Origin of the sequence: Bradyrhizobium sp. WYCCWR 12699, assembly GCF_032144035.1 — a bacterium.
Taxonomy (GTDB): Bacteria; Pseudomonadota; Alphaproteobacteria; order Rhizobiales; family Xanthobacteraceae; genus Bradyrhizobium.
The window spans coordinates 339,684-449,121 of the sequence record NZ_JAVTJN010000005.1 but is presented as its reverse complement, the minus strand read 5'-3'; the positions used below and the strand labels follow the sequence as shown (position 1 = coordinate 449,121).

Below are 109,438 nucleotides of genomic sequence, written 5' to 3'. Positions count from 1 at the left end.
GACAGGCCGGTAAACCTGCCAAGCTCGCTCTCATTGCCGTTGCCAGGAAGCTGTTGACGGTCCTCAACGCCATCATGCGCGATCGAAAGCCGTACCTGTACACCAGACCAACATAACAGTTGCCGGATCTGGGCTCCGCTTCGCTGCGCTTGTCCGGGACGACAGCCTACTCCTTGGCTCCCACCATCACGTCGATCGCGCCCTTGACGATTGCTTCCAGCTCGTTGCGGGGAACGCGGGCGCGCGAGCGGATGGCGATGGTGTGGACGGTGGCTGATGCGATCTGGGCCAGCACGGCTGGATCGGCGCTCTCCGGCAATTCGCCCTTCTCCTTGGCGCGGCGGAAGCAGCTCGCAAAGGCCTTGTCGAGTTCGCTGAGCCCGTCGAGCACCATGGCGCGGATCTCGGGATCACCAACGGCTTCCGACGCCGCGGTCACCACCGTGAAGCAGCCGCGCGGACCGGTCTCGCCGGACAGATAGATGCTCAGCGCGGAGGCGAAGATGCGCTCCAGCCGCTGGCGCACCGGCATCTCCTCGCGAAAGATCGCAGCCATGGAGGCCCGCGCTTCCTCGCGGTAGCGCTGATAGCTCTTGATGTAGAGCTCGCGCTTGTCCCCGAAGGCGCCATAGAGGCTCGGGCGGTTCATGCCGGTGGCCTCGCTGAGGTCGTCGAGCGAGGTCGCGGCAAAGCCCTGCCTGCGAAACAGGTCGAGCGCCTTGCCGAGCGCGACCTCCGGCTCGTAAGCGCGCGGCCGACCGCGGCGCTTGGGCTCATTGGCAGCAGCTGGCGGCTTCGATTTTTGTACCATTTCGCAAAATAATCCTTGACCGACCCTATATTATGCAAGACAGTACAAAAATCAATCTGGCCAGGTTGAGCGAAACCTCAAGAATTGCCCAAGGAGGCTACAGATGGATCTCTATTTCTCGCCGCTCGCCTGTTCCATGGCGACCCGCGTCGCGCTGTATGAAGCCGGCGCCGGGGCGAATTATCTCGAGGTCGACCCGGCGACCAAGAAAGTGCTGAGCGACGGCTCGGACTTCCGCGCCGTCAATCCGCTTGGCCTGGTGCCGACGCTGCGCACCGACGAGGGCGTGGTCCTGACGGAGAATGCGGCGATCCTGCAATACGTCGCCGACCGCTTCGCGCAATCCGGGATCGGCGCAGCAGAGGGCATCGACCGCACGCGCCTGCACCAATGGCTGTGCTTCATCGGCACCGAGCTGCACAAGGGCCTGTTCATTCCCGTGCTCGATCGCAAGGCGCCGCAGGAAACCAAGGCCTATGCGCTGGAGAAGAACCTGTCGCGGCTCGACTATCTCGACAATTACCTGAAGGGGCGCGACTTCCTGCTCGACCATTTCAGCGTGGCGGACGCCTATCTCGTCACCGTCATCAACTGGACCATGGCGACGCCGCCGATCGAGCTTGCGAAATGGCCGAACGTGAAGGCCTATTACGAGCGTCTGCGCCAGCGGCCCTCGGTCGCGAAAGCGATTGCGGAAGAGTTCGAGCTGTACAAGGCCGAGCTCGCGCGCAAGAAGGCGGCGGCATAGGCCGGACTGAACGTTGCGCTGTCATTCAAGTCGTTGTTCCCACGAGGGGACAACGACTTGCTGTCGAATTCGCCTAGGCCGCCCTGACACCATCAAGGAAGCGACCGACCTCCGTCCGCAACCGCTCGCTGTCGCTTGAAAGCGCTTGCGCCGCATTGAGAACCTGGGACGAGGCCGAGCCGGTTTCGGTCGCGCCACGCTGGACGTCCGTGATGTTCGACGAGACCTCGTGGGTGCCTTGAGCGGCCTGCTGCACGTTGCGTGCGATCTCCTGGGTCGCCGCGCCCTGCTCCTCGACAGCCGCCGCAATGGTCGACGAGATCTCCGACAAGGACTTGATCGTGCTTCCGATCATCTTGATGGCGTTGACCGAGTCCTGGGTCGCGCTCTGAATGCCGGAAATCTGCTGGGAGATCTCGCCGGTGGCCTTGGCGGTCTGCTCGGCCAGGGCCTTCACCTCGGAGGCGACGACGGCAAAGCCGCGGCCGGCTTCGCCGGCCCGCGCAGCCTCGATCGTTGCGTTCAATGCGAGCAGATTGGTCTGACCAGCGATCGTGGTGATGAGCTCGACCACGTCGCCGATCCGCGCCGCAGCCTTGGATAGCTCACCGACCTTCTGATCGGTGATGCGCGCCTGCTCGACCGCCTCATTGGCCATTCGCGCGGATTCCTGGACCTGCCGGCCGATCTCGTTGACGGAGGATGACAACTCCTCCGTCGCGCTCGCGACGGACTGCACGTTGGTCGAGGCTTCCTCGGAAGCCGCCGCGACCATCGTCGCGAGCTTCTCGCCGCGCTCCGCGGTCGAGGTCAGCGTGTTCGCCGAGGCCTCCAGCTCCGTCGAGGCCGACGAGACGGTTTCGATGATCTCGCCCACCGCGCTCTCGAAATTGCCGGCGAGCTTGATCATCTCCAGCTTGCGCTGGGTCGCTGACCTCTTCTCGGTCGCCTTCAGCTCGTCGCGGTCGAATCGAACGATGGCCTGTAGCGTCTGCAGGTTTCGCAAGGCAACGCCGAGCTCGTCGTCTCTTTCGACGACGATGCGGTTGTCGAGCTTGCCCTGATTGATGCTGAGCATCGCATCGTTCAGGCGCTGAAGCGGGCGGACGATGGCACGGATGGTTTGCCGGCTCACGAGCCCGCCGATGGCGATGCTCGTCACCAGGAGGGCAAGCGCCGCGCCGACCAGCCAGCCATATTCGTGTTCGGCCGCGTCGTATTCGGCCTTGGCTTCCTTGACCTGGATCGCCACGAGCTTGTCGAGATCGGCTTTCGCCGCCTCGTACAGCTCGCGCGCCTGCCCGGCCAGCACGGCGGCGAGCTCCTCGTACTTTCGCTCGGCAGCGAGCGACAGCGCCGGCTTCAGCCCTTGCTCGACATATTTCACGCGCTTGGGCGTGAAGCTGTCGGCAACACCTTTTTCTTCCGGCGTCAGGTAGGTCGCCATGTAGTCGCCCCAGGCCTTCCCGACCTTCTCCAAATTGGCGTTCACCTTGGCAGTGATTCCTTCGACCGGCTTTCCGGCGCGTCCATTGGCGGCCGCCTCGAATAGCAGCACCGTGTTGTCTCTCATCCGGTCATTGATTTCGAAGAGCTGTGCCAGCGGCACCGCGCGGTCCTCGTAAATCGATTGCAGCCGCGAATTGCTTTGGCGTGTCCCCTGCAAGCCCATGACGCCGATCACGAGCAGGAACAGCGAGAGGATGGCGACGAGCGTCACCAGGCGCGCATTCAGCGTGCCCGTGAAGATGGCCAACCGATCGCTGAACGAACGTCTGCGGAGCATGCCGGCGTCCAGCCTATAGTCGTGCGGCTTGTTCTCCCGGATCTTCGCATACACCTGCTCGGCTTCGGCGCGCTGGTCGGCGGGCAGCTTGGTGCGGATGGAGCTGTATCCGACGATCTGTCCGTTCTGTCGAATGGGAGAGGCCGTCGCCAGCACCCAATAGAAGTCGCCGTTCTTGCGCCGATTCTTGACGGCGCCCGACCAGGGCTTTCCTTGCTGGAGCGTGGCCCACAGATTTTCGAAGGCCGCTGGCGGCATATCCGGATGGCGGATGATGTTGTGAGGCTGCCCCATCAACTCCGCCTCGGTAAACCCGGAGGCCTCGACGAACTGATCGTTGAAGTAGGTCAGTTTCCCTTTCGTATCGGTGCGCGAGACGATGAGGGCTTCGTCGGTAATGGGATATTCGGTGGTCGTGACCGGAAGATTGGTCCGCATGGGAGCCTCCAACGTGGCATTCGCAAAAATCGAACCTGTGAACTTCAGGTAAGCGCCGAAAGGATTTAATTTGCCTAAAGACCGAGCAGCGAGCCGAACAATGAAATCATTTTGTCGCACGGTTTTCGGCAAAAGCGCATCTCATGCGGGAGACCGCAGAACCACGGCAACCGCTGGATGGTCGAGATGATCCTGCAGTGTCACATGCATTCGCGATCGCGCGTCGCAACTCTGATCGCATGAACATTGCAGCCGCTTCTCGTTCGCAGCTAGCCGCAGGGCACGCGCGGTAAAATCGTGACGATGCCGTGCCGCGGCGTCAGCGACAAGACGAAGCGTAGCTACGGCGCGTCACTCATGTCCCGGACGCTCTGCAGCGTTCTTACGCTGCTGCTCCAGGAGCTAATTACCCGTACAGCACCCGCGGCAGGACCGTGACGATTCCGGGCCACAATGTCAGCAGCAGCACGAAACCGATCATGATCATCAGATAGGGCATCGTGACGCGCGCGATGTAGCCGAGGCCGTCGTCCGTCAGGCCCTGGATCACGAACAGGTTGAAGCCGACCGGCGGGGTGATCTGCGCCATCTCGACGGCGAGCACCAGGAAGACGCCGAACCAGATCTCGTCGAAGCCCGCACCCTTCACGATGGGCAGCACGATCGGCAGCGTCATCACGATCATCGAGAAGCCGTCGAGGAAGCAGCCGAGGACGAGGTAGAAGATGACCAGCACGACGATCAGCATGAAGGGCGACAGGCCGAGCCCCTTGACGAAGGCGGCGACCGCCTGGGGAATGCCGAGGAAGGCCGCGGCGTTGCCGAGGATCGAGGCCCCGAGCACGATCAGCGCGATCATCGAGCAGGTGACGACCGAGCCGATCAAGACGTCGCGCATCACCTGCTGCGACATCGCGCCCTGCGCCCAGGCCACCAGCGCCGCGCCGAGCACGCCGACGGCGGCGGCTTCCGACGGCGTGGCGAGCCCGCCATACATCGAGCCGAGCACACAGGCGATCAGGAACAGCGCGGGCGCGAGATCCTTCAGCGCGGCGAAGCGCTCGCCCCACGGCACCTGCGAGAGTTTTGCCTCGGTCTCCGGCACCATCGCGGGCTTGAGGCTGGTGTGCAGCATCACCCAGGCCATGAAGCTCGCGGCGAGCAGGAACCCAGGCAGCACGCCGGCCGTGAACAGCTTGAGAATCGAGACGTCGCCGAGCACGCCGTAGATGATCATGATGTTGGACGGCGGAATCAGGAAGCCCAGCGTGCCGGCGCCGGCGAGCGAGCCGATCGCGATGTCGCGGGAATAGCCGCGGCGCAACAGCTCGTTGAGCGACATGCGGCCGATCACCTGCGTGGTCGCGGCCGACGAGCCCGAGATCGCCGCGAAGATGGTGCAGCCGATCACGTTGACATGCAGAAGACGGCCCGGCAGCAGCCCGGCCCAGGGCGCCAGCCCCTGGAACAGCGAGCGCGACAGGCGGGTGCGGAACAAGAGCTCACCCATCAGGATGAACAGCGGCAGCGCCAGCAGCTCCTGCGTGGTCAGGATGTTCCAGGCGTATTGCGGCAGCAGCTTGTCGAGCGGGATCGACCGGAACATCGCGAGCAGCAGCGTCGCGGTGAGCGCAAGCGTCAGGCCGATCCACACGCCGCAGGCCAGCAGCGCAAACAGGATCGCGAACAGGGCAACGACTTCGATGGTCATGCGATCCTAAATCCGGGAGCGGGCAAGGCGGTCATTCGACGGGCGAGGCCTTCATGCGGTGATCTTCCAGCGGCAGGCCGAGCACGGCCTGGATCGCCCGCGCCAGGAACTGCAGCGTGAGCAGCAGCATGCCGAAGGTGACGACGGCTTGCGGAAACCACAGCGGCGTATCGCTCGAGGTCGAAACCTGGCCGCGCGTGTACGCGGCAAAGGCGAACTTCGCCATCGACGATGTCAGGAAGGCCATGAAGGCGAAGCCGGCCGCGGCCGAGAGGATCTCGAGCCCGCGCTGCACCGCCACTGGGGCGTTCTTCAGGAGCAGCACGACGCGGATGTGGCCGCCGACCCGCAAGGTCATGGCGGCGCCGAAGGTGAACGACGCCGCCATCAGATAGGAGGAATACTCCCAGGCGATCGAGATGCTCGGCGGAAAGAACGGCAGGAAGTTCGACAGGAATCGCGTCGCGACCTCGCACAGCATCAGCAGCGTCAGCATCAACAGGCAGCCGCCGCCGATCCAGCCGTCGAGCCGGCCGAGACGATCGATGCCGTCGAGCAGGATGCGCAACGGCGCGGGCGCCGCTGCGTTGAGGCTCTGTGGTGCTTCGGGCGAAACGCTCACCACGACGCCGCCCTCAGCCGCGCTTCATGTCGGCGAGATAGGCCCGCACCGGCTTGTCGGCCGCCGGCACGCGCTTGAGGAAGGCGTCCAGCTGCGGCGCGGTCTTGGCGCGGATGTCCTTCATCATCGCGTCAGAGACCGGCACCACCTCCATGCCGCCCTCCTTGAGGCGGTTGAGGCTGTCGACGTCGGCCTTGAGCGAGTTCGCCCAGAAGCCCGGCTCCATCTTCGCGGCGATATCCGTCACGAGCTTCTGCTGGTCCGCGAGAAGTGCCTTCCAGGAATCGAGATTGACGGTGAGCATCTGCGACGACCAGACGTGGTTGGTCGGGTAGACATATTTCAGGAATTCCCAGAACTTGCCGTCGACACCTGATACCGACGAAGTGGAGACGCCCGATACGGCGCCCGAGGCGAGCGCGGGGATCGTCTCGCCCCAGGGGATCATCACCGCCGCCATGCCGATCGCATTCAGCATGTCCACCGCATTCTTGTCGGGCACGCGGATCTTGATGTTCTTCAGGCCCTCGACGTCGGCGACCTTGGCCTTGAGGTGCAGATACTGCGTCGGCCACGGCACGATGTAGAGGATCTTCTGGTTGTTGCGCGCGGCGATCTTCTCGTATTCGGGCCGCACATATTTGTGCAGCACCTTCAGCTCGTCCACGGAGCCGCAGAGGAACGGAATGCTCTCGACGCCCATGAAGGGCTCGTCACCGATCTGCTGGATGTTGAGGACGTCGGCAAGCGGCACCAGGCCGTCGCGCACCGCGCGCAGATGCTCCGGCCCCTTGAAGCCGAGCTGGCCGCCGGCCTTCACGGTGATCGCGACCGCGCCGCCCGTCTGCTTCTTCACCTCCTCCGCGAAGGCCATCGCGTTCTGGGTGTGGAAATTGCCGTCGGGCCAGACCGTCGACATATCCCAGCTCGTCGTCGCCGCCCGCGCGCGGGTCGAGATGTGGCCGGCGGCGAGCAGCGTCGCTGCGCCCGCGGTGAAATTCCGTCGCGTGATCATCGAGCCCCTCCGTTTGTTACCACGTGCACTGACACCGTCAGCGCGCGTATCCATAAACTGCAACAGCATTGTCCGCGGACACGAGTCCGCTTTCGATATCGTTCTTGACCGCCGCGCGATCGCGCTCGGTCGGCGCACCGATGCCGGCGCCGCCGGGCGTCAGCACCACGAGGCGGTCGTCCGGCGGCACCTGCTGAAAGCCCTTGCCGCGTAGCTTCTTGCCGGACTTGAGGCCGACATAGCCGGCTTCGCCATTCTTGCCGCCATCGCGTCCGCGCGGCGGATGATCGATGCGATCGAAGGCCGCGAGGATGTCGAACGGCGCATCGACGCCGCTGCCGACCTCGATGATCTGGCCGAGGCCGCCGCGGGTGCGCCCTGCCCCGCCGGAATCCGGACGCAGCTCCTTGCGCCAGAAGATCAATGGCGTCTGCGTCTCCGCGATTTCGACCGGCGTGCCGCGCACGCCGCTTGGATAAGCGGTGGCTGACAGGCCGTCCTTGCCGAAGCGCGCGCCGGTGCCGCCATTGGACGTCACCGCCATCGAGAATCCGTAATTGCCGCCGACGCCGGAACGGGTCTGGCCGCGGACGTTGAGATTCCACAGGCAGGAGGTGCCTTCCGCCGGCACGCGCTCCGGAATGATCTGGCGCAGGCAGCCGAACACCACGTCGGGCAGCATCTGGCCGATGATGTGGCGCGAGGCCACGGGCGCCGGCTTTGGCGCATTGAGGATCGCACCTGCCGGCGCCGAGACCGTCAGCGGCGAGAGCGAGCCGGCATTGTTCGGAATCTGCGAGGCGACGACGCAGCCGAGGCCGAACACGGTGTAGGCGGTGGTGTAGGACAGCGGCACGTTGATGCCGAATTTCGAGGCGGCGGACGTGCCGTCGAAATCGACGTGGATGCCGTCGTCCGAGATCGTCAGCGTCGCCGCCAGCGTCACCGGGGCATCATAACCGTCGACGACCATCGTGTTGCGCCAGCTGCCCTTCGGCAGCTTTGCGATCTCGGCCAGCACCGCCTCGCGCGAGCGATCGCAGATGTAGTCGCCGAGCTCGTCGAGCGTGTCGATGCCGAACTCGGTCATCATCTCGACCAGGCGCTCGCAGCCGACGTCGTTGCAGCCGGCGAGCGAATAGGTGTCGCCCTCGGTGTCGATCGGCAGGCGCGTGTTGGTGCGGATCATCGCCATCAGCGTCTCGTTGACGACGCCCTGGTCGATCAGCTTCAGCATGGGGATGTAAAGCCCCTCCATGAACACGTCGGTGGCGTCAGGGCCGAAGCCGATGCCGCCGATGTCCATGAGATGGCTGGTGCAGGAGAACAGCGCCACCGGCTTGCCGTCCTTGAAGCAGGGCGTGGTGACGACGAAATCGTTGAGGTGGCCGGTGCCCATCCAGGGGTCGTTGGTGATGTAGGCATCACCCTCCTTCATCGTCTCCAGCGGAAAATGATTGATGAAGTGCTTGACCGATTCCGCCATCGAGTTGACGTGACCGGGCGTGCCCGTCACCGCCTGCGCCAGCATGCGCCCCTTGAGGTCGAACACGCCGGCCGAGAGATCGCCGCATTCGCGCACGATCGGGCTGAAGGCGGTGCGCAGCAGCACCTGCGCCTGTTCCTCGACCACGGCGATCAGTCGGTGCCACATGATCTGAAGGTCGATCAGGCTCGCGCCATTTGCCTTGCTCATGATCAGGCCGCCTTTCGTTCCATGACGATGCTGCCGGCACCGTCGATATGCGCGTCGAAACTGGTCGAGACAAAAGTAGATGTTTCGTCCTCCGCGATCACGGCGGGTCCCGCAATGGTCGCGCCGGGCGCCATGTCCTCGCGGCGATAGAGCGGGATCTCGATGACCTCGCCGGCGCGGCCGTCGAAGAACTTCCGGCTGCCCGACGCCTTGGCCGCGGGCTTGCGCGCGACGGAAGCAACGGCCGGCGGATTGCGCGCCTCGGTGGTCGCCAGCACCGACCAACTCAAGACTTCGATCGCCGCGCCTGGAATGGCCCGCTCGAACATCGCGGAATAGTCCGCCTCGAACTTCTGGCGGAGGCCCGCGAGATCGGCTGCCGTCAGCCGCCGGTTCGGCAGCTCGACGGAGATCTCATGACCCTGGCCGACGTAGCGCATGAAGGCGGCACGGCGCTCGCGTACCGGCGCACCGGCAGCACCAGGTTCGACCAAGGCGCGCGCTTCGGTCACCATCTCCTGCAAGAGGTCGGAGACCCCCTCGGTGTCGAAATCGTCGAGCCGGACATGACGGCTGCGCACCAGCTCATAGGCGATGGGAGCGGCCAGGAAGCCGACGGCCGAGCCGACGCCAGCATTCGACGGCACGATCACCCGGGAGACGCCGATCTTCTCGGCAACGCGCGCCGCATGCAGCGGCGCGGCACCGCCGAACGCGATCAAGGTGTGCTGGCCGACGATCTCACCGCGCTCGACCGCGTGGACGCGCGCCGCACTCGCCATGTTCTCGCAGACGACTTCGTGCACGGCATAGGCCGCGGTTTCCGCGGACAGGCCGAGCGGCTCGCCGACGTCACGCAGCAGCGCTCGCTTCGACAGCTCGGGGTCGAGCTTGATCGTGCCGGCGGCGAACGCATCGGGATCGATCATGCCCAGCGCAACGTCCGCATCGGTCACCGCCGGACGCTGGCCGCCGCGACCGTAGCAGGCGGGGCCCGGCTCCGACGAGGCGCTCTCCGGGCCGACCGTGACGCGCTTCATGGCGTCAACATGCGCGATCGAGCCGCCGCCGGCGCCGATCTCGACCATCTCGATCACGGGAATACGCACCGGCAGACCGGAGCCCTTGAGGAAGCGCGCGGCGCGATCGACCTCGAACACGCGCGAGGTCTCGGGCTGATACTTCTCGATCAGACAGATCTTTGCGGTGGTGCCGCCCATGTCGAAGGACAGCACCTTGCTCTCGCCAAGCCTTGCCGCGATCTGCGCCGCGAAGATCGCGCCGCCGGCGGGACCGGATTCGACGAGACGCACCGGAAAACGCCGCGCCGTCTCGATCGAGGTGACGCCTCCGCCCGAGGTAACGAGGTAGATCGCTCCGCGGAACTGCTCGACCTGCAAGGCGTCGGCCATGCGGGCGAGATAACCGTCGATCAGCGGTTGCACATAGGCATTCGCGACCGCAGTCGATGTGCGCTCATACTCACGGATCTCGGGACAGACGGCGGAGGACACGGTCACGGAGATGCCGGGCATCTCCTCGGCCAGGATCGCGGCGGTGCGGCGCTCGTGCTCGGGATTGGCGTAGGAGTGCAGGAAGGCGATCGCGACGCTCTCGACGCCCAGCTCGCGCAATCTTGGCGCGAGTGCGCGCACTGCGGCCTCGTCCAGCGGGAGGCGGACGGCGCCATGGGCGTCGACACGCTCGGGCACGGTGAAACGCAGGGAACGCGGCGCCAGCGGCCTCGGCTTGTCGATGCCGAGATCGTACTGGTCGTAGCGGCTTTCGGTGCCGATATCGAGCACGTCGCGGAAGCCGTCGGTCGCGATCAGGGCCGTCCTGGCACCGCGGCGCTCGATGATCGCGTTGGTCGCGAGCGTCGTGCCGTGAATGAAGACGTCGATGTCGCTGATATGGGCGCGCGCGTCGGCAAGAATGAGACGCATGCCGTCCAGCACCGCCTGCTCGGGCCGCTGCGGCGTCGTCAGCAGCTTGCGCGTCTTGCGCGCCTCGCCCACGTCCAGCACGATGTCGGTGAACGTGCCACCGATATCGACGGCAAGCCGCACCTCGGCTCCCTCAAGCATTCCAAATTCTCCGTGCTGATCGTCTAGACTGTGGCTGAAAGCGCAGCAATTCCCGTGCCATGAGGCATGCCGGCAACGCCGTGCCCGGCTATTTTGCGCGGCACCTATGCAATAGGCAAGGCGTGTTCGCAGCCTGCGCGATCAGAGCAGGAATGCAAGCGCCGCCTCGCAGCGCTCCTCGACCTTGAGCGTCAGGAGATCGTCGGCGCGGGTGCGGCCGAGATTGACCGCCGCAATCGGAATGTTGCGCTGCGCGGCAGCCTTTACGAAGCGGAATCCGGAATAGACCATCAGCGACGAGCCGACGATCAGCATGGCATCGGCCTGCGACAGATGGTCCTGCGCGGTCGCGACGATGTCGCGCGGGACGTTCTCGCCGAAGAACACGACGTCGGGCTTGAGGATGCCGCCGCAGGCTTCGCAAGCAGGGACCGTGAACGACGAGAACTCCGCGTGCTCCAGATCGGCGTCGCCATCGGGCGCATCGGCGGCATCGAGCGTCAGCCATTCCGCATTGGCGCGGCCGAGCGCATCCTGGAATTCGCTCCGCGGCGTCTTCGCCCCGCAGCCCATGCAGCGGACCAGGTCGAGCCGTCCGTGCAAATCGATCACCTGGCGGTGGCCGGCGGATTGATGCAGCCGGTCGACGTTCTGGGTCAGCAACATCTCGCAGCGCCCGCTCGCCTCGAGCCGCGCCAGCGCGTGATGCGCGTCGTTCGGCTTCGCCTGGCCGAACCGCCGCCAGCCGATCAGGCTGCGGGCCCAATAGCGCTGGCGCGTAAGCTCGTCCGACATGAAGGACTGGAAGTTGACCGGCTGGGTCCGCTTCCAATTGCCATTGCTGTCGCGATAATCGGGGATGCCCGAATTGGTGCTGCAGCCGGCGCCGGTCAGCACGAACAGCTTGTCGTGCCGATCGATGAAATCCTGGAGCGGAGGGGTTGCCAGCGGAGCGTTTGCCATGAGGCAGATGTAGGCTGCGCCGGGCGGTTTTGCCAGATCACGTCCTAGCTCGCCCAGTTCTCGCGAAACTCCGGGAATAGCGTCAGGCCTCCGCAGGCATAGAGGGTCTGTCCGGTGATGTAGCTCGCATCATGGGAGGCGAGGAAGGCGAAGACGGCGGCGATCTCCTCCGGCGTGCCGACGCGTCCCATGGGAATGTGGGAGGTGACGACGCCGCGTTTCTCCGGATCGCCGGTCCAGGCTTCATTGATCGGCGTGTCGATCGCGCCGGGCCCCACCGCGTTGACGCGAATACCACGGCCGGCGAACTCCAGCGCCAGCGTACGGGTCAGATTGGCCATGCCGCCCTTGCTGATCGAATAGGCGAGATAGCCGGGCTTCGGAATGATCTGGTGGACGCTGGAGCAGTTGATGATGCTGCCGCCTCCGCCGCGCTTGACGAAATGCGCAAGAGCCTTCTGCGCGCAGAGCACGGCGCCGTTCAGGTTGACGTCGATGATCCGGCGATAGGTTTCGACGTCGAGCGCCTCGCTCGGCGATTCCTTCTGAAAGCCGGCATTGTTGACGAGACAGTCGGGGCGCTTGAAGCGCGACAGGACCGTCTCGAACATCGCGGCGATGTCCTGCTCGCTGCCGACATTGGCCTTGACGATGCAATGATCGGGCTCGCCGTGACCGCGATCGCGCGAAGCGGCGCGCGCAAGCGCGCGCGTCTCCTCGGCCCGCTCCTCGTGCTCGAAATAATTGATGGCGACCGTTGCACCCTCCTGGGCAAGCCTGACGGCAACCGCGCGGCCGATGCCTTGTGAGGCGCCGGTCACCAGCGCGTATTGGCCGACGAGGCGCGAGGGAAACGAAGTCGAGCGATCGGGTTGCGGCATGGGTTCTCTCCGGAATGCCTCATCATCGACGGAAAGCGCCTTTTGTTCCATCCCTTCAGTGCATCCCTGGGATTCATTCCGCGCGGCGCGCGAGTGGCGAGGTCAGGATCTGATAGAGGATGATCGCGCCGAAGGTTGCGGTGCCGATCCCGCCGATCGTGAACGCACCGAATTTGAGCGTGAGATCGCCGGCGCCCGCGGTCAACGCCACGGCGACGGTGATCAGGTTTGCAGGATTTGCAAAGTCGACCTTATTCTCGACCCAGATCCGGCCCGCCATCGCCGCGATCAGTCCGAACAGCACGATCGAGAGGCCGCCGATGACGGGGCCCGGGATCGACAGGATCAGCGCGCCGAATTTCGGCGAGAAGCCGAGCAGGATCGACACGATGGCAGCGAAGGCGAACAGCAATGTCGAATAGACCTTGGTCGCGGCCATGACGCCGATATTCTCGGCATAGGTGGTGACGCCCGTGCCGCCGCCGCAGGCCGCGACGATGGTCGCCAGGCTGTCGGCGAACAAGGCGCGGCCGAGATAGGCATCGAGACTGCGGCCCGTCATGGCGCCGACGGCCTTGATGTGGCCGAGGTTCTCGGCAACCAGAATGACGGCGACCGGCGCGATCAGGAAGATGGCGTCGGCCTGGAACGTCGGCGTTGTGAAGTTCGGCAGGCCGAACCACGGCGCGGCCGAAAGCTGGGTGAAGTCGATCGGCTTGCCGAAGCCGAGACCGTTCGCGAACAGCAGATACAAAAAATATCCGCCGATCGCGCCGAGGATGATCGGCAGCCTGCGCCACAGGCCAGGGGCTGCGACGGCGACCACGCCGATGACGAGCACGGTCGCGAGCCCGATTGCCGTGTCGAACGTATTGGCGCTCACCGCCTTGACCGCGACGGGTGCGAGGTTGAGGCCGATCGCGGCGACCACGGCGCCGGTGACAGCCGGCGGCAGCAGCCGCTCGATCCAGCCGACACCGGACCACATCACGATCAGCGCGATCACGCCGTAGAGCACGCCGGCGCCAACGATGCCGCCGAGCGCAACCGAAATATTGGGATTCGCCCCCTGCCCGGCATAACCGGTGGCGGCGATAACGACGGCGATGAAGGCGAAGCTCGAGCCGAGATAGCTCGGCACGCGCCCGGCGACGATGACGAAGAAGATCAGCGTGCCGATGCCCGAGAACAGGACCGCAACGTTGGGATCGAACCCCATCAGCAGCGGGGCGATGATCGTCGAGCCGGACATCGCGACGCAATGCTGCAGACCGGAGACGATTGTCTGCCCCCATGACAGCCGCTCCTCCGGCATGATCACGCCCGAGGTCCTGAGTTTCCAGCGCGGAAAATAGCCCGGCGTTTGCTGGCCGGAGCCGGTTGCAGTCGCCATGTTCCCCCCAATTGCGGTGCAGCGATCGATCTTCGTGCGATCCGACAAAAATGTGATTGTCACTTCTGCGGCGGCCATCACATGGTGCAGGTCATGCACAAGCCGAATCCTGCACCATCAATGCGTTCAGGGCACACTTTATGACACAAGTCGCGATCCAGCCAGCCGTCCTCCGCCGGCACCAACCCTGGTACAAGATCCTCTACGTCCAGGTCCTGATCGCGATCGCGCTCGGCGTGCTCATCGGCTATGTCTATCCCGATCTCGGCAAGGCTCTGAAGCCGCTCGGCGACGGCTTCATCGCGCTGATCAAGATGATGATCGCGCCTGTCATCTTCTGCACCGTCGTGCACGGCATTTCCTCGATGGGCGACCTCAAACGCGTCGGCCGGGTCGGGCTGAAGTCGCTGATCTATTTCGAAGCGGTCTCGACGGTCGCGCTCGCCGTCGGCCTGCTGGTCGGCGAAATCCTCCAGCCGGGCCACGGCTTCAATATCGATCCCGCCACGATCGATCCGAAATCGGTGGCGACCTACGTCACCAAGGCGAAGGAAGAGGGCATCGTCGCCCATCTGATGGCGATCATCCCCGACAGCTATCTGGGCGCGATCGCCCGCGGCGACCTGTTGCAGGTGTTGCTGATCTCGATCCTCTCTGGCTTCGCCATCGCCTTCCTCGGCAAGGCCGGCGAACCCATTGCGGATGCGATCGACAAGGCCGCGAAGATGTTCTTCGGCATCATCCGAATCATCGTGCGTGTCGCGCCGATCGGCGCCTTCGGCGCGATGGCGTTCACCGTCGGCGCCTATGGCCTCGGCTCGCTGCTCAACCTCGCCGCGCTGATCGGCACGTTCTATCTCACGAGCATCCTGTTCGTGCTGATCGTGCTGGGCGCGATCGCCCGGCTCGCCGGTTTCTCGATCCTGCGCTTCATCGCCTACATCAAGGACGAGCTCCTGATCGTGCTCGGCACCTCGTCCTCGGAGACGGTGCTGCCGCAGATGATCCAGAAGATGGAGCATCTCGGCGCCTCGCGCTCGGTGGTCGGCCTCGTGATCCCGACCGGCTACAGCTTCAACCTCGACGGCACCAACATCTACATGACGCTGGCGACGCTGTTCCTGGCGCAGGCGACCAACACCCATCTGACCATCTGGCAGGAGCTCGGCATCCTGGGCATCGCCATGATCACCTCGAAAGGCGCCTCGGGCGTGACCGGCGCCGGCTTCATCACGCTCGCGGCGACGCTCTCGATCGTGCCTGACATCCCGATCCAGTCCATCGCGATCCTGGTCGGCATCGACAAGTTCATGAGCGAGTGCCGCGCGCTGACCAATCTGATCGGCAACGGCGTTGCCTGCGTCGTGATCAGCATCTCCGAAGGCGAGCTCGACCGCGAGGCGCTGCACGAGACCATGGCCCACCCGCTGGAGATCGGCGAGGCGCTGGAGCCGGGTGGAAGTACGGCCTCATAGGCCAGCGCGCCGCGAAGCCCCAGGTTCCGACGCGGTAGTTTCCCGGAGTAGTAAAATGATGCGGCAGGCGTCACAACAATCGGGTTGGGATCACGAAATTCATACTCATTTTTTCCACCCGACGCGCTGGGGGCAGGGCGTCGGGTTTTTGAAAATCACTGCCAAATTCAAACCTGCCAGGCGGGGTCAGATGATCCCGCCATCGATGCGCGGCAACTTGCCGGCAACATCGATCCGCCGCGTGATCCCGATTGCCTGCAAGAACGCTTCGTCGTGACTGACGACGAGCAGCGCACCGTCATAGGCCCGCAATCCCGCTTCGACGGCTTCGATGGACTCGAGGTCGAGATGATTGGTCGGCTCGTCCAGGATCAAGAGGGACGGCGGCGTCTGCCCGCCCAGCACGCAAGCGAGCCCCGCGCGAAACATTTGCCCGCCGCTCAAACGTCCGGCGCCTTGCAAGGCGGCATCGGCGCGAAACATGAACCGGGCCAGCGCGGCATGGCACTCGTTCGCACCCGCTGCCGGATTGAGGCGCCGAAAATTGTCCAGGATGGAGAGCCCTGGGTCGAGCAGACTGACCCTCTGGTCGAACAGCGCGAGATCCGGCCTGACCCGTACGACGCCTGAAAGCGGTCGCAGCTCGCCCGCGACGAGTTTCAGCAGTGTCGTCTTGCCGGAGCCGTTGGGCCCGACCAGCGCGACGCGCTCCGGCCCGACGATCGCAAATGAGAGATCGCGCAAGATAGGCTGCTCCGGCAGGTAGCCGGCACTGACGCCGTCGAGCCAGAGCACCTCCCTGCCCGCCGGCAGACCCGTCGCCGGCAGCTTGACGGAAAGCGGCTGAAGGATCTCGACGCGCCGGCGCGCCGCGTCGACGGCCTCGCGCGCGTTTGCGCGCTGCCGCTCGGCGATCTGCGCAGTCTTGCCCCCGGTGTCTTCGCTGCGATCCTTGCGCGCTCCGGCCAGGATGCGCGGCATGTCGCCCTTGGCGCGTTTCTTTCTGCCGCCGCTGTCCTTGCGCGCCTTCTTCTCCGCGCCCTCCTGCGCCTTGCCGTCGATCTCGGACAGCCGCCTCTCGGCATGCGCGAGGTCGTGCCTGACGGCGGCGAGCTCGACGGCTTTCTGTTCGCGAAAGCTGCTCCAATTGCCGCCGTAGCGCGCGGCGCCGAGTGACGTCAGCTCGACAATCGCATCCAGGGTGTCGAGCAGGTCCCGATCGTGGCTGACGACGATCGCACCGCCGCGCCAGGCTGCCAGCAGATCAATTACGGCCTTGCGTCCGTCCTGGTCGAGATTGTTGGTGGGCTCGTCCAGCAGCAGGAAGTCGGGCTCGGCAAAGACCAACGCCGCGAGCCGAACCCTTGTGATCTGGCCGCCGGACAGGGACGACAGCTCGGTGTCGGGAGAGGAAGCGAACCCGAGGCGCGCCAGCGCGGCCTCCAGCCGCGCATCGAGTGTCCAGTCGATCGCAGCGATGTCGTCGGCGGAGGCCTCGCCCCGCTCGGCTCGGCGCTGCAGCTCGAGCGCCGGCCGCACGCCGAACAGATCGGCCACGGTCGCGCTTGCCGGCCATTGCACGTCCTGACGCAGCAGGCCGATGCTGCCGTTGACCAGAACGCGTCCGGACTGAGGAAGGTGCTCCCCTGAGATCGACGCAAGCAGCGTCGTCTTGCCGACGCCATTGCGGCCGACGAGACCGGTCCGCTCGTCCGCAAATGTCAGATCGACGTCGGAGAAAAGAGGACGGCCGTCAGGCGTGGACAGCGACAGGTTCGACAGGATGATGGAAGCAGGCATGGAATTCCCCGTGGGCAAGGCGGATGGGCTTTGCGGTCGGGGTGAAATCCATGGCTGGAACGATCCTGGTTGAGGGAGCCCCTAACTATTCTCTTCGAAGGGCGAGATCAAGGCACGGCGCGAGGAGACGACAGCGCGAGAGGCGCTATCGTCCCTGGTCGCTGTGCCATCAGCCCTTCAGCGCGGTGACCACCACCTCGATCAGCGCGCTGCCGCCGAGATCGGCGACGCCGACGGTGGCGCGGGTCGGCAGATTGTCGCCGAAGAACTCGGTCCAGGCCGCGTCCATCTCCTTCTTCTTGGAGAGATCGGTGACGAAGATCGAGGCGCTGACGACGCGGCTCTTGTCGGTTCCCGCTTCCTTCAGATAGCCGGCGATCTTGCCGAGGATGTTGCGCGTCTGCTCGCCCATCGAGACCGAGGTGTCGTCGGCGATGGTGCCGCCGAGGAAGACGAAGCCATTGGCTTCGACGGCGCGGTGCATGATGGGCGTGCGGATGCTGCGGGTGATGCTCATGATGTTCCTCTTTAGAGCGTGGAAGGATGGAAACGGTCGATGCCAAGATCGCCAATGCGGGTCTGGGTGCCGCCGTTGACGATCAGCTCCGCCATCACGGCGCCAGCGCCGGGGCCAAGCTGGAAGCCGTGCAGCGAGAAGCCGAACTGGTGATAGAGGCCCTTGTGACGGCTGCTCGGACCGAACACCGGAATGTCGTCCTTCATCTTGGCCTCGATGCCGGCCCAGGCGCGGACGATGGTGGCGCTGCGCATCACCGGGAACAGCTCGAACACGGTGCGGGCGCTGGTCGCGAGGCTCTTCCAGTCCAGCACCGTCTCGTTGCGATCCTGATAGGGCGTCGCCAGATGACCACCGCCGATCAGCACGGTGCCGTTCTTGAATTGCTTGAAGGAGAGCTTTCGCCCCCGCAGGATCACGACGGGATCGATGAAGTGCGGCACGCGCGAGGTGATCATCAGCATCGGTGCCACGGTCTCGACCGGAACGGGCTCGCCGAGATCAGCCGCGATCTTGCCGGCCCAGGCGCCGGCGGCATTGACGAGCACCGGCGCGGCAAATGTCTCAGGGCCGACATCGACATGCCAGAGGCCGTCGTCATAGCGGATGTTGCCGGCGGCCATGCCTTCGCGCACGGTCGCACCCAGCTGCTCGGCCTTGCGACGGAACGCCGTTGTCGCCTGCGCCGGATTGGCCGCGCCGTCGCGGCGCGACACGACGCCGCCAGGGCAGGTTTCGGCGACTGCCGGCACGAGACTCCGGAGTTCAGCAGCGTCGATCAGCTCTTCATGGGTGAAGCCGAGCGCGTTGAGCTCGGCGACACGCGCGCGGCAGACCGCGAGCTCCTCCTCGTTCTCCGCGACCAGCACCTGGCCGTAGCTTTCAAAGCTGCAATCGTCGTCGACGAGATCCGAAATCTTCTCCCAGATTCCCATCGAGCGGATCGAGAGCGGGATCTCGGGAATGTGCCGCGCGAGCTGGCGCACGCCGCCGGCGTTGACGCCGGAGGCATGGCGGCCGGCATAGTCCTTCTCGATCAGCACCGGCTTCAGCCCGGCGAGGCAGAGATGCAGCGCGGTCGAGCATCCGTGGATGCCGCCACCAATGACGATCGCATCCACATTTCGAGTCATCCGCGCACCACCGCCTTGATATCGTCTTCGCTCTTCGGGACGGCGGCGAGCTCGGCGAGCGTGATCGGCTTCACCGGCGCTCGCAGGCGGTAATAGCCGATCTCCTGCGGCGTCTTCCCGCGCGCCTGCGCCATCAGCTCCGTGACGGTGAGACCGCAGAGACGGCCCTGGCACGGGCCCATGCCGGTGCGGCGATAGGCTTTTAGCTGATTGGGCCCGGTCGCGCCGATCGCGACGGAATCGAGCACGTCCTTTGCCGTCACCTCTTCGCAGCGACAGACGATCGTGTCGCCCGAGGGGATCCGGAATTGCGGCGCGGGGCGGAACAGCGTGTCGAGGAAGACGCGGCCGCGTTCCGCCTTGGCGAGATCGGAACGGAGCGTTGCCATCGGCGCAAGCTTCGCGGCAGACGCAGGGGCCAGCGCCTCGACCGCCGCGCGCGCGGCGATGCGGCCGCGCACAACGGCCGCATTGGCGCCGCCGATGCCGGCGCCGTCGCCGGCGATCGCGATGCCGGCAACCGACGAATTGCCGCTCGCATCGAGCACCGGCGACCAGCACAGTTGCAGATTGTCCCAGCGGTGCTCGACGCCGGCCGCCATCGCCAGATTGACATTGGGCACGACGCCCTGATGCAGCAAGAGCAGATCGGCGGCAATGGTCTCGCGCTTGCCGCCCGCGACATAGCTCACGCTCGCGAGCTGGCCGTCGCCGGCCGCCGCAAGCTCGGTGACGCCGGAGACGACCTGCACCTTCGCCTTCACCTCGCGCATCATCGACAGGCCCTTGGCGAAATAGGGCGAGGTCAGGAAAGCAAAGGCATGCGGCAGCGCCGCGAAATAATTGCCGCGCTCGGTGGTGTCGAGGATGCGGTCGATGCGGCCGCCGAGCCGCAGGATCTGCGCGGTGAGCAGCCAGAGCAGCGGGCCCTGCCCCGCGATCACCGTGCGGCCGTCGGGCACGAGCGCCGAGGATTTCAGCATGGTCTGCGCTGCGCCGGCGGTCATCACGCCCGGCAAGGTCCAGCCGGGAATCGGGAACGGCCGCTCCAACGCACCGGTCGCGAGGATCACGCGCTTCGCCCTAACGAAGGCGGAGGCGCCGCCGATCGAAACCGCGATGTCGAGATTGCGATCGAGGCTCCAGACGGTCGCGCGATGGATCACCTCGGTGCTGCCAGCGCGCAGCGACTGCACGAGATCGGCACCGACCCAATAGTCCTCGCCGAGCTGCTTGCGATCAGTCACCGGCGTCGAGGCGATGGCGCGAAACACCTGCCCGCCAGGACCGGCATTCTCGTCGAGCAGCAGCGTCGCGAGGCCGGCTTCGGCAGAGGTTGCCGCGGCGGCGAGGCCCGCAGGTCCCGCGCCGATCACCACGACGTCGTAGTCTTCGCGCTTGGGAGCCACAGTCATTTTCCGATCTCCCGCTTGCCCTTCTGGATTTCGACCTGCATGCCCTCCGCGACGGGCACAAGACAGCCCTGGCGGTTGCCGACACCGTCGATGGTGACGAGACAGTCGAAGCACACGCCCATCATGCAATAGGGCAGGCGCGGCGCGCCGCTTACCGCCGTCGAGCGCCGTGCGTCGACGCCGGAGGCCAGCAGCGCGGCAGAGACGGTGTCGCCCTGGCGTGCCGCGACGGCGACGCCGTCGACGAAGATTTGCACGGCCGGCCGTTTGTCCTGTTCGGATCGTCTGAACATCCTGGCTTCCTCAATATCTCTAGTAGCCGCTGTTGTTCGCCGCGCCGGCGGCGCCGAAACGGCTCGCCGAGAACGCGCCGACCAGCTCGGGCTCGAGCGCGCCCTGCACGACCATGCGCGCGATCTCGAAGGCGTGGTTGGACGCGAGCGTCACGCCGGAATGGCAGCAGGCGACGAAGGCGCCGGGATGCGTCTCCGACTGGTCGTAGATCGGAAAGCCGTCCTGCGGCATGACGCGGATGCCGGCCCAGCTTCGGACGACGTTGAGCCGCGACAGATGCGGAAACATGCGCTGCGCACGATCGGCCATGACGCCGCTGATCGAGGGCTTCAGGGTGCGATCATCGAGCTCATCCTCCTTGCTGTCGCCGATCATCACCGTGCCCTCGTCGGTCTGGCGGATCGTGGTCAAGGGATGCGGCAGGAACGGCATGGTGCGCTCGGTCACCACGACCTGGCCGCGGGTTGGACCCATCGGTGCATAGAGGCCGACCATCGGCGCGAGCGTCTGGTTGGCGTTGCCGGCAGCAAGCACGATCTTGGCGGCGCGGAGTTCGCCCTTTGGCGTGGTCAGGCGGAATTCGCCGCCGCTCTTGCTGATCGCCGAGACCGGCCGCTCCGGAAAGTAGTCGATGCCGAACGCCTTGAACCCTGTATGGAAAGCCCGGAACGTGCGCAGCGAATTGACGTGGCCGTCGAGCGGACAATAGCTGCCGCCGGACACTTCGGGCCCGATCAGCGGCAGCGCCTTCTTCACGTCCGAGGGCCGCAGCATCTCCATCTTGTAGTCGGCCGCGCCGGCCTGGTTGTGCATCCGCTTGACGAGCTCGGCGCGCTGGCCGAATTCGTCCTCGCCAAGGGTGAGATGAAAGCCGCCGTTCTGCTGGAGGGCGACGTCGAGCCCGGTCTGCTGCTTCAGCTCGGACGCCAGCCGGCCCCACGCCTGCGAGGCCTGCACCGTCCACACCGTATAGGCGGGCATGCCGAGCCCCTTGCTCTGCACCCAGACCAGCGCAAAGTTCGCGCGCGAGGCGCGCTTGGTGATGTCGCCTTCGTCGAGCACGGCCACCTTCTTGCCGAGGCGGCCGAGGCCCCAGGCAATGGCGGAGCCGAGCAATCCGCCGCCGACGACGGCGACGTCATAGTCTCCTGACATGGGTTTCTCCTATCGCCCGGTGTCGCCGCCCTTGCCGGCGAGCACGCGGTCGAGCCCGTAGAAGCGGTCGAGCAGAATGAGGGCGGTCATGGTTACAGCGATCACGCAGGCCGAGACCGACGTCACCAGCGGATCGATGTTGTCCTGGATGTAAAGGAACATGCGCACCGGCAACGTCTCGGTGCCGGGCGCGGCGAGGAAGACGGTCATGGTGAGATCGTCGAAGGACTGGATGAAGGCGAGCGCCCAGCCGCTGATGACGCCGGGCAGGATCAGCGGCAGCGTCACCCGGCGAAACAGCGTCCAGCCGCCGGCGCCGAGCGAGACCGCCGCCATCTCCACCGTGCGGTCCATGCCGGTCGCCGCCGCCAGCGTCAGCCGCAGCGCGAACGGAAACACGATGATGACATGCGCGATGATCAGCGCGGCGAAACTGCCGCCGAGGCCGGCCGAGGTGAAGAAGCGCAGGAAGGCGATGCCGAGCACGACATGCGGGATCATCAGCGGCGACAGGAACAGCGCGGCGAGCGCATCACGGCCGCGGAAGCGATAGCGCGCGATCGCCAGTGCCGCCGGCACCGCGAACAGCAGCGCGACGAAGGACGAGAGCGCGCCGAGGCCGAGACTGACCCAGAAGGCGTGAATGAATTCGGGATAGTTCGCGATGGTCCTGAACCAGCGCAGCGAGAAGCCATTGGTCGGCAGTGACAGAAAACCTTCGGGCGTGAAGGCGACCAGGCAGACCACCAGGATCGGCGCCACCATGACGATGACGAAGATGGTGTGGAAGATCAGCGCGAGCGGGCCGTTCCGTCTCATCGGAACACCTCCGCATAACGCCGCTCGATCAGGGCGTTGCTGCCGACCACGATCAGCACCAGCGCGACCAGCAGCAGCGTGGCGACCGCCGCCCCGAGCGGCCAGTTCAGGGTGTTGAGGAACTCGTCATAGGCCAGCGTCGCCGCAACCTTGAGCCGGCGACCGCCGATGATCGCGGGGGTCGCAAAGGCGCTGGCCGAGAGCGAGAACACGATGATCGCGCCCGACAGCACGCCCGGCATGATCTGCGGCATGATGATGCGGCGGATGATGGTCGCGGGCCCCGCGCCGAGCGACATCGCGGCGTTCTCGATCTGCGGATCGAGCCGCTGCAGCGCCGCCCACACCGAGAGCACCATGAACGGCATCATCACATGCGCGAGAGCGATCACCATGCCGGTTTCGGTGAACATGAAGGGAATGGGGGAGCGCATCACGCCCAGCGACATCAGGAGCTTGTTGACGAGCCCGTTGTTGCCGCCGAACAGCAGCGCCCAGCCGAGCGTGCGCGCCACCACGGAGATCAAGAGCGGCCCGAGAATGACCAGCAGGAAGAAGCTCTTCCAGCGGCCGCTCATGCGATTGAGGATGTAGGCTTCGGGTGCGCCAAGCAGCGCGGTGAGCAGCGTGGTCAGGATCGCGATGCGAAAGGTTCGCCAGAACATCTCGGCGTAATAGGGATCGGTCGCGATCTCGTGCCAGTTCTTCAGGATGAAAACCGGCTCGATGCCCTTGTACTGGCCCCAATCGTGGAACGACAGCATCACCGTCATCGCCAGCGGAATCAGCAGCACGCCGACGAACAGCATCAGGGCGGGCGCCGTCAGCGCCCATGGCGCGCGTACGCTGCGCTCCTCGGCGGCCATGCTCATGCCGCAGTCCTCGCGCGCACGCTCATGTCCTCGGGGCGCCAGGTCAGGCGAACGGCGTCGCCTTCGGCCGGTTGCGCCGTGCCGTCGTTCTGGCGGATCACGATCGCCGGGCCGCACTCGCTCTCGCACTGGAATAGCCAGTGATTGCCCTGGAAAATGCGCGTGATGATCTTTGCACCGAGCCCTGTATCACCGAAACCGATCCGCTCAGGGCGAATGCTGACAGTCACGGGGCCACTGAGCCCGGCGGGCGCCGGCGCGCTCCAGGAGCCCGCCACCAGCTGCGCGGGCGCCGAGGTCCGGTCGATCGTGCCGGCGAAATCATTGGTCTTGCCGAGGAATTGCGAGACGAAGGCCGAGGCCGGCCTTTCATACGTTTCCTGCGGCGTGCCGATCTGCTCGATCTTGCCCTGGCTCATCACCACGATGCGGTCGGACAGCGACATCGCCTCGTTCTGGTCATGCGTGACCAGGATCGTTGTGGTGCCGATGGTGCGCTGAATCTGGCGCAGTTCGATCTGCATCTCCTCGCGCAGCTTGGCATCGAGGTTCGACAAGGGCTCGTCGAGCAGCAGCACGCTCGGCTTGATCACCAGCGCGCGCGCCAGCGCCACGCGCTGCTGCTGCCCGCCCGACATGCGGCGGGGATGACGGTCCTCAAAGCCGGCAAGGCCGACCATCGCGAGCGCGGCGCGGACACGTTCAGCCCTATCAGCCCGCGGCACGTTGCGCATCTCGAGGCCGAACGCGACGTTCTCGGCCGCCGTCATGTGCGGAAACAGCGCGTAGCTCTGGAACACGATGCCGAGGCCGCGCTTGGCCGGATGGATCGCGGTCAGGTCCTTGCCCTCCAGGCGGATCGCGCCGCGTGAGGGATCGAGGAAGCCCGCGATCATCTGCAACGTCGTGGTCTTGCCGCAGCCGGAGGGGCCGAGGAAGGAGATGAATTCCCCCTTCCCCACCGACAGGCTGAAGTCGTCGACCACGGTCTGCGCGCCGAACTGTTTTGCGACCCGGTCGAGCTCGAGATAAGCCATGCGCTGTCTCCGCGAACGCTCAGATCAGCGCTCGACCTCGCGATTCCAGCGCTTGGTCCACTCCTCGCGCTTCTCGTTGATGACGGTCCAGTCCGGGTTGTAGAGCTTCGCCGCACGCTCGCCGATCGGCGCCATCTTGCCGAGCTCGGGCGGGATCGCCAGCGATTTCAGCACGGGGCCGTAGCCGTAATCCTTCAGCATCACGAGCTGGACTTTTGGGTCGAGCAGCATCTTGACGAAGCTTGCCGCCAGCGGCGAGGCATTGGGCTTGGCGATCGGGCACGCCGTGGTCAGCAGCGTCGCCGCGCCTTCCTTCGGATAGACGAAGTCGACGGGGAAGCCGGTATTGGCAAAGCTCTGCACACGGCCGGTGCCCCACACCGCGATCACGGCCTGGCCGGACTGGAACAGCTCGGTCATCTTGCCCGGCGACGGCTCATAGGCGAGCACGTTCGGATTGATCTGTTCCTTGAATATCTTGAAGCCGGAATCGACGTTGGTCTCGCCGCCGCCGTTCATCTTCGACAACATCACCAGCGCTTCGAGACCGTAAGTGTTGTTGATCGGCGGGATCACGAGCTGCTTGGCGTATTTCGTGTCCTTCAGATCGTTCCAGGAGGTCGGCGCCGCCCAGCCTTTCTCCTTGAACACCTTGGTGTTGTACATCAGGCCGGTCGCGACGATGCCGATGGCGACGGCACGATCATCCTTGAAGCGCGCGGTGTCGTAGAGATCCGCCGGCAGGCCGTCGAGCTTGCCGCAGAAGCCGAGCTGGATCGCCTGGTACATCGGGCCGTCATCGACGATGGCGACGTCGATCTGCTGGTTGCCCTTCTGCGCCTGGAGTTTTGCCAGCGTATCGGTGGAGTTGCCGGCGACGTATTCGACCTTGACGCCGTTCTCCTTCTCGAAGGCCGGGATCACCTCGTCGCGGATCGTCTTCTCGAACGAGCCGCCATAGCCGGCGACGTAGAGAGTCTTTTGCTGGGCCGAGGCGGCTGATGGGGCCGCGATGAGCGCTGCGATGCTGACCGCGGTCAGAAGGCGAAAAGTTGTCATGTGGACCGATCTCCATACCGGAATGAGGTGACGTGCCGACAAATCTCCGGCTGGGGCGCCTTCCGCATTTCCTTCCGCGCAAATCCCTCTCGGATCAGGGCTCCGGCCCCTGTTCGGCGGGTCTGGCGCGATTTGGAGGTCAAAACCCCTCCAATCTGCCGAAAAAGCGGGCTGGCTCCAGCTCTGATGAAAAAGATCGCAGACCTTTACTTCCATCGTCCAATGAATAATGGCACCCTCTGCATGCCGAAATGTTATGATTGGATGACGAGATGGCGCGGATCAATTCACGGCAGGTCGAGGCCTTCCGCGCGATGATGCTGACCGGCAGCGTCACGGAGGCTGCGAAGCTGATGGTGGTGACGCAGCCGGCGGTGAGCCGGTTGCTGCGCGACCTCCAGGCCCTGCTGAAGATGGAGCTGTTCGAGCGGCGCGGCACTGGCCTGGTGCCGACCGCGGCGGCGATGGCGCTCTATACCGAGGTCGAGCGCTCCTTCGTCGGTCTCGAACGCATCACCGCCGCCGCCGAGGAGATTCGCGGCCGCCGCACCGGCTCGCTGCGCATCGCCGCGCTGCCGGCGCTGGCGAACGGCTATTTGCCGCGCCTCGCAGGGCACTTCCTGCAGGAGCGGCCGAACCTCAACCTCGCGTTCTTCGGCGTGATCTCGCCAATCGTGGTCGACTGGGTCCTGAACAACCAATGCGACATCGGCTTTGCCGAGGTGCCGATTGCCCATTCCGGCCTGCCAAGCCTGCGACTGCCGGCGCCTGCGCGCGTCGCGGTGCTGCCGACGGGCCATCGCCTCGCGGAGAAGGAAGTCCTGGAGCCCAGCGATTTCGAAGGCGAGACCTTCATCTCGCTGTCGGCGGGATCATCGAGCCGGCATCTCGTCGACCAGGTCTTCAATCGCCATGAAGTCCGCCGCGTGCTCAGGGTCGAGACCACCTTGTCGGAGATCATGTGCGGCATGGTGTCGTCAGGGCTCGGCGTTGCGATCTGCGACCCCTTCACCGCGCGGGAATTTTCCACCCGCGGCGTGGTCGCGCGTCGCTTCCTGCCGCGCATCGACTTCGAATTCTCCGCCGTCTTCCCGGCGCAGCGCAGCCCGTCGCCGGTGGCGCTGGATCTCGTCGAGACCATGCGCAAGGCGCTCGAGGAGTTCGAGGACCAGACGGCAAGCCAGCTTGCAGGCGGTTGACGTGGACGCCATTGGTGCAGTGTTATAGCTACGCAACCGACGCAGGGCACATGGCACGCATCACCATCATCGAGACCGGCCTCGTTCCCAAGGAATATCGCGAGCGTCACGGCTCGTTTCCCGACATGTTCGAGCGCATGGTCCGCGCCGAGGATCCGGCGGCCACGGTAGACGTCGTCAGCATCCCGAATGGCGACGCGCTTCCCGATCCGGGCAAGCTCGACGCCGTCCTGATCACCGGGGCCGCTGCCGGCGTCTATGACGGCCTCGACTGGATCGCGCCGCTGGAAGATTTCGTGCGCACGGCCTATGCCAACAAGACGCCGATGGTCGGCGTCTGTTTCGGTCATCAGCTGATCGCACAGGCGCTCGGCGGCACCGTGCGCAAGTCGGAGAAGGGCTGGGGCATCGGCCGGCACGTCTATCAGGTGCTGCCGGAGAACGGCGTCGTCGACGGCGACGCGGTCGCCATCGCCGCCTCGCATCAGGACCAGGTGATCGAGCCCCCGGACGATGCGCTGACGATTTTGTCGTCGGAGTTCACCCCGCATGCCGGCCTGCTCTACGCCAACGGCACGACGCTGACCGTGCAGCCGCATCCGGAGTTCGACGTGGCCTTTGCGCAAGTGTGCTGCGATCTGCGGGACGGCAAGGCGCCGGATGCGGTGGTCGCAACAGCGCGGGCATCGTTGGCGGAGCCGATGGACAGTGCGAAGCTCGGTGGCGCGATTACGCGGTTCTTGGCGCGGCGCGTGGCGCCTTAGGCGCGGCACTCGCGAACTTCAGAACGGGTCCGTCCCCAACCCCGCCACGTCCGCCGGCCGCGGCCCCGGCGCGGCCCAGTGAAAGCGGCGATCCTTCTCGGCGATCATGATGTCGTTGATCGAGGCCTCGCGGCGCTTCATCAGGCCGTGTTCGTCGAACTCCCATTGCTCGTTGCCATAGGAGCGATACCACTGGCCGCTTGCATCGTGCCATTCGTACTGGAAGCGCACGGCGATGCGGTTCTCGTCGAAGGCCCAGAGATCCTTGATGAGGCGATAGTCGTGCTCCTTCTCCCATTTGCGCGTGAGGAAGGCGACGATCGCCTCGCGGCCCTGAAAGACCTCGGAGCGATTGCGCCAGCGGCTGTCCTCGGTATAGGCGAGCGAGACACGGACCGGATCGCGTGAATTCCAGGCGTCCTCCGCCATGCGCGCCTTCTGCGCGGCGGTCTCACGGGTAAAGGGTGGAAGCGGCGGGCGCGACATGGTGGCCTCATCGGTTTGGCGGGAGCGGCAATCTACGCCTGCATGCCGCGGAGTCGAGAGGCCATCCCCTATTGAGCGATCAGGAAATCACATCAGCCTTCATCAGCGTGCGGATCGATTTGGGGATCGGCTGGGCGCGTCCGCCGCTGATGAAGGCGACGCGGACCTCGGCTTTCACCAAAACGTCCTCACCGCGCCGCACCTCCTGCGCGAGCACGATGGAGGCGCCCTTCACCGCAACCGGCCAGGTCACGACGTCGAGCACATCGTCCATCCGCGCAGGCTTGAGAAAATCCAGATGCATCGAGCGCACCACGAAGGCGAAGCCCGTGCCTTCCGTCTCCGCCTGCTCGAACAGAGCCTGCTGCTCGGCGCCCATCAAGCGCAAATGATTGGTGCGTCCACGCTCCATGTAGCGCAGATAATTGGCGTGGTAGACGATGCCGGAAAAATCCGTGTCCTCGTAGTAGACGCGCACCTGCATGTGGTGGCGGCCGTCGCGGATCTCGCCGTCGAGATGGGCAGTCACGTCGCGAGCCTCTTTGCTTGTCGATATCAGCCCGTTTTGCGCAAAAACCGCCGCCCGCGCAAGCGGGTCAGGACACAACCGACATAGCCCGCCCCAGCGTCACCTCGACGATCTCGGGCGGCACGCCGACGCGGACCGGCATGATGCTGCAACCGAGACCGCCGGAGACGATGAGATCGCATTTCAGGCGGAAATGGCCATAGGCGAGCCGCATACCGTTCTTGGGCGAGACGGCAGGCGACCAGCCAAGCAGGCGGACCTGGCCGCCATGGGTATGGCCGGACAGTTGCAACGCGACGCGCGCAGGTACCAGCGGTGCAATGTTGGGCTCGTGCGCGAGCAGGATGATTGGCGCATCGTCGGTGACTTTCGCCAGCGTGCCCGCGAGATCGTCGGCGCCGAAGCGCCCGGTGCTGCGAAAGCGCCGCGCCGGCAGGAAGGCCAGCTGATCGCCGAGCCCGGCGAGCCAGAACGGGCGGCCGTCCTTGGAAAGGCGCACGACATCGTTCTCGTAGACGGGGATGCCGGCCGCCTCCAGCGCCCGATGCGCGATGGTCGGCCCGTGTCCCGCCCGCTGCACGGTCTTGTCGTCCCAATAATCGTGATTGCCCATCACGGCATGGACGCCGAGCGGCGCCTTCAGGCCGGCCAGCACCCTCGCCCATTCGCGCGACGGAATGAAGCGCGTGACGTGATGGAGGCCGGCGACATAGTCGCCGAGCAACACGATGAGATCGGGTTTCAACGCGTTGGTGCGTTCGACGATGCCCTCGATCCGTTCCAGCGACATCCAGGGATTGCAGGCATGGATGTCGGCGATGGCGGCGATCTTCAACGAAAGATCCGCCGGCCATTGCCGCGGCTTGGGATGATAGCGGGTGACGCGGAGCCGCAGCACCGGCTCGATGCCGACGCCGTAGGCGGCGGTCGAGACGCTGAGGGCGGACAGCCCGCCGATGGAACGGATGAAATGACGGCGCGTGATCATGAAAACCCGATCGGAATGCGCTCTTTTGATGCGGTCCGAATGGAGCGGAATTGGGGTGCGCTCGTGCAGATCGTCTGCACGAGATCACCAGAAGTTCATGAAAGGAGCGCGCCGTTTGCGCAGATCAGTCGTCGCTCTCGTCGGTGCCGAACAGGCCGAACTGTGCCGCCGCATCGCGCGAGGGCTCGGCGATGCCGAGATGGCGGAAGGCGTGCGAGGTGAGCAGGCGGCCGCGCGGGGTGCGCTGGAGGTAGCCGCACTGGATCAGATACGGCTCGATGATGTCCTCGATCGCATCGCGCGGCTCGGACAATGCCGCGGCCATGGTCTCGACGCCGACCGGTCCGCCGCCATAGTTCATCGCGATGGTGGTGAGATAGCGGCGATCCATGGCGTCGAGACCCGCAGCGTCGACCTCGAGCGCGCTCAGCGCGTGATCGGCGATCTTGCGATCGATCTTGTCGGCATCGGCAGCGGAAGCAAAATCGCGCACGCGACGGAGCAGGCGCCCGGCGATGCGCGGCGTGCCGCGGGCGCGGCGCGCGATCTCGTTGGCGCCGTCAGCGCTCATGCCGACATTGAGCACGCGCGCGCCGCGGCTGACGATGCTTTCCAATTCCTCGATGGTGTAGAAATTCAGGCGGACCGGAATGCCGAAGCGATCGCGCAAGGGATTGGTGAGCAGGCCTGCGCGCGTCGTGGCGCCGACCAGCGTGAATTTCGACAGCTCGATCTTCACCGAGCGCGCTGCCGGACCTTCGCCGATGATGAGGTCGAGCTGAAAGTCCTCCATCGCGGGATAGAGCACCTCTTCCACCGCCGGGCTGAGGCGATGGATCTCGTCGATGAACAGCACGTCGCGCTCTTCGAGATTGGTCAGCAGCGCGGCGAGGTCGCCGGCTTTGGCGATGACGGGTCCCGAAGTGGCGCGAAAGCCGACGCCGAGCTCCTTCGCCACGATCTGCGCCAGTGTGGTCTTGCCGAGGCCGGGCGGGCCGACGAACAGCACGTGATCGAGCGCCTCGCCGCGCTTGCGCGCAGCCTCGATGAAGATCGAGAGATTCTTGCGCGCCTGCTGCTGGCCGACGAAATCGGACAGCGATTGCGGACGCAGCGCGGTGTCGCCGACATCGTCGCTGCGGCGCTCGGGCGAAACCATGCGGCTGGCCTTGGGATCGCTCACTTCGCGAGCTCCTTCAGGCCAAGGCGAATGAGCTGCGCCGTCTCGGCATTCTCACCGGCGCTGCGCGAGGCAGATGCAATCGCAGCGGCCGCCTGCGGCTGGCCATAGCCGAGATTGACCAGCGCGGAGATCGCATCCGCGACCGGGCGTGGGGCTCGTTGATCGTCGACCGCGCCTGCGAGATGCACGACGGCAGGATCGACATTGGCGAAGGCCGGCGCCTTGTCCTTCAACTCGGTGACGATGCGCTCGGCGACCTTGGGGCCGACGCCGGGCGTGCGCGCCACCGCCGCCTTGTCGCGCAGCGCGATCGCATTGGCGAGATCGGAAGGCGCCAGCGTGCCGAGCACGGCGAGCGCGACCTTGGCGCCGACGCCCTGCACGGTCTGCAGCAGGCGAAACCATTCGCGCTCCTGGTCGGTGCGGAAGCCGAACAGTTTGATTTGATCCTCGCGGACATAGGTCTCGATCGACAGCACGGCGGCTTCGCCCGGCGAGGGCAGATGCTGCAAGGTGCGCGAGGAGCAATGCACCTGATAGCCGACACCGCCGACGTCGAGGATGACGAAGTCTTCGCCGTAGGAATCGATCAGGCCCTTGAGCTTGCCGATCATAGGCTCGCCACCTTCAGCCGCAGCGCGGTGCTCTGGCGGTGATGGGCATGGGTGATGGCGATGGCGAGCGCATCGGCGGCGTCTGCCGACGGCGGATCGGCCTTGGGCAGAAGGATCTTCAGCATCATCGCGATCTGGGCCTTCTCGGCGTGCCCGGCGCCGACGACGGTTTTCTTGACCTGGTTGGGCGCGTATTCGGCGACAGAGATGCCGAACATTGCGGGCGCCAGCATGGCGACGCCGCGAGCCTGGCCGAGCTTCAGCGTCGCAACGCCGTCCTTGTTGACGAAGGTCTGCTCGACCGCGGCTTCCATCGGCTGGTGGTTCGAAAGCACGGCCGCCAGCCCTTCATGGATCGCGAGCAGCCGGCTCGCCAGCGGCAGGTCGTTCGGCGGTTCCACCGAGCCGCAAGCCACATAGATCAGGCGGTTGCCGTCAGCCTCGATCACGCCCCAGCCGGTGCGGCGCAGGCCGGGGTCGATGCCGATGATGCGGACGGGTTGGCGAATCGGGAGCGCGGTCATGGGCCAGTGATAGCGGCTGGCCGATGATAGCGAAACAGAAACAGAACAGAAGTAACAGGGGAAGTGGCCCGTGCCCCGGGCGGGACGCAGCGCGAAGCGGTGCGGCGCTGAACCGGGGCCCATATCGGCACCGATGCCTGCGGGACGATGGGTCCCGGCTCTGCGCAGCGGCGTTTCACGCTGCGGCGCGTCCGGGACACGAGCGGCCTCAGCCGCCCATCTTCGCAACAAGCGCGTCCGACACCTCGAAATTGGCGTAGACCTGCTGGACGTCGTCGTGCTCGTTGAGCAGATCCATCAGCTTCAAGAGCTTCTCGCCGGTCTCGTCATCGACTGCGACCGTGTTCTGCGGCTTCCAGATCAGCGCGGCCTTGCGCGGCTCGCCGAATTTGGCCTCCAGCGCCTTGGCGACGTCGCGATAGCCTTCGGTCGAGGCGTAGATCTCGTGGCCACTTTCGCCGGAGACCACATCGTCGGCGCCGGCCTCGATCGCGGCATCCAGCACGGCGTCGTCGGAGGCGACGCTGCGGTCGTATTCGATGATGCCGGTGCGGTCGAACATGAAGGACACCGAGCCGGTTTCGCCGAGATTGCCGCCCGACTTGGTGAAGAAGGAGCGGATGTCGGAGGCGGCGCGGTTGCGGTTGTCGGTCAGCGCCTCGACGATGACGGCAACGCCGCCGGGGCCGTAGCCCTCGTAGCGGATCTCGTCATAGTTTTCGCCCTCGTTACCGAGCGCCTTCTTGACGGCACGCTCGATATTGTCCTTCGGCATGTTCTCCTGGCGCGCCGCGATGATAGCCGCACGCAGGCGCGGGTTCATGGCCGGATCGGGCGTGCCGAGCTTGGCTGCGACGGTGATTTCCCGCGCCAGCTTGCCGAACAGCTTCGACTTCTGGGCATCCTGCCGCCCCTTGCGGTGCATGATGTTCTTGAATTGGGAATGTCCGGCCATGCGTGGTCTCTTGGAAAGTCGTCAGCCAAAGGTGAGCGTGGGAAGCGCGGCCTTATAGGCCGCCACCCCACCGGAATCAAAGGGATCTGGGCCTCTGAGGTAGCACTGTAAAGGTAGCCCCCGTAATGGACGGTGCCTAGAGGTGAGGCACCGTTAACCCTGATTTCATTCCGGACTGCGAAAATAGCGCCCGACCTTATCCCGACGAGAGAGAGCTGATGGCGTTCGGACTATTTCGAAAGCGCCTGCCGGACCAGGCCGCGCCTGCGGCCGCCCCGGCGGCTCTGCAGCCGGCGGCCCATTCCGAGCCCGCTGCCGTGGCCGAAACTGATTCGGCACGGGAAATCCTGGAGCTTTTGGAACTCGAGCTCGGCGCCATGATCCGCCAGCTCGAACGCGCCGCCAATTCCGTGGCCGGCGGCGCCGAAGCGACCGCGGCGACGCTTGCCGCCATCCGCGACCGCACCGATGCCCTGACCGGCCGCACCAACGCCGCGCAATCGACCGCATCCACCTTCGCCCATGCCGCCGACAAATTCACCCAATCCGCCCTGGGAATCGGAGCGCAGGTTCGCGAGGCCGGCAAGCTCGCCGACGAGGCAAGCGCCGCGGCACAGGAAGCCCGCGCCAATGTCGATCGCCTGCGCGAATCCTCAGCCGCCATCGGCAACGTCGTCAATCTGATCGCGCAGATCGCGCGGCAGACGACGCTGCTCGCGCTCAACTCGACGATCGAGGCCGCGCGCGCGGGCGCGGCCGGCAAGGGCTTCGCGGTCGTCGCCACCGAGGTCAAGGCCCTCGCGGTGCAGACGCAAGGCGCGACCGAAGAGATCACCAAGAAGATCGACGCATTGCAGCGCGACGCCGCCGGCTCCGCGGATGCCGTGCACCGCATCTCGCAGGCGATCGAGGCGATCCGCCCGGTGTTCGAGACCGTCAACGGCGCGGTCGCCGAACAGAACGCCACCACCAGCGAAGTCTCCGGCAATGCCGCGAGCGCCTCGGAGTTCATCGTCTCGGTCGGCGAGAGCGCGGCCGAGATCGATGCCGCGACGAAGGCTGCCGAGAGCCATGGCGAGAACGTCGCCAGTGCCGGCAAAGCCGTCACCACCTTCGCGCAAAAGCTGAAGTCGCGCTGCGCCGTGCTGCTGCGCCAGAGCGAGCACGACGATCGCCGCAAGACCGAACGGCTGCCCTGCCATCTCAAGCTCGAGAGCGCGCGCAGCGTGATGCCGGTCTATGAGATCTCGATGGACGGCGTGCTGATCGGCGGCGCTGACGCCGGCCGGCTCGCACCGCAAGCGATGATCGAAGGCACGCTCGAAGACGTCGGCGCCTGCCGGCTGCGCGTGATCGAGCAGTCCAAGGCCGGCGCCCGCGCACAGTTCGCCAGCCCCAATGCCGAGCTCCGCGAAAAGATCGAGGACAAGCTCTGGTCGATCCACGAGGAGAACACCGAGTTCGTCACCCGCGCCATGGAGGCGGGCAACGCGCTGACCAATATCTTCGAGCAGGCGGTGGCACGCGGCGAGGTCAAGATCGACGACCTCTTCGACACCGACTATGCCGAGATCGCCGGGACCAATCCGCAGCAATACCGCACGAAATATCTCGACTGGGCCGACCGGGCGCTGCCGCCATTCCAGGAAACCTTTCTGGCGAAGGACCAGCGCATGGCCTTCTGCGCCATGGTCGACCGCAACGGCTTCCTGCCGGTGCACAACAAGATCTATTCGCATCCGCAGCGGCCGGGCGACGTTGCCCAGAACACGGCCAACAGCCGCAACCGCCGAATATTCAACGATCCGGCGGGGTTGGCTGCCGCGCGCAACCTGCGATCGTACCTGGTCCAAAGCTATGCGCGCGACATGGGCAACGGGAACACGGTGATGATGCGCGAGATCGACGTCCCGATCCGCGTGCAGGGCCGGCACTGGGGTGGATTCCGTACCGCCTACAAGCTGTAGTGCACGCTCAGGCAAGACGCCTGCCGCGAATCATCCTCTAAAGTCGCGACTGGAATGGGAATGCCGCCGTGAGCCGGGTTGCGGCTCTGACTGGAGGACTCATCGAACATGTCCGTCGTACAACTTGCCGTCATGGACACCGGCTCCAACCGCACGCTTGCCGAACGGCTGATTGATCAGCTCGCCGACCGCATCGGCGGTCTCGGCGTGGAGCTCGCCGATATTGCCGGCAACGTCCAGGAAGTCGCAAGCCGCGTCGCGAACCAGTCCGACCGGTTCCACCACCTCCAGAGCACGGCCGAGACGATGGTCTCGGCCAATCACGACATCGCCAATGCATCGCAGGCCGTACAGACGACCACGTCCGCGGCGGTCGGTGAGATCGCGCAGTCCCGCAGCGCCGTCGACACCGCGGTCAGTCACATCTCCGAGCTCGTCGCAGCGGTGGAGCGGATCGAGGCGCGCCTTAGCGCCGTCGGCTCGGCGCTTGCGCAGGTGGCGAAGGTGTCCGGCTCGATCGAGGCGATCGCCAAACAGACCAATCTGCTCGCGCTGAACGCGACCATCGAGGCCGCCCGCGCCGGCAATGCCGGCCGCGGCTTCGCGGTGGTCGCAAGCGAAGTGAAGAACCTCGCCGAAGCCACCCGCCAGGCCACGCACCAGATCTCCGACACCGTTCGCGACCTCGATGGTCAGATCGAAGGCCTGATCGGCGAAAGCAGCGACGCCTCGCAACGTGCCAAGACCGCCGGCGAAGGCGCCCAGCAGATCTCCAGCATCATCTCGCGCGTCCAGCAGGGATTTGCGTCGGTCGAAGCGGAGATCGGCAGCGTCACGCGCGCGGCGACCTCCAATCTCGGACATTGCGACACCGTCATCAGCGAGCTCAACGAGCTCGCCAAGGGCGTCGACCTCTCCTCGCGCGACCTCAAGAACGCCGACGAGCGCGTGGCCAAGCTGCTCGACACGTCCGAAGGACTGATCGCGCTGATCGCCGACAGCGGCGTCGAGACGTCGGACACGCCGCTGATCCGAATCGTGGTCGACACCGCGAAGCGGATCACGGCCGAGTTCGAAGCCGCCATCGATCGCGGCGACATCACGCTGGACCAGCTCCTCGACGAGACCTATCGCGAAATTCCCGGCACAGATCCGAAGCAGTACCTCACCAACTACGTCGAATTCACCGACCGCGTGCTGCCCGCGATCCAGGACCCGATCCAGAAATCGGATCCGCGCATCGTCTATTGCGTCGCCTGGGCGCGGGATGGCTATCTGCCGACCCACAATCCGAACTACCGCCTGCCGCAGGGCAAGGACCCCGTCTGGAATAACGCCAACTGCCGCAACCGCCGCCTGTTCAACGACCGCACGGTGAAGAAGGTCGCGGGCAATACCAAGCCGTTCCTGCTCCAGACCTACCGGCGCGACATGGGCGGCGGACAGTTCGTGCTGATGAAGGATCTTTCGTCGCCGATCGTGATCCGCGGCAAGCACTGGGGCGCCTTCCGGATGGGATTTAGGCAGGGCTGACGGCCGGCGCTTCCGCGTCCCAACTCAAAAGTTCGAAAACAACCCCATGCACAGTAGCCGGGGCGTGCGGAATCAATGGCTTACGCCGGCAGGCCACGACGCGTTTTGACGCGTCGGGCAGAACAGGAGCGTGAGGCTCCTGTTCTGAAAGACCATCGTCTCGTTGCCGCCCTCTCCGGGAGAATAGAGCTGCTCTGCCCGTCAACGACCCCCGCCGCGACCAACGTCGCACAGATCGTGATTCCGGCATCAAGCGACATACGCCCGACGGCGCGCTCTCGATGCCGCCGTTCGGCAATTCATACACCGACGACGAGATCGCGGCGGTGGCGAATTACGTGACGGCGCGGTTCGGCGCGAAAGGCTCGAAGCTGACGGCGAGGGATGTCGCGGGGTTGCGGCAGCAGACGGCGGAGTAAATCTCGCCGCGATGACCACGCGCCTTCCCCTGTGGGAGAAGGTAGCGAGGAGAGCGCTATAGATATCAGACAGTTGGTGTTTCGAAGTCCCTGTAAGGTCCCGGCCAGCTGCCTGCAGGACGGGTGCGTCAGCCCAGCCCTTTCCGCGACTCACTTCCTATTCGCTTTCGATCCAGTTTTGCTTCCCGCACTCGCAGGTGAACATGCGGACGGTATGCCCTGTTCGCGGGACTAGAAAGGTGGTGATGAACTTGGGTTGCCTCCCGCACTTTGGGCAGGTCAGCGCGATGGGCTCCCGTGACGACTTTTCCATGAGTGACTCCCGTTCATGAGCGGGAGCACAGCCGGGTCTCTCAGCCACCGGAAGCCCAAGGCAGAGCCGGTGATGATGACAGAACGACCGCAAGGCCAGTTTGTTGCAAAATCATCGATCGGTTGTGAGACGGCGGCACTGTCCCGCATTTTTCCACCTCCACAGCAAATCGATCTTGCGTCGCGCGCGCAATGCGCAGCTAGTAATGATCTCAGGTGCGACCTGAAGTCCCATTTCTCGGGAGGGCGCAACATGCGGAACTATGTCGTCAACGAAAACATCCGTTGCTATCGGAAGCTTATCGCCATGAGCGCCGATGACCCGCATCGTGACGAAGCTCGACACCGTATGTTGCTCCAGCTTCTCGCCGAAGAAGAAGCCAAGCATATGAAGCCGGATGATTGGCCGAACAAATGATCCGAACAGATGCGGGGGCGCTTCTCTATCGTCCGATTGACCAGCTGAAGCTCTTGGATCAGAACGTTGCGCTCGCACGCGGCCGCCGCTCAGCCACACACGATATTTGAACCCAACCTTTCAGCTGTTCGTTTTCGAAGAGCAATTCTGCTTGAGCGCTTGATTGATTGCCCATTCGGCGGCGAGAATTGCCCCGACACGATCGCAAGAAGTGCCAGTTTTCGGCGGACGTGCTTCTCGCTCAAACGACCATCTCCAGCCCGAAGGGTTGGCTGCTTGGACGATTGTGTATTCTATACCCCGATATTGCATGAGGTAGCCTTCATGTCGTTTTCGGCGGACGCAATTCGCCCTTGGTCCAAGCTTGAAAATCTGGGACCTGCATTGGATCGATGTCGTCGCACTTGATACACCGAAACTTCCGACCGCCTGTCTTGACGATCACGAAGTGCATCGGCTTACCGCATTTCGGGCAGATCGGGCGGTGAGAGTTTTTTGGCATAACTACTCCCGCTGAGAGCGGCGCGAGTCTTCTGCTCACAGTCATCGGTAGCTGCCTGAAATAGGCCGATGATGGAACCACGCTAGTCTCTCATTGTGACATCTGCATCAAGAAAGAACGGAACTACGTATTGTTACGTAGCCACCCATTTTAGTGCACTCGCAATCGCAACTCCGCTGTTAGCCCCGGACCGACCCACCTTCCGAAGTTCGGAACGGTGCAGCTCGTTGAAGCAGCGGCAGACACCCGAGCGCCAATGGCGGCTTACGAGACAGTCGCTCACCCGTCTCGCCGCTACGCGGCGAGCCACCCTCTGCAAAGGGAGAGAGGGCGCCACAATGCAGTCTGATAACTTCAGCTCAACCAGAATTTCGGCGTTGCCGGCTCCAGCCTTCCACCGACACGCACCGGCGCAATCTTCAGCGCGAGGCCCGTGGCGTCATCCGTCTCCACCGCGACGCCGCTCAGCGTCGCTGCGCCCGCGGCCGGCTCGAAGCGGCCTGACGGGATTCCCGAGGTGAACCTGCGCAGCGGCTCTTCCTTCTGCATGCCGATGATGGAATCGTAGTCGCCGGTCATGCCGGCATCGGTCATGTAGGCGGTGCCGCCCGTGAGGATCTGGTGGTCGGCGGTCGGGACATGGGTGTGCGTGCCGACGACGAGGCTGGCGCGGCCGTCGCAGAAGAAGCCGATACCCTGCTTCTCGCTCGACGCCTCGCAATGGAAATCGACGACGATGGCATCCGCGGCAACGCCGAGCGGGCAGGCCCCGAGCTCGCGCTCCAATGCTGCGAAGGGATCATCGAACGGGGTCATGAAGACGCGGCCCAAAGCGTTGACGACGAGCGCGTGCTTGCCGTTCTTGGTCTCGACCAGGGCCGCTCCGCGGCCGGGCGTGCCGCGCGGATAGTTGGCGGGACGCACCAGGCGCTCGGCGCGCTCGATGAACACGAGCGCCTCGCGCTGGTCCCAGGAATGGTTGCCGAGCGTCACCGCGTCGGCGCCCGCGTCGAGAAACTCCTGATAGATCGCTTCCGTGATGCCGAAGCCGCCGGCGGAATTCTCGCCGTTGACGACGACGAAATCGAGCGACCAGTCCTTGACCATGCCGGGCAGATATTCGGCGATGGCGTTGCGCCCCGCTCGGCCGACGACATCACCCACGAAGAGAATGCGCAACTTCAGAACTCCGGAAATCGAACACGTCCGATTCCGTTAGCACATAATCCAGCGCGACGTCGTGCGATAGTGCCGGAACCGCCTTGATCTCCTGCGCTGCAAAAGCAAGTCCGATGCCGACGATCTGCTTGGCTTTGCGCAAATGCGCGAAGGTGAAATCGTAATGCCCGGCGCCATAGCCGATGCGATGGCCGAGGCGATCGAATGCCGCGAGCGGCGTCAGCATGACATCCGGAATGACTTCAGCGGCCGCCGGCGACGGTTCGGGAATGCCGAGCGGGCCGAGCATCAGACGATCGTTCGGATGGAAGATGCGGAAGACCAGGGCCTGGCCGCGCGCGGTGACGCAAGGCAGCGCCAGCTTGGCGCCCTGCTCCGCAAGCGCCTTCATCAGCGGCATCGGATCGATCTCGCTGCGGATCGGCGAATAGCCGGACACGATGCTGTCGGGCAGAAGCTTGAACGGCAGCCCACGCTTGGCGAGCTTTGCGGCGGCGGCGCTGCGCTTCTTCTCGCTCAAGGCGTCGCGCGCCGCGAGGGCTTTGGCACGGAGTTCGGCTTTCGTGTTGGGCATGCGCGTTTTCCCCCGAAGGCGAAGTCTTGCTCCGCCGTCATCACCCGCGACGCGGACGATCCGATATTCCAGAGACGCCAGTGCTAGACCTCGACGCGGCGGCGTACTCGATGCCCCCGGTCCCACGTGCGCAATTGCGCACTAGGGGGGCATGACACCGAGATTGGACCGCAAGCGTGTCGGGGACGCAATTCGACAGGCACGAACCAGAAGGAAGAAACAGTGCGAAGCCGCGTACGCCGTTGAAGCACTCGATCCCGGAGTTCCCTACGAAAGTAGGTGGGCACCATATGTCCGGGCCCACGGGCCCGGCCAGGGACAGTTCCCTAAAGGATCGATAAGGCCCCGGGGATATATGGCTCCTGACGCGCGTCGCAGCCTCGCAGGGCCAATGTAACAACGATACTGACGAATCGCCAGCCCGGCGAGAGAGCATGCTTCGGCGTAATGAAGCGGGCTGCGAGCCACGGCGGAAGTCCGCTCCCCGCCTGCGGGGGAGGGTTGGGGAGAGGGTGTCTCCACATCGGGACAATCCCCCAGAGGATCCGGGGCGATGACTCAGCGAAGCTTTCGCGGCCCGTTACCCAATCGCGATCCCGTTGCCGACGGTGCGGTTCAGGACCTGGGTCGACTTCTCGATGCGTTCGGCGGCGGCGTTCAGGGCGTTCACCACCGCAGTCTGCGTCATCCTGGCGCGCTCGACGGCGGCATTGCGGAAATCGCGCAGCTCGGTCAGCTCCTGCTCCATGCTGCGGACACGGTTGCCGACGTCGACCAACTCGTCGCAGACGGTCAGCGCCGCCATCACGGTGAGCCTGGCATCACCGATCTCGCCGAACTTTCCGCGCAGCGACTGGATCCGCGTCTCCAGGCTCTCGGCGAGCTTGAGCAGCCGCACCTCCTGGCCCTCCTCGCAGGCCATGCGATATTGCCGGCCATTGATGGTGACGTTGATGTGGCTCATCCGTCCTCTCCGGTATCGAGCACCGAGCGTATCGTGACGATCGCGGAATCCAGCCGGTCGGAGATCTCGCGATTGGTGCGCTCGAGCTTGCGCGCCTTCACCAGCGCGCCGTCGAGCTCGTCGGCAAGCCGCGAGCGGTCCGCGCCCAGCGCCTGGATCCGCGCCGCGAGCTCGTTCTCGTCGCGATCGGCGTCGCGCCGGCGCTCCACCGCGCTTTCGAGCGCGTCGAGCGCCGCCATCAGCCTGCGGGTCGCGATCTCGATCTCGACCGCGGAGGACTCCGTCATGGCGGCACTGTTGGACACGCGATCGTTCATGCAGTCAGCGGTGGAACCTGGCGGCCTTTGCCCAGTGGCCTTTTCCTGGAGCTTGCCGCCCGGCAAAAGACTCGGTTCGGCAAGCGGTTAGAAGCAGAAATTTACAAAGCAAGCTAGCCCAGCGCAACGCCGCCGCGAAACTATGCACCGATCAATCGGGACGGAGGCCGTCCCGATCCGTCAGTTCCTCCCTCGCAGGCACCTGACGGAAAAGCGATCTCCACAGAGGCAACTTTTGCGGCCGAATCAGCGTTTGACTGCCTTGGACTCCCGGAACCGAGGTGCTATCCCAGCCCCGACCTTCAGTGGCCGCCAGGCTCCTCCCGCGCGGGCGTACATCGCCTCCAAGCGCCTCATTTCAGACGGATTTCAGACATGACGCAGGTCGATCACTCCCGTATGGCCAACGCGATCCGCGGGCTTTCGATGGACGCCGTCGAGAAGGCGAAATCGGGTCATCCCGGCCTGCCGATGGGTGCCGCCGACATCGCCACCGTGCTGTTCACGCAGTTCCTGAAATTCGACGCCGCCGCGCCCGCCTGGCCGGACCGCGACCGTTTCGTGCTCTCGGCCGGCCACGGTTCGATGCTGCTCTATTCGCTGCTGTATTTGACCGGCAATTCCGAGATGACGCTGGACCAGATCAAGCAATTCCGCCAGGTCGACTCGCTCACCCCCGGGCATCCCGAGAATTTCCGCACCAAGGGCATCGAGACCACGACCGGTCCGCTCGGCCAGGGCATCTCGACCGCGGTCGGCATGGCGCTCGCCGAGAAGATGCTCGCCGCCGAGTTCGGCAAGAAGATCGTCGATCACCACACCTATGTGCTCGCCTCCGACGGCGACCTGATGGAAGGCGTGTCGCAGGAAGCGATCGCGATGGCCGGCCACTGGAAGCTCAACAAGCTGATCGTGCTCTACGACGACAACGGCATCTCGATCGACGGGCCGACCTCGATCGCCGATTCCGTCGACCAGGTGAAGCGCTTCAAGTCGGCCGGCTGGGCGGCCGAGAAGATCGACGGCCATGACCAGGCGGCGATTGCCGATGCGATCACGCGCGCGAAGAAATCCAACAAGCCGACGCTGATCGCCTGCCGCACCACCATCGGCTTCGGCGCGCCGCACAAGGCCGGCACCTCGAAGGTGCATGGCGAAGCGTTAGGGGCCGACGAGCTCAAGGCCGCCAAGGAAAATCTCGGCATCTCGCTCGAGCCGTTCACGGTCGCCGAGGACGTGCTGAAGGCGTGGCGCGCAGCCGGCAGCCGCGGCGCGGCGGCGCGGCAGGAATGGGAAGCACGGCTCGGCGAGCTCGGCAGCCGCAAGCGCGCCGAGTTCGAGCGCCGCCTGCGTCACGAGCGTCCCGCTTCGCTCGCAAAGGCGGTGCGCGCCTACAAGAAGGAGCTGCTGGAAAAGCCGATGACTGCGGCGACCCGCAAGTCCTCGGAAGCGGTGATCGAGGTGATCGCCGGCGCGATGCCGATGGAATTTTTGGCGGGCTCGGCCGACCTCACCGGCTCCAACAACAACAAAGCGAAGTCGGCGACCGCCTTCTCCGCCAAGACGCCGAAGGGCCGCTTCATCCATTACGGCATCCGCGAGCACGGCATGGCCGCCGCGATGAACGGCATTTTCCTGCACGGCGGCTTCGCGCCGAACGGCGCGACCTTCCTGGTGTTCACCGACTACGCACGACCCGCGATGCGCCTTGCCGCTCTGATGGGCTCCGGCGTCGTGTACGTCATGACCCACGACTCGATCGGGCTCGGCGAAGACGGTCCGACCCATCAGCCGGTCGAGCATCTCGCCGCGTTGCGCGCCATTCCGAACATGCGCGTGTTCCGTCCGTGCGATGCCATGGAGGTCGCCGAGTGCTGGGAGCTCGCGCTCAATCGCGTGGACGGTCCGACCGTGCTGGCGCTGACGCGGCAGAACCTGCCGCAGCTGCGCACCACCGCGCCGAACGACAACCCTTGCGCAGCCGGCGCCTACGAGCTGGTCGCAGCCGAGGGCGAAGCCAAGGCGACGCTGTTCGCCTCCGGCTCCGAGGTCGAGATCGCGGTCGCCGCCCAGAAGCAGCTCGCGGAACGCGGCATCGCCTCGCGCGTTGTTTCCGTTCCGTCGCTCGAGCTGTTGTTAGCGCAACCAGAGGCCAAGCGCGCCGCCATCATCGGAAATGCGCCGGTGAAGGTCGCGATCGAGGCTGCCGTGCGTTGGGGCTGGGATGCCGTGATCGGCCAGGATGGCGAATTCGTCGGCATGCATTCCTTCGGCGAAAGCGGCCCGGCCAAGGAGCTTTACAAGCACTTCGGTATTACCGCCGAGGCTGCGGTTAACGCTGTGCTGAAACGCGTTTCCTGAGTTGAGCTTGCCGTAAAAAAGGACTACGTAATCTCTCATATGATCAAGCACCGCCCGGCCGAACCGGGCGCCCGCCCCTAAAAAACCCTCGCAGGCGCGCATAGCGCGTTGTGCGGGATGACAACGGTCATTGAAGGAGACGAAACATGGCAGTCCGCGTTGGAATTAACGGTTTTGGCCGCATCGGCCGCAACATCCTGCGGGCTATCGCCGAGTCCGGCCGCAAGGACATCGAGGTCGTCGGCATCAACGACCTCGGCCCGGTCGAGACCAACGCTCATCTGCTCCGTTTCGACAGCGTCCACGGCCGCTTCCCCGGCACCGTCACCGTCGATGGCGACTCGATCAATCTCGGCGGCGGCAAGATCAAGGTGACCGCCGAGCGCGATCCCTCGAAGCTGCCCTGGAAAGATCTCGGCGTCGACATCGCGATGGAATGCACCGGCATCTTTACCTCGAAGGACAAGGCCTCCGCGCATCTCACCGCCGGCGCCAAGCGCGTGCTGGTCTCCGCGCCCGCCGACGGCGCCGACGCCACCATCGTCTACGGCGTCAACCATGAGACGCTGACCAAGGATCATCTGGTCATCTCCAACGGAAGCTGCACCACCAACTGCCTGGCGCCGGTCGCCAAGGTGCTGAACGACCTCGTCGGCATCGAGACCGGCTTCATGACCACGATCCACGCCTATACCGGCGACCAGCCGACGCTCGACACGATGCACAAGGATCTCTACCGCGGCCGCGCGGCGGCGATGTCGATGATCCCGACCTCGACGGGTGCTGCGAAGGCGATCGGCCTCGTGCTGCCCGAGCTGAAGGGCAAGCTCGACGGCGTCGCGATCCGCGTGCCGACCCCGAACGTCTCGGTGGTCGACCTCAAGATCGTCGCCAAGCGCGCCACCGACGCCAAAGAGATCAACGCGGCGATGAAGCGCGCCAGCGAGCAGCAGCTCAAGGGCATCCTCGGCTACACCACCGCGCCGAACGTCTCGATCGACTTCAACCACGACCCGCACTCCTCGACCTTCCACGAGGACCAGACCAAGGTGCAGAACGGCACGCTGGTGCGCGTGATGTCCTGGTACGACAACGAGTGGGGCTTCTCGAACCGCATGGCGGACACCGCCGCTGCGATCGCGAAGGTGATCTGAACCAGGTCTCGTGTCCCGGGCGCGGTGCAGCGCCTAAGCGCTGCTCCGCAGAACCGGGACCCATTCAACCGCGGGACTTGCTGTGATGTGGGTCCCGGTTCTGCAGCGCATCGCTTCGCGCTGCGCAGCGCCCGGGACAAGAGAGATGACCAACAAATTCCGCACCCTCGACGACGTCGAATTGAAGGGCAAGCGCGTGTTGCTGCGCGTCGATCTCAACGTGCCCATGGACAATGGCCGCGTCAGCGACACCACCCGGCTCGACCGCGTCGCACCGACCATCACCGAAATCTCGGACAAGGGCGGCAAGGTCATCCTGCTCGCGCATTTCGGCCGGCCGAAGGGACGCGACGCCAAGGACTCGCTCAAGCCCGTGGCTGAAGCGCTTGCGAAGGTCGTGAAGAAGCCCGTCGCCTTCGCCGAGGATTGCATCGGCGAGCCCGCGGCCAAGGCGGTCGCAGGCTTGAAGGACGGCGACATTCTCTGTCTCGAAAACACCCGCTTCCACAAGGAGGAGGAAAAGAACGATCCCGCCTTCGTGGCGGAACTGGCAAAGCTCGGCGACATCTGGGTCAACGACGCATTCTCGGCGGCGCACCGCGCCCACGCCACGACCGAAGGCCTCGGCCACAAGCTGCCGGCCTATGCCGGCCGCACCATGCAGGCCGAGCTCGACGCGCTGGAGAAGGCGCTGGGCTCGCCGACCAAGCCCGTCATTGCCATCATCGGCGGCGCAAAGGTTTCGACCAAGATCGACCTCCTGGAAAATCTCGTGAGCAAGGTCGATGCGCTGGTGATCGGCGGCGGCATGGCCAACACCTTCCTGCACGCCCAGGGCGTTGCGGTCGGCAAGTCGCTGGCCGAGAAGGATCTCAGCGCCACCGCGCTGCGCATCATGGAGAAGGCGGAAGCCGCCAACTGCGCGATCATCCTCCCTGTGGACGCCACGGTTGCCTATCACTTCGCCGCCAACGCGCCCTCGCATGCCTATGGGCTCGACGCGATCCCGGCCGACGGCATGATCCTCGACGTCGGCCCGCAGTCAATCGCCCGCGTCCACGCCGCGATCGACGACGCAGCGACGCTGGTCTGGAACGGACCGCTGGGCGCATTCGAGATGCAGCCCTTCGATCGCGGCACGGTCGCGGCCGCCAAGCACGCTGCCGAGCGCACCAAGGCCAAGAAGCTGATCTCGATCGCGGGCGGCGGCGACACCGTCGCGGCGCTCAACCAGGCCCATGTGGCCGGTGACTTCACCTATGTCTCGACCGCCGGTGGCGCGTTCCTCGAGTGGATGGAAGGCAAGCCATTGCCCGGCGTCGAGGTGCTGCGCGTCAAGTAAATTCAAGTCGGCAAACATCGCGGCCTTGCAAGGCCCCAACGGGAGAACAAGACAGATGGCTCGGATCACGTTACGTCAACTGCTCGACCACGCGGCGGAGAACGATTACGGCGTACCGGCCTTCAACATCAACAATATGGAGCAGGCGCTGGCGATCATGGACGCGGCCAACCAGGTCGACGCGCCCGTCATCATCCAGGCCTCGCGCGGTGCGCGCTCCTACGCCAACGACATCATGCTCAAGCACATGATGGACGCGGTCACCGAAATCTATCCGCACATCCCGGTCTGCGTGCATCTCGACCACGGCAACGAGGCCGCGACCTGCATGACCGCGATCCAGGCCGGCTTCACCTCCGTCATGATGGACGGCTCGCTGAAGGCCGACGGCAAGACCCCCGGCGACTGGGCCTACAATGTCGGCGTCACCAAGACCGTGACCGACATGGCCCATCTCGGCGGCATCTCGGTGGAAGGCGAGCTCGGCGTGCTCGGCTCGCTGGAAACCGGCATGGGCGACAAGGAAGACGGCCACGGCGCAGAAGGCAAGCTCAGCCACGACCAGCTCCTGACCAATCCGGACGAGGCCGTGAAGTTCGTCCAGGAGACCAAGGTCGACGCGCTCGCGATCGCGATGGGGACGTCTCACGGCGCCTACAAGTTCACCCGCAAGCCCGACGGCGACATCCTCGCCATGAACGTGATCGAGGAGATCCACCGCAAGCTGCCAAACATGCATCTCGTCATGCACGGCTCCTCGTCGGTGCCGCAGGACCTGCAGGAGATCATCAACGCCAACGGCGGCAAGATGAAGCCGACCTGGGGCGTGCCGGTGGCCGAGATCCAGCGCGGCATCAAGAACGGCGTGCGCAAGATCAACATCGACACCGACAACCGCATGGCGATGACCGGCCAAATCCGCAAGGTGCTGAAGGACAGCCCGGAAGAGTTCGATCCGCGCAAGTACTTGAAGCCGGCCATGGAAGCCATGACCAAGCTGTGCAAGCAGCGCTTGCAGGAGTTCAACACCGCAGGCCAGGCCTCCAAGATCAAGCGCGTCCTGACCACCGCCGAGATGGCCAAGCGCTACGCCAAGGGCGAGCTGGATCCGAAGGTGGCGTAAGCGACGTAAGGGCAGGCACCGTCATTCCGGGGCGCGCGCAGCGCGAGCCCGGAATCCATGGTGCCACCGTCGACGCGGATCAATGGATTTCCGGGCTCGCGCCTAGGGGCGCGCCCCGGAATGACCGGCCTCCCCCCCTTTACCCTGCGACGAACGATAGCTCGGCAATTGCCCGAGAACGGTCTATTTTCACGGGCAAGGGCAGAGTCGTTTTGGGAGGACCTCTCGATGAATCTGACTGAGCTCAACAAGGTGGCGACCGCCATGGTCGCGCAGGGCAAGGGCATCCTCGCCGCCGACGAATCCTCCGGCACCATCAAGAAACGCTTTGACGCAATCGGCGTGGAGTCCACGGAAGAGAACCGCCGCGACTATCGCGAGATGCTGTTCCGCTCCAAGGACGCCATGAGCCAGTACATCTCGGGCGTGATCCTCTATGACGAGACGATCTGGCAGGACGCGAAGGACGGCACGCCGCTGGTGAAGCTGATCGAGCAGAGCGGCGCCATTCCCGGCATCAAGGTCGACGAAGGCACGCAGGCTTTGCCGATGTGCGCGGGCGAAACAGTCACCGTCGGGCTCGACAGGCTCGCCGAACGCTTAAAGAAATATTACGAACGCGGCGCGCGCTTCGCCAAATGGCGCGCGGTGATCGACATCGGCAGCGGTATTCCCTCGATGACCGCGATCAGCGTCAACGCCCACGCGCTGGCGCGCTATGCCGCACTGTGCCAGGCCGCGCAGATCGTGCCGATCGTGGAGCCGGAGGTGCTGATGGACGGCGACCACGACATCGACCGCTGCTATGAGGTGACGAGCCGCGTGCTGAACAAGACGTTCCAGGAATTGCGCGTGCAGCGCGTCGCGCTCGAAGGCATGGTGCTGAAGCCCAACATGGCGATCTCAGGCAAGAAATGCGCGAAGCAGGCGCCCGTCGAGGAGGTCGCGGAGAAGACCGTCCGCCTGCTCAAGGCCTGCGTGCCCGCGGCCGTGCCCGGCATCGCCTTCCTCTCCGGCGGCCAATCGGACGAAGAGGCGACGGCGCATCTCAACGCCATGCACAAGCTCGGCCCGCTGCCCTGGGGCCTGACCTTCTCCTACGGCCGCGCGCTGCAGGCCGCGCCGCAGAAGGCCTGGTCCGGGAGGCCTGAGAACGTCGCGGCCGGACAGCGCGCCTTCAGCCATCGCGCGCGGATGAACGGCCTCGCCTCCAAGGGCGAATGGCAAAGTAGCCTGGAACAGAAGGCAGCCTAGATCTTGTCGAACAAACCGCCTCCGCCGCGCCCGGCGCCTCGCCTTTATCTTGCGACGCCCGTCGTCGATGATCCCGCTGCGCTTCTCGGCGAGCTGCCGGCCCTGCTTGCCGCCGCCGACGTCGCGGCCGTGCTGCTGCGGCTGAAGGAGACCGACCAGCGTACCATGATCTCGCGCGTCAAGGCCTTCGCGCCGCCGGTGCAGAAGGCGGGCGCCGCGCTGCTGGTCGAGGGCCATGCCGAGCTGGTCGCGCGCGGCGGCGCCGACGGTGCGCACCTGCCCGGCATCGCCGCGCTGAAAGAGGCGCTGCCATCGCTCAAGCCCGATCGCATCGCCGGTGTCGGCGGGCTGACGACGCGGCACCATTCCATGGAGGCGGGCGAGATCGGCGCAGATTACGTGCTGTTCGGCGAGCCCGATGCGAAGGGACAGCGTCCGTCGGCGCAAGCGATCGCGGAACGGCTGGACTGGTGGGCCGAGCTGTTCGAGCCGCCCTGCGTCGGCTTTGCGATGTCGCTGGAAGAAGCCCACGAATTTGCGCTCAGCGGCGCCGATTTCGTGCTGGTCGGCGACTTCATCTGGTCCGATCCGCGCGGGCCCAAAGCGGCGCTGATCGAGGTCGACGCCGCGATCAAGAAGGCGCACGCGACGGCGATAGCCAGCCCAGATCCTGCGGGCAGCGAGCACGGCTAGCGCCCGACATGAAACTCCCCTGCATCACCATGCTGGCGACGCTGCTGCTCACGGTACCGGCGGCCGCGCAGCTCCAGATCACCCCGCCGGCGACAATCCCCAGTCCGCCCGCGGAGAAGCAGAAGCCCAAGCCGCCCCCGCCCGCCAAGAAGAAGGAGGCTGCGCCGGCGCCGAAACCTTCGGCCTCGCCCAAGCCCGCCCCGTCCTCCAAGCCGACGCCGACCCCGACCGTGATCCCGGCGCCGCCGACCGACAATTCCAGCGCCGATCTGGTGTACGGCGCCTATCAGCGCGGCCAGTACAAGACCGCGTTCGACCTCGCCACCGCCCGCGCGCAAGGCGGCGATCCCAAGGCGATGACCATGCTCGGCGAGCTCTATTCCAACGCCATGGGCATTCGCCGCGACTACGCCAAGGCGGCCGAATGGTACAAGCGCGCCGCGGACGCCGGCGACCGCGAGGCGATGTTCGCGCTCGCCATGCTGCGCATTTCAGGCCGCGGCGGCTCGGTCGACAAGAACGAGGCGGTCAAGCTGATGGCGTCCGCCGCCAAGCTCGGCGAGCCCAAGGCGGCCTATAACCTCGCGCTGCTCTATCTGGACGGCCAAACCCTGCCCCAGGACGTCAGGCGTTCAGCCGAGCTGCTGCGCCAGGCCGCCGATGCCGGCCTGCCCGAGGCGCAATACGCGCTCGCGACCTTCTACAAGGAAGGCACGGGCGTGCCGAAGGATCCGGAACGCGCGGTGCGGCTGCTGCAGGCCGCCTCGCTCGCCGACAATGTCGACGCCGAGGTGGAATATGCCATCGCCATGTTCAACGGCACCGGCACTCCGAAGAACCAGCCGGCTGCCGTCGCCCTGCTCCGCAAGGCCTCCCGCCAAGGCAGCGCGATCGCGCAGAACCGGCTGGCCTGGGTGCTGATCAACGGCGTCGGCACGCCCATGGACAAGGTCGAAGGCTTCAAATGGCACCTGGTGGCCAAGACCGCCGGCAAGGGCGACCCGGAGCTCGACAAGCAATTCTCCGACCTGCCGGCCGAGGAGCGGGCCAAGGCGGAGGCCGCCGCCAAAAAATGGCTGGGGAGCAAATGACTTGACCTTCAGCCCCTCGCAGGGCACCCAATCCTCCAAACACGCGCGATTTCGCGCCATTTCCCCCGATCAAGACCAGAGCTCATGCTGTATTCCGCAACTATCAACGTCATGGTCAAGGCCGCGCGCCGCGCCGGCCGCAGCCTCAAGCGCGATCTCGGCGAGATCGAGCATCTCCAGGTCTCGCTGAAGGGGCCGGCGAATTTCGTCTCGCTCGCCGACAAGCGCGCCGAGGAGATCCTCTACCAGGACCTCGCCAAGGCCCGCCCCGGCTACGGCTTCATCGGCGAGGAAGGCGGCACGCGGGAAGGCAGCGACAAGAGCCATACCTGGATCGTCGATCCGCTCGACGGCACCACCAACTTCCTGCACGGCATCCCGCAATTCGCGATCTCGATCGGCCTCGTGCGCGAGGGCACGATCATCGCCGGTGTGATCTACAACCCCGCCAATGACGAGCTCTACATCGCCGAGCGCGGCAAGGGCGCCTTCCTCAACGACCAGCGCCTGCGCGTCGCCGGACGCCGCCAGCTCAACGAATGCGTGGTGGCCTGCGGCCTGCCCCATATCGGCCGCGGCGACCACGAGGAATTCCGCCGCGAGATGACCGCGATCCAGGACCGCGTCGCGGGCCTCCGCCGCTTCGGCGCCGCCTCGCTCGATCTCGCCTTCGTCGCCGCCGGCCGCCTCGACGGCTATTGGGAGCGCAATTTGCAATCCTGGGACATCGCCGCCGGTATGCTGATGGTGCGCGAAGCAGGCGGCACGGTGAGCGACATCAGCACACCCGGCGATGCGCTGGTGACCGGGGACGTGGTGTGCGGGAACGAGTACGTGCACGGGGAGCTGGTGAGGATTTTGCGGAAGCCGGCGTAGCCGCACGACTGCTCGATCTCATCGGTTAAGACTCCATCGAAAAAGCCAGCAAGCGCCGGCTCGGACGGCAGCACAGCATCCTTGTGGCTGCTCCATGCGCCGCTCTCGCTGCGGACGCTGACGAGCGAATTCTTCCGCTCCATCAGCAGAACCGTTCGTTTGCCCTGCACCGCCTCGATGCTTTCGGACTTGATCATCGGCTCACCGGAAAACGCCGCCTCGAGCGGGGCCGGATAACCGACTTCAATGGAGTATTTGAGACGGTCGAACTTGACCGACAACCGTAACCTCCCATCCTCGCCGCGTTTGCGGACGCCGGACCAGTAGACCGAATTCAGCCCGCCTTCGTCGGCGATCGTCCGCGTGATCCGCCCGGCTGCCGCATCGCGCAACAGCGACAAGGACTTGTAGAGGTTGGACTTGCCGACGCCGTTCTCGCCCACAAAGACGGACAGGGGATGGATCGGGATGGAGAGCCGCCGGATGGAGCGATAGTTCGAGATCGTAATGTCGGTCGGACGCATCGCATGCTTTCAATCCGCAGGCCTGGCGCGTTCGCAGGTCCAGCGCGAACGCACATCCCATCAATCCAGGGATGCAGTCTCGGTCGACGCTCGCGCGAAAGCAAGCCGGACGCCCGTCGACATCAAGCGACAGCGCATCCAACTCTGGCGGTCAGGACCTATCCGGCGTTCAGTGGCCGGTTCTTGCCGGCGCCGGCGGCCCGTACGCCTCACCATCCTTCGCCGCCGCCTTCTCCCTGTCCCCCGCCAACACGCGCTGCACCGAGACGAAGAACACCGGCACCATCAGCAGCGCCAGGATGACCACCGCGATCATGCCGCCCATCACGACTGAGCCGAGCGCCTGCTGGCTGGCGCCGCCGGCGCCGTGGGCGATAGCCATCGGCAGCACGCCGCAGATGAAGGCAAGGCCTGTCATCAAGATGGGGCGGAAGCGCAGGCGGCAGGCTTCGATGGTGGCTTCCACCAGGGGCTTGCCCTCTTTCCGCAGATCTTTCGCGAATTCGATGATCAGGATCGCGTCCTTGGCGGCGAGGCCGATGATGGTGATCAGGCCGACGGTGAAATAGACGTCGTTGGGCAAGCTTCGCAGCATCGCCGCGGTCACGGCGCCGACGATGCCGAGCGGCACGGTGAGCAGCACCGCGAGCGGAATGGTCCAGCTCTCGTAGAGCGCGGCCAGACACAGGAACACCACGAACACCGATAGCGCGAGCAGGAACGGCGCCTGCGAGCCCGACAGCTTTTCCTGCAGCGACTGCCCGGTCCATTCATAGCCGAAGCCGCGCGGCAGTTTTCCGGCAAGCCGCTCCATCTCGGCAATCGCATCGCCCGAGGTGAAGCCGGGCCTGGCTTCGCCGGAGATGCGCACCGCCGGATAATAGTTGAAGCCGGCGATCTGCGTCGGCCCGCGCGCCCATTCAACCGTGGCGAAAGACGAGAACGGCACGAGCTGGCCGCGGCTGTTCTTGACGTTGTAGTTGAGGATGTCCTCGGTCCGCATGCGGTCGCGGGCGTCGGCCTGCACCACGACGCGCTGCATGCGGCCGCGGTTCGGGAAGTCGTTGATGTAGTTCGAGCCGAGATTGGTCGAGATCGTGTTGTTGATGTCCTCGAAGGTGACGCCGAAGGCGCCGGCCTTCTCGCGGTCGATCACGAGATTGACGACGCCCGCCTCGGGCAGGCCCTCGACATAGACTTTCTGCAGCACCGGGCTCGCATTGGCCTCCGCGATCAGTTGATCGGCGGCGCGCATCAATTGCTGATAGCCCTTCTGGCCGCGGTCCTGCAGGCGGAACGAGAAGCCCGACGAGTTGCCGAGATTGTCGATCGGCGGCGGCTGCAGCGCCGAGATCTTTGCGTCGCGGATCGACGCGCCCAGATCGCGGTTGATGTCGTTGACGATCGCCGCAGCGGAATCCTTCGGCCCGCGCTCCGACCAGTCCTTCAGCGTGATGAAGGCCTGCGCGGTGTTCATGCCCTGGCCGGAGAAGCTGAAGCCCGTGAGGAACGTGACGTTGTCGACGCCGGGCCGCTGGGCCAGATATTTCTCGACCTTCTCGATCACCGCCTCGGTGCGGGCATAGGACGAATCCGACGGCGTCTGGACGTCGGTGGTGACGAAGCCCTGGTCGTCGACGGGGAGGAAGCCGCCCGGCAGGTTGACGAAGGCCCAGGACAGACCGGCCAGCAACGCGACATAGACCAGCATCAGGCGACCGGTGCGGTTCAGCGAGAAGCCGACCGTGCGCGAATAGCGTTCCTTGACACCCTCGAGCATGCGATTGAACCAGCCGAACACGCCCTTCTTCGCGTGACCATGACCGGCTGCGACGGGCTTGAGCAGCGTCGCGCACAACGCCGGCGTCAGCGACAGCGCAAGGAAGGCGGAGAAGCCGATCGCGGCGACCATGGTCACCGAGAACTGGCGATAGATGATGCCGACCGAGCCCGGGAAGAACGCCATCGGCACGAACACCGCCATCAGCACCAGCGTGATGCCGATGATGGCGCCCGAGATCTGCGACATCGCCTTGCGCGTCGCCTCCTTCGGCGGCAGGCCTTCCTCGCTCATGATGCGCTCGACGTTCTCGACCACGACGATGGCGTCGTCGACGAGGATGCCGACCGCGAGCACCATGCCGAACATCGAGAGCATGTTGATGGAATAGCCGGCGAGCAGCAGCGTGGTGCAGGCGCCCAGCAGCGCCACGGGCACCACGATGGTGGGAATGATGGTATAGCGGATGTTCTGCAGGAACAGGAACATCACCACGAACACCAGCACCACGGCCTCGACGAGCGTCATCAGCACCTTCTTGATCGAAGCCTCGACCACGGGCGTGATGTTGTAGGGAATCTCGTAGGAGATGTTGGCCGGGAAGAAGCGCGACAGCTCCTTCATCTTCTCTTCGACCGCGCTCGCGGTTGCCAACGCGTTGCCGGTCGGCGACATCAGGACGGAGAGGCCCGCGGTCGGCTTGCCGTCGAGCCTCGTGTTGAACTGGTAGCTGAGACCACCGACCTCGACGCGCGCGACGTCGCGCAGGCGCACGGTCGAGCCGTCGGCATTGGCGCGCAAGATGATGGCGCCGAACTCGTCCGGCGAGGAGAGCTGGCCCTTGACCAGCACCAGCGTGGAGGTGCGCTGGCTCGACGTCGACGGCTCGGCACCGATGCTGCCCGAGGCGACCTGCGCGTTCTGCGCGGCAATGGCCTTGTTGACGTCGTCGGCGGTGAGCCCATAGCCGACCAGCTTGGCCGGATCGACCCAGACGCGCAGACTCCGCTCGGTGGAGTACAGCGTGGCGCGGCCGACGCCGGGAATGCGGCGAATCTCGCCCAGCACGTTGCGGATCATGAAGTCGCCGAGGCCGACCTCGTCGAGGCTGCCGTCGGTCGAGTTCAGCGTGATGATCTGCAGCACCGCGCTGGAGGCCTCCTCGATCAGGATGCCCTGCTGCATCACCGCGCGCGGCAGGCGCGCCTCGACGCGCTTGATGCGGTTCTGCACCTCGACCGAGGCGGCGCTGGTATCGGTGCCCGGCTGGAAGTTGGCGATGATCTCGACCTGGCCGAGCGAGTCGCTGGTCGATTCGAAATTGAGGATATTGGCGGCGCCGTTGAGCTCCTCCTCGATCAGCCGCGTTACGCTGTTGTAGAGGTTTTCCGGCGAGGCGCCGGGATAGCTGGTCGAGATCGAGATCGAGGGCGGCGCGATGATCGGATATTGCGCGATCGGCAGCAGCGGCACGGCGATCGCGCCGATCAAGCAGATGAACAGCGCGACCACCCAGGCGAAGATGGGCCTGTCGATGAAGAAACTCGCCATGGCGCGTTACCGCGTCAGCTTCTGGGCGTGTCGGTTGTCGGCGGTCGCGTCCGCCTCCGACCAGGTCTGCGGCTTGACCTTGTCGCCGGCCGCGAACTTCTGGAACCCCTCGACCACGACCTTGTCGCCGGCCTTCAGGCCTTCCGTGATGAACCAGACACCGTCCTGCACGGATCCGGTACGGACCGCTTGCACCGCGATATGGTTGTCATCCTTGACGACGAACACTTCGCTGCCGCCGCCGCCGTTGCGCTGGATCGCCTGCTGCGGCACCGCGATCGCGTCGGAATCCAGACCCTGGTCGATGCGGACGCGGACATACATGCCCGGCAACAGCTCGCGCTTGGGATTGGGGAACTCGCCGCGCAGCGTCACCTGCCCGGTATGGGCGTCGACCTTGGCATCGGAGAACAGCAGCTTGCCGTCGAGCGAATAGATCGTGTTGTCGTCGAGCACCAGGCGCACCTTGGCGGCATCGGATGCGATGCGCTCGAGGTCGCCGGTCTCGAAGGCGCGGCGAAGCTGGTTGAGCTCGTTCACCGACTGGGTGAAGTCGGCATAGATCGGATCGAGCTGCTGGATGGTGGCGAGATTGGTTTCGTTCTGCACCGCGAGGGCGCCCTCGCTGACCAGGGCCGCACCGACCACGCCGTCGATCGGCGCGCGCACGGTGGCGTAGTCGAGATTGAGTTTGGCGCGCGCGAGGTCGGCCTTGCGGCCTTCGACCTCGGCATGGGCCTGACGTTCGGCCGCAATGGCCTTCTCGTTCTCGGCTTCAGGGGCGGCGCGATCCTTGGTGAGGGTGGCGACACGGTGCGCCTGCTGCCTGGCCTGCATCAACGCAGCCTCGGCCTTGGCGAGGGCAGCTTCGTTGGCCATCACCTCGACCTCGAACGGGCGCGGATCGATGCGGTAGAGCGGATCGCCCGCCTTGACCTCACTGCCCTGGCGGAACAGGCGCTCGACCACGATGCCGGACACGCGCGGCCGCACGTCGGAGACGCGCGTCGGCGCGATGCGGCCCGGCAGCTCGCGCACCACGGCGCGCGGCTGCGGCTTGACGATGACGATGCTGACGTCAGGATGGGCCGGCGGAGCGGCGGACACTGCGGAGCTGGATTCGTCACAGCCCGCAAGCAGTGGCGCCAGGGCCGCGAGCATCATTGCAACGCATGCCGATCGCGCACGAAGTCCTGACATGAAGTGGGGTGCCCCGATATTGTTGAAACTGATCACGTTCCGCGCGAGGCCATTCTGGCCCTTCGAACGCGGCTGATGCGGACAAAATAGAAGGCACCTGCTGCGATGCAACGCATGGCACAGGCGGCTCATTGTCACACAGGGTATGCCGTTGAGTTCAGGACGCTTTTGCCGTGTCACTTGATTGTGAGTCGGGGTCCACCGCCGCGTGCTGCGACGGAACAGCGCAATTACTCGGCGGCTTTCATGCGGTACTGGCTGACGCCCCATTCGGTTCCATCGGCGTAGCCGAACAGACCCGATGTCGCGAGCAGGAACCAGCGCCAGCGCCGCAGCCAGAGCGCGGTCTCCTCGCCATAGACCTTGCGCAACGACGCCTCGATGGCGTCGCGATGCCTATCGAAATTGGCGAGCCAGTCGTTCGCGGTGCGCTGATAATGCGTGCCGCTCCAGCACCATTCCTTCTCGACCGTGAAGACGTCGTCGAATTGCCTGACGAGGTGATGGCTTGGCATCAGACCGCCCGTGAAGACGTGCTGCGCAATCCAGTCGTCGCGATCGAGCCGGTCGAACAGCTGCGAGCCGGAGCGGTGGCTGACGATTTGCATGAAGAACCGCCCCTCGGGCGCGAGCCATGAGCGCAGGCGCGTCATCAGCTTGCGCCAGTTCATCATCTGCTCGAACATCTCGACCGAGACGATGCGGTCGAACTGGCCGTCGGGCGCGAACACGTTCATGTCCGCGGTGACGACGCGCAGGTTCAGCAAACCCCGCCGCTGCGCCTCCTCCTCGACATGAGCGCGCTGCGCCTGCGAGGTCGACACGGCCGTCACCTTGGCGTGCGGAAACTGCCGCGCCATCCACAGCGACAGCGAGCCCCAGCCGCAGCCGAGCTCGAGGATGGTCTGGCCATCGGCGAGACCGGCATGCTCGACGGTCTGGCGCAAGGCCTCCTCCTCCGCCTCCTGCAAGGTGCTCGAATCGGTCTTGTAGAAGCAGCAGGAATATTTGCGGCAGGGGCCGAGCACGTCGGCGAAGAACGAGGCGGGCACCTCGTCACGCCCGGCCTCGGAATCCTCGACGATCGGCCGCAGCATCATCCGGCCGGCGAAGGCGGCGTCGGTGGCCGCGTCATGGCCGGCGAGGCGCGTTGCAGTGCGGGAGCACAGGCGCTGGATCGCAGCGCGGATCACGACGTCCGGCAGCGGCACGCGTTCGGCAGTCCCCATAATCGCGGAAACGACGCTCATGCGGCCCCCCGAATAGCGAACTTCTGCAGATACCTGTCTATCAAAGCGCCGCTTCCGGTCCGGGTTCCCAGCGCCGTCCCCGAAATCGGCGCATCCGGCGCTTTTTTTGGGCTGGCGCTGTGCCATAGTGCGCACTGCAAGCAAGCTTTCGTAACGGATGATACCGGCCATGCCGTCTGGCACTTCCCGCTCCACCATGGATATCGAGTACACAAAACTGTCCTCGCCCAGCGTCTTCCTGGTGCGGATGCTGGTCTTCCTGGTGCTGTGCACGCTGGTGGGCGTGGTGCTCTACAAGCAGATCATCCAGGCCTTCTTCGCCAATCCCGGGCTCAATGCCCTGATCGGCGGGGTGCTGTTCATCGGCATCATCCTGGCCTTCCGGCAGGTCATCCGACTCTACCCTGAGGTCTCCTGGGTCAACAATTTCCGCATCGCCGATCCCGGCCTGGCGCCGGCCCGGCACCCGAAACTGCTGGCGCCGATGGCGGCGATCCTCGGCGGCGAGCGCTCCGGCCGGATGTCGATCACCCAGACCACCATGCGGCATTTGCTCGATTCGATCGCGACGCGCCTCGACGAAGCCCGCGACATCTCGCGCTACATGACCGGCCTTTTGGTCTTCCTCGGCCTGCTCGGCACCTTCTGGGGCCTGATCGAGACGGTCGGCTCGGTCGGCAAGGTGATCGACGGGCTCAAGGTCGGCGGCGATTCCGGCGCCCTGTTCGACACCCTGAAGGAGGGTCTCGCCGCCCCGCTCGGCGGCATGGGCATCTCGTTCTCGAGCTCCCTGTTCGGCCTCGCCGGCTCGCTGATCCTCGGCTTCCTCGATTTGCAGTCGAGCCAGGCGCAGAACCGCTTCTACACCGACCTCGAGGACTGGCTCGCCACCACCGTGCGGGAATATGGCAGCGGCGACGTCGCGGTCGCGTCCAGCGGCGGCGGTGGGGTGGCCAGCGGCGAACTGCAGGCCGCGGTCGAACGCTTGCGCTCCGTGCTCGAGGAAGGCGGCACCAGCCGCGGCACCACGGCGGCGATGGCGAGCCTTGCCGAAGCCATCCAGGCGCTGGTCTCGCACATGCGCACCGAGCAGCAGATGATCCGCGAATGGGCCGACGGCCAGGGCGAGCAGAACCGCGAGATCCGCCGCCTGCTGGAGCGCCTCGCCCGGCAGCCGGAGAAGAGCTGAAGATCGAACGGAGGTTCTCGTGCCCCGGGCGCGATGCAGCACGAAGTGATGCGTCGCTGAGCCGGGGCCCAGCACCTTCCGAATGACAGATGGGTCCCGGCTCTGCGCAGCAGCGTTGCGCGCTGCAGCGCGTCCGGGACACGAGAGTGGAGATCGACGATATGGCACTGGCCCGCGGCCGCCGCAGCGACAGCTCCTTCAATTACTGGCCCGGCTTCGTCGACGCGCTGTCGACGCTGGTGCTGTCGATCGTGTTCCTGCTGTCGGTGTTCCTGGTGGTGCAGTTCTTCCTGTCCCAGGAGGTCACCGGCAAGGACAAGGCGCTGGAGCAGCTCAACGCCAAGATCGCGCAGCTCAACGAGCTGTTGTCGCTGGAGAAGCTCGGCAAGCTCACGCTCGACGACCAGGTCTCGCAACTGAAGGCAGGCCTTGCCTCGGCCGAGGGCGAGCGCGACCGCATCAAGGGCCTCTATGACGGTCTCGCCGCCGCCGGCAACGACGCGCAAGGCAAGACCTCCGAGCTCGGCAAGGCGCTGGATTCGGAGAAGGCGGTCTCGGCGCGGGCGCTGGCGCAGATCGAGGTGCTGAACCAGCAGATCAGCGCTTTGCGCCGGCAGCTGGCCGCGCTGGAGGAGGCACTCGACGCCAGCGAGAAGCGCGACAAGGAATCGCAGAACCGCATTGCCGATCTCGGCTCCCGGTTGAACGTGGCGCTGGCGCAGCGCGTGCAGGAATTGTCGCGCTACCGCTCCGAGTTCTTCGGCCGCCTGCGCGCCATCCTCGGCAACCGGCCCGACATCCGCATCGTCGGCGACCGCTTCGTGTTCCAGTCCGAAGTGTTCTTCGACACCGGACAGGCTATGCTGCTGCCCGAGGGCCGCGCCGAGCTCGACACGCTCGCGACCGCACTGATCGAGCTCGACAAGAAGATCCCGAACGAGATTCCCTGGGTGCTGCGCGTCGACGGCCACACCGACATACGCCCGGTCAACGGCCCGAACTTCAAATCGAACTGGGACCTGTCCGCGGCCCGCTCGATCTCGGTGGTGCAATATCTGGTCTCGCTCGGCGTGCCCGCGCAGCGCCTCGTCGCGGCCGGCTTCGGCGAATTCCAGCCGCTCGATCCCGGCAATACCGAGGAAGCCTACAAGCGCAACCGCCGCATCGAGCTGAAGCTGACGGAGCGGTAGTGAGCGCCCTCCACCTTCGCCCCTATCGCCCCGAGGACGAAGCCGCCTCGATCGACCTTTGGCATCGCAGCTGGCAGCAGGCCTATCCGCAGATCGATTTTGCGCAGCGGCTGGAATGGTGGCGCGAGCGCTGGCGCAAGGATCTGGTGCCGAAGGCGCAGGTCGTGGTGGCCGAACAGGACGGCGCGCTGACCGGCTTCGTCACCATCGACGGCGAGGGCTATCTCGACCAGCTCGTGGTCGATCCTGATCACTGGGGCTCGGATGCGGCGCGGCTGCTCGTCGATGAAGCCAAGCGCCTGTCACCCTCAGGCGTGACGCTGCTCGTCAACAAGGACAATTCCCGCGCCATCCGCTTCTACGAGCGCAACGGCTTTGCCCATGCCGGCGACGATGTGAACCCGACCTCGGGCCGGCCGGTGCTGAAGATGGCGTGGAAGGCGTGATCCTGACGTATGTCATTCCGGCGGGCGTGAGGCCCGTCACGCAGGGATCCAGGAACGTCTGCTAGTCGTTGATGCAGAGCAGCGATGACAAGCGGATGGAGACGAGCGATGAGGCTGCGCGATTGGGCTCAGGGTTCCTCGGTCTTTCTGGCCGTCATCGTCGCCGGATATGTGTCGACGAGCTATGTCGACCAGCGCTTTGCATCGATCGGGACGCATGCTCCGGCGAACGGCCCTGCCCCGACCGCCTGCGTCGGCGAGGACGGCAGCTGGAAGAACTGGCCGTGGCCGAACGTGCCGACGCTGTCGCCGAAGTGCCCCTAGGGACGGCGTGCTCCGTACCGAATATCGAAAAACAACCCCATGCACAGTAGCCGGCGCAAGCAAAATCAATAGCTTACGCGCTGCCCTGGCGGAGCCTTACGCCCCCTCGAACTGCAGCCGCGCGAGCCGCGCGTAGAGTCCGTTCGCGGCGACGAGCTCGGCATGGGTGCCCTGCTCGACGATCCGGCCCTGGTCCATCACCAGGATGCGGTCGCAGGACAGCACGGTGGCGAGGCGGTGCGCGATGACCAGCGTGGTGCGGTGGCGCATCAGCTCCTCCAGCGCGGTCTGCACCAGGGTCTCGCTCTCCGCGTCGAGCGCGGACGTCGCTTCATCGAGCAGCAGCAGCGGCGCATCGCGCAGGATGGCGCGCGCGATCGCGATGCGCTGGCGCTGGCCGCCTGACAGCGTCACGCCGCGCTCGCCGAGCGGCGTCTCGAAACCTTCCGGCAGGCGGCGGATGAATTCAGCGGCATGGGCGAGCTCGGCGGCGCGCTCGACCTCGGCATCGGTCGCATCGGGCCGGCCGAAGCGGATATTCTCGCGGGCGCTCGCGGCGAACACGTTGGATTCCTGCGGCACCAGCGCGATGCGCGAGCGGAAATCCCTGGGATCGGCGGACTTGACCGGCACGCCGTCGAGCGAGATCGCGCCGCTGCGCGGGTCGTAGAAGCGCAGCAGCAGGTGGAAGATCGTGCTCTTGCCGGCACCGGACGGACCTACGATCGCGACCTTCTCGCCGGGCCGCACGGTGAACGACACGGCATCGAGCACATTGACGTCGCGCCGCACCGGATAGGCGAAGCTGACCTGATCGAAGCCGACCTCGCCGCGTGCCGGCACAGGCAGCGCGCGCGGGGCCGCAGGGGCCTTGATCTCGGGCTTCACATGCAGGATCTCGAACAGGCGCTCGGCCGCGCCGGAGGCCGACGAGACCTCGCCCCAGACCTCGCTGAGCTGGCCGAGGCCCGCTGCCGCGAACACCGCGTACAGCACGAACTGACCGAGCCGGCCCGGCGAAATCGCGCCTGTGAGGACGTCATGCGAGCCGATCCAGAGGATCGCGACCACGCTTGCGAACACGATGAAGATGATGATGGCCGTGAGCACGGCGCGCGCCTGGGTCGAGGTGCGCGCGGCCTCATAGGCCTGCTCGACCTCGCCGCCGAAACGCTTCTCGGCGAACCCTTCGCTGGTATAGGCCTGCACGGTGCGGATCGCGCCGACCAGCTCGCCCGCATAGGCCGAGGCCTCGGCGAGCGTGTCCTGCGCGTTGCGCGACAGCCGGCGCACCCAGCGCCCGAAGGCGACCAGCGGCAGCACGATCAAGGGAATGGCCAGCAGCACGAAACCCGACAGCTTCGGGCTCGTGATCACCATCATCGCGGTGGCGCCGAGGAACATCATCAGATTGCGCAGCGCGATCGAGACGGAGGCGCCGACCGCCGATTTGAGCTGGGTGGTGTCGGCGGTGAGCCGCGAGATCAATTCGCCGCTGCGCGCGGAATCGAAGAAGGCGGGAGACAGCGAGAGCAGATGCGCGAAGACGTCGCGCCTGAGGTCGGCGACGATGCGCTCGCCGATCGTCATCACCAGATAGTAGCGCGCGGCGCTGGCGAGTGCGAGCACGCCGACCACCGCGAGCATCACCGAGAAGTAGCTGTTGATCAGCTCGATGCCTTCGGGCGTCAGGCCGAAATCGATCATCCGGCGCACCGCGATCGGCACCAGCAGCGTGGTCAGGGCCGCGACCGTGAGCGCGACGAAGGCCAGTGCCGCCCGGCCGCGATAGCGGCTGACATAGGGCGCCAGCGCGAGCAGCGGCCGCAGCTTGGCACGGCCCTTGGCCGGCTCTTCGATCAGCTCGGCTTCGATCGAGGGGGTGTCCGCGGCGTTCATTCCGGGCTGATCGACATATTGGCCATCAAGCCGTTCCACTGCGCTCATGAGATCTGACCCATTGCATTCGTTTGCTCCCAATAGGCCGGTGCAACAGTAGTGGCAAATCCGGGATGTCCCTTAGGGGCAAACCCGGTTCACCGCGCAAGCCCGGCTTGTTTTACGGGGTTTCGTGGGGTATAGAGCCGGCCAAATCCGTCATTCGCGAGCCACCAGAACAGGCGCCGGGCGCCGAGGAATTTGCCATGAAAGCCGAAATTCATCCGAATTATCATACGATTAAGGTCGTGATGACCGACGGTACCGAGTACCTGACCCGCTCGACCTGGGGCAAGGAAGGCGACACGCTGAACCTCGACATCGACCCGAAGTCGCACCCGGCCTGGACCGGCGGCAACGCCCAGATGCTGGACCGCGGCGGCCGCGTCTCGCGCTTCCAGAAGAAGTTTTCGGGCTTCCTCAAAAAGGATTGATCCGGCCCGCAAGGCTGGAGACGGAAAACGCCCCCGGAGAGCCGGGGGCGTTTTTGTGTTTTTGGGACTGTCGTTCCGGGGCGATGCGTAGCATCGAACCCGTAACCTCGATTCCGGGTTCGGCTCTACGAGCCGCCCCGGAATGACAACGCGGCGTTACCTTTCGAACGCGGCCTTCAGCGCGTTGAGGTGCGGCACCAGCGGATTGCCGATCGCAATGTGCTCGGCCGGCGGGGTGTGGATGGTGGTGTCGAGGCGGCGCACGCGGGTCTGCAGGCTCATCGAGCGATTGATCAGGTCCTGGAGCTGCGAGGGCAGCTTCTCGATGGTGTCGGTGGGGCCGGGATCGGCGGCGCTGAGCTTGACCTTGGTCTTCTCGCGATTGGCCTGGCTCAGCGTCATCTCGCCTTCCTTCACCGCGCGGTGCAGCAGCAGCCAGGAGGCGAGCTGCATCAGGCGGGTGGTGAGGCGCATGCTCTCGGTTGCGTAGGTCAGGCTGACGGCACGGTCGAGCGCCTTGGCCTCGGTGCGGCCGGCACCGTCGAGATAGGCGGCGGTCTCTTCGACGAGGTCCATGCCCTCGCGGAACAGGACGCCGAACGCCGCAGAATTGGTGAACCGCTCGCTGAGTTGAACGAGAGCGCCGTCGGCCTGCAAACGTTCCATGGTTAACGCCTCTTACGCAACTGTTTGACTGTCCGGCTTTGGCGCCGGCTTATGATGAACAAATCATTGCGCGGGCGGGACGCCGAGTCCAGTGACAAGAGCGGATATGGTTTCCGCGGGTCATTCCCAGGAATTCAACCGCAACGGGATGCAAAAAGCAAAAAAAGAGCCGCCGGAGACCGGCGGCTTTTAAAGTTGATAACAGGGAGGCGTCAAACAGAGTGGACAGGAGCCACTCGGTGTCCAAACGAGGACAGTTCCAGTCATAAAGTGAAAAGCTTAATCCGGAGTAAACGAGCGAATTTTTTGAGAGTTCGTTAGCCATGTCGGCCAGTGGCCGAGCAGGTCTCGTGCCCCGGACGCGGTGCGGCACGAAGTGCTGCACTGCTGAGGCGGGGGCCCAGTTCTTTGGCAGATGCGTGGGGTGAGGCGTGGGTCCCGGCTCTGCGGAGCGGCGCGCTGGCCGATGCTTCGCATCGCCAAGGCCGCACCGCGTCCGGGACAGATCGCTACTTCTTGAAGAAATGATCCGCCGCATCGCGCGAGGCGCGCTTCTTGGTGGCGGCTTCTTCCAGCCTGACGATCTCGGTCTTGAGCAGCGTGACGCGCTCGGTCAGTTCCTCCACCGACAAGAGTGAGAGATCCTGTCCGATTTCGTGCGTGATCTTCTTGCGCGGGCGGTCGTCGTCTTCCCTTGCCATCGTCGTTCCTCCTCTCATCCGCGGACCGGACCCCACGTCTGAGGCGGTTGCCAGCCCGGACCGCTCTGGCTAAGCAAAGGCCTCGTTTCCTCCCGCACCTTTGCTCAAGGACACATCATGGACAAGCTGCCCGCGCAAATGACCGTGGTCGCCATCTCCAAGCCCGGCGGACCGGAGGTGCTGATTCCTGAGCAGCGCAGCGTTCCGCAGCCAGGACCGGACGAGATTTTGGTCAGGGTGCAGGCCGCCGGCGTGAACCGGCCCGACGTCGCGCAGCGCTCCGGCGCCTATCCGCCGCCGCCCGGCGCCAGCGACCTGCCCGGCCTGGAGATCGCCGGTGAAGTGGTCGCGGTCGGCAGCAACGCCAAGCGGCATAAGATCGGCGACAAGGTGATGTCGCTGGTCGCCGGCGGCGGCTATGCGCAGTACTGCATCGCCCAGGACGCCCAGGCGATGAGCGTGCCGCCGGCGCTGTCGATCAAGGAAGCCGGCGCGCTGCCGGAAACCCTGATGACCGTCTGGCACAATGTGTTCGAGCGCGGCGGCCTGAAAGCCGGCGAGACGCTGCTGATCCATGGCGGCTCCTCCGGCATCGGCACCATGGCGATCCAGCTCGCGAAGGCGTTCGGCGCGAAAGTGTTCGTCACCGTGGGATCGCAGGACAAGATCGACGCCTGCCTCAAGCTCGGAGCCGACCGCGCCATCAATTACAAGACGGAAGACTTCGTCGCCGTGGTCAAGGAAGCGACCAACAAGGAAGGCGTCAATCTGATCCTCGACATGGTCGCCGGCGAGTATGTCGATCGCAATTATGACGCCGCCGCGGTGGACGGCCGGATCGTGCAGATCGCAACCCTCAACGGGCCCAAGGTCAGCGTCAACATCGCCAAGGTGATGGTCAAGCGCCTGACCCATACCGGCTCGACACTGCGCCCCCGTACTAATGCGGACAAGGCGGCGATGGTGGCCGCAATCGAAGCGAAAGTGATGCCGCTTTTGCGCGAAGGCCGCGTCAAACCGCTGATGGACAGCACTTTCCCGCTGGAAAAGGCAGCCGATGCGCATCGGCGCATGGAGACGAGCGCACATATTGGCAAAATTGTGTTGGAGGTCTAGGCCGCCGGCCCACAGGGCGAGGCGGAAACCCTTTGATTTTCCTCGCTTTCGTGGCATCTATCGCGACGCACCGAACCACGTTCGTTCGGTCTGAAATCGTCTTCACCGAAGAGTTTGCGTCGAACGCGGAGAACTGACCTTGCGTCTGATCAGGTGCCTCGCGCCCATCGCGCTGGGCCTCATGATGCTCGTTGCCGCGTCCCCTGCACGCGCGCTCGACGCCGTCAGCGTTCGCAGTGACGCGCCCGCGATCGACCTCACCGGCGTGCTCGAGCATCAGCGCAGCGATGCCGATCGCATCCAGGTCTCTACCGCGCCCGGCACCGACGGCATCGTCCGCCGCATCGAGGTGCGCGCCCGCGAGGGCGGCCAGAACTGGGTGGTGTTCGCGCTCGCCAACAACACCGACGACCAGCTCGACCGCCTGATCGTCGCCCCGCATTACCGCATCGTCTCCTCAGGGCTGTTGTGGCCCGACCTCGGCCTGTCGCGCATCGCCACCATCACGCCCTCGACCGGCGACCGGCCGGAGCGGCAGGAAAGCCCGACCGCCGACGTCTTCCGAGTCACGCTCGACCCCGGCGCCGTCATCACCTTCGTCGCGGAGCTGCGCACCGACAAGCTGCCGCAGCTCTATCTGTGGGAGCCGGAAGCCTACAAGGACAAGGTCAACTCGTTCACGCTGTACCAGGGCATCGTGATCGGCATCTCCGGCTTGCTCGCGTTGGTGCTGACCATTCTGTTCGTGGTGAAGGGCAGCATCATGTTCCCGGCCGCCGCGGCGCTGGCCTGGGCGGTGCTGGTCTATATCGGCGTCGACTTCGGCTTCTGGGGCAAGGTGCTCGACATGTCGAACAACGCCGAGCGCATCTGGCGCGCGGCGGGTGAGGCGATCCTGGCGGCGACGCTCTTGGTGTTCCTGTTCGCCTATCTCAATCTCAGCCGATGGCACGTGCGCTATTCGCACATCACGGTGGGCTGGCTCGCCTTCCTTGGGTCGCTGGTCGCGCTCGCGCTGTTCGATCCGGCCGTCGCCTCCGGCATCGCGCGCATCTCGCTGGTGCTGATCGCGTTCGCGGGCTTCGCGCTGATCGTCTATCTCTCCACCCACGGCTTCGACCGCGCCGTGCTGCTGATCCCGACCTGGTTCCTCCTCGTGGTCTGGGTGGTCGCGGCCGGCATGACGGTCGCCGGCTCCGTCACCAACGACATCGTCGGCCCCGCCCTGCTCGGCGGCCTCGTGCTGATCGTGATGCTGATCGGCTTCACGGTGATGCAGCACGCCTTTGCCGGCGGCGGCGCCTCCACCGGCGTCGTCTCCGACATCGAGCGGCGGGCCCTGGCGCTGGCCGGCTCCGGCGACCTGATCTGGGACTGGGACGTTTCGGCCGACAAGGTTTTCACCAGCCCCGAAACGGAAGCCCTGCTCGGCCTCAAGCGCGGCACGCTGGAGGGGCCTGCGGCCTCCTGGCTCGAGGTGCTGCATCCGCTGGATCAGGACCGTTTCCGCGCCGCGCTCGACAGCGTACTCGACCAGCGCCGCGGCCGCCTGGTGCAGGATTTCCGGCTGCGTACCCCCGATGGCCACTTCATGTGGTTCGCGCTGAAGGCGCGGCCGGTGGTCGGCTCGGACGGCGAGGTCTCGCGCGTCGTCGGCACGCTCACCGACGTCACCGAGCTGCGCAACGCCGAGGAGCGCCTGCTGCACGATTCCGTGCATGACAACCTCACCGGCCTGCCCAACCGCAAGCTGTTCATGGACCGGCTCGGCGCAGTCGCGCATTTCGCTAAGACCATGCCGACGCTGCGGCCGACGCTTATGGTGATCGACCTCGACCGCTTCAAGCAGGTCAACGATTCCGTCGGGATCGCGGTCGGCGATTCCATCCTGCTGACGCTGGCCCGCCGCCTCACCCGCATCCTGAAGCCGCAGGACACGCTGGCCCGCATGGCCGGCGACCAGTTCGGCCTGATCCTGCTGTCGGAGCAGGACCCGGCCCGCATCACCGCCTTCGCCGAGACCATCCGCAAGACCATCCGCGCGCCGATCGCCTTCAACGACCGCGAGATCTTCCTGACCGCGTCGATCGGCCTCGCGCTCTCCGATCCGCAAACGCAGCTCACGGACGAGATCATCAAGGACGCCGAGCTTGCGATGTATCATTCCAAGCGCATCGGCGGCGACCGCATCGATGTCTACAAGCCGGCGATGCGGGCGCGGAAGACCGATCGCCTGACGCTGGAGAGCGAGCTGCGCCGCGCCATCGAGCGCCAGGAGCTGACGATCCTGTATCAGCCGATCGTGCGGCTGGAGGATCGCTCCGTCGCCGGCTTCGAAGCGCTGGTGCGCTGGGATCACCCCAAGCTCGGGCGCATGGCGCCGTCGGAGTTCATCACCATCGCGGAAGAGACCGGCCTGATCGTCGACCTCGGCATGTTCGTGCTCGACCAGACCGCAAAGCAGCTTTCGGTGTGGCAGCGCGCGATGCGCTCGCGCGAGCCGATATTCGCCAGCGTCAACGTCTCGTCGCGGCAATTGCTGCGCCACGATCTGATCCACGACATCCGCACCGTGCTGTCGCGCTCCTCGGTGGCGCGCGGCACTCTGAAGCTGGAATTGACGGAATCGCTGGTGATGGAGAACCCGGAGCACGCGGCGCAGATGCTGACGCGGATCCGCGAGCTCGGCACCGGACTGTCGCTCGACGATTTCGGTACCGGCCATTCCTCGCTGGCCTATCTGCAGCGCTTCCCGTTCGACACCATCAAGATCGACCAGTCCTTCGTGCGCACCACCAACCGCGGCACGCGGCCGGTGATCCTGAAGTCGATCATCGCGCTCGCGCACGACCTCGGCATGGACGTCGTCGCCGAGGGCGCCGAGACGGATTCGGACGCGGTCGAGCTCTACCAGATGGGCTGCGAATACGCCCAAGGCTTCGCCTTCGGCGAGCCGATGGACGCCGATGCGGCGATGCGGCTGCTGACGGAAGTGCGGCTGGAAGCGGCGAGCTGATCTTCTTCCTTCTCCCGGGTTGTCTCCGCGAGTTCAACCGCAAGAGATTGGCTCGCGGAGAGAACCCCTCACCCGTCTCGCCGCTGCGCGGCGAGCCACCCTCTCCAACAAGGGGAGAGGGGAAGAGTGTGCCGCTGCGCTACCACCGCCTCTGCGGCTTGCGCTTTGTGAACCGCACGCTCGTACCGTCGGGCATCCGCGTCGCGACGAAGCCCGCGGCGAGGCACGCTTCGCGCTGCGGCATCTGGATGTCGGGGCTGCGCAGGCTGTCCCACCACGAGGCACGATTGGCCGCGCGCGGCAGGGCCGCGCCGATGATCTCTTCGATCTGCTCGAAGCTCAGCACCAGCTCATCCTGCTTCTGCCGCATCAGATAGTCGCGCAACGCGTCGTAGTCGTTCACATCAGTCCTCTTGTCCGAAACCGGGTCTGCTCACACCGGGCCTGCCCAAAAACGTGGGCTGCGTATACCGATTCTTAACTCACTACGGCAGCTCCGTCCTGCCTTAAACACTGCTCAAGCTTTCGGGCGCATCCACTAATACCGGGAGCAAGCGATGTTGTCTGGATGGCGCGACCTCATGGCCCGCCGGCCGTGGCGGATTTCGGCGAAGCTGCTGATCGTCTCGTCCGTGGTGACGGTGATCGGCTTTTCCGCCATTTGCGTCAACGTGATGCTCGACATGCGCCGCGGCGAGGAGGCGCTCGCCCGCCAGACGCTGGAGAACCTCGCGACGACCATCCAGTCCGACGTCAGCCGCAATGTCGAGATCTACGACCTCTCGCTGAAGGCGGTCGCCAGCAACATGCTGCTGCCCGAGCTGGCGACGGTGTCGAAGCCGGTCCGTCACCTGATCCTGTTCGATCACGCGACGACGGCGAGGCATTTCGGCGCCATCCAGGTGTTCGACCCCGAGGGCAGGCTGGCCATCGACGCCTCCACGCTCGATCCCCTCCCGGAGAACCGGAGCGAGGAAGACTATTTCAGGGTCCATCGCGACAATCCCGAGGCCGGGCTCTTCATCAGCCGCCCGATGCTGTTCCGCGGCGCTTACGCGATCGTGCTGAGCCGGCGCATCAGCGACACCGACGGTGGATTCCTCGGCGTCGTCGCCGGCTCGATCCGCTTCAGCTATTTCCACGAATTGTTCGAGCGGCTGAACCTCGACCCCGAAGACACCATTACCGTCCTCAAGCGCGACCGCACCATCATGATGCGGCGGCCGTTCGATCTCGACATCATCGGCACGAACCTGAACGACCGCCGGGCCTGGAAGGCGGACAACCTCCCGGTCGGCGCCGCCTATTCCGGACAGGGCCCGGTCGATCCGACGCCGCGGCTCTATGTCCGCAGCGCCGACAGCGGACCGCTGTTCGTGGTGGCGGGCAAGCCTCTGGCCGCGGTTTTCGCGCTCTGGCAGAAAGAGGCGTTTCGCATCGGCGCCGTGGTGCTGGTGCTCGCGCTGTTCGTGCTGGGATCGACCCTGGTGCTGGCGCGGGAGATCGGCCGGCGCGCGGAGGCCGAGCGCAAGCTCGAGGAGATGGCGACGACGGACGCGCTCACCGGCCTGAAGAACCGCCGCAAGTTCGATTCCGTCATCGACGTCGAATGGCGGCGCGCCATGCGCCAGAAGGCGCCGGTCGCGCTGCTCATGATCGATGCCGATCACTTCAAGACCTACAACGACACGTTCGGCCATCAGGCCGGCGACCAGGTGCTGGTCGGCATCGCCATCTGCATTTCCGATTCGGTGAGCCGGGCCGGCGACTGTGCCGCGCGCTATGGCGGCGAGGAATTCGCCGTGCTGCTGCCGAACATCTCGGCCGCCGACGCCTTCAAGGTCGCCGAGGCGATCCGCACCAAGGTGCAGGGCTGGTCCGATGAGCAGGTGATCTTGACGGTGTCCTGCGGCGTCGCCAGCCTCATTCCCACCGCCGGCATGGACTGGTCGGTCCTGGTCGCCGCCGCCGACAAGGCGCTCTATGCGGCGAAAGCGGGCGGACGCAATCAGTCGGTGGTGGCGAGCCTGCCGAAGCTGTCGCTGGTGGCGTGAGGCGCTACGCCGCCGTTATTGAACGCGACGCAATCCGCCACACCAACGGTGTCGTCCATGCCTAGTGCGCAATTGCGCACGGGGCAGGGACGACGGCGTGGGTGGCTATGACTGCCCCAGATATTTCTTCATCTCCGCGATCAAGCCGTCGCGCAGCTCCGGCCGCTTCAGGCCGTAGGCGATGTTGGCGCGCAGGAAGCCGGGCTTGGAGCCGCAATCGTGGCGCTCGCCCTCGAACTCGACGCCGTAGAATTTCTGCGATTTGGCGAGGCCGATCATGGCGTCGGTGAGCTGGATCTCGCCGCCGGCGCCGCGCTCCTGCGTCTCCAGGATCTTGAAGATCTCGGGCTGCAGGATGTAGCGGCCGGTGATCGAGAGGTTGGAGGGCGCGGTGCCCTTGGCCGGCTTCTCGACCATGCCGTCGACCTCGAACATCTTGCCGCTGCGCTTGCCGACGCCGCAGATGCCGTATTGATGGGTGAGATGGTCGGGCACCGCCTCGACCGCGACCAGATTGGATTTCTCGCCGAGCGAGGATGCCATCTCGATCATCTGCTTGAGGCAGCCGGGCGTGTTGAGCACGAGCTCGTCGGGCAGCACGACGGCGAACGGCTCGTTGCCGACGATGTCGCGCGCGCACCAGACCGCGTGACCGAGGCCGAGCGGCGCCTGCTGGCGGGTGAAGCTGACGGCGCCGGCTTCGGGCTGGTTCTGCGCCAGGATGTCCTGCTCGGCCTTCTTGCCGCGCGCCGCAAGCGTCGCGTCGAGCTCGAACATCCGGTCGAAATGATCTTCGATGACGTTCTTGTTGCGGCCGGTGACGAAGACGAAGTGCTCGATGCCGGCTTCCCTCGCCTCGTCATAGACGTACTGGATCAGCGGCTTGTCGACGATGGTCAGCATTTCCTTCGGCATCGCCTTGGTGGCGGGCAGGACACGGGTGCCGAGGCCGGCGACGGGGAATACGGCTTTGCGAATTTTCATGGGATTGTTCGAATACCTGGGGGCAGATGGAACGAAGCTGGAAGCGGAGCCAAGAATGGAGCAATGGCATCTTGCTAGCCTGTTTGCAGCCGCCAACAAAGGCGGATGTGGGGCCTCATCCGCGCAGAGTTAAGAAAAAGGCCGCCACCAAAATTTCACCTTTGTTAAGCTATTGGCAACCGTAACCAGGCCTCCTCATGGCGGATTTTTGAACAGCCCGACGGGTGGGACATGATGCGATCGGTGGCAGGGCAAGCAAGACGGGCGGTATCCGCAACGGGCGCAATGATGATTGCGGCCGCTTTGCTGCTGCCTGCCGGCGCGCATGCCCAGGCGCAGAACGGCCTGTCCAACCTGTTCGGCGGCATCTTCTCCGGCCCCAATCCTGCGCCGTCGCAAGCCCCGGCGAGCTCCGGCGGCCCCCAGCCCTGGAGCGGCGAGGACGGCGCCTCCGGCCATCCCTTGATGACGGCTGCGGCGATCCGCGAGGCCGCCGGCAATTTCAATAATTGCGTCGCCGGGATGTGGCCCGATGCCGCACGACGCGGCGTCACGCAGGAAAACTTCCAGCGCTTCACGGCGGGCCTCAGCCCCGATCTGCGCATCATGGACCTCATGGATTCGCAGCCGGAGTTCACCAAATCGATCTGGGACTATCTCGACATCCTCGTGAACGACAACCGTCTCGCCAAGGGCCGCGAGGTGCTCGTCAAATACAAGGCGCAGTTCGACGCCACCGAGAAAGCCACCGGCGTCGACCGCTACATCATCGCCTCGATCTGGGGCATCGAGTCCAATTACTCGACACAGATGGGCGACCGCAGCGTGCTGCAATCGACCGCGACGCTCGCCTGCATCGGCCGCCGCCAGGCCTATTTCAAGGACGAGTTTCTCTCGGCGCTCGAGATCGTCAACCGCGGCGATCTCAGGCCGGAGCAGATGCGCGGCTCCTGGGCCGGCGCCTTCGGCCCGACCCAGTTCATGCCGACCGCGTTCAAGCGCTTTGCCGTCGATGGGGATGGCGACGGCCGCCGCGACGTCGTCGACAATCCGACCGACCTGATCGCCTCCACCGCCAACAATCTGAAGAAGGACGGCTGGCAGGCCGGCCAGACCTGGGGCTTCGAGGTCGTGGTGCCGCAGGGCTTCAACTACATGCTGGCCGACCGCGCCAAGGCGATGCCGATCGCGCAATGGGAGAAGCTCGGGCTGAAGCGGGCGACCGGACAGCCCTTCCCGCATCCGGCGGAGAAGGCCTATCTGCTGGCGCCGGCGGGCGCGCAGGGGCCGGGCTTCCTGATGCTGCAGAACTACCGCGTCATCATGAAATACAACCCGGCCGAGGCCTATGCGCTGGCCATCGGTCATTTCGCCGACCGCCTGCGCGGCGGCCAGCCCTTCGTGCAGCCCTGGCCGCGCCAGGAGCGCGAGCTGTCGCGCACCGAGCGGCTGGAACTGCAGCAGCTGCTGGCCCAGCGCGGCTTCTACAAGGGCACCCCCGACGGCCAGTTCGGCGGCCAGACCCGGGAGGCCCTGCGTAACTTCCAGGCCTCGATCGGGGTGCCCGCCGACGGATTTGCCTCCTCCGACGTGCTGGACCGGCTGCGCGGGCGGTAAAATCGCCCCGAAAGTAACCCTGAACAGGGATTTCGCCCGCCTACCTTGACGGAGGCGGCTGTTCCCCGGTGTATGGGACAAGAATCTGCGATGGAATTTGCCCGTTTGGCGCCCGATTCCGTTACTATATTGAGCCAATCCCGATCCCCGTTGCGCGTGCCCGAGATCGCATGTCGAAGAAGTCCCTGTTCAAGGCGCTGACCGAGACCGGCCCGTTGATCGCGCTGGGGACGGCGCTTGCGATTTTGGTGTCGGTTGCGGGGCCTGCCTCGGCACAGTTCTTCAACTTCCCCGGCTTCGGCGGTCCGCCGCAGCGCTCGGCGCCGCCGCCGCAACGCGGCGGTGGTGGCGGCGGATGGTTCGGCGGCGACTTCTTTGCACCGTTCCAGCAGCAACAGCCGCAGGCACCGCGCCAGGATTTTTCGCGCGCGCCGGGGCCGGCCAAGCGCGACACGATCCCTGAGAAGAACGTGCTGGTGCTCGGCGATGCCATGGCCGACTGGCTCGCTTATGGCCTGGAAGACGCCTATGCCGAGCAGCCCGACATGGGCGTGATCCGCAAGCACAAGACCGTTTCAGGCCTGATCAAGTACCAGCCCAAGGGTGAGCCCTCGGACTGGGCGGCGGCGGCAAGGGGCATCCTGGAGACCGAGAAGCCCGACGTCATCGTCGTCATGCTCGGCCTCAACGACCGCGCCGCGATCCGCGAGCCGGCGGCGGAGAAGCCTGCGGACAAGGACAAGAAGAACGACAAGGGCGCGCGCGGCAAGCCACAAGGAAAAAGCGACGGAAAGCCCGGCGAGACCAAGCCCGGCCACGATACGGCCGCCAAGCCCGACGACAAGCCTGCCGATGCCGACCTGCCGCAGGATGACGCCGACAACGCCGACACTCCGGCGGCCGCCCCCGAAAAGACCGCCCGCAATCCGAACGGCCTCTACGAATTCCGCGACGAGCGCTGGATCGAGCTCTACGGCAAGAAGATCGAGGAGCTTGCGAACGTCCTCAAATCCAAGGGCGTGCCGGTGCTCTGGGTCGGCCTGCCCGCGGTTCGCGGACCCAAGGGCACCGCGGATACGCTGTTCCTCGACTCGCTCTATCGCGAGGGCGCGGCCAAGGCCGGCATCACCTATGTCGATGTCTGGGACGGTTTCGTCGACGAAGCCGGCCGTTTCCTGCAGAAGGGCCCGGACTTCGAAGGCCAGATCCGCCAGCTCCGCAGCTCTGACGGCGTCTATTTCACCAAGCCCGGCGCCCGCAAGCTCGCGCATTATGTCGAGCGCGAGATCACGCGCCTATTGGCGGGACGCTCCGGCCCGATCGCGCTGCCGAGCGAGCCGGCGACCCCCGATACCAGCGCCGAGCCCGGCAAGCCCGCGCCGCGGCCGTTGGCGGGGCCGATCGTGCCGCTGGTTGCAGCCTCGATCTCGACCGACCAATTGCTGGGCGGCCCGGGCTCGCGTCCCGCCGCCGTCGATGCGCTCGCCGCAAAGACGATGGTGAAGGGCGAGCCGCTGGCAGCTCCCGCCGGCCGCGCCGACGATTATGCCTGGCCGCGCCGCGAAGTCGGCCGCGAGCAGGCCAAGGGCGATACGCCTGTTGCCGCGACGACGCCTGACGGCAACGGCCCGAATGCATCGGGGACACCGGGGGCAGCCGCTGCGATCGCGCCGCCGAAGCTGGCGCCGAAGAAGCCGCCGGTCCCGCCGCAACAGCCGGCACAGGCGAGCCCATCCTTCCGCGATTTCTTCGGCTTCGGCTCACCGCAGCCGGCACCGCCGCGTCAACTGACGCCCGCGCCCGGACCTCGCAATCCAAATCCCAATCCGGGGGTCCCGCGTCCGCCAGGTAACGTCGGACGTTCGGCCGAGATGTTCCGGTAATTTCGGAACGGCAATCGCGTGTCCCGGACGCACGGCAGCGTGGACGCTGCTGCGCAGAGTCGGGATCAGTTCCTCTCACGGCCTGCGAAAAAGAACGGGCCCCGGCTCAGCAGCGCACCACTGCGTGGCGCGCTGCGTCCGGGGCCCGAGATGCGTGCTTGTCGCTCAGCCCTCAGTAGCGCCAGCGCGACGGCGGGGGACGACGCGCGGGGCGCGACATCAGCAGCGCGAGCGCGAAGCCGATGCCGCCGGCCACCATCAGCGCGCCGAGCGGATTGTCCTGCACCTTCTTCGACAGCGCCTGTGTCCCATCGCGGAATGTGTCGCCGCTGTTGTCATAGGCGTCCTTGGCGTAGCTGGTCGCGGTGTCCGCGGCGTCACGCACGGCATCCTTGGCCTGGCCGTAGAGATTCTGCACGGTGCCCGCAGCCTCGCGTGCCTTGCCTGAGGCCTGCGTCTTGGAATCGCCTGCCATGTCTCCGATCGCGCTTTCCGCCTTACCTGCGTAGTCCTTGGCCGCGCCAACAATCCGATCCGTATCCATGATGCTCCTCCTCGGGGGTCAGCCCAAGTAACCGATCAGGAGCAGCGCAGTTCCAAGCCATGACGAAAGTGTATGTGTGGCCCGGCAACAAACTACAAAATCAGCCCGCCATCGACGACCAGCGTCTGGCCGATGATGTAGGACGACAGCGGCGAGGCCAGGAACAGGGCCGCGCCCGCCATATCGGCCGGCGTGCCCAATCGCCGCAGCGGGATGCGCGCGAGCGCGCCTTCGAGCCGCTTCGGGTTGTCGGTCGTCACCTTCGTCATCTTGGTGTCGACGAGCCCCGGCGCGATGCCGTTGACGCGGATGCCGTCCTCGGCCCAGGCCTCGCCCAGCGTCCGCGTCAATCCGACCGCGCCGGTCTTCGAGGCGTTATAGGCGGGATTGCCCATGGTGGAATGATAGGCCGCGTTCGAGGACACCATGATCAGCGCGCCCTTCGCATCCCGCAACATGGCATGAAAACGCGTGGCGCAGGCCATCAGGCTCATGAGATTGACCTCCACCACCTTGCGGAATCCGGCCATCTCGAATTCGCCGCGGCGATAGAGCACCGCGCCTTGCGCGAGCACCAGCACGTCCAGCCTGTCGAAGGACGGCTTGAACGCTTCGACCGCACTGGGATTGCTGACGTCGAGCTGCGCGTAGGAAAGACCCGTGAGATCGGAGCCCTCCTCCGCGAAATATTCCGTTGCGCGAGCACGCGTGCCGCAAACCACGACCTGCGCGCCCCGCGTGCGAAACGCCTGCGCGATGCCGTTGCCGATCCCGCTCGAACCACCGACGACCAGCACCTGCTTGCCTGAGAAATCGAGCTCGTTCGCCATCGCGGCCTCCCTTTTGTCTTGCTTGTTTGACCTGTCTGCGGATCGGTGCCAGCCTTGTCAATCATAACAAGAACAAGCGACTTCCCGAGGAAACAACATGTCCGAGTTCAAGGAGCTCAGCCGGTCCGTCAAGGGCCTGACCGTTCTCGTCACCGGCGCGGCGAGCGGGATGGGGCGCGCGACGGCGCGCGTGTTCGCCGCTGAAGGCGCGAACGTCGCCGTCACCGATTTCGACGCGCAAGGCGCGCAGGCGGTTGCCGGGGAGATCGCCGCGAGCGGCGGATCAGGAAAGGCATGGAAGCTCGACGTTGCCGACGGCGGCGAGATCAAGCGCGTCGTTGAAGAGGTCGCTGCGCATTTCGGTGGGCTCGACATCGTGGTCAACAATGCCGGCATCTCCGTGCGGATCGCGATCGACGACGAGGCCTATGAGGACGCCTGGGCCAAGGGCATCGCGGTAATGTTGACGGCGCATCCGCGCATCATTCGCGCCGCGCTGCCGCATTTGCGCAAGTCCAAGTGCGCGCGCGTCGTCAACATCGCCTCGACCGAGGCGCTCGGCGCCACCGCATTGCACAGCCCCTATTCGGCAGCGAAAGGCGGCGTTGCCAGCCTCACCCGCTCGCTCGCCGTCGAGCTCGGCCGCGAAGGCATCACCGTCAACTGCATCTGCCCGGGCCCGATCCGCACCGCGATCACCGACCGCATCTCCGAAGAGCACAAGACGATCTACGCCAAGCGCCGCACCGCGCTCGGACGCTACGGCGACCCCGAGGAGGTCGCGCACATGACACTGAGCCTGTGCCTGCCGGCGGCGTCGTTCCTCACCGGCGCGGTGATCCCGGTGGATGGCGGGTTGATGGCGCGGAACGCGTGAGAGCCATGCGCGCCGAGCGTTGACAACGCCGGGTCGGAGAGTAGCTTTTTCGCCGACAGAGCGGGACCAACCGCTCGCGACCCGCGGGAGAGAACGTCATGACGATCGCCATCCGGCAGCTTCAGAAGCATTTTGTCGGCGAGGTCTCCGGCCTCGATCTGCGAAAGCCTCTCACCGAGGCCGAAGCACGCGAGGTCGAGGCCGCCATGGACAAATACGCGGTGCTGGTCTTCCACGACCAGGACATCACCGACGAGCAGCAGATGGCCTTTGCGCTCAATTTCGGCCAGCGCGAGGACGCCCGGGGCGGCAACATCACCAAGGCCGACGAATACCGCCTCAGCTCGGGCCTGAACGACGTCTCCAACCTCGGCAAGGACGGCAAGCCGCTGCCGAAGGACAGCCGCGCCAATCTGTTCAACCTCGGCAATTGCCTGTGGCACTCCGACAGCTCGTTCCGCCCAATCCCGGCAAAGTTCTCGCTGCTGTCGGCGCGCGTTGTGAACCCGAAGGGCGGCAACACCGAATTCGCCGACATGCGCGCCGCCCATGATGCGCTGGACGACGAGACCAAGGCGGAGATCGAGGATTTGATCTGCGAGCACTCGCTGATGTATTCGCGGGGATCGCTCGGCTTCACCGAATACACCGACGACGAGAAGCAGATGTTCAAGCCGGTGCTGCAACGGCTGGTGCGGACGCATCCCGTGCATCGCCGCAAGTCGCTGTATCTGTCATCGCATGCCGGCAAGATCGTCGGCATGAGCGTGCCGGAGGGACGCCTCTTGCTGCGCGATCTCAATGAGCACGCGACGCAGGCGGAGTTCGTCTACGTCCATAAATGGAAGCTGCATGACCTCGTGATGTGGGACAACCGCCAGACCATGCACCGCGTCCGCCGCTACGACCAGTCGCAGCCCCGCGACATGCGAAGAGCGACGGTGGCGGGAACGGAGCCGACGGTGCAGCAGCAGGCGGCGGAGTAGGCTCGCGCCAGCTACGCGTGCCCCGCCTCGTTCGATAGCATGCCGGGGTCGATGCCGATCTTGTGCAGGGCGCGGTTGTATTTGTCGTCGACGTCGTCGCCGAAGATCAGATCCGCATCCGCATCGCAATGCAGCCAGCCGTTGCTCTGGATCTCGGTCTCGAGCTGGCCCGGCGCCCAGCCGGCATAGCCGAGCGCGAGAATGGCGTGCTTGGGGCCGGAGCCGTTGGCGATGGCGCGCAGGATGTCGACGGTCGCCGTGAGGCATACGCCGTCATCGATCCGCAGCGTCGCGTTCTCGATGTAGAAGTCGCTCGAATGCAGCACGAAGCCGCGGCCGGTATCGACCGGGCCGCCGCGCAGCACCTTCATGCTTTCGGCATTCTCGGGCAGCTTGATGTGCTCGCCCTTCTTGATGATGCCCAGTTGCTGCAAGAGCTCGGGGAAGTCGATGCTGCCGGCCGGGTGGTTGACGATGATGCCCATCGCTCCCTCCGCCGAATGGGCGCACAGATAGATCACCGAGCGCTCGAAGCGGGAATCGCCCATGACGGGCATCGCGATCAACAGCCGGCCGTCGAGATAACCGGCCGAATTCGGGAGTCCGGAGCCCGCCCCGCGGGTGCTTTCGCCCGTCCTCTTGCCTGTGGGAGCCATCGGTGAAGCACTCCGGTTTCAATTCCTATCCTGATGTCGGGCCGGGCCGCTGTCAAATCAAGGCTTGCAGGGACGCGATTCAGGTGCATCCATCACAAGCAATTCAATGGTTTGCGCGAGGGCGACCCTGTAAAGACGTGCCATGCTCACAAGAGTTCCCCTGCGTGCGGCGATTGGCGTCGCGACAACCCTGCTTGCGTCGTCACTGGCCATCGCAGCCCGCGCCGATGACGCTTCGCCGTGGCAGCGCGACGGACATTCCGCGGTGCGGCTATTGGCGGGATCACGCAGCGGCGCCGTCCTGCTCGGCGGTATCGCCTTCCAGCTCCAGCAGGGGTGGAAAACCTACTGGCGCAGCCCCGGCGATTCCGGCGTTCCGCCGCGATTCGACTTCTCGAAGTCGGACAATGTCGAGGCGGTGACGATCATGTGGCCGGCGCCGCTGAAATTCGACGATGGCGCCGGCGGCCATTCGATCGGCTATCATGACCAGATCGTGCTGCCCTTGCGCATCGTCGCCAAGGCGGCCGACAAGCCCGTGACCTTGCGTGCCGAGATCAATTACGCCGTGTGCGAGAAGCTCTGCATTCCGGTCGACGCCAAACTCGAGCTCGGCTTCAACAACGTCGCCTCCACCGAGGATGCCAATTTGCGCGCGGCGCTCGACACCGTGCCCAAGCCCGCCAATATCGGCGATCCCAATCCGCTCACCATCCGCGACGTCAAGCGCGACGGTCCCAAGAACGTGGTGGTCGACGTGGTTGCGCCTGACAGAAGCAACGTCAATCTGTACGTGGAAGGGCCGACGCCCGAATGGGCGTTGCCGATTCCGGAGCCGGTCAAGGAAAGCCCTGCTGGCGTGAAGCGCTTCTCGTTCGAACTCGACGGCCTGCCGCCGGGCGCCAAGCCCGACGGCGCAGCGCTGAAATTCACCCTGGTCGGGCCGGAGAAATCTTACGAGTTCAATACCAATTTGGAATAGCTCGTCGCGGACGGAGCAACGAAGCCGATCAGGATGCGGGGCAGACCTTCGAGGCCTGCTTTTCCTGCAGCTTCTTCGTGCAATATGTGCTGCAGCGCTGACCGCCGACCTTGGCGCAGTAAGCCAGGCACTTTTCGTAGGAGCATCCCCAGGCGTCCGCCCGCGCGGGCGTCATGGAATAGAGATCGAAGCCGGCCATCGCGGCGAGCACGGCCATGCACATCATGAATCGAGTCATCAATCGCTCCTTCTGAAAAGGCCTGAAAATGGCGTCCCGTGCGCGACCAACCGGCCCGCACATATTCCAAATGAATTCACTATGCGGCCAGCATAGTTCGAGGCGGCCCGGAAGGTCACGCTCTAAATTGGAGGGATTGCGGCAACGACGCCATCCGCGCCCCCGCGCCAAGCGAAATGACGTTCGCCTCCCTGCGCCGGCCTTCGGAGGAAGCCGTCGGAGGCGGTCCAACCGAATCTTAAGGAATGGTTGCTAAGTCCCGGGCCTGCCGCAGCACGCGGGACGCCCTGGGGACTCTTCGTGGCCGTGATGGATGCAGAACCCGCAACGACCGGACCGGCCGGCCTGATCGCGCGGCTGCGGGCCAAGCTGACGGGCGGCTCGAGCGAGGCCTCGCTGACGCGGCGGCTCGCCGGCACCATCTTCATCATCCGCGTCATCAGCGCCGGGCTCGCTTATTTTTCGCAGGTGCTGCTCGCACGCTGGATGGGCACGTCCGATTACGGCATCTATGTCTATGTCTGGACCTGGGTGCTGCTGCTCGGCAGCATGATGGATTTCGGCATCTCGGCCTCGGCGCAGAAAATCATTCCGGAGTATCGCGCCAGCGGTGAGCAGGCGCTGCTGCGCGGCTTCCTCTCCGGCAGCCGCTGGCTGACTTTTGCCGTGTCTGCGCTGGTGTCGCTCGCCCTTGCCGGCATCGTCAGGCTGCTGTCGCCCTGGATCGACCCGGCGGAGGAGCTGCCGCTCTATATCGGCTGCATGACGCTGCCCGCCTTCGTGGTCGCCAACACCCAGGACGGCATTGCGCGCTCGCACGACTGGATGCAGCTCGGCTTGATGCCGCAATTCATCATCCGCCAGGCGCTGATCATCGGCATCACCGGCGCGGCCTTTCTGCTCGGCTATCATCTCGGTGCGGTCGCCGCGATGGTTGCGAGCGCCGGCGCCGTCTGGATTGCAATGAGCGGGCAGATGGTGGTGCTGAACCGCAAGCTCGCCGGTCACATCGCGCCCGGACCCAAGACCTACGACATCCGCGGCTGGCTCGCCGTCTCGCTGCCGATCCTCTTGGTCGAGAGCTTCTATCTGCTGCTGTCCTACACCGACGTGCTGGTGCTGCAGCAGTTCCGTCCCTCCGACGAGGTCGGCGTCTACTTTGCGGTGGTGAAGACGCTGGCGCTGGTCTCGTTCATCCACTACGCGATGTCGGCGACGACGGCGCATCGCTTCGCCGAATACAACGCAAGCGGCGACAAGGCACGGCTGTCGGCCTATGTGGCGCATGCGATCAACTGGACGTTCTGGCCGTCGCTGGCGGCGACCATCGTGCTGCTCGCGCTCGGCAAGCCGCTGCTCTGGCTGTTCGGGCCGCAATTCGTGATTGGTTACGACATCATGTTCGTCGCCGCGATCGGGCTCGTGGTACGCTCGGCGATCGGGCCGGTCGAGCGGCTGCTCAACATGCTCGGTCAGCAGAAGATCTGCGCGCTCGCCTATGCGCTGGCCTTCGTGATGAACGTCGTGCTCTGCATCGCGCTGGTGCCGCGCTACGGCGGCCACGGCGCCGCGGCCGCGACCTCGATCTCCCTCAGCTTCGAGACGGTGCTCCTGTTCTGGATCGTGCGGCAGCGGCTCGGACTGCACGTGCTGGCGTTCGGTAAATAGGCGCTGCGCGCCTGCCCTGCTCGCTGCCTCCCGGGGAACGGCTCTGTCAGCGCACGCGCGCGAACGAGGCAAAACACCTCTCCTTCTCCAACTTGCAGCAAAATTTTTCTTATTCTGTCCAAGCGGTTGCGCGTTGGAGGAACTTTATTCTACGTCGTATTGCCTAACCGACGAGATCAACCTAAGATTCCCCTGATATGTTCGATCCACTGTACGTCGCCTCTGGATTCGGCGTCGGCCTGCTTGTCGGAATGACCGGCGTGGGCGGCGGCTCGCTGATGACGCCGCTCTTGATCCTGCTGTTCGGCGTTCATCCCTCCACAGCGGTCGGAACCGACCTGCTCTATGCCGCCGCGACCAAGACCGGCGGCAGCGTGGTGCATGGCTGGTCGCGCAGCGTGCACTGGCCGGCGGTGCTGCGGCTCGCCTGCGGCAGCCTTCCAGCGAGCGCGCTGACGCTGCTCGTACTGTGGAAGCTCGACCTCAGGAGCGATGCCGAGCGCAGCCTGATCAATCTGGTGCTGTGCTTTGCGCTGCTGCTGACTGCGACGTCGCTGATCTTCCGCAAGTCGATCATGGAGCGCTATCGCAGCCGGCTGGAGGGCGTCGACGATCGCACCACCGCGATTGCGACCGTCGTGACCGGCGTCGTGCTCGGCGTGCTGGTCTCGATCTCGTCGGTCGGCGCGGGCGCGGTCGGCGTCACCGTGCTGCTGCTGCTCTATCCGCGCCTGCCGATGGTGACCATCGTCGGCTCCGATATCGCCCATGCGGTGCCGCTGACGCTGGTCGCCGGTATCGGGCACTGGGCGCTCGGCGACGTGGATTGGGCGCTGATGGGCGTCTTGCTGATGGGCTCGCTGCCCGGCATCATCGTCGGCAGCTACAGCGCGACGCGTGTGCCCGAGACAGTGTTGCGCCTGACGCTTGCCAGCGTGCTGTTCCTTGTCGCCGGCAAGATCATGTTTGCGGAGCTCCACCTGTCGTCGGCCTTCGTCACCGCGCTGGCCTGGGGGCACTAGGCAGCGACCGGACGACGGAATCGGAGGGTGGGCAAAGCGAAGCGTGCCCACCCTTTTTCTCGATCACGGACAGATGGTGGGCATGGCGCAAGTGCGCCTTTGCCCACCGCCCACCCTACGGCACCGTACCCTTACGCGGCGGTCCAGCCGCCGTCGATCGAGAGGTTGGTGCCGGTGATCTGGGCGGCATCGTCGCTGCACAGGAACAGGGCGAGCGCTGCGACCTGCTCGGAGGTGACGAACTCCTTGGTCGGCTGCGCGGCGAGCAACACGTCGTTGATGACCTGCTCACGCGTCAGGCTGCGCGCCTTCATCGTGTCGGGGATCTGCTTCTCGACCAGCGGCGTCCAGACATAGCCGGGGCTGATGCAGTTGCAGGTGATCTTGTGGGTCGCGACCTCGAGCGCCACGGTCTTGGTGAGGCCGGCGATGCCGTGCTTGGCCGAGACATAAGCCGACTTGAAGGGCGAGGCGACCAGCGAGTGCGCCGACGCCGTGTTGATGATGCGGCCCCAGCCCTTCTTCTTCATGCCGGGCACCGCGGCGCGGATACCGTGGAAAGCCGAAGACAGATTGATCGCGATGATCTGGTCCCACTTCTCGATCGGAAACTCCTCGACCGGCGAGACGAACTGGATGCCGGCATTGTTGACGAGGATGTCGACCGAGCCGAACGTCGTCTCGCCGAGCGCGATCATTCCGGCGATCTCGGCCGGCTTGCTCATGTCGGCCGGCGAATAGATCGCCTTCACCTTGAACTCGGACTCGATCTTGGCACGTTCCTTCTCGATGTCCTCCGGCGCACCGAAGCCGTTGATGACGACGTTGGCACCGGCGCCGGCGAACGCACGCGCATAGGCGAGCCCGATGCCGCTGGTCGACCCGGTCACGACGGCGTTCTTGCCTGACAGACTACCCATTCTATTCGCTCCTTTTTGCCGGGGGCGCAGAGACGTCCCCCGTGAGATCGTAAGTCACCATGGTCTCGCCGGACTGTGGCCGCTCGAGCCAATCCTTGTGGCGCATCGACAGGTGCACGTCGTTCACGCCGGCCTCCCAATGCTCGACCATCGCGACATGCGAGAAATCGTAATCCTTGGACGAGGATTCATAGTTCTTGCTGCGGTAGATCAGATGCACCACGGTGACGGTGCTTTCGCGCGACACTTTCGCCAGGAATTCGACGGAAGGGTCGTTCTTCAGATAATCCGGTAATTTGCCGATCAGGTCGCGCATCGCCCTGCGGGCGTTGTGCAACTGCTTGTTCTTGTCGGTGTTCATCCGCGTGCGGCTGGAATAGCGGATGTCCTTCTCGCGCTCGGCGGCCTCCAGCAGCGAGGTCGGCAGATCGCCGCGCGCGGAAAACAGGTCGACCTGGAAGATCAGCATGTCGCGGTCGACCTCGGCATCGAGCACATAGTCGAGCGGGGTGTTGGAGGCGATGCCGCCGTCCCAATAATGCTCGCCGTCGATGATCACGGAGGGAAAGCCGGGCGGCAGCGCGCCGGAGGCCATGATGTGCTCGGGGCCGATCTTCTTGCCGAGCTTCTTGAACTCGTAATTGTCGAAATATTTGAAATTGCCGGAGGTGACGCCGACCGCGCCGACCGACAGGCGGGTCTTCAGGTCGTTGATGCGGTCGAAATCGACGAGACGCTCCAGCGTCTTCTTCAGCGGTGCGGTGTCGTAATAGCTCTCCGCCTGCGGGCTGCCGGGCGGCCAGAGCGGGGCCGGCGGGACGCGCGGGACGAAGAAGCCGGGCACGCCGAAGGTGGCGATCAGCGCGGCACTGGTCGAGTTGAACAATTCGCGGCTGTGGTCGCTCTTGCCGATCGGCTTCCACGGCACGGGCGCGGAGACCATCTCCCAGAATTCCTTGAGCCGCTTGACGCGGGTTTGCCCTTCATTGCCGGCGATGATCGCGGCGTTGACCGCGCCGATCGAAATGCCGGCGACCCATTCCGGCTCGAAGCCTGCGCCGCACAGCGCCTGATAGGCGCCGGCCTGGTAGGAGCCGAGCGCACCGCCGCCCTGCAAGACCAGGACGCGTTGCGCATTCGCGGGGATGCTGGCGGATTCCGGGCTACGATCTGTCATGGAGGAACAATAGCAATGGCGCGCCACCGTGGCGACACTCCGCGGCGGCGTCAATGCATGCCGGATCAAGTCTGGCTTATCGGGGCTCCGTCGAGGCCAGGATCATGGTCCAGAACACCTTGTATTTGGTGCCGGGAGCATAACTCGCCGCGATGCCCAATTTTGTGACACCGCCCTTGAGCATGTTGGCGCGGTGCGGAGGCGAGTCGCGCCAGCCGGAAAACGCTTCCGCCAGCGTATGATAGCCGGCCGAGATGTTCTCGACGGCCACGGTCGCGGGATAGCCGCCGGCGGCGAGGCGCTTGGCCAGCGGCGCGCGGACGTCATGGTCCATCTTGTTGGCCGCGGCCATCGCATTGGACTGGGATTCGGCGAGCCGCATCAGATCGGGGTCGATCACGACGGTGCCGAGAGCGTTGTTCTGGCGGTATTGCGAGATCATGATCGCGGCCGCCTGCGCATCGAGCTTGGAGCCCGGGACCGCCATGTCGGCATACATGGACGGCTGCTGGACCGGTGCTTCGTTGCCGGCACAGCCGGCGAGCAGCAAAGAAATGAGTATCGCGGCCGCAGCGCGCATGAATCGGGGCCCCCAATGAAGGGCCGTTGTTGCATACCAACCGTGGCTGAAAGGTGAATTTTGAGGAAAATTCGACCTGTCGGCCCCCGCTCAAGCGCCCGCAAAGATCCGGTAGCGGCGCGGTTCGAGGCCGATCATATCACCGGCGCGCAGTTCCTTGTCGCGGGGGGCGTCGATCTCGATGGTCTTGCCGCCGGACAATGCGACCTCGGCCCTCTGCACGGGACCGAAATTACGGACGTGCTGCACGGCGCCCTCGAAGGCGCCGCTGCCGGGCGGGCCGACCAGCATGTCATGTCGCCGCACGAACAGCTTTGACGCGCCAGGCGCAAGCCCATCCGCCACCAGCGCGAGCGGCCGGTCGCCGAGCCTGACGACGCCGCCTTCGACCTGGACCGGCAGCTCGATGGATTCGCCGATGAAACCGTGAACGAACGCGCTGGCCGGGCTTTCATAGACGTCATCCGGCGAGCCGATCTGCTCGATCCTGCCCTTGTCCATCACCACGACGCGGTTGGCGACTTCCAGCGCTTCCTCCTGATCGTGGGTGACGAAGATCGAGGTGACGTTGATCTCGTGGTGCAGCGAGCGCAACCAGCGGCGCAGCTCCTTGCGCACCTTGGCATCGAGCGCACCGAACGGCTCGTCGAGCAGCAGGATGCGCGGCTCGATCGCAAGCGCCCGGGCGAGCGCGATGCGCTGGCGCTGGCCGCCGGAGAGCTGGCTCGGATAGCGATCGGCGAGCCAATCGAGCTGGACGAGATCGAGCAATTCCTTGACGCGGGCGCGGATGGTCGCTTCGTCCTTGCGGACCGCGCGCGGCTGCACGCGCAGGCCGAACGCGACGTTCTCGAACACCGTCATGTGGCGGAACAGCGCGTAATGCTGGAACACGAAGCCGACATGCCGCTCGCGCGCGCCCTGCGCCAGCGCATCCTCGCCGTTGAAGGAGACCTCGCCGGCATCGGGCCAGTCGAGGCCTGCGATGATCCGCAGCAGCGTGGTCTTGCCGGAGCCGGAGGGGCCGAGCAGCGCCAGCAATTCGCCGTCATTGACCTTGAGGTCGACGCCGTCGAGGGCCTTGAAGCTGCCGAACGTCTTGACGAGATTTCTGACTTCAATGGTCATTGGCGTCGTGTCCCTCGTCCAGATGACGTTCCAGAACGGTCTTCGCGATCAGCGTGATCAGCGCCAGCATCGCCAGCAGCGAGGCAATCGCGAAAGCGGCGACGAACTGGTACTCGTTGTAGAGGATCTCGACCAAGAGCGGCATCGTGTTGGTCTCGCCGCGGATATGGCCGGAGACGACGGAGACCGCGCCGAATTCGCCCATCGCGCGCGCGTTGCAGAGCAGCACCCCGTAAAGCACGCCCCATTTGATGTTGGGCAGCGTGACGCGAAAGAAGGTTTGCAGACCCGAGGCGCCGAGCGAGACCGCGGCCTCCTCCTCCTGCGTGCCCTGCTCCTGCATCAGGGGGATCAGCGCACGCGCCACGAACGGGAAGGTCACGAAGGTGGTGGCGAGCGCGATGCCGGGTACCGCGAACAGGATCTGGATGTCGTGATCCCTCAACCAGCTACCGAAATAGCCTTGCGCGCCGAACAGCAGCACGAAAACGAGACCCGAGATCACCGGGCTCACCGAGAACGGCAGGTCGATCAGCGTGATCAGGAAGGTCTTGCCGGGGAAATCGAATTTGGCGATTGCCCAGGCCGCGACCAGGCCGAACACGAGGTTGAGGCCGACGGAAATCGCCGCGACGATCAACGTCAGCTTGATGGCGGCCTGCGCCTCCGGCTCGGCGAGCGCGGCGAAATAGGCGAGGATCCCCTTGGAGAAGGCCTGCGCGAACACGACCACCAGCGGCAGCACCACGAAGACCGACAGAAAGATCATCGCCAGCGCGATGATGACGATGCGCACCGCGCGCGGCTCGGTGCGCAGGCTGTCGCGCGCGGCCGCCGCATGCGCGCGCGCCTTTGCACGCGCCTTGGCACGCACCTTGGCATCGGGAGCCGAAGGCGAAACGGACTCTGCTATCTGCATCGTCATGGTCCGCCCTCACCGTTCCGGAATCCGGCTCTGCGCCCAGCGCTGGAGCCGATTGACGGCGAAGATGATGACAAAGGACACGACGAGCATGACCACCGCAATGGCGGTCGCGTCGGCGTAGCGGAATTCGGAGAGCCGGATCACGATCAAGAGCGGCGCGATCTCTGAGACGTTGGGCAGATTGCCGGCGATGAAGATCACCGAGCCGTATTCGCCGACCGCGCGGGCGAAGGCGAGCGCGAGCCCGGTGAGCAGCGCCGGGGCCAGCGAGGGCAGGATCACGCGGATGATGGTCTGCCAGCGGCTGGCGCCGAGACTGCCCGCGGCCTCCTCGATCTCGGGATCGAGATCCTGCAGCACGGGCTGCACCGTGCGCACCACGAAGGGGATGCCGATGAAGATCATGGCGACGAAGATGCCGACCGGCGTGAACGCCACCTTGATGCCGAGCGCCGCAAGCGGCGCGCCCAGCCAGCCCTTCTCGGCGAACAGCGCGGTCAAAGCGACGCCCGCGACCGCCGTCGGCAGCGCGAAGGGCACGTCGACGATGGCATCGAACAGCCGGCGGCCGGGAAAGCGGTAGCGCACCAGCGCCCAGACGATGATGCTGCCCATGACGAGATTGACGCAGGCCGCCGCGAAGGCGAGGCCGAAGGAGACGCGCAAGGCATTCAGGGTGCGGCGGCTCGACAGGATATTCCAGAACTGTTCGGGACTGAGCTCAAGCGACTTCAGGAACAGCCCGGCGAGCGGAATGAGAATAATGACGGACAGCCAGGACAGCGTCAGTCCCATCGTGAGACCGAAGCCCGGCAATGTCCGGCGTCGTGCTGCAATTGCGCTCACCAGGCCACCTGTTACCGCTGCGACAGCGCCCGATCAGTTCTTGTAGATCTGGTCGAAGATTCCGCCGTCGGCGAAATGTTCCTTCTGTGCCTTGGTCCAACCACCGAAAACCTCGTCGATCGTAAACAGTTCGACCTTGGCGAAAGCGTTTTCATATTTTTTGGCGATCTCTGCATCGCGCGGACGGTAGAAGTTGCGCGCGGCGATCTCCTGCCCCTCCTTGGTGTACCAGTATTGGAGATAGGCGTCGGCGGCGTTGCGAGTGCCTTTCTTATCGGCGACTTTGTCGACGATCGCGACCGGCGGCTCGGCGAGGATGGATTGCGGCGGCGCCACGATCTCGAATTTTTCCCGGCCGAACTCCTTCAGCGCGAGAAACGCCTCGTTCTCCCAGGCCAGCAGCACGTCGCCGACGCCGCGCTCGACGAAGGTCACGGTGGCGCCGCGCGCACCGGTATCGAGCACCGGCACCTGCTGATAAAGCTTTCCGATGAAATCCTTGGCCTTGTCGGCCGAGCCGAGCTTCTTCTGCGCAAAACCCCAGGCCGCCAGATAATTCCAGCGCGCGCCGCCCGAGGTCTTGGGGTTCGGCGTGATCACGGCGACACCCGGCTTGATCAGGTCGTCCCAGTCCTTGACGGCCTTGGGATTGCCCTTGCGGACGAGGAATACGATCGTCGAGGTGTAGGGTGATGAATTTTGCGGCAGCCGCTTCTGCCAATCGGCTGTGGTGAGGCCCTTGGCGGCGATGGCATCGATGTCATAGGCCAGCGCGAGCGTCACGACATCGGCCTGCAAGCCGTCGATCACCGCGCGCGCCTGCGAACCGCTGCCGCCATGCGACTGCTTGATCTCGACGCTCTTGCCGGTCTCCTTCTGATAGGCATTCGCAAATGCCTTGTTGAACTCGGCATAGAGCTCTCGCGTCGGATCGTACGACACGTTCAACAGGTTGATGTCAGCGGCGAGAGCCGAGCTTGCCAAGAAACCCGTCAAGACCAGGCCTGCTGCGAGCGGAACGATACGGCGCATCATGTCCATCTCCATTCACTTCGCTGACGTCGGTGTCAGCGAAGACATGCAGGCGAAACTCGCGGCGAAACGCGCCTAAGTCAACGAAACCGGATTTTCTTGTTCGCAGCGTGGCGACGTGGCTGTGCTACGAAGTCTTCATCGTGTGGATGCCGCATTCTGTCTTGGCTCGGCCGCGCCAACGACCGGCGCGTTCATCCTCGTCCTCGGCCGTTCTGCTCGTGCAAGGCATACACCCAACCGACCGGAAACCGGACGCGACCAGGGGGTGACGCGGCAATTTGGCGCGGACGAAGATCGCCTCGAGTTCCTCGCGCGAAACGTTGGCGAAGGGATTGAACTTCAACCGCACACCGTCGTCCTCGACGACGGGAATGTCGGTGCGCGCATTGCCCTGGAAGCGCTTGCGGCCGTTGAGCCAGGCATCAAAGGGCTTCAACGCGCGCGCCAGCGGCTCCACCTTGCGGATGCGGCAGCAGGCGTCGGGATCGGAGAACCAGAGGTCGCGGTCGGGATCCTCGCGCGACAGGGTCTCCTCGGCCGGCTTGATCGAGCGGACATCCTTCAGCCCGAGCGACGCGATCAGCGTGTCGCGATAGGCGAGCGTCTCCTCGAACAACCAGCCGGTATCGAGGAAGATCACGGGGATCGCCGGGTCGACATCCGCCGCGACCTTCAGCAGCGTCGCCGATTCCGTGCCAAAGGACGACACCAGTGCCAGCTTCTCGCGCCCGACCGTCTTCAGCGCGGCAGCGATGACTTCCGCGGGCGAGGCGGTGCGCAAGCTCCGATCGAGCTCCTCCGCTGAAGGGAGCGTAGAGACAGAGACCGGAGTGAGCTGGGACGCAACGACGTTCACGTGCCGACACCCTCGGAATGACGCAGCTGCATGCGCCGGTGCAAAGCCGTGATGCGGCCGTCGCCGGTCGGCTGGTAGAACACCGAATAGCGCTTTGCGGTCTGCATGAAAGCTTCCGCGTCGGCCTGCTTCTTGACCTCGAACGAATCGAAGCCGGCGCGCAGCATGAACACGAACTGGTCGCGCAGCACCTGGCCGGTGGCGCGCAAATCGCCGCGATAATTGTAACGCTCGCGCAACAGGCGGGCCTGGCTGTAGGCACGGCCGTCACGGAAGGTGGGGAACACCAGCGCGACGACGGCGATCTTGCCGAGATAGGGCACCAGCTCGCTGATATCGCGGTTGTTGGGCCAGATCACGCCGACCTTGCCCGAACAATCGAGCAACGTGTCGGCCTCGCCCAGGAAGCGTTCGGCCGGCACCAGGATGTCGCCGCCCTCGGGCAGCGGCGTGTCGACGGCGAGCTTGACGAAGCTGTCGCCCGTGATCTTTCCGCCGTTAACGAGTGGCATAGACGCGCTCCTTGAAGGGTTCGACGCCGAGGCGCTTCACGGTGTCCATGAACAGCTCTTCGGGCCGCTCGCGCAGCGCCAGATAGGCTTCCACGACGTCCTCGATGACGTCGGCGACCTCGTCGAACTTGACGCCCGGCCCGATCAGGGTGCCGAGCGCGGCGTTCTCGTCGGCACGGCCGCCGATGGTGATCTGGTAGACTTCCTCGCCGTTCTTCTCGACGCCGAGAATGCCGATATGGCCGACATGGTGATGGCCGCAGGCGTTGATGCAGCCGGAGATGTTGATGTGGAGCCGGCCGATCAGATTGGCGAGCTCGTGATTGGCGAAGCGACGTGTCAATTCCTGCGCGATCGGGATCGAGCGCGCATTCGCCAGCGAGCAATAATCGAGACCCGGGCAGGCGATGATGTCGGAAATCAGATTGACGTTCGGGGTTGCGAGCCCGAGCTTGTCGAGCGCCTTCCACAGCGCCGGCAGGTCGCGCTTGGCGACATGCGGCAGCGCGAGGTTCTGCTCGTGGCCGACGCGGATCTCGCCGAATGAATATTTGTCGGCGAGATCGGCCAGCGCGTCCATCTGCTCGGCGGTGGCATCGCCCGGAGGCGCGCCGATCGGCTTCAGCGAGATCGTGACGATGGAATAGCCCTGCACCTTGTGCGGGGCCACCGAGTTCTTGCGCCACGCCTCGAAATCGGGATCAGCCGCGGCCTGACGCAGCTCGTCCGGCATGTGCGGCAGCTTCTCGTAAGCGGGGTAGGTGAACCGCGAGCGGATGTCCTCGATCACCTCGTCGTCGATCTGGAGCGAGGAGTTGCGGATATGCTGCCACTCCTCCTCGACCTCGCGGGAGAATTTCTCGATGCCGAGCTCGTGCACCAAGATCTTGATGCGCGCCTTGTAGATATTGTCGCGGCGGCCGTACTGGTTGTAGACGCGCAGGATCGCCTCGATGTAGCTCAGGATATCGCGGCCATGCACGAAATGCTTGATGGTCTTGGCGATGAACGGCGTGCGGCCGAGGCCGCCGCCGACCAGCACCTCGAAGCCGGTCTCGCCCTTCTCGTTCTTGATCAGGCGGAGACCGATGTCGTGGATCTTGATCGCCGCGCGGTCGTGGTCCGAGGCGGTGATCGCGATCTTGAACTTGCGCGGCAGGAACGAGAATTCCGGATGCAGCGTGGTGTGCTGGCGGATCAGTTCCGACCAGATGCGCGGATCCTCGATCTCGCCCGGCGCGACGCCGGCCCACTGGTCCGAGGTGACGTTGCGCATGTTGTTGCCGGAGGTCTGCATCGCATGGATGCCGACCTTCGAAAGATCTTCCAGCGCGTCCGGAAGCTCCGCGAGCTTGATCCAGTTGAACTGGATGTTCTGCCGCGTGGTGAAATGGCCGTAGCCGCGGTCGTATTTCCGCGCGACATGGGCGAGCGCCCGCAGCTGGTTCGTCGCCAGCGTGCCGTAGGGGATCGCGACACGGAACATGTAGGCGTGCAGCTGCAGATAGACGCCGTTCTGCAGGCGCAGGATCTTGAACTCGTCCTCGGTGAGCTCGCCGGAGAGGCGCCGCTTCACCTGGTCGCGGAACTCCGAGACGCGCTCGTTGACGAGCGTGCGGTCGATTTCATCGTAAGCATACATAAGAAGATGCCTTAAGCCTGGGCCGACTGTCCGATGGTCACACCGGTGCGGCGGATCTGTTCGCGCAGATTGCCGGGTTCGATCTTGCCGTCCGCGCCGACCTGCACGGGAGCGATATAGGGTCCGATCGCGCCGACGTCATCGGCGACGGACTCCGCAAGCAACGCCTTGGCCTCGTCGGAGTTGCGCACGATCGCAGCTTCCGACAGGTCCGCGGACCAGCTCTTGGCGGCGGTGCGGTAAACCACGATGCCGTCCCAGGTCCGGTTGGCGGTCACGATCGAGGGGCCGGCGATCTTGATCTTCTTCTGTTCAAGCGGAGAGGTCATTCGGCTGCATCCAATAGGTCAGAGATGATGGGGTTGGGTGTCTCGAGATCAGCGGCGCCGCCGAGTCCTGCGGTAATGCCGGGAATGATCGAATAAGCGACGTTGGCGGCGCGCAGCGCTGCCACTTCTTCACCGCCGCGCCCGACCACGAAGGAATCGCCGACCTTCAGCCGCACCACCCGCTGGCCGGCTTGCGCGGCCGCGATCATGCGCTGGTTGATGGCGTCCTCGCCGGTGCCGGGCTTGCCGACGGCAACGCGCGTGGTGTCGCGGCGGATACGGTCGAGGATTTCGCCAGAGACCAACTCGTCATGGAAGACGATGTCGGCGTCCTGCAATGTGCGCAGCGCCTTGATGGTGAGAAGATCGGGATCTCCTGGACCGGCGCCGACCAGCGCGATGGAGCCTTCCGGCTTGTCGGCGCGCGCGAAGGCGGAGGGATCGGAAATCGCCTTCAGCGCGACGTCCGCCTCGCTCTTGCGACCGGCGAGCACGGCGGCACCGATCGGACCGTCGATCACCCGCTCCCAGAAGCGGCGGCGCAGCGGAAACTCGGCGATGCGCTCGTTGATGGATTTGCGGAAGCCGCCGATGAACTCGGCGAGTTCGCCGATGCGCGCCGGAAGCAGCGCCTCGATCTTTTCGCGCACGCGCCGCGCCACCACCGGCGATGTGCCGCCGGTGCCGACCGCGACCACGACATCGCCGCGATCGACGATCGCAGGAAAGATGAAGCTCGAATGCTCGAGATCGTCCATGACGTTGACAGGCAGGCCGAGCGCCTTGGCCCGAGCCGACATCGCCACGCCGACATCGCCTGCACCGGCGCAGACGACGGCGATGACGCCCGCGAGATCGGCGGTGAGCGGATCGCCCGTCAGGATGTCGACGCGCGCCGCGTCTTCCACGCTGAGGCCGAGATCAGTGTTGCCGTCGATCGCGTGCACGCGGATGCGCGCGCCGGCGGCGGCGAGCACGCGCAGCTTGGCGCGCAAAAGCTCGCCCGCGCCGATGAGAGCCACCGGACCCGCCTTGAGATCGAGGAACACCGGCAAGAACCGCATACGATACTCGCTTCCCCCACATCCGGGGTTGACCGGAATTATTTTCTATATATGTGTCGTTTCAAGCTCGCAAAGAGAAATTTTTTCTTCTCTTCTGCACCGCGACTATAGAATTTTCGCCTCCAAACGCAAAGTGGCAGAGATGCATCTTCTCAAGGACGAATCCGCAGCTGTCGGAGTGAGCAGCCAAGTCCCCGTCGCACGCTCGGGCTCACAAGAATTTTCTGCCGATGTTGCGCCGAGCATGGACCATCTCGACCAGCTCGAGGCGCAGAGCATCTACATCTTCCGTGAGGCCTTCGCCCGGCTGAAGAAGATCGCCCTGCTGTGGTCGCTCGGCAAGGACTCCAACGTCATGATCTGGCTGGCGCGGAAAGCGTTCTTCGGCAAGATGCCGTTCCCGGCCCTTCATGTCGACACCGGCAAGAAGTTTCCGGAGATGTACCGCTTCCGAGATCATTACGGCAAAGAGTGGGATCTCGATCTGCGCGTCGAGCCCTGCCCGCCCATCGATGCCGTCGACCCGACGCTGCCGCCGGCCGCCCGCTCCGCCGCGCGCAAGACCGAAGGTCTCAAGATGGCGCTCGGCAAATACGGCTTCGACGGCCTGATCGCCGGCATCCGCCGCGACGAGGAAGCGACCCGCGCCAAGGAGCGCGTGTTCTCGCCGCGCGGCCTCGAAGGCAATTGGGACGTGCGCGACCAGCCGCCGGAGTTCTGGGATCACTTCAACGCCTCGCCGCCGCAAGGCGCGCATTTGCGCATCCATCCGATCCTGCATTGGACCGAGGCCGATATCTGGGCTTACACCAAGCGCGAGAACATCCCGATCATCCCGCTCTATCTGTCGCAGAACGGCAAGCGCTACCGCTCGCTGGGCGATCAGGACATCACCAATCCGGTCAATTCGACGGCGTCAAATATCGACGAGATCCTGATCGAGCTCGAGCAGACCAAGGTGCCGGAGCGCGCCGGCCGCGCGCTCGACCACGAGACCGAGGACGCCTTCGAGCGCCTGCGCGTCGCCGGCTATCTCTGATCAAGGACGCGAGCGCGATATGAACATGATCGTCACCCCGACTTCGCCCGCCACGCCGAACGGCACCACCCGCCCGCAAGTGCGCATCGTCATCGTCGGCCATGTCGACCACGGCAAGTCGACGCTGGTTGGCCGCCTGCTGCACGAGACCGGCAGCCTGCCCGACGGCAAGCTCGAGATGCTCAAGGCCGTGAGCGCCCGGCGCGGCATGCCGTTCGAATGGTCGTTCCTGCTCGATGCGCTGCAGACCGAGCGCGACCAGGGCATCACCATCGACACCACGCAGATCCGCTTCCGCACCAATTCGCGCGACATCGTGCTGATCGACGCGCCCGGTCACGCCGAATTTCTGCGTAACATGATCACCGGCGCCTCGCAGGCCGACGGTGCGGTGCTGATCATCGACGCGCTGGAAGGCGTGCGCGACCAGACACGGCGGCACGGCTATTTGCTGCATCTGCTCGGCGTGAAGCAGGTCGCGATCGTCGTCAACAAGATGGACCGCGTCGACTTCTCCGCCGATCGCTTCAAGGACATCAGCGACGAGATCTCGGCACATCTCAACGGCCTCGGCGTGAAGCCCACGGCCGTGATCCCGATTTCCGCCCGCGACGGCGACGGCGTCGCGGAGCACACCGATCGAATCGGCTGGTACAAGGGACCGACCGTGGTCGAGGCGCTCGACGCCCTCGAGCCGGCGCGGCCGCTGGAAACGCTGGCGCTGCGGCTGCCGGTGCAGGCGATCTACAAGTTCGACGACCGCCGCATCGTGGCCGGCCGCATCGAGTCCGGCAGCCTCATTGCCGGCGACGAGATCGTGATCATGCCGGCCGGCAAGATCGCCAGGATCAAGACCGTCGAGAGCTGGCCGGTGACGCCGGTCGCGGGGCGGCAGGGCGCGGGCCGCTCGGTCGGCATCACGCTCGACCGCGAATTGTTCATCGAGCGCGGCGACATCGTCGCGCATGCCGGCAGTGCCCCGCGCGAGACGCGCCGGCTGCGCGCCCGCATCTTCTGGCTGCACGACAAGCCGCTCGCCAAGGGCGACCAGCTGCTGGTTCGCTGCGGGCCGAAGGAAAGCCGCGCCACCGTAGTTGCGATCGAGAAGGCGGTCGATCCCGGTGAGCTCTCGAGCAGCGAGAACAAGGCGATCGGCCGCAACCATGTCGGCGAGATCGACATTTCTCTCTCGAATCCGATTGCCACCGATCCCTACACCGAGAACCCGCGCACCGGACGTCTCGTGATCGAGGTCGCGGGGCGCATCGCTGGCGGCGGCCTCGTGCTGTCGGTCGATGCCGGCCAGCGCGCCGTGCCCGTCGACATCGTGCCGGTGGAATCGGCCCTGCGTCCTGACGAACGCTCCGCGCGCTATCAGCACAACGGTGCCGTGGTCTGGCTCACCGGCCTGCCCGCGTCCGGCAAGTCGACGCTCGCCAAGGCACTGGAGCGGCGTCTCTTCACCAATGGCGGCTCGCCGATCCTGCTCGACGGCGACACGCTGCGCGCCGGCCTCAACAGCGATCTCGGCTTCTCTGCCGCGGACCGCAGCGAGAACATCCGCCGGCTCGCGGAGGTCGCGACGCATCTGGCGCGTAACGGCCACATCGCCATCGTCGCCGCCGTCTCGCCGGCCCGCGAGGACCGCGCCACCGCGCGCCGCATCGCCGACACCGCGTTCCGCGAGATCCACGTCGCGACGCCAGCCGAAGTGTGCGAGGGGCGCGATCCCAAGGGCCACTACAAGAAGGCGCGCGCCGGCGCCCTGGCATCGTTTACCGGCATCGGCAACGACTACGAAGCGCCGCAGGCAGCCGAGCTCGTGATCGACACCTCGACACGGACCGTCGCCGAGGCGGCCGACGAGATCGAACAGATGCTGAAGACGACGGGCGTGCTGTTCGACGAAGCCGTGGACCTCGCCGCGAATATCTGAGCGCACGGTTTGTTGGCGCGCTCACTGCCAACACGCAGACGGTACGTTCCCTCCTCCCTTGCGGGGGCCCACAAGGGCGGAGGGAGCGCAGTCGTGCGCGCGGCGCGAAATTGGGCTCAATCGCTGTAAAACCAGCGGCCTTCCCCACCTCATCTTGACATTTTGACAAGCCCCCGGGGGTCTTCTCACCGCCCCTTTTTTGGGGCTAATAGGCCCCCGAAAGCCGCCCCTGGGGCGCATTTTGCTGCTATCGGGTCAAAAGCAGCCAAAAACAGCCATTTCCAACAAGAAAGCCCATCATGAAACGCGTCGACGCCCACGGATTGAAGATCGCCCCTGTCCTGTTTGACTTCATCGCAAAGGAAGCGGCCCCGAAAACGGGCATCGCGCCGGACGCGTTCTGGGCCGGGGTTGCCGCCATCATCAAGGACCTTGGGCCGAAGAACCGCGCGCTGCTGGCGGTGCGCGACACGCTGCAGGCCAAGATCGACGACTGGCACCGCGCCAACAAGGGCAAGGCCTTCGACCTCAACGCCTATACCGCCTTCCTGAAGGAGATCGGCTATCTCGTTGCGGAGCCGGCGACCCAGAAAGTCGAGACCGCCAATGTCGACGACGAAATCGGCAAGATCTGCGGCCCGCAGCTCGTCGTGCCCCTCACCAATGCGCGCTACGCGCTGAACGCGGCCAACGCGCGCTGGGGCTCGCTCTATGATGCCTTCTACGGCACCGACGCGATCCCGCACGATCCCACGGAGAGCGGCAAGGGCTATAACAAGGCGCGCGGCGACAAGGTGATCGCCAAGGCCAAGGCGTTCCTCGATGCCGCCGTGCCGCTCGCGACCGGCAGCCACACCGATGTCACCGCCTACAGCGTCGTCGCGGGCCAGCTCGCAGTGAAGCTGAAGAGCGGCAACGCCACCGCATTGAAGAACGCTGCGCAGTTCGCCGGCTTCCAGGGTGATGCGGCTGCGCCCTCGGCCGTGCTGCTCGCCAACAACGGCCTGCATGTCGAGGTCAAGATCGACCGCAACAGCGCGATCGGCAAGGACGATCCGGCCGGCGTCGCCGACATGATCATGGAGTCCGCGGTCTCCACCATCCTCGACATGGAAGACTCGGTTGCCGCTGTCGATGCCGAGGACAAGGTGCTGGTCTATCGCAACACGCTGGGCCTGATGAACGGCACGCTGTCGGCCGACTTCGAGAAGGGCGGCAAGACGCTGACGCGCTCGCTCAACGCCGACCGCAGCTACAAGACTCCCGACGGCAAGAACGAGATCAAGCTGCACGGCCGCAGCCTGCTGTTGATGCGCAATTGCGGTCACCACATGTTCACCGACGCGGTGCTGGACGAGAAGGACGAGGAGATTCCGGAAGGCCTGCTCGATGCCGCCGTCTCCGGGCTTCTTGCCATCCATGACTTGAAAGGCAACTCCAAGGTCAAGAACAGCCGCACGGGATCTGCCTATATCGTCAAGCCGAAGATGCACGGCCCGGACGAGGTGTCGCTGACCTGCGAGATCTTCGGCCGTGTCGAGCAGATGCTGGGCCTGCCCGAGAACACGCTCAAGGTCGGCATCATGGACGAGGAGCGGCGCACCACCGTCAACCTCAAGGCCTGCATCCAGCGCGCCTCCAAGCGCATCATGTTCATCAACACCGGCTTCCTCGACCGCACCGGCGACGAGATCCACACCTCGATGGAAGCGGGCCCGATGATCCGCAAGAACGAGATGAAGGCGCAGCCCTGGATCAAGTCCTATGAGGACTGGAACGTCGACATGGGCCTGACCTGTGGCCTGCCCGGCCATGCCCAGATCGGCAAGGGCATGTGGGCCGCGCCCGACAAGATGGCCGACATGCTTCAACAAAAACTGGGCCATCCGCAGGCCGGTGCCACCACCGCCTGGGTGCCCTCGCCGACCGCCGCGACGCTGCATGCACTGCACTACCACCAGGTCAACGTCACCGCGCGGCAGCAGGAGCTGGCCAAGGGCGGACCGCGCGCAAAGCTCTCGGACATCCTCACCATTCCGGTGTCGAAGTCGAACTGGGCGCCTGACGACGTCAAGCAGGAGATCGACAACAACTGCCAGGGCATTTTGGGCTATGTCGTGCGCTGGATCGACCAGGGCGTCGGCTGCTCCAAGGTGCCCGACATCCACGATGTCGGCCTGATGGAAGACCGCGCCACGTTGCGCATCTCCAGCCAGCACCTCGCCAACTGGCTGCACCAGGGCGTGATCACCGAGGCGCAGGTGATGGAATCGCTGAAGCGTATGGCCGTCGTCGTCGATAAGCAGAACGCCGGCGATGCCATCTACAAGCCGATGGCGCCCGCCTTCGACGGCGTCGCCTTCAAGGCCGCGTGCGACCTCATCTTCAAGGGGCGTGAGCAGCCGAACGGTTACACCGAATACATCCTCACCGCGCGCCGCCGCGAGGCCAAGGCGGCCGGCTGAGCCCTGTCACTGGATCAAAGCCCCGGCTACCCGCCGGGGCTTTTTTGTTGGGCGAAAGGTCGCGCTACGTGTCGGAACAGGCAGCGTGCGCCTCGCGTTATCGGGCCATCAAACCACGGGAGATGGTCATGGACTGGAATCGAATCGAAGGAAACTGGAAGCAGTTCAAGGGCTCGGCCAAGGAGAAATGGGGCAAGCTCACTGACGACGATCTCAGCTTGATCGAGGGTCGCCGCGAGCAGCTCGAGGGCCGGCTTCAGGAACGCTACGGCAAGGCCAAGGACCAGGTTCGTCAGGACGTCGACGACTGGCTGAAATCGCTGCACTGAGCAGCACAAACGAAGCCCCGGCGAAAGCCGGGGCTTTTTGTTGAACGTAGCCCCTCGCTAGAACACCGCGAGATATTTCAACAAGGACACGATGCCGATGATGATGACGATCACGCGCGCGATCTGCTTGGCGCGGCCGTCCATCGGCAGCATATTGATGAGATAGAGTACGAGAATAACGACGAGAAAAGTGACGAGCACGCCCACCAGCATCGCGAGACCCCCTTCAGGCAAATTGCGACCGCTGCTCTAACGCCCGTAGCGCGACTCGGTTCCATCTCGGCAACCCATTGCAACTTCTGGTAAATCAGTAATTCTACGATCCCCCGGCCTGCCTAAAATTTTACCCTTTCCCTTCCAGATGCGACGACCGTTTGCGCTCTGAGCCGCAAACGGCATGCGATTGCGGATCTGCCACGCCCCCAGTTGTCGATGTTGCCGGGCGTTCGTTTGAGCTTTGCACTTGGGAATTGGGGGACTTCGATGTTCAATCGTCTGACCGTGTCCGCGCTGCTGAAGGCGGTGATCGCGATCACATCGGCCTGTGTGGTGATTGCGCTCTCGCTCACCGCCTACGAGTCCTGGGATCGCCTCAAGACCGCCCAACGCATCTCGCAGATCGCCGATGCGTCCGCCGATCTGTTCAAGGCGATGCACAATCTGCGCACCGACCGCTCGACCACCAATCGGTTGCTCAACGCGACCGAGCCGATGGACGCGGAGATCGAGAAATATCTCCGCGGGATCCGGGACGCCGAGATGCCCGCCATGGCCCATGCGCTGGAGCTGCTGCCGGCGATGGACTTCCCGCAATCGGGTACGATGGTGCCGGAGCTCGCGCGCCTCCACAAGCAGCTGACCGAGCAGCAGAAGCAGTTCTGGGAGGATGTCGCTAAACCGAAGGACCAGCGCCGCGCCGGCCTGTCGAAGGCCTATATGGAGACGACGCAGGGCCTGCTCGATACGCTCGACAAGCTCTCGAACGCCCTGGCTGCCACCGTCAATCACCAGGACGCCGCGATCGATCAATTGCTGTCGATCAAGCAGAACGCCTGGCTGCTCCGCAACACCGGCGGTGAAGCCTCGCTGGTCGTCTCGACCGGACTGAACGCCGGCCGCGTCACGCCCGAGGCCCGCCTCGCCTACACCCAATATGTCGGCGGAACAGCCGCGATGTGGAAGGCGCTGGAATTGTCCACCTCGGGCATGCAACTGCCGTCGGCCTTGTCATCCGCCATGGCGGCGGCCAAGACCGGATATTTCGATCCGCAGTATCTGGCCCTGCGCGACCGCCTGGTGGCCGCGCTCGCCGCGGGCGAAAAGGCCGAGATGACCGCGAACCAGTGGACCCCCGTGACGGTCGGCCGCCTGTCCAGCGCCGTTGCCGTCGCCGAGACCGCGCTTGACGCGGCTAAGGACCACACGCTGGAGCAGCGCTCCGCAGCGCAACGCGCGCTGATCATGCAGCTTGGACTGCTCGCGCTCGCCATCGGCCTCGCCGCAGCGGCGATCATGCTGGTCAGCCGCCGCGTCATCACCCCGCTCAACACCATCCGCGACGCCATGCTGAAGGTCGCCGGGGGCGACCTTGCCGTCGACAGCGGCTATCTCGACCGCCAGGACGAGATCGGCGCGCTTGCCGGCGCGCTGGAAACCTTCAAGCAGCAGGCCACCGACAAGCTCAAAATCGAACAGCAGGAGAGCGAGCGCAATGCGGGCGCTGCCGCACGCCAGCGCGCCGTCGAGGCCTATGTCGGCGAGTTCGAGGGCGCGGTGCGCAAGACGCTGGGCGAATTGAGCGAGGCCTCCGGGGAGATGCGCAAGACCTCGGGTGACCTCTCCGCCGTGTCGCGCCAGACCAACGACCGCGTGCAGGTCGCCGGCAAGGCCTCCAACGACGCCTCGATGAGCGTCGACAGCGTGGCCGCGGCCGCCGAGGAGCTTTCAGCCTCGATCAACGACATCAGCCAGCAGGCCTCCCACGCCGCCGGCATCGCCAGCCGGGCCGTCAATCAGGCGCGCGAAACCGACAGCACCGTGCAGGGGCTGGCGCAGTCGGCGGGACGCATCGGCGAGGTCGTCGGCCTGATCAACACCATCGCGGCGCAGACCAATCTGCTGGCGCTCAACGCCACGATCGAGGCGGCGCGCGCCGGCGAGGCCGGCCGCGGCTTTGCCGTGGTCGCCTCCGAGGTGAAGTCGCTGGCGAGCCAGACCGCCAAGGCGACCGAGGAAATCTCCGAGCAGATCGCCGACATCCAGAAGGTCGCGGGCGATGCCATCAACGCGATCCAGGCGATCGGCGGCATCATCGGCGAAGTGAACGAAGTGGCGACCGCGATTGCCGCCGCCGTGCAGGAGCAGGGCGCGGCGACCCAGGAGATCACCCGCAGCACGCAATATGCGGCCCAGGGCACCAAGAACGTCTCGGACAATATTACCGGCGTCAAAGCCGATGCGGACGCTGCCGCTGCAGCCGCCGACAATGTGAAGCAGGCGTCCGAGATGCTGGAGACGCAGAGCCGCCAGCTCGGTCAGGAGGTCAGCGACTTCCTCGGCAAGATCCGCGCGGCTTAGGGCACGACGGCGCCGCACGCTCACTGTCGTCCCTGCGAACGCAGGAACGACAGCTCGATGTGGCGAGACAGCGCCGCGCCAAATTGAAATCTTGCCGCTACTCCTTCGCCACCACGGGCACCTGGCGGAATTTGGCGCGCACTGACTCCGGCAGCGGCGAGAAATTCATCGCGACGCCGCGGCGATCGCCGGCGTTGCGACTGGCGACAACGAGACCGTCAGTGCCGGCAACGATATCGCCCTTGCGCAGCGTGGGATCGTCCTCGACCTTGACCTGCGCGAGCCCGACAGGGTCCTTGCCGTTACAGGTGCAGCCCGCGACGATCTCGTTGCGATAGCGGTACGCGTTGGGCAAGTCGGAATAGGATTTGCCTTTGTCAGTCGTGGCGTCGTCGATGTTGCCGCCATAAACCAGCGAGGTCTCCGACGACGGACAGAAGCTCTTGCACGATTGCGCCTTGCTCTCCGCGTCGTTGCCTTGCGCCGGGAAGTAGCGGCCATCGCAGCCGCGGACGCAATAGGCGGTGCCGCCGCCATAGGAGGCGCGCTGGCGCGGCCCTTCATAGCGGGGCATGTCGTCGTTCGGGAACGGCGTTCGGATCTCCGGCGGTGGCCGCATCCGAAAGCCGCCGAACAGCGCCGAGAAGAAGTCTTCCGCATGCGCCGACGGCGCCAGTGCCAGACCGGAGGTGGCGACGGCGAGCAGTGCCGCTGTGCCAACGGCCAGTTTGCGGATTGATCGTTTACTCATGTGACCTCACGGAACTCTAGTTCACGGCCGACGACGCCGAGATATTAAGCGCCTGCCGACCCGAGGGGAGCGTTGTCACGGCCGGACGCTTGCGCACGGGATCGCCGCCCTTGGCCATCAGCGGAGCGTTCTTCGGCAACACCACGACCTTCGCACCGACATTGACGCGACCGAACAGGTCGGTGACATCCTCGTTGGTCATGCGGATGCAGCCGGAGGAGACGAACTTGCCGATCGTGGAGGGATCGTTGGTGCCGTGGATGCGATATTCACTTGAGCCGAGATACATCGCACGCGCGCCGAGCGGGTTGCCGGGGCCGCCGGCGACGAAGCGCGGCAGATACGGCTGACGCGCGATCATCTCTGCCGGCGGATGCCAATCCGGCCACTCCGCCTTGCGGCTGACGCTCTGCACGCCGGACCAGGTGAAACCTTCGCGGCCGACGCCGACGCCATAGCGGATCGCACGGCCGTTGCCGAGCACGTAGTAAAGATAGGTGTTGTTGGTATCGATCACGATGGTGCCGGCCGGCTCGCTGCGATCAAAGCCGACGATCTGCTTGCGCAGGCGATCAGGCAGCTGGGCATCCTCGTCGGTTGCCTGCGGCGTTTCGTTCACGGAGCCCTGCGCGTAGCCCTGGTCCTGCGGGTACGCTTGCGGCTGCATCGGCGAATAGCCGAAGGTCTGCGCGCTCGCGGCGCCGAGGGGGACCACGAGCAGAGTGGTTGCGAAGGCGAACGCGGTGACCGCGCGCGGCGAGAAGCTGCGACGGACTGCAGAGAACTTTGTCATGTGCTGCCCCGTTGAATGCGTGCATCAGGGTGATGCGCTTCCCGTAGAACGCCGCGGGGGCGACCCGAGTTCCGGCGCAACGCGCGGCAGGCTTGTCACAGTCAAGCGAGCACATCTTCACGAAGCCGCGATGGAACCAGCTTAAGCCTCGCGCATTACCCGTTACCAATGGGCGCGCGGTGCGAGGCTTCCGTGCGGGAGAGAGATTGTGCGCGTCCTTCCGAGTGAACGTCCGATTACCGGTAACAGCGAAGGCGCTCCGCTTCCCGACAGCCATGTCGAACTGCCGCCGGTCATCCGCCGCACCGAATTCGTCGCCTTTGCGCTCGCAGGCCTGCTGCTGATTGCCGTCGTGACCGTGCTCTACGTCGGAAGGGCATTCTTCCTGCCTGTGGTGATGGCCTTTGTCGTCGGCACCATGCTGTCGCCTGCGGCCGGCTTTCTGGAGCGGTACAAGGTCCCGCGCGCAGTCGGTGCCGTTCTAATCGTGCTCGCAGGTACCACGGTGGTCGCCTTCGTCGTGGCGTTGATCGCCTCCCCGGTGATGGAGTGGAGCACGCGCCTGCCGGAGCTCGGCGCGCAACTGAAAGACAAGCTGCACGTATTCGACCGGCCGCTGTCGCTGTGGCGGGAGACGCAAGCCATGATCGGGGGGTCGGAAGGCCTACCGAGCTTCCAGATGCCGAAAGTCGAGTGGGTGCAGCCGACGCTGGAATTCCTGTCACCGACCTTCACCGAATTCCTGCTGTTCTTCGTCACCTTGATCCTGTTCGTCGCCAGCTGGCGCGATCTGAGGCGCGCCATGATCATGAACTTCGGCGATCGTGACGCGCGGCTTCGCACGCTCCGGATTCTCAACGAGATCGAGGAGCACCTCGGCAATTATCTCCTGACCGTCACCCTCATCAACGTCGGCGTCGGCATCGGCACCGGCCTCATTTGCGCGCTCACCGGCATGCCCAATCCAGCCGGGCTCGGCGCGCTCGCGGCGACGCTCAACTTCATCCCGATCATCGGGCCGGTTGCGATGTTCGCGGTGCTGGTTCTGGTAGGGCTGGTTGCCTTTCCGACCATCAGCGGCGGCCTGATGGCGGCACTCGCCTTCGGCGGTCTTACCTTCCTGGAAGGGCACTTCATCACCCCCACCATCATCGGCAGGCGGCTGGCGCTGAATGCACTTGCAGTCCTGCTTGCGCTGGCATTCTGGACCTGGATGTGGGGCCCGATGGGCGCGTTCCTGTCGTCGCCGCTCCTGATCGTCGCGCTGATCCTCAAGGAGCATCTCATGCCGGTGGATGCACCGCAGCTTCCGCAGGGCTGACCGGTTTCCACGAACGGAACTTCCCCGGTGACGAAACGTTTTCCGGCTATCTCAGCCGCCAACAGTTCGGAGCTCCCGATGTCCACGCCCAATGCCGAAGCCGGGATGAGAGATTGGACCGACAAAGCCACCAGAGAACGCCTCGAGAAGGATGTAGCAGCCGTGAAAAGCGATATCGCCGCCCTCACCGACCAGATTACCGACGCGCTCAACACCTTTGCCAATTCCACCAGCAAGCAGGCTCGCCGCGGTTACCGCCAGGCGCGCGATAACATGGACACCGCCATGGACGACATGTCGGAGCGCGGCAGCGCAATGATGGACGCCGCCCAGGAGGCCTACGGATCGATCGAGGAGACGCTCGAAGACGCGATCACCCAGCGGCCGCTCGCGACCGTCGGGCTCGCGCTCGGCATCGGCTTCCTGATCGGGGCCGCCTGGCGGCGGTAGGAAGCGTAAAGGAACATGAGAACGGCGGCGCTACCGCGCCGCCGATGCTGGCTTGTGGACGAATAGGCTTGTGGGGATTTGAGGAGCAAGGCCATGTTTCAGCGCATTATCGACGGGATCAGCGCATCCACGGGTACGACTGTGCGGCTGACCTCCCTGGCCGCAGGCGCGGCTTTTGCGCTGTTCATCACCACCTGCTTCCTGTGTGCGGCGGCATTCATTTCCGTGCTCAACAAATATGGTCCGGTGCAGGCCTGCCTCGCGGGCGCCGGTGTCTTTTTTCTGCTGACCCTGGCCGCCGCAGTGAGCTACTGGGCTTACAAGCGAGAGCTGCGTAAGCAAGCCCAGATCGCGGCCGAGCGTGCCGCGAAATCGGCGTCGCAGAGCATGCTCGCGGACCCCATGCTGCTCGCGACCGGGCTCCAGATCGTTCGGGCCATCGGGGTCAAGCGGCTGTTGCCGATCCTGGCGATCGGTGGCGTCGCACTGGGCATCATGGCGAGCCGCGCCGGCGTGTCCGACGAGGTATCGGCCGAACCGGCTGAGTAAGGACCGGACCACGTTAAGAAAATTTCGCCGCAAGACGGACGGCGGGTACGCGGCGGCATTTATAGGCCGGTTTTGCGCAATTTTAAGCGGATGATCGTCACCTCACGCAAACGCTACTCGGATGGGCAGGCGGTTGCCGGTAAAAGCGTCATCCTGATTCCCAAAGCTATTTTACTCAATGAACCCGTCCGTCAAGGCGAACCTCGCCGCATTCCACCACGACGCCAGGCTGTATTTGACGCTCGGTATCGCCAATTGGTCGGTTTTCGTCGACCACATCCCCAATAACGTCGTCAACCTGCTGACGCTGCGCAACTTCGGCTTCAGCGGCGCTGCCGATCTGTTCGTGTTCGTGGTGGGTTATGGCGTCGCCATCATCCACGGCCGGATTGCGCTGGAGCGCGGCCATCTCGTCGCCGCAACGCGCATTTTCCGGCGCGTCTGGCGGCTCTATGCCGCCTATGTCGTGCTGTTCGTGATCTACATCGACACCATCGCCTATGTCGCCTCGCAGTCGATGGCTCCGGAAATCATCCACGAATACAACATTTCGGGGATTCTCGAGCACCCGCTGCGCATCCTGGTCCGCGGCCTCGTGCTGCAGGAGGAGCCGCTCAATCTCGATCTGCTGCAGTTGATGATCCCGCTGATGGCGTTTTTTCCATTCGCATTGTGGGGCCTGTTGCGGCGGCCGAACCTGACGCTGGCGGCGTCGATCGCGCTCTACCTTGCCGCACGCTGGTTCGACTGGAATTTCCGGGTCTATCCGGACCAGGAATGGACCTTCAATCCGCTGTGCTGGCAGATGCTGATGGTGCTCGGCGGCTGGTTCGCCGTGACAGGCGCGCCGGGGCGCGCGCTCCGCGACATGCCCTGGCTGCGGATACTCGCCGGGGCCTATCTCATATTCGCGATGGCCGTCACCTTGCTGCGGCATTCGCCGCAATTGTCCGGCTATTTGCCGGACGTTCTCCTCGACAGCATCGCGCCGACCGACAAGGAAAACCTCGCGCCCTATCGCGTGGTTCACTTCCTCGCACTCGCTTTGCTGGCGACTCACCTCATTCCCGCCGATCACCCCGGACTGCGGCTGAAGCCGCTCCAGGCGGTCATCCGATGCGGCGAGGAATGGCTTGCCGTGTTCTGCGTCGGAGTGTTCCTGTCTTTCGCCGGCCATCTCATCTTGATCACCAGCGCCAATCTGGTCGTGATGCAGATCGTGGTGAGCCTCGCCGGATTCGTGGCGATGACCGCGGTGGCCTATTACGTCGCCTGGTCGAAATGGCAGGATCTGCCCGCGGCCGTGCGGCAGCAGGCCTGAAGCGCGATTCCGCTAGGTTGACCGCCGCCGCTGCGCTATCCCGGTAAAGGAGCGGGTTGCGCGGGGAGACCGGACGTGGTGACGGCGAATGGCGGGGATGACGGGGCCGACAGCGCCCCCCGGCGCGGCCGGCCGCGATCGATCGAGACCAGCAACGCCATTCTCGAAAGCGCCTATGTGCTGATGGCGTCCACCGGCCTTGCCGCCACCACCATCGACGCAGTCGCCCGCCACTCCGGCGTCTCCAAGATGACGATCTACAAATGGTGGCCGTCCCGCGAGGCGCTTCTGATCGACGCCTTCCTTCAACACGCCGCGCAGATGCTGCCACTTCCCCCGGTGAGCTCCGGCAGTCCCGCGGCGCGCGCGCGCCGTCACGCCGCGGCCTATGCCGAGGCGCTCCAGGGCGAGTTCGGCAAGGTGCAGCTCGCCGTCATCTCCGAATGCATTTCCAGGACCGGCTCTGCCGAGCTGTTCTATGCCCGCTATCTGCAGTTCCGCCGCGACGCGCTGGTGGAGATGATTGCGGCAGGCCAGCAGGACGGCAGCATCCTGGCCGCAGGGCCGGCCGAGGATCTCTACGACGCGATCTACGGCGGCCTGTTCTACCGCTACGTCTTCGGCATCGCGCCGATCACGCCGGCCTATGCGCGCAATCTGGTCGATCTGATCTTGCGGCCGAAAGCCTAGCCGCGCGCAGGCCGAACCGGAGCCGAGATCTTGTCCGTGCGATCGCGTTCGGTCATGTCGACCACCGTCTCCATGGGAGCGGTCAGCTCATAGACGTAGGAGGCCTCGGTGAAATAGCGCTTGGCGGTGCCGCCGAGCGCCTCGGGGGCGACACGGTCGAGCAGGATCAGGCCGAAATCGGAATCGGGGCGGCGCGTCGCCTCGCTGGTGTTGAACTCCTCCCAGCGAAAATTGAAGATCTCTTCGGTCCCCTCACCCGTCACCGTCCAATTAGCCGTGATGTGCGGATGCTTGCCAACCAGCGACAGGCCCTCGTCCGAATGCGAGGCGAGTTCGAAGAACAGCAGCGAGAGGCTCTGCGCCGCGCGTGCGCTCACCGCAATATCCGGACCGGTGACGGCGATGCGGTCGGCATGCGGGATGGCTCGCGCCTCGAACAGGCCCTTCAACTTGACGCCCTGCCATTGGCTCTCGCTGAGCAGCGAGACCACGTTGGACATGGCATGGATGCGCCCGATCAGGAGCTCGCGGGCGACATCGATGTCCGAGCCGTGGCGCAAGGTGCGCGTCACGATCGACTGGATCACCGCTAGGATATTCTTGACCCGATGGTTGAGCTCGTCGATGACCGCGGTCAGCCGGCGCTCGAAGCCGATCCGGACCTGGATTTCCCGGCTGAGCCGCAGATTGTTGTAGGCGACATAGCCAAACAGACCGCACACCATCGCAGTGATCGCAAAGCCGATCGCCGCCACGATGATCGCAGTCTGCTCGGCACGACGCACCGAGTTGGTCTTCGCGTAATAACCGAGTTGCCAATCACGGCCACCGAAGCTCACCGTGCGCGTCGCCGATGGCGCCGCTCCGTCCGCCGCCACGTTGCGCGTCGAGACCACGCCCTGGTCGTTGGCGATCAGCTCGCCGCCCTCCTTGCGCGGATCCCTGAGCGCGACGGAGAACAACGACATGTCGTCATTGGTCAGCATCAGCGACGCCAGTTCGTAGGAGAACGTGACGAACCCAGCCGGCTCGGTCGCCCCCTCGGGAATGACGGGCGCAGCCACGATGACGCCGACCGGCCCGTTTGCGCGCAGCAGCGGAACCGGGTCCGAAGCCACTGACCTCTTCTCAATCCGCGCACGCGTCAGCATGGCGCTGCGAACCTGGTCCTGATCGTAACTGCGGCCCGGCAGAGCCTTGGTCTCGTCGCTGCGCGGCTCGAGATCCAGCAGCACGTCGATCGGCTGGGTAATCTCGGCCGGATTGATCGGCTTGTCGTCATAGTTGCGGATCGTCGGATTCGGGAAGCCGGCGCCCCCAATCGCGGTCTGCGCCGCCGTCAACTCGTTCGGCTTCAACCGGGCGATCCAGCCGGCCACCACGAAATCCGTCTTGAAGGCGTAGATGGCCGAGCGCAGCGGCTCCAGCATGTTCGGCTTGATCACGGACGGCGTGCGGAACAGGCCTGAGGCGACACGCGCAAGCAATT

At 65.2% G+C, this 109,438-nt stretch carries 98 protein-coding genes, 1 other RNA gene and 4 pseudogenes (1 of these 103 running past the window's edge); 42 read left to right on the top strand and 61 right to left on the bottom strand.

Features of this window, described 5'->3' with window-relative positions; translation table 11 throughout:
* A pseudogene (locus RPS27_RS06815) lies at nucleotides 1-116 on the top strand (IS110 family transposase); the annotation flags it as partial.
* Nucleotides 117-166: 50 nt separating this feature from the next.
* Here the strand turns inward: RPS27_RS06815 and RPS27_RS06810 are convergent.
* A complete protein-coding gene (locus RPS27_RS06810; protein ID WP_212069509.1) occupies nucleotides 167-811 on the bottom strand; it encodes a TetR/AcrR family transcriptional regulator in 645 nt (214 codons plus the stop codon).
* A gap of 103 nt (nucleotides 812-914) precedes the next feature.
* On the opposite strand from RPS27_RS06810, the gene RPS27_RS06805 reads away from it, so the two are divergent.
* Nucleotides 915-1,559, top strand: coding sequence for a glutathione binding-like protein (locus RPS27_RS06805; RefSeq protein ID WP_212069507.1), 645 nt, complete (start codon nucleotides 915-917; stop codon nucleotides 1,557-1,559).
* A 73-nt stretch (nucleotides 1,560-1,632) separates the two neighbouring features.
* Here RPS27_RS06805 and RPS27_RS06800 read toward each other — a convergent pair whose 3' ends face one another.
* From RPS27_RS06800 to RPS27_RS06760, 9 genes are all read right to left on the bottom strand, one after another.
* Nucleotides 1,633-3,783, bottom strand: a complete 2,151-nt coding sequence (locus RPS27_RS06800) for a methyl-accepting chemotaxis protein (RefSeq protein ID WP_212069505.1) — start codon at nucleotides 3,781-3,783, stop codon at nucleotides 1,633-1,635.
* Nucleotides 3,784-4,189: 406 nt separating this feature from the next.
* Nucleotides 4,190-5,494, bottom strand: a complete 1,305-nt coding sequence (locus RPS27_RS06795; protein WP_212069504.1) for a TRAP transporter large permease — start codon at nucleotides 5,492-5,494, stop codon at nucleotides 4,190-4,192.
* A 31-nt stretch (nucleotides 5,495-5,525) separates the two neighbouring features.
* Nucleotides 5,526-6,119: a TRAP transporter small permease subunit gene (locus RPS27_RS06790; RefSeq protein ID WP_212069502.1), complete on the bottom strand. Its 594-nt coding sequence runs from the start codon at nucleotides 6,117-6,119 to the stop codon at nucleotides 5,526-5,528.
* Between the two features lie 10 nt (nucleotides 6,120-6,129).
* A complete protein-coding gene (locus RPS27_RS06785; protein ID WP_313753935.1) occupies nucleotides 6,130-7,131 on the bottom strand; it encodes a TRAP transporter substrate-binding protein in 1,002 nt (333 codons plus the stop codon).
* A 37-nt stretch (nucleotides 7,132-7,168) separates the two neighbouring features.
* Entirely contained in the window at nucleotides 7,169-8,827 is a 1,659-nt protein-coding gene (locus tag RPS27_RS06780) for a hydantoinase B/oxoprolinase family protein (protein WP_211415939.1), read from the bottom strand.
* Between the two features lie 2 nt (nucleotides 8,828-8,829).
* Entirely contained in the window at nucleotides 8,830-10,914 is a 2,085-nt protein-coding gene (locus RPS27_RS06775; protein ID WP_212069500.1) for a hydantoinase/oxoprolinase family protein, read from the bottom strand.
* A gap of 141 nt (nucleotides 10,915-11,055) precedes the next feature.
* Nucleotides 11,056-11,877: an NAD-dependent protein deacetylase gene (locus RPS27_RS06770; protein WP_211415937.1), complete on the bottom strand. Its 822-nt coding sequence runs from the start codon at nucleotides 11,875-11,877 to the stop codon at nucleotides 11,056-11,058.
* A 44-nt stretch (nucleotides 11,878-11,921) separates the two neighbouring features.
* The gene (locus RPS27_RS06765; RefSeq protein WP_313753934.1) at nucleotides 11,922-12,758 is read right to left on the bottom strand and encodes a glucose 1-dehydrogenase; all 837 of its coding nucleotides are present in this window, start codon (nucleotides 12,756-12,758) and stop codon (nucleotides 11,922-11,924) included.
* Between the two features lie 73 nt (nucleotides 12,759-12,831).
* A complete protein-coding gene (locus RPS27_RS06760; RefSeq protein ID WP_211415935.1) occupies nucleotides 12,832-14,151 on the bottom strand; it encodes a solute carrier family 23 protein in 1,320 nt (439 codons plus the stop codon).
* Between the two features lie 140 nt (nucleotides 14,152-14,291).
* Between RPS27_RS06760 and RPS27_RS06755 the strand changes: the two genes are divergently transcribed.
* Nucleotides 14,292-15,626 (top strand): dicarboxylate/amino acid:cation symporter, encoded by a 1,335-nt coding sequence (locus RPS27_RS06755; RefSeq protein ID WP_211415934.1) that lies wholly within the window; start codon nucleotides 14,292-14,294, stop codon nucleotides 15,624-15,626.
* A 186-nt stretch (nucleotides 15,627-15,812) separates the two neighbouring features.
* Here RPS27_RS06755 and RPS27_RS06750 read toward each other — a convergent pair whose 3' ends face one another.
* The 10 genes from RPS27_RS06750 to RPS27_RS06705 form a co-directional block, all read right to left on the bottom strand.
* A complete protein-coding gene (locus RPS27_RS06750) occupies nucleotides 15,813-17,426 on the bottom strand; it encodes an ABC-F family ATP-binding cassette domain-containing protein (protein ID WP_211415933.1) in 1,614 nt (537 codons plus the stop codon).
* Nucleotides 17,427-17,595: 169 nt separating this feature from the next.
* Entirely contained in the window at nucleotides 17,596-17,943 is a 348-nt protein-coding gene (locus RPS27_RS06745; RefSeq protein ID WP_018317734.1) for a RidA family protein, read from the bottom strand.
* Between the two features lie 11 nt (nucleotides 17,944-17,954).
* Nucleotides 17,955-19,076 (bottom strand): FAD-binding oxidoreductase, encoded by a 1,122-nt coding sequence (locus tag RPS27_RS06740; protein WP_212069496.1) that lies wholly within the window; start codon nucleotides 19,074-19,076, stop codon nucleotides 17,955-17,957.
* Nucleotides 19,073-20,491: an NAD(P)/FAD-dependent oxidoreductase gene (locus RPS27_RS06735; RefSeq protein WP_211415931.1), complete on the bottom strand. Its 1,419-nt coding sequence runs from the start codon at nucleotides 20,489-20,491 to the stop codon at nucleotides 19,073-19,075. The genes RPS27_RS06740 and RPS27_RS06735 overlap by 4 nt, the downstream gene beginning before the upstream one ends.
* Nucleotides 20,488-20,784, bottom strand: a complete 297-nt coding sequence (locus tag RPS27_RS06730) for a (2Fe-2S)-binding protein (protein WP_194404377.1) — start codon at nucleotides 20,782-20,784, stop codon at nucleotides 20,488-20,490. Before RPS27_RS06730 ends, RPS27_RS06735 begins: the two co-directional genes overlap by 4 nt.
* Before the next feature lie 19 nt (nucleotides 20,785-20,803).
* Entirely contained in the window at nucleotides 20,804-21,940 is a 1,137-nt protein-coding gene (locus tag RPS27_RS06725; RefSeq protein WP_211415929.1) for an NAD(P)/FAD-dependent oxidoreductase, read from the bottom strand.
* A gap of 9 nt (nucleotides 21,941-21,949) precedes the next feature.
* Complete coding sequence (locus RPS27_RS06720) at nucleotides 21,950-22,759, bottom strand: ABC transporter permease (protein WP_212069494.1); 810 nt, start codon at nucleotides 22,757-22,759, stop codon at nucleotides 21,950-21,952.
* On the bottom strand, nucleotides 22,756-23,631 hold the full coding sequence (locus tag RPS27_RS06715) for an ABC transporter permease (protein ID WP_211415927.1): 876 nt from the start codon (nucleotides 23,629-23,631) through the stop codon (nucleotides 22,756-22,758). The genes RPS27_RS06720 and RPS27_RS06715 overlap by 4 nt, the downstream gene beginning before the upstream one ends.
* Nucleotides 23,628-24,668, bottom strand: coding sequence for an ABC transporter ATP-binding protein (locus RPS27_RS06710; RefSeq protein WP_212069492.1), 1,041 nt, complete (start codon nucleotides 24,666-24,668; stop codon nucleotides 23,628-23,630). Before RPS27_RS06710 ends, RPS27_RS06715 begins: the two co-directional genes overlap by 4 nt.
* A gap of 24 nt (nucleotides 24,669-24,692) precedes the next feature.
* The gene (locus tag RPS27_RS06705) at nucleotides 24,693-25,727 is read right to left on the bottom strand and encodes an ABC transporter substrate-binding protein (protein ID WP_211415925.1); all 1,035 of its coding nucleotides are present in this window, start codon (nucleotides 25,725-25,727) and stop codon (nucleotides 24,693-24,695) included.
* Between the two features lie 272 nt (nucleotides 25,728-25,999).
* Between RPS27_RS06705 and RPS27_RS06700 the strand changes: the two genes are divergently transcribed.
* Together RPS27_RS06700 and RPS27_RS06695 are read left to right on the top strand one after the other, a co-directional pair.
* Nucleotides 26,000-26,926 (top strand): LysR substrate-binding domain-containing protein, encoded by a 927-nt coding sequence (locus RPS27_RS06700; protein WP_063203811.1) that lies wholly within the window; start codon nucleotides 26,000-26,002, stop codon nucleotides 26,924-26,926.
* 50 nt (nucleotides 26,927-26,976) lie between these two features.
* Nucleotides 26,977-27,690, top strand: a complete 714-nt coding sequence (locus RPS27_RS06695; protein ID WP_212069490.1) for a type 1 glutamine amidotransferase — start codon at nucleotides 26,977-26,979, stop codon at nucleotides 27,688-27,690.
* An 18-nt stretch (nucleotides 27,691-27,708) separates the two neighbouring features.
* Here RPS27_RS06695 and RPS27_RS06690 read toward each other — a convergent pair whose 3' ends face one another.
* The 7 genes from RPS27_RS06690 to RPS27_RS06660 form a co-directional block, all read right to left on the bottom strand.
* On the bottom strand, nucleotides 27,709-28,176 hold the full coding sequence (locus tag RPS27_RS06690) for a nuclear transport factor 2 family protein (protein ID WP_259216374.1): 468 nt from the start codon (nucleotides 28,174-28,176) through the stop codon (nucleotides 27,709-27,711).
* 79 nt (nucleotides 28,177-28,255) lie between these two features.
* Nucleotides 28,256-28,705: a tol-pal system-associated acyl-CoA thioesterase gene (gene ybgC / locus RPS27_RS06685; protein WP_211415922.1), complete on the bottom strand. Its 450-nt coding sequence runs from the start codon at nucleotides 28,703-28,705 to the stop codon at nucleotides 28,256-28,258.
* 67 nt (nucleotides 28,706-28,772) lie between these two features.
* Complete coding sequence (locus tag RPS27_RS06680) at nucleotides 28,773-29,693, bottom strand: metallophosphoesterase (RefSeq protein ID WP_212069488.1); 921 nt, start codon at nucleotides 29,691-29,693, stop codon at nucleotides 28,773-28,775.
* Between the two features lie 124 nt (nucleotides 29,694-29,817).
* A complete protein-coding gene (gene ruvB / locus RPS27_RS06675) occupies nucleotides 29,818-30,852 on the bottom strand; it encodes a Holliday junction branch migration DNA helicase RuvB (protein WP_177237050.1) in 1,035 nt (344 codons plus the stop codon).
* A gap of 20 nt (nucleotides 30,853-30,872) precedes the next feature.
* Complete coding sequence (ruvA, locus tag RPS27_RS06670) at nucleotides 30,873-31,490, bottom strand: Holliday junction branch migration protein RuvA (RefSeq protein ID WP_194404391.1); 618 nt, start codon at nucleotides 31,488-31,490, stop codon at nucleotides 30,873-30,875.
* Nucleotides 31,487-32,014 (bottom strand): crossover junction endodeoxyribonuclease RuvC, encoded by a 528-nt coding sequence (gene ruvC / locus RPS27_RS06665; RefSeq protein WP_194404392.1) that lies wholly within the window; start codon nucleotides 32,012-32,014, stop codon nucleotides 31,487-31,489. Before ruvC ends, ruvA begins: the two co-directional genes overlap by 4 nt.
* Before the next feature lie 208 nt (nucleotides 32,015-32,222).
* Nucleotides 32,223-32,969, bottom strand: coding sequence for a YebC/PmpR family DNA-binding transcriptional regulator (locus RPS27_RS06660; RefSeq protein WP_212067912.1), 747 nt, complete (start codon nucleotides 32,967-32,969; stop codon nucleotides 32,223-32,225).
* Between the two features lie 218 nt (nucleotides 32,970-33,187).
* Between RPS27_RS06660 and RPS27_RS06655 the strand changes: the two genes are divergently transcribed.
* From RPS27_RS06655 to RPS27_RS06640, 4 genes and pseudogenes are all read left to right on the top strand, one after another.
* Nucleotides 33,188-34,936: a methyl-accepting chemotaxis protein gene (locus tag RPS27_RS06655; protein ID WP_313753933.1), complete on the top strand. Its 1,749-nt coding sequence runs from the start codon at nucleotides 33,188-33,190 to the stop codon at nucleotides 34,934-34,936.
* 108 nt (nucleotides 34,937-35,044) lie between these two features.
* Nucleotides 35,045-36,469: a methyl-accepting chemotaxis protein gene (locus tag RPS27_RS06650; RefSeq protein WP_211415918.1), complete on the top strand. Its 1,425-nt coding sequence runs from the start codon at nucleotides 35,045-35,047 to the stop codon at nucleotides 36,467-36,469.
* Nucleotides 36,470-36,679: 210 nt separating this feature from the next.
* A pseudogene (locus RPS27_RS06645) lies at nucleotides 36,680-36,888 on the top strand (c-type cytochrome); the annotation flags it as partial.
* A 385-nt stretch (nucleotides 36,889-37,273) separates the two neighbouring features.
* A complete protein-coding gene (locus RPS27_RS06640; RefSeq protein WP_212067910.1) occupies nucleotides 37,274-37,618 on the top strand; it encodes a hypothetical protein in 345 nt (114 codons plus the stop codon).
* A gap of 856 nt (nucleotides 37,619-38,474) precedes the next feature.
* On the opposite strand, the gene RPS27_RS06635 is transcribed toward RPS27_RS06640, so the two are convergent.
* The 5 genes from RPS27_RS06635 to RPS27_RS06615 all read right to left on the bottom strand — a co-directional run bounded on the left by RPS27_RS06635 (nucleotide 38,475) and on the right by RPS27_RS06615 (nucleotide 41,154).
* Entirely contained in the window at nucleotides 38,475-39,299 is an 825-nt protein-coding gene (locus RPS27_RS06635) for a TIGR00282 family metallophosphoesterase (protein ID WP_211415916.1), read from the bottom strand.
* Entirely contained in the window at nucleotides 39,277-39,873 is a 597-nt protein-coding gene (locus RPS27_RS06630; RefSeq protein WP_211415915.1) for a 5-formyltetrahydrofolate cyclo-ligase, read from the bottom strand. Before RPS27_RS06630 ends, RPS27_RS06635 begins: the two co-directional genes overlap by 23 nt.
* 223 nt (nucleotides 39,874-40,096) lie before the next feature.
* A non-coding RNA gene (gene ssrS / locus RPS27_RS06625) (6S RNA) lies at nucleotides 40,097-40,257 on the bottom strand.
* Between the two features lie 196 nt (nucleotides 40,258-40,453).
* Complete coding sequence (locus tag RPS27_RS06620) at nucleotides 40,454-40,837, bottom strand: cell division protein ZapA (RefSeq protein ID WP_194404398.1); 384 nt, start codon at nucleotides 40,835-40,837, stop codon at nucleotides 40,454-40,456.
* Nucleotides 40,834-41,154: a DUF4164 domain-containing protein gene (locus RPS27_RS06615; RefSeq protein ID WP_018318703.1), complete on the bottom strand. Its 321-nt coding sequence runs from the start codon at nucleotides 41,152-41,154 to the stop codon at nucleotides 40,834-40,836. The genes RPS27_RS06620 and RPS27_RS06615 overlap by 4 nt, the downstream gene beginning before the upstream one ends.
* Nucleotides 41,155-41,529: 375 nt before the next feature.
* On the opposite strand from RPS27_RS06615, the gene tkt reads away from it, so the two are divergent.
* The 8 genes from tkt (at nucleotide 41,530) to RPS27_RS06575 (ending at nucleotide 51,048) form a co-directional block, all read left to right on the top strand.
* Nucleotides 41,530-43,515, top strand: coding sequence for a transketolase (tkt, locus tag RPS27_RS06610; protein ID WP_212067909.1), 1,986 nt, complete (start codon nucleotides 41,530-41,532; stop codon nucleotides 43,513-43,515).
* Nucleotides 43,516-43,661: 146 nt separating this feature from the next.
* Nucleotides 43,662-44,669: a type I glyceraldehyde-3-phosphate dehydrogenase gene (gene gap / locus RPS27_RS06605; protein ID WP_194404400.1), complete on the top strand. Its 1,008-nt coding sequence runs from the start codon at nucleotides 43,662-43,664 to the stop codon at nucleotides 44,667-44,669.
* Between the two features lie 145 nt (nucleotides 44,670-44,814).
* Nucleotides 44,815-46,011 carry a phosphoglycerate kinase gene (locus RPS27_RS06600; protein ID WP_194404401.1) on the top strand — a complete coding sequence of 399 codons (1,197 nt, stop codon included), beginning with the start codon at nucleotides 44,815-44,817 and terminating at the stop codon, nucleotides 46,009-46,011.
* 55 nt (nucleotides 46,012-46,066) lie between these two features.
* The gene (fba, locus tag RPS27_RS06595; RefSeq protein ID WP_211415912.1) at nucleotides 46,067-47,134 is read left to right on the top strand and encodes a class II fructose-bisphosphate aldolase; all 1,068 of its coding nucleotides are present in this window, start codon (nucleotides 46,067-46,069) and stop codon (nucleotides 47,132-47,134) included.
* Nucleotides 47,135-47,362: 228 nt separating this feature from the next.
* On the top strand, nucleotides 47,363-48,388 hold the full coding sequence (locus RPS27_RS06590) for a class I fructose-bisphosphate aldolase (protein ID WP_212067907.1): 1,026 nt from the start codon (nucleotides 47,363-47,365) through the stop codon (nucleotides 48,386-48,388).
* 3 nt (nucleotides 48,389-48,391) lie between these two features.
* A complete protein-coding gene (locus RPS27_RS06585) occupies nucleotides 48,392-49,081 on the top strand; it encodes a thiamine phosphate synthase (RefSeq protein WP_212067906.1) in 690 nt (229 codons plus the stop codon).
* Nucleotides 49,082-49,089: 8 nt separating this feature from the next.
* A complete protein-coding gene (locus tag RPS27_RS06580; protein ID WP_212067905.1) occupies nucleotides 49,090-50,172 on the top strand; it encodes a tetratricopeptide repeat protein in 1,083 nt (360 codons plus the stop codon).
* A gap of 84 nt (nucleotides 50,173-50,256) precedes the next feature.
* A complete protein-coding gene (locus tag RPS27_RS06575) occupies nucleotides 50,257-51,048 on the top strand; it encodes an inositol monophosphatase family protein (RefSeq protein WP_212067904.1) in 792 nt (263 codons plus the stop codon).
* Between the two features lie 11 nt (nucleotides 51,049-51,059).
* Here RPS27_RS06575 and RPS27_RS39650 read toward each other — a convergent pair.
* The 4 genes and pseudogenes from RPS27_RS39650 to RPS27_RS06555 form a co-directional block, all read right to left on the bottom strand.
* Nucleotides 51,060-51,572 (bottom strand): annotated as a pseudogene (locus RPS27_RS39650) (AAA family ATPase); the annotation flags it as partial.
* Between the two features lie 169 nt (nucleotides 51,573-51,741).
* Nucleotides 51,742-54,903, bottom strand: a complete 3,162-nt coding sequence (locus RPS27_RS06565; protein WP_212067903.1) for a multidrug efflux RND transporter permease subunit — start codon at nucleotides 54,901-54,903, stop codon at nucleotides 51,742-51,744.
* A gap of 6 nt (nucleotides 54,904-54,909) precedes the next feature.
* Nucleotides 54,910-56,103, bottom strand: a complete 1,194-nt coding sequence (locus RPS27_RS06560; RefSeq protein ID WP_211415907.1) for an efflux RND transporter periplasmic adaptor subunit — start codon at nucleotides 56,101-56,103, stop codon at nucleotides 54,910-54,912.
* Between the two features lie 230 nt (nucleotides 56,104-56,333).
* The gene (locus RPS27_RS06555; protein WP_211415906.1) at nucleotides 56,334-57,353 is read right to left on the bottom strand and encodes a cyclopropane-fatty-acyl-phospholipid synthase family protein; all 1,020 of its coding nucleotides are present in this window, start codon (nucleotides 57,351-57,353) and stop codon (nucleotides 56,334-56,336) included.
* A 169-nt stretch (nucleotides 57,354-57,522) separates the two neighbouring features.
* On the opposite strand from RPS27_RS06555, the gene RPS27_RS06550 reads away from it, so the two are divergent.
* From RPS27_RS06550 to RPS27_RS06535, 4 genes are all read left to right on the top strand, one after another.
* Entirely contained in the window at nucleotides 57,523-58,542 is a 1,020-nt protein-coding gene (locus RPS27_RS06550) for a flagellar motor protein MotA (protein WP_212067902.1), read from the top strand.
* A 161-nt stretch (nucleotides 58,543-58,703) separates the two neighbouring features.
* Entirely contained in the window at nucleotides 58,704-59,732 is a 1,029-nt protein-coding gene (locus RPS27_RS06545) for a peptidoglycan -binding protein (RefSeq protein WP_194408455.1), read from the top strand.
* Nucleotides 59,732-60,178 (top strand): GNAT family N-acetyltransferase, encoded by a 447-nt coding sequence (locus RPS27_RS06540; protein ID WP_212067901.1) that lies wholly within the window; start codon nucleotides 59,732-59,734, stop codon nucleotides 60,176-60,178. The genes RPS27_RS06545 and RPS27_RS06540 overlap by 1 nt, the downstream gene beginning before the upstream one ends.
* Before the next feature lie 108 nt (nucleotides 60,179-60,286).
* Nucleotides 60,287-60,502 carry a hypothetical protein gene (locus tag RPS27_RS06535; protein ID WP_212067900.1) on the top strand — a complete coding sequence of 72 codons (216 nt, stop codon included), beginning with the start codon at nucleotides 60,287-60,289 and terminating at the stop codon, nucleotides 60,500-60,502.
* Between the two features lie 96 nt (nucleotides 60,503-60,598).
* Here RPS27_RS06535 and RPS27_RS06530 read toward each other — a convergent pair whose 3' ends face one another.
* Complete coding sequence (locus tag RPS27_RS06530) at nucleotides 60,599-62,449, bottom strand: ABC transporter ATP-binding protein/permease (protein WP_212067899.1); 1,851 nt, start codon at nucleotides 62,447-62,449, stop codon at nucleotides 60,599-60,601.
* 197 nt (nucleotides 62,450-62,646) lie between these two features.
* Between RPS27_RS06530 and rpmE the strand changes: the two genes are divergently transcribed.
* A complete protein-coding gene (gene rpmE / locus RPS27_RS06525) occupies nucleotides 62,647-62,874 on the top strand; it encodes a 50S ribosomal protein L31 (RefSeq protein ID WP_008137002.1) in 228 nt (75 codons plus the stop codon).
* 156 nt (nucleotides 62,875-63,030) lie between these two features.
* On the opposite strand, the gene RPS27_RS06520 is transcribed toward rpmE, so the two are convergent.
* Both RPS27_RS06520 and RPS27_RS06515 read right to left on the bottom strand, forming a co-directional pair.
* Entirely contained in the window at nucleotides 63,031-63,540 is a 510-nt protein-coding gene (locus RPS27_RS06520) for a DUF1465 family protein (RefSeq protein WP_212067898.1), read from the bottom strand.
* A 509-nt stretch (nucleotides 63,541-64,049) separates the two neighbouring features.
* The gene (locus tag RPS27_RS06515) at nucleotides 64,050-64,241 is read right to left on the bottom strand and encodes a DUF1192 domain-containing protein (RefSeq protein ID WP_212067897.1); all 192 of its coding nucleotides are present in this window, start codon (nucleotides 64,239-64,241) and stop codon (nucleotides 64,050-64,052) included.
* Nucleotides 64,242-64,358: 117 nt separating this feature from the next.
* Between RPS27_RS06515 and RPS27_RS06510 the strand changes: the two genes are divergently transcribed.
* Entirely contained in the window at nucleotides 64,359-65,357 is a 999-nt protein-coding gene (locus RPS27_RS06510) for an NAD(P)H-quinone oxidoreductase (RefSeq protein ID WP_194404415.1), read from the top strand.
* A gap of 139 nt (nucleotides 65,358-65,496) precedes the next feature.
* Nucleotides 65,497-68,373: an EAL domain-containing protein gene (locus RPS27_RS06505; protein ID WP_194404416.1), complete on the top strand. Its 2,877-nt coding sequence runs from the start codon at nucleotides 65,497-65,499 to the stop codon at nucleotides 68,371-68,373.
* 139 nt (nucleotides 68,374-68,512) lie between these two features.
* Here RPS27_RS06505 and RPS27_RS06500 read toward each other — a convergent pair whose 3' ends face one another.
* Nucleotides 68,513-68,776: a hypothetical protein gene (locus RPS27_RS06500; RefSeq protein ID WP_194404417.1), complete on the bottom strand. Its 264-nt coding sequence runs from the start codon at nucleotides 68,774-68,776 to the stop codon at nucleotides 68,513-68,515.
* Nucleotides 68,777-68,930: 154 nt separating this feature from the next.
* Between RPS27_RS06500 and RPS27_RS06495 the strand changes: the two genes are divergently transcribed.
* Nucleotides 68,931-70,427, top strand: a complete 1,497-nt coding sequence (locus RPS27_RS06495; protein WP_212067896.1) for a diguanylate cyclase — start codon at nucleotides 68,931-68,933, stop codon at nucleotides 70,425-70,427.
* Between the two features lie 105 nt (nucleotides 70,428-70,532).
* Here the strand turns inward: RPS27_RS06495 and RPS27_RS06490 are convergent, their stop codons facing one another.
* The gene (locus tag RPS27_RS06490; protein ID WP_194404419.1) at nucleotides 70,533-71,411 is read right to left on the bottom strand and encodes a UTP--glucose-1-phosphate uridylyltransferase; all 879 of its coding nucleotides are present in this window, start codon (nucleotides 71,409-71,411) and stop codon (nucleotides 70,533-70,535) included.
* A gap of 231 nt (nucleotides 71,412-71,642) precedes the next feature.
* Between RPS27_RS06490 and RPS27_RS06485 the strand changes: the two genes are divergently transcribed.
* Both RPS27_RS06485 and RPS27_RS06480 read left to right on the top strand, forming a co-directional pair.
* Nucleotides 71,643-73,028: a lytic murein transglycosylase gene (locus tag RPS27_RS06485; protein WP_212067895.1), complete on the top strand. Its 1,386-nt coding sequence runs from the start codon at nucleotides 71,643-71,645 to the stop codon at nucleotides 73,026-73,028.
* A 170-nt stretch (nucleotides 73,029-73,198) separates the two neighbouring features.
* Entirely contained in the window at nucleotides 73,199-74,911 is a 1,713-nt protein-coding gene (locus RPS27_RS06480) for a DUF459 domain-containing protein (protein WP_211415900.1), read from the top strand.
* Between the two features lie 172 nt (nucleotides 74,912-75,083).
* Here the strand turns inward: RPS27_RS06480 and RPS27_RS06475 are convergent, their stop codons facing one another.
* A complete protein-coding gene (locus RPS27_RS06475) occupies nucleotides 75,084-75,455 on the bottom strand; it encodes a CsbD family protein (protein ID WP_194404421.1) in 372 nt (123 codons plus the stop codon).
* Nucleotides 75,456-75,547: 92 nt separating this feature from the next.
* Nucleotides 75,548-76,285 carry an SDR family NAD(P)-dependent oxidoreductase gene (locus tag RPS27_RS06470; RefSeq protein WP_212067894.1) on the bottom strand — a complete coding sequence of 246 codons (738 nt, stop codon included), beginning with the start codon at nucleotides 76,283-76,285 and terminating at the stop codon, nucleotides 75,548-75,550.
* A gap of 97 nt (nucleotides 76,286-76,382) precedes the next feature.
* Here RPS27_RS06470 and RPS27_RS06465 point away from each other — a divergent pair, with 97 nt between their 5' ends.
* Both RPS27_RS06465 and RPS27_RS06460 read left to right on the top strand, forming a co-directional pair.
* Nucleotides 76,383-77,162 (top strand): SDR family NAD(P)-dependent oxidoreductase, encoded by a 780-nt coding sequence (locus tag RPS27_RS06465; protein ID WP_313753932.1) that lies wholly within the window; start codon nucleotides 76,383-76,385, stop codon nucleotides 77,160-77,162.
* Between the two features lie 98 nt (nucleotides 77,163-77,260).
* Entirely contained in the window at nucleotides 77,261-78,148 is an 888-nt protein-coding gene (locus RPS27_RS06460) for a TauD/TfdA family dioxygenase (RefSeq protein WP_212067892.1), read from the top strand.
* A gap of 11 nt (nucleotides 78,149-78,159) precedes the next feature.
* On the opposite strand, the gene RPS27_RS06455 is transcribed toward RPS27_RS06460, so the two are convergent.
* Nucleotides 78,160-78,804, bottom strand: coding sequence for a YqgE/AlgH family protein (locus tag RPS27_RS06455; RefSeq protein WP_211415896.1), 645 nt, complete (start codon nucleotides 78,802-78,804; stop codon nucleotides 78,160-78,162).
* Nucleotides 78,805-78,946: 142 nt separating this feature from the next.
* Between RPS27_RS06455 and RPS27_RS06450 the strand changes: the two genes are divergently transcribed.
* A complete protein-coding gene (locus RPS27_RS06450) occupies nucleotides 78,947-79,786 on the top strand; it encodes a protein-disulfide reductase DsbD domain-containing protein (protein WP_212067891.1) in 840 nt (279 codons plus the stop codon).
* A 28-nt stretch (nucleotides 79,787-79,814) separates the two neighbouring features.
* Here the strand turns inward: RPS27_RS06450 and RPS27_RS06445 are convergent, their stop codons facing one another.
* Complete coding sequence (locus RPS27_RS06445; protein WP_211415894.1) at nucleotides 79,815-80,024, bottom strand: hypothetical protein; 210 nt, start codon at nucleotides 80,022-80,024, stop codon at nucleotides 79,815-79,817.
* A 300-nt stretch (nucleotides 80,025-80,324) separates the two neighbouring features.
* Here RPS27_RS06445 and RPS27_RS06440 point away from each other — a divergent pair, with 300 nt between their 5' ends.
* Both RPS27_RS06440 and RPS27_RS06435 read left to right on the top strand, forming a co-directional pair.
* Nucleotides 80,325-81,692: a flippase gene (locus RPS27_RS06440; protein ID WP_409517544.1), complete on the top strand. Its 1,368-nt coding sequence runs from the start codon at nucleotides 80,325-80,327 to the stop codon at nucleotides 81,690-81,692.
* Between the two features lie 197 nt (nucleotides 81,693-81,889).
* Nucleotides 81,890-82,714, top strand: coding sequence for a sulfite exporter TauE/SafE family protein (locus tag RPS27_RS06435; protein WP_194404429.1), 825 nt, complete (start codon nucleotides 81,890-81,892; stop codon nucleotides 82,712-82,714).
* Between the two features lie 131 nt (nucleotides 82,715-82,845).
* Here RPS27_RS06435 and RPS27_RS06430 read toward each other — a convergent pair whose 3' ends face one another.
* The 12 genes and pseudogenes from RPS27_RS06430 to RPS27_RS06375 form a co-directional block, all read right to left on the bottom strand.
* The gene (locus RPS27_RS06430) at nucleotides 82,846-83,634 is read right to left on the bottom strand and encodes a 3-hydroxybutyrate dehydrogenase (protein ID WP_211415892.1); all 789 of its coding nucleotides are present in this window, start codon (nucleotides 83,632-83,634) and stop codon (nucleotides 82,846-82,848) included.
* A gap of 1 nt (nucleotide 83,635) precedes the next feature.
* The gene (locus tag RPS27_RS06425; RefSeq protein WP_194404431.1) at nucleotides 83,636-84,811 is read right to left on the bottom strand and encodes a DUF3734 domain-containing protein; all 1,176 of its coding nucleotides are present in this window, start codon (nucleotides 84,809-84,811) and stop codon (nucleotides 83,636-83,638) included.
* A 76-nt stretch (nucleotides 84,812-84,887) separates the two neighbouring features.
* A complete protein-coding gene (locus RPS27_RS06420; RefSeq protein ID WP_194404432.1) occupies nucleotides 84,888-85,391 on the bottom strand; it encodes a CAP domain-containing protein in 504 nt (167 codons plus the stop codon).
* A gap of 90 nt (nucleotides 85,392-85,481) precedes the next feature.
* The gene (locus RPS27_RS06415; protein ID WP_212067889.1) at nucleotides 85,482-86,519 is read right to left on the bottom strand and encodes a sulfate/molybdate ABC transporter ATP-binding protein; all 1,038 of its coding nucleotides are present in this window, start codon (nucleotides 86,517-86,519) and stop codon (nucleotides 85,482-85,484) included.
* A complete protein-coding gene (gene cysW, locus RPS27_RS06410; RefSeq protein WP_212067888.1) occupies nucleotides 86,509-87,444 on the bottom strand; it encodes a sulfate ABC transporter permease subunit CysW in 936 nt (311 codons plus the stop codon). Before cysW ends, RPS27_RS06415 begins: the two co-directional genes overlap by 11 nt.
* 9 nt (nucleotides 87,445-87,453) lie before the next feature.
* Nucleotides 87,454-88,290, bottom strand: a complete 837-nt coding sequence (cysT, locus tag RPS27_RS06405) for a sulfate ABC transporter permease subunit CysT (RefSeq protein ID WP_194404435.1) — start codon at nucleotides 88,288-88,290, stop codon at nucleotides 87,454-87,456.
* A 33-nt stretch (nucleotides 88,291-88,323) separates the two neighbouring features.
* Nucleotides 88,324-89,325 carry a sulfate ABC transporter substrate-binding protein gene (locus RPS27_RS06400; protein WP_249132019.1) on the bottom strand — a complete coding sequence of 334 codons (1,002 nt, stop codon included), beginning with the start codon at nucleotides 89,323-89,325 and terminating at the stop codon, nucleotides 88,324-88,326.
* A 124-nt stretch (nucleotides 89,326-89,449) separates the two neighbouring features.
* Nucleotides 89,450-90,181: a phosphoadenylyl-sulfate reductase gene (locus RPS27_RS06395; RefSeq protein WP_194404437.1), complete on the bottom strand. Its 732-nt coding sequence runs from the start codon at nucleotides 90,179-90,181 to the stop codon at nucleotides 89,450-89,452.
* Nucleotides 90,178-90,693: a DUF934 domain-containing protein gene (locus RPS27_RS06390; RefSeq protein ID WP_212067886.1), complete on the bottom strand. Its 516-nt coding sequence runs from the start codon at nucleotides 90,691-90,693 to the stop codon at nucleotides 90,178-90,180. Before RPS27_RS06390 ends, RPS27_RS06395 begins: the two co-directional genes overlap by 4 nt.
* Entirely contained in the window at nucleotides 90,680-92,335 is a 1,656-nt protein-coding gene (locus tag RPS27_RS06385; RefSeq protein ID WP_194404439.1) for a nitrite/sulfite reductase, read from the bottom strand. The genes RPS27_RS06390 and RPS27_RS06385 overlap by 14 nt, the downstream gene beginning before the upstream one ends.
* An 11-nt stretch (nucleotides 92,336-92,346) precedes the next feature.
* Nucleotides 92,347-92,664 carry a DUF2849 domain-containing protein gene (locus tag RPS27_RS06380; protein WP_135166566.1) on the bottom strand — a complete coding sequence of 106 codons (318 nt, stop codon included), beginning with the start codon at nucleotides 92,662-92,664 and terminating at the stop codon, nucleotides 92,347-92,349.
* A gap of 35 nt (nucleotides 92,665-92,699) precedes the next feature.
* Nucleotides 92,700-93,728, bottom strand: a pseudogene (locus tag RPS27_RS06375) (SAM-dependent methyltransferase); the annotation flags it as partial.
* A 244-nt stretch (nucleotides 93,729-93,972) separates the two neighbouring features.
* Here RPS27_RS06375 and cysD point away from each other — a divergent pair.
* From cysD to RPS27_RS06355, 4 genes are all read left to right on the top strand, one after another.
* Complete coding sequence (cysD, locus tag RPS27_RS06370; protein WP_194404440.1) at nucleotides 93,973-94,767, top strand: sulfate adenylyltransferase subunit CysD; 795 nt, start codon at nucleotides 93,973-93,975, stop codon at nucleotides 94,765-94,767.
* A 19-nt stretch (nucleotides 94,768-94,786) separates the two neighbouring features.
* A complete protein-coding gene (gene cysC / locus RPS27_RS06365) occupies nucleotides 94,787-96,703 on the top strand; it encodes an adenylyl-sulfate kinase (RefSeq protein ID WP_212067885.1) in 1,917 nt (638 codons plus the stop codon).
* Between the two features lie 299 nt (nucleotides 96,704-97,002).
* On the top strand, nucleotides 97,003-99,168 hold the full coding sequence (locus RPS27_RS06360) for a malate synthase G (RefSeq protein ID WP_212067884.1): 2,166 nt from the start codon (nucleotides 97,003-97,005) through the stop codon (nucleotides 99,166-99,168).
* Between the two features lie 128 nt (nucleotides 99,169-99,296).
* The gene (locus tag RPS27_RS06355; protein ID WP_164718867.1) at nucleotides 99,297-99,497 is read left to right on the top strand and encodes a CsbD family protein; all 201 of its coding nucleotides are present in this window, start codon (nucleotides 99,297-99,299) and stop codon (nucleotides 99,495-99,497) included.
* A gap of 57 nt (nucleotides 99,498-99,554) precedes the next feature.
* On the opposite strand, the gene RPS27_RS06350 is transcribed toward RPS27_RS06355, so the two are convergent.
* A complete protein-coding gene (locus RPS27_RS06350; RefSeq protein WP_008546817.1) occupies nucleotides 99,555-99,710 on the bottom strand; it encodes a Thivi_2564 family membrane protein in 156 nt (51 codons plus the stop codon).
* Nucleotides 99,711-99,980: 270 nt separating this feature from the next.
* Here RPS27_RS06350 and RPS27_RS06345 point away from each other — a divergent pair, with 270 nt between their 5' ends.
* On the top strand, nucleotides 99,981-102,074 hold the full coding sequence (locus tag RPS27_RS06345) for a methyl-accepting chemotaxis protein (RefSeq protein ID WP_212067883.1): 2,094 nt from the start codon (nucleotides 99,981-99,983) through the stop codon (nucleotides 102,072-102,074).
* Between the two features lie 97 nt (nucleotides 102,075-102,171).
* Here the strand turns inward: RPS27_RS06345 and RPS27_RS06340 are convergent, their stop codons facing one another.
* On the bottom strand, nucleotides 102,172-102,825 hold the full coding sequence (locus RPS27_RS06340) for a DUF2865 domain-containing protein (protein ID WP_212067882.1): 654 nt from the start codon (nucleotides 102,823-102,825) through the stop codon (nucleotides 102,172-102,174).
* 16 nt (nucleotides 102,826-102,841) lie between these two features.
* The gene (locus tag RPS27_RS06335; RefSeq protein ID WP_211415880.1) at nucleotides 102,842-103,618 is read right to left on the bottom strand and encodes a L,D-transpeptidase; all 777 of its coding nucleotides are present in this window, start codon (nucleotides 103,616-103,618) and stop codon (nucleotides 102,842-102,844) included.
* A 208-nt stretch (nucleotides 103,619-103,826) separates the two neighbouring features.
* Between RPS27_RS06335 and RPS27_RS06330 the strand changes: the two genes are divergently transcribed.
* The 5 genes from RPS27_RS06330 to RPS27_RS06310 all read left to right on the top strand — a co-directional run bounded on the left by RPS27_RS06330 (nucleotide 103,827) and on the right by RPS27_RS06310 (nucleotide 107,949).
* Nucleotides 103,827-104,939: an AI-2E family transporter gene (locus RPS27_RS06330; protein ID WP_212067881.1), complete on the top strand. Its 1,113-nt coding sequence runs from the start codon at nucleotides 103,827-103,829 to the stop codon at nucleotides 104,937-104,939.
* 78 nt (nucleotides 104,940-105,017) lie between these two features.
* Entirely contained in the window at nucleotides 105,018-105,389 is a 372-nt protein-coding gene (locus RPS27_RS06325) for a YqjD family protein (protein ID WP_194404447.1), read from the top strand.
* A gap of 93 nt (nucleotides 105,390-105,482) precedes the next feature.
* Nucleotides 105,483-105,938, top strand: coding sequence for a hypothetical protein (locus tag RPS27_RS06320; protein ID WP_194404448.1), 456 nt, complete (start codon nucleotides 105,483-105,485; stop codon nucleotides 105,936-105,938).
* Between the two features lie 178 nt (nucleotides 105,939-106,116).
* The gene (locus RPS27_RS06315; RefSeq protein WP_212067880.1) at nucleotides 106,117-107,259 is read left to right on the top strand and encodes an OpgC domain-containing protein; all 1,143 of its coding nucleotides are present in this window, start codon (nucleotides 106,117-106,119) and stop codon (nucleotides 107,257-107,259) included.
* Between the two features lie 75 nt (nucleotides 107,260-107,334).
* Entirely contained in the window at nucleotides 107,335-107,949 is a 615-nt protein-coding gene (locus RPS27_RS06310) for a TetR/AcrR family transcriptional regulator (protein ID WP_194404450.1), read from the top strand.
* Here RPS27_RS06310 and RPS27_RS06305 read toward each other — a convergent pair.
* Nucleotides 107,946-109,438, bottom strand: partial view of an HWE histidine kinase domain-containing protein gene (locus tag RPS27_RS06305; RefSeq protein ID WP_259217662.1) — the 3' portion only. The gene runs 169 nt beyond the window's last position; only the last 1,493 of its 1,662 coding nucleotides appear in the window; its start codon lies beyond the right edge, outside the window; it ends in the stop codon at nucleotides 107,946-107,948. The two genes, RPS27_RS06310 and RPS27_RS06305, sit on opposite strands and share 4 nt — an antisense overlap.

Bases quoted from the DNA above. Each gene is read 5' to 3' on its own strand.
- RPS27_RS06810 (WP_212069509.1), bottom strand. From the start codon at position 811: ATGGTACAAAAATCGAAGCCGCCAGCTGCTGCCAATGAGCCCAAGCGC.
- RPS27_RS06615 (WP_018318703.1), bottom strand. From the start codon at position 41,154: ATGAACGATCGCGTGTCCAACAGTGCCGCCATGACGGAGTCCTCCGCG.
- RPS27_RS06770 (WP_211415937.1), bottom strand. From the start codon at position 11,877: ATGGCAAACGCTCCGCTGGCAACCCCTCCGCTCCAGGATTTCATCGAT.
- RPS27_RS06600 (WP_194404401.1), top strand. From the start codon at position 44,815: ATGACCAACAAATTCCGCACCCTCGACGACGTCGAATTGAAGGGCAAG.
- RPS27_RS06695 (WP_212069490.1), top strand. From the start codon at position 26,977: ATGGCACGCATCACCATCATCGAGACCGGCCTCGTTCCCAAGGAATAT.
- RPS27_RS06590 (WP_212067907.1), top strand. From the start codon at position 47,363: ATGAATCTGACTGAGCTCAACAAGGTGGCGACCGCCATGGTCGCGCAG.
- RPS27_RS06735 (WP_211415931.1), bottom strand. From the start codon at position 20,491: ATGACTGTGGCTCCCAAGCGCGAAGACTACGACGTCGTGGTGATCGGC.
- RPS27_RS06315 (WP_212067880.1), top strand. From the start codon at position 106,117: ATGAACCCGTCCGTCAAGGCGAACCTCGCCGCATTCCACCACGACGCC.
- RPS27_RS06460 (WP_212067892.1), top strand. From the start codon at position 77,261: ATGACGATCGCCATCCGGCAGCTTCAGAAGCATTTTGTCGGCGAGGTC.
- RPS27_RS06655 (WP_313753933.1), top strand. From the start codon at position 33,188: ATGGCGTTCGGACTATTTCGAAAGCGCCTGCCGGACCAGGCCGCGCCT.
- RPS27_RS06620 (WP_194404398.1), bottom strand. From the start codon at position 40,837: ATGAGCCACATCAACGTCACCATCAATGGCCGGCAATATCGCATGGCC.
- RPS27_RS06360 (WP_212067884.1), top strand. From the start codon at position 97,003: ATGAAACGCGTCGACGCCCACGGATTGAAGATCGCCCCTGTCCTGTTT.
- gap (WP_194404400.1), top strand. From the start codon at position 43,662: ATGGCAGTCCGCGTTGGAATTAACGGTTTTGGCCGCATCGGCCGCAAC.
- RPS27_RS06355 (WP_164718867.1), top strand. From the start codon at position 99,297: ATGGACTGGAATCGAATCGAAGGAAACTGGAAGCAGTTCAAGGGCTCG.
- RPS27_RS06805 (WP_212069507.1), top strand. From the start codon at position 915: ATGGATCTCTATTTCTCGCCGCTCGCCTGTTCCATGGCGACCCGCGTC.
- ruvB (WP_177237050.1), bottom strand. From the start codon at position 30,852: ATGGTTTCGCCCGAGCGCCGCAGCGACGATGTCGGCGACACCGCGCTG.
- cysW (WP_212067888.1), bottom strand. From the start codon at position 87,444: ATGACGATGCAGATAGCAGAGTCCGTTTCGCCTTCGGCTCCCGATGCC.
- RPS27_RS06765 (WP_313753934.1), bottom strand. From the start codon at position 12,758: ATGCCGCAACCCGATCGCTCGACTTCGTTTCCCTCGCGCCTCGTCGGC.
- RPS27_RS06640 (WP_212067910.1), top strand. From the start codon at position 37,274: ATGATGACAGAACGACCGCAAGGCCAGTTTGTTGCAAAATCATCGATC.
- RPS27_RS06580 (WP_212067905.1), top strand. From the start codon at position 49,090: ATGAAACTCCCCTGCATCACCATGCTGGCGACGCTGCTGCTCACGGTA.
- RPS27_RS06785 (WP_313753935.1), bottom strand. From the start codon at position 7,131: ATGATCACGCGACGGAATTTCACCGCGGGCGCAGCGACGCTGCTCGCC.
- rpmE (WP_008137002.1), top strand. From the start codon at position 62,647: ATGAAAGCCGAAATTCATCCGAATTATCATACGATTAAGGTCGTGATG.
- RPS27_RS06435 (WP_194404429.1), top strand. From the start codon at position 81,890: ATGTTCGATCCACTGTACGTCGCCTCTGGATTCGGCGTCGGCCTGCTT.
- RPS27_RS06350 (WP_008546817.1), bottom strand. From the start codon at position 99,710: ATGCTGGTGGGCGTGCTCGTCACTTTTCTCGTCGTTATTCTCGTACTC.
- RPS27_RS06780 (WP_211415939.1), bottom strand. From the start codon at position 8,827: ATGAGCAAGGCAAATGGCGCGAGCCTGATCGACCTTCAGATCATGTGG.
- ruvA (WP_194404391.1), bottom strand. From the start codon at position 31,490: ATGATCGGCAAGCTCAAGGGCCTGATCGATTCCTACGGCGAAGACTTC.
- RPS27_RS06420 (WP_194404432.1), bottom strand. From the start codon at position 85,391: ATGCGCGCTGCGGCCGCGATACTCATTTCTTTGCTGCTCGCCGGCTGT.
- RPS27_RS06470 (WP_212067894.1), bottom strand. From the start codon at position 76,285: ATGGCGAACGAGCTCGATTTCTCAGGCAAGCAGGTGCTGGTCGTCGGT.
- RPS27_RS06450 (WP_212067891.1), top strand. From the start codon at position 78,947: ATGCTCACAAGAGTTCCCCTGCGTGCGGCGATTGGCGTCGCGACAACC.
- RPS27_RS06320 (WP_194404448.1), top strand. From the start codon at position 105,483: ATGTTTCAGCGCATTATCGACGGGATCAGCGCATCCACGGGTACGACT.
- RPS27_RS06660 (WP_212067912.1), bottom strand. From the start codon at position 32,969: ATGGCCGGACATTCCCAATTCAAGAACATCATGCACCGCAAGGGGCGG.
- RPS27_RS06745 (WP_018317734.1), bottom strand. From the start codon at position 17,943: ATGAGCATCACCCGCAGCATCCGCACGCCCATCATGCACCGCGCCGTC.
- RPS27_RS06710 (WP_212069492.1), bottom strand. From the start codon at position 24,668: ATGGCTTATCTCGAGCTCGACCGGGTCGCAAAACAGTTCGGCGCGCAG.
- RPS27_RS06465 (WP_313753932.1), top strand. From the start codon at position 76,383: ATGTCCGAGTTCAAGGAGCTCAGCCGGTCCGTCAAGGGCCTGACCGTT.
- RPS27_RS06425 (WP_194404431.1), bottom strand. From the start codon at position 84,811: ATGACAGATCGTAGCCCGGAATCCGCCAGCATCCCCGCGAATGCGCAA.
- RPS27_RS06775 (WP_212069500.1), bottom strand. From the start codon at position 10,914: ATGCTTGAGGGAGCCGAGGTGCGGCTTGCCGTCGATATCGGTGGCACG.
- RPS27_RS06485 (WP_212067895.1), top strand. From the start codon at position 71,643: ATGATGCGATCGGTGGCAGGGCAAGCAAGACGGGCGGTATCCGCAACG.
- RPS27_RS06345 (WP_212067883.1), top strand. From the start codon at position 99,981: ATGTTCAATCGTCTGACCGTGTCCGCGCTGCTGAAGGCGGTGATCGCG.
- RPS27_RS06325 (WP_194404447.1), top strand. From the start codon at position 105,018: ATGTCCACGCCCAATGCCGAAGCCGGGATGAGAGATTGGACCGACAAA.
- RPS27_RS06520 (WP_212067898.1), bottom strand. From the start codon at position 63,540: ATGGAACGTTTGCAGGCCGACGGCGCTCTCGTTCAACTCAGCGAGCGG.
- RPS27_RS06490 (WP_194404419.1), bottom strand. From the start codon at position 71,411: ATGAAAATTCGCAAAGCCGTATTCCCCGTCGCCGGCCTCGGCACCCGT.
- RPS27_RS06415 (WP_212067889.1), bottom strand. From the start codon at position 86,519: ATGACCATTGAAGTCAGAAATCTCGTCAAGACGTTCGGCAGCTTCAAG.
- RPS27_RS06400 (WP_249132019.1), bottom strand. From the start codon at position 89,325: ATGATGCGCCGTATCGTTCCGCTCGCAGCAGGCCTGGTCTTGACGGGT.
- cysD (WP_194404440.1), top strand. From the start codon at position 93,973: ATGGACCATCTCGACCAGCTCGAGGCGCAGAGCATCTACATCTTCCGT.
- RPS27_RS06495 (WP_212067896.1), top strand. From the start codon at position 68,931: ATGTTGTCTGGATGGCGCGACCTCATGGCCCGCCGGCCGTGGCGGATT.
- RPS27_RS06560 (WP_211415907.1), bottom strand. From the start codon at position 56,103: ATGTCAGGACTTCGTGCGCGATCGGCATGCGTTGCAATGATGCTCGCG.
- RPS27_RS06690 (WP_259216374.1), bottom strand. From the start codon at position 28,176: ATGTCGCGCCCGCCGCTTCCACCCTTTACCCGTGAGACCGCCGCGCAG.
- RPS27_RS06545 (WP_194408455.1), top strand. From the start codon at position 58,704: ATGGCACTGGCCCGCGGCCGCCGCAGCGACAGCTCCTTCAATTACTGG.
- RPS27_RS06530 (WP_212067899.1), bottom strand. From the start codon at position 62,449: ATGAGCGCAGTGGAACGGCTTGATGGCCAATATGTCGATCAGCCCGGA.
- RPS27_RS06715 (WP_211415927.1), bottom strand. From the start codon at position 23,631: ATGAGCATGGCCGCCGAGGAGCGCAGCGTACGCGCGCCATGGGCGCTG.
- RPS27_RS06510 (WP_194404415.1), top strand. From the start codon at position 64,359: ATGGACAAGCTGCCCGCGCAAATGACCGTGGTCGCCATCTCCAAGCCC.
- RPS27_RS06630 (WP_211415915.1), bottom strand. From the start codon at position 39,873: ATGCCCAACACGAAAGCCGAACTCCGTGCCAAAGCCCTCGCGGCGCGC.
- RPS27_RS06475 (WP_194404421.1), bottom strand. From the start codon at position 75,455: ATGGATACGGATCGGATTGTTGGCGCGGCCAAGGACTACGCAGGTAAG.
- RPS27_RS06740 (WP_212069496.1), bottom strand. From the start codon at position 19,076: ATGACTCGAAATGTGGATGCGATCGTCATTGGTGGCGGCATCCACGGA.
- RPS27_RS06795 (WP_212069504.1), bottom strand. From the start codon at position 5,494: ATGACCATCGAAGTCGTTGCCCTGTTCGCGATCCTGTTTGCGCTGCTG.
- RPS27_RS06335 (WP_211415880.1), bottom strand. From the start codon at position 103,618: ATGACAAAGTTCTCTGCAGTCCGTCGCAGCTTCTCGCCGCGCGCGGTC.
- RPS27_RS06800 (WP_212069505.1), bottom strand. From the start codon at position 3,783: ATGCGGACCAATCTTCCGGTCACGACCACCGAATATCCCATTACCGAC.
- tkt (WP_212067909.1), top strand. From the start codon at position 41,530: ATGACGCAGGTCGATCACTCCCGTATGGCCAACGCGATCCGCGGGCTT.
- cysC (WP_212067885.1), top strand. From the start codon at position 94,787: ATGAACATGATCGTCACCCCGACTTCGCCCGCCACGCCGAACGGCACC.
- RPS27_RS06445 (WP_211415894.1), bottom strand. From the start codon at position 80,024: ATGACTCGATTCATGATGTGCATGGCCGTGCTCGCCGCGATGGCCGGC.
- RPS27_RS06750 (WP_211415933.1), bottom strand. From the start codon at position 17,426: ATGCCTGCTTCCATCATCCTGTCGAACCTGTCGCTGTCCACGCCTGAC.
- RPS27_RS06535 (WP_212067900.1), top strand. From the start codon at position 60,287: ATGAGGCTGCGCGATTGGGCTCAGGGTTCCTCGGTCTTTCTGGCCGTC.
- fba (WP_211415912.1), top strand. From the start codon at position 46,067: ATGGCTCGGATCACGTTACGTCAACTGCTCGACCACGCGGCGGAGAAC.
- RPS27_RS06755 (WP_211415934.1), top strand. From the start codon at position 14,292: ATGACACAAGTCGCGATCCAGCCAGCCGTCCTCCGCCGGCACCAACCC.
- RPS27_RS06575 (WP_212067904.1), top strand. From the start codon at position 50,257: ATGCTGTATTCCGCAACTATCAACGTCATGGTCAAGGCCGCGCGCCGC.
- RPS27_RS06760 (WP_211415935.1), bottom strand. From the start codon at position 14,151: ATGGCGACTGCAACCGGCTCCGGCCAGCAAACGCCGGGCTATTTTCCG.
- RPS27_RS06705 (WP_211415925.1), bottom strand. From the start codon at position 25,727: ATGACAACTTTTCGCCTTCTGACCGCGGTCAGCATCGCAGCGCTCATC.
- RPS27_RS06700 (WP_063203811.1), top strand. From the start codon at position 26,000: ATGGCGCGGATCAATTCACGGCAGGTCGAGGCCTTCCGCGCGATGATG.
- RPS27_RS06455 (WP_211415896.1), bottom strand. From the start codon at position 78,804: ATGGCTCCCACAGGCAAGAGGACGGGCGAAAGCACCCGCGGGGCGGGC.
- RPS27_RS06550 (WP_212067902.1), top strand. From the start codon at position 57,523: ATGCCGTCTGGCACTTCCCGCTCCACCATGGATATCGAGTACACAAAA.
- RPS27_RS06515 (WP_212067897.1), bottom strand. From the start codon at position 64,241: ATGGCAAGGGAAGACGACGACCGCCCGCGCAAGAAGATCACGCACGAA.
- RPS27_RS06680 (WP_212069488.1), bottom strand. From the start codon at position 29,693: ATGATCACGCGCCGTCATTTCATCCGTTCCATCGGCGGGCTGTCCGCC.
- RPS27_RS06730 (WP_194404377.1), bottom strand. From the start codon at position 20,784: ATGTTCAGACGATCCGAACAGGACAAACGGCCGGCCGTGCAAATCTTC.
- RPS27_RS06340 (WP_212067882.1), bottom strand. From the start codon at position 102,825: ATGAGTAAACGATCAATCCGCAAACTGGCCGTTGGCACAGCGGCACTG.
- RPS27_RS06385 (WP_194404439.1), bottom strand. From the start codon at position 92,335: ATGTATGCTTACGATGAAATCGACCGCACGCTCGTCAACGAGCGCGTC.
- RPS27_RS06390 (WP_212067886.1), bottom strand. From the start codon at position 90,693: ATGCCACTCGTTAACGGCGGAAAGATCACGGGCGACAGCTTCGTCAAG.
- RPS27_RS06480 (WP_211415900.1), top strand. From the start codon at position 73,199: ATGTCGAAGAAGTCCCTGTTCAAGGCGCTGACCGAGACCGGCCCGTTG.
- RPS27_RS06725 (WP_211415929.1), bottom strand. From the start codon at position 21,940: ATGTCAGGAGACTATGACGTCGCCGTCGTCGGCGGCGGATTGCTCGGC.
- RPS27_RS06720 (WP_212069494.1), bottom strand. From the start codon at position 22,759: ATGAGACGGAACGGCCCGCTCGCGCTGATCTTCCACACCATCTTCGTC.
- RPS27_RS06380 (WP_135166566.1), bottom strand. From the start codon at position 92,664: ATGACCTCTCCGCTTGAACAGAAGAAGATCAAGATCGCCGGCCCCTCG.
- RPS27_RS06430 (WP_211415892.1), bottom strand. From the start codon at position 83,634: ATGGGTAGTCTGTCAGGCAAGAACGCCGTCGTGACCGGGTCGACCAGC.
- RPS27_RS06650 (WP_211415918.1), top strand. From the start codon at position 35,045: ATGTCCGTCGTACAACTTGCCGTCATGGACACCGGCTCCAACCGCACG.
- ruvC (WP_194404392.1), bottom strand. From the start codon at position 32,014: ATGACCGCGCTCCCGATTCGCCAACCCGTCCGCATCATCGGCATCGAC.
- RPS27_RS06565 (WP_212067903.1), bottom strand. From the start codon at position 54,903: ATGGCGAGTTTCTTCATCGACAGGCCCATCTTCGCCTGGGTGGTCGCG.
- RPS27_RS06555 (WP_211415906.1), bottom strand. From the start codon at position 57,353: ATGAGCGTCGTTTCCGCGATTATGGGGACTGCCGAACGCGTGCCGCTG.